The sequence below is a fragment of the Pseudomonas sp. C11 genome, assembly GCF_034683865.1.
GTDB lineage: Bacteria > Pseudomonadota > Gammaproteobacteria > Pseudomonadales > Pseudomonadaceae > Aquipseudomonas.
Genome location: NZ_JAWIIP010000011.1, coordinates 1 through 111,158, shown reverse-complemented (window position 1 = coordinate 111,158; position 111,158 = coordinate 1). Strand labels below are relative to the sequence as shown.

Here is a 111,158-nt window from a genome sequence, read left to right as displayed (position 1 = left end):
CATGGAAGAAGCCTACGGCGTGCTGGAGATGGTGGGTTTCCCCTGCATCATCCGCCCCAGCTTCACCATGGGTGGTACCGGCGGCGGCATCGCCTACAACCGTGAAGAGTTCGAGGAAATCTGTGCCCGTGGTCTGGATCTGTCGCCGACCAACGAGCTGCTGATCGACGAGTCGTTGATCGGCTGGAAGGAATACGAGATGGAGGTGGTCCGCGACAAGAAGGACAACTGCATTATCGTCTGCTCCATCGAGAACTTCGACCCGATGGGCGTACACACCGGCGACTCGATCACCGTTGCTCCTGCGCAGACCCTGACCGACAAGGAATACCAGATCATGCGCAACGCCTCTCTGGCGGTGCTGCGTGAGATCGGCGTTGAAACCGGCGGCTCCAACGTGCAGTTCGGCATCTGCCCGAACACCGGGCGCATGGTGGTGATCGAGATGAACCCGCGCGTGTCGCGTTCCTCGGCGCTGGCCTCCAAGGCCACCGGCTTCCCGATTGCCAAGATCGCTGCCAAGCTGGCTGTCGGTTACACCCTCGACGAGCTGAGCAACGACATCACCGGCGGTCGTACCCCGGCCTCCTTCGAACCGGCCATCGACTACGTGGTGACCAAGGTTCCGCGCTTCGCCTTCGAGAAATTCCCCAAGGCCGACGCTCGCCTGACCACCCAGATGAAGTCCGTGGGTGAGGTCATGGCCATCGGCCGTACCTTCCAGGAGTCGATGCAGAAAGCCCTGCGCGGCCTGGAAGTCGGCGTTGCCGGCTTCGATCCGAAGCTCGATCTGAATGACCCGGAAGCCGAGAGCACCCTGCGTCGCGAGCTGACCGTGCCCAGCGCTGACCGCATCTGGTACGTGGCCGATGCCTTCCGTGCCGGCAAGACCGTCGCCGAAGTGTTCGAGCTGACCCGTATCGACGAGTGGTTCCTGGTGCAGATCGAAGATCTGATCAAGGACGAAGCCACCGTGCAGACTCTCGGTCTGTCGGCTATCGACTACGACCTGATGTTCAAACTCAAGCGCAAGGGTTTCTCCGATGCGCGTCTGGCCAAGTTGCTGGGCGTTTCCGAGAAGAGCCTGCGTGCTCACCGCCACAAGCTGAAAGTGCTGCCGGTGTACAAGCGCGTCGATACCTGCGCCGCCGAATTTGCCACCGACACCGCCTACATGTACTCCACCTACGAGGAAGAGTGCGAGGCCAACCCGAGCGGTCGCGACAAGATCATGATCCTCGGCGGCGGTCCTAACCGTATCGGCCAGGGCATCGAGTTCGACTACTGCTGCGTGCACGCGGCGCTGGCCATGCGTGAAGACGGTTTCGAGACCATCATGGTCAACTGCAACCCTGAAACCGTTTCCACCGACTACGACACCTCTGATCGCCTGTACTTCGAACCGGTGACCCTGGAAGACGTACTGGAAATCGTCCGCGTCGAACAGCCGAAAGGCGTGATCGTCCAGTATGGCGGTCAGACTCCGCTGAAGATCTGCCGCGCCCTGGAAGAAGCGGGCGTACCGATCATCGGCACCAGCCCTGAGGCCATCGACCGCGCCGAAGACCGCGAGCGCTTCCAGCAGATGGTGCAGCGCCTGAACCTGCGTCAGCCGGCCAACGCCACTGCGCGCAGCGAAGACGAGGCCCTGGCCCTGTCGAAGAACATCGGTTACCCGATGGTGGTGCGTCCGTCCTACGTACTGGGCGGCCGGGCGATGGAAATCGTCTACCAGGAAGAAGAGCTCAAGCGCTACATGCGCGAAGCGGTGAAAGTGTCCAACGACAGCCCGGTGCTGCTGGATCGCTTCCTCAACTGCGCCATCGAAGTGGACGTGGATGCGGTCAGCGACGGCGAAACCGTGGTCATCGGCGCGATCATGCAGCACATCGAACAGGCCGGCGTGCACTCCGGTGACTCCGCCTGCTCGCTGCCGCCTTACTCGCTGCCGGCACATATCCAGGACGAGATCCGCGAGCAGGTCAAGAAGATGGCTCTGGAGTTGGGGGTGATCGGCCTGATGAACGTGCAGATGGCCGTGCAGGGCGAAGACATCTACGTCATCGAAGTGAACCCGCGTGCCTCGCGTACCGTGCCGTTCGTTTCCAAGTGCGTCGGCGAATCGCTGGCCAAGGTGGCCGCGCGTGTCATGGCCGGCAAGACCCTGGCCGAAGTGGGCTACACCAAGGAAATCATCCCGCCGTTCTTCAGCGTCAAGGAAGCGGTGTTCCCCTTCGCCAAGTTCCCGGGTGTCGACCCGATCCTCGGCCCAGAGATGAAATCCACCGGTGAGGTGATGGGCGTCGGCGACAGCTTCGGTGAGGCCTTCGCCAAGGCGCAGCTGGGTGCCAGCGAGATTCTGCCGAACTCCGGTTGCGCCTTCATCAGCGTGCGCGAGGACGACAAGCCGGAAGCTGTTCAGGTCGCACGTGATCTGGTCGCGCTGGGCTTCGAGGTGGTCGCTACCGCTGGCACGGCCAAGGTGATCGAGGCTGCCGGTCTGCCGGTGCGCCGCGTTAACAAGGTGACCGAGGGTCGTCCGCACGTGGTCGACATGATCAAGAACGACGAAGTCACCCTGATCATCAATACCACCGAGGGGCGTCAGTCCATCGCTGACTCCTACTCGATCCGTCGTAACGCTCTGCAGCACAAGATCTACTGCACCACCACCATCGCGGCGGGGCAGGCGGTCTGTGAGGCGCTCAAGTTCGGTCCCGAGAAGACCGTGCGCCGGCTGCAGGATCTGCATGCAGGAATCAAGGCATGAACAAGTACCCCATGACCGTCCAGGGCGCTCGCGCCCTGGAAGAGGAGCACGCGCACCTGACCAAGGTGGTGCGGCCCAAGCTCAGCCAGGATATCGGTACCGCGCGTGAGCTTGGTGACCTCAAGGAAAATGCCGAGTACCACGCTGCGCGTGAGCAGCAGGGCATGGTCGAGGCGCGAATTCGCGATATCGAAGGTCGTCTGCAGAACGCGGTGATCATCGACGTCACCACCATCGAGCACACCGGCAAGGTGATCTTCGGCACCACCGTGGAGATTGCCAACGTCGAGACTGACGAAAGTGTGGCCTATCAGATCGTTGGCGAAGATGAAGCCGACATCAAGCAGGGCAAGATCTCCGTCGGCTCGCCCATCGCTCGTGCCCTGATCGGCAAGAACGAAGGTGATGTGGTGGCGGTGCAGACCCCCAGTGGCCTGATCGAGTACGAGATTGTCGAAGTCCGCCACATCTAAGCCGCATCAACCGTCGCGGGCCGCTGCCGTTAGTTGGCAGTTGGCCCAAACCCTCTGGGTTGGCGGTTTGTGGGTATTGCAGTTCGTCATCCTGCCGGCCATTGGTCAGGCAGGACTGGCGCCTTTGCTGGTGCAGGAGATTGCCGAGGCACTGACGCCTCTGCTGATCGGGCTCACCGCCGTTTGCGTCGCGGTACAGGCGTTTGCCTTGCTGCGTGTGCAAGGTCTCGCCAGCTTATGGCGCGAGATGCGCGGGCAACTGCTGTTGACCGTCGCAATCATGGCGCTGAGTCATCTGCTGGTGCGCCAATACTGGCCCGAGGCTGAGTACTGGTTGCGCTTCAGCTATCTGGTGATGGCATTTTGCGGATTGATGCTGGTGCTGCAGCCTGTTCCGGGCAAAGAACGGCCCTAGGCACAGGCTACAGGCCGAGCGTCAGTGCTGGCCACCATGAGAGACCAGAAGCATGCTGATAGCCTGTAGCCTGTAGCCTGTAGCCTGTAGCCTGTAGCCTGTAGCCTGTAGCCTGTAGCCTGTAGCCTGTAGCCGCGTTAAACCTGGTAACGAATCACGTTGGACAGGTTACGGTTCGGCTTGGGGTTCTTGCGATAGATCAGGGCGACCTTGCCAATCGACTGTACCAGCTCGGCACGACCGGCCTCGCACAGTGCGGCGATGGCGGCCTGGCGATCTTCGCGCTCGGCGATACGCAATTGCACCTTGATCAATTCGTGATCGTTCAGGGCGCGATCCAGTTCGCCCAGTACGCCCTCGGTCAAACCATTGTCAGCCACGATCAATACAGGTTTCAGGTGGTGGCCGATAGATTTGAATTGTTTCTTCTGCTCTTGAGTGAGCGGCATAATCGTTAGTACCTAATTCGGTCTGGAAAAACGGCGCCTATCTTACCCGACCCCGCGCCGTTATTCATGACCCGTTGAATTCGAGGTTCCAGTGGCACGTTCCAAGACCAGTCCACGTTGGCTGAAAGAGCATTTCGACGACCCGTACGTGAAGATGGCGCAGAAGGACGGCTACCGTTCGCGTGCCAGCTACAAGTTACTGGAAATCCAGGAAAAGGATCGCATTCTGCGTCCTGGCATGACCGTGGTTGACCTGGGGGCTGCCCCCGGTGGCTGGTCGCAGGTCACTAGCCGCGTGATCGGCGACAAGGGCCGGCTGATCGCCTCCGACATTCTCGAGATGGACAGCATCCCCGATGTGGCCTTCATTCAAGGCGACTTCACCGATGACGCGGTGTTCGCACGCATTCTCGAGGCCATTGGCGAAAATCCGGTCGACCTTGTTATTTCCGATATGGCCCCCAATATGAGTGGGGTGAGGGCGGCTGATCAGCCGCGCGCCATGTATCTATGCGAGTTGGCGCTGGATCTGGCCAGTCGTGTGCTCCGGCCCGGCGGTGATTTCCTGATCAAGATTTTCCAGGGTGAGGGCTTCGACCTTTACCACAAGCAGGTGCGCGAAAGTTTCGAGAAGGTGCAGATGCGCAAGCCGCTGTCCTCCCGCGACCGTTCTCGCGAGCAATACCTGCTGGCCCGTGGCTTTCGCGGGGCATGAGGTGAAACCGGTGTCAGCCTTGCTGGTCTCAGAGGCAGAAACCTCATAAAGGGTTACAGACGGCGCCTGCGGGATGCGGGCGTTTGGTGTAAGTTAGATCGGTATATCACTGGTCGTCATGGGAAGCCTGCTTCGCCACGAGGCCTGCTTCAGAGGGTAGCTAATTGAACGACATGGCAAAGAATCTCATCCTGTGGCTGATCATCGCGGCCGTGCTGGTCACCGTGATGAACAACTTCTCCAGCCCGAGCGAGCCGCAGACCCTGAGCTACTCGCAATTCATCGAGCAGGTCAAGGAAGGGCGCGTCGAGCGCGTGACCGTCGACGGCTACGTGATCACTGGCAAGCGTACCGACGGCGAAGGCTTCAAGACCATTCGTCCGGCGATCCAGGATGGCGGCCTGATCGGTGACCTGATCGACAACAACGTGGTCATCGAAGGCAAGCAGCCCGAGCAGCAGAGCATCTGGACTCAGTTGCTGGTCGCCAGCTTCCCGATTCTGGTGATCATTGCGGTGTTCATGTTCTTCATGCGCCAGATGCAGGGCGGTGCCGGCGGCAAGGGCGGCCCGATGAGCTTCGGCAAGTCCAAGGCGCGCCTGCTTTCCGAAGATCAGGTCAAGACCACCCTGGCTGATGTCGCCGGCTGCGATGAAGCCAAGGAAGAGGTCGGCGAGCTGGTCGAGTTCCTCCGCGATCCGGGCAAGTTCCAGCGCCTGGGTGGTCGCATCCCGCGTGGCGTACTGATGGTCGGCCCGCCCGGTACCGGTAAGACCCTGCTGGCCAAGGCCATTGCTGGCGAAGCCAAGGTTCCGTTCTTCACCATCTCCGGCTCCGACTTCGTCGAGATGTTCGTGGGCGTGGGTGCCTCGCGTGTGCGGGACATGTTCGACCAGGCCAAGAAGCACGCCCCTTGCATCATCTTCATCGACGAAATCGACGCGGTCGGTCGCCATCGTGGCGCTGGCATGGGCGGTGGTCATGACGAGCGTGAGCAGACCCTCAACCAGTTGCTGGTGGAGATGGATGGTTTCGAGATGAACGATGGCATCATTGTCATCGCCGCAACCAACCGTCCGGACGTGCTCGACCCTGCGCTGCTGCGTCCCGGTCGTTTCGATCGTCAGGTCGTGGTTGGCCTGCCGGACATCCGCGGTCGCGAGCAGATTCTCAAGGTGCACATGCGCAAAGTGCCGATGGGCGATGATGTCGACGCCTCCGTGATCGCGCGCGGTACCCCGGGTTTCTCCGGTGCTGACCTGGCCAACCTGGTCAACGAAGCCTCGCTGTTCGCCGCTCGCAATGGCAAGCGTCTGGTCGAGATGAAGGAATTCGAACTGGCCAAGGACAAGATCATGATGGGCGCCGAGCGCAAGACCATGGTCATGTCCGACAAGGAAAAGCTCAATACGGCTTATCACGAGGCAGGTCATGCCATCGTCGGTCGTCTGGTTCCCGAGCATGACCCTGTTTACAAGGTCACCATCATCCCGCGCGGTCGTGCGCTGGGTGTGACCATGTTCCTGCCGGAAGAAGATCGCTACAGCCTGAGCAAGCGTGCCTTGACCAGCCAGATCTGCTCGCTGTTCGGTGGGCGTATCGCCGAGGAAATGACCCTGGGCTTCGATGGCGTTACCACTGGCGCCTCGAACGACATAATGCGTGCGACCCAGTTGGCCAAGAACATGGTTACCAAGTGGGGTTTGTCCGAGAAGCTCGGTCCGCTGATGTATGCCGAAGAGGAAGGCGAGGTTTTCCTTGGTCGCAGCATGGGCAGCCAGCACAGCAACGTTTCCGGTGAAACGGCCAAGCTGATCGACGAAGAAGTGCGTCGCATCATCGACGAGAGCTACGCCACTGCCAAGCAGCTGCTGGTCGACAACCGCGACAAGCTCGATGCCATGGCCGAAGCACTGATGAAGTACGAGACCATCGATGCCGATCAGATCGAGGACATCATGAGTGGTCGGGAGCCGCGCGAACCCCGTGGTTGGGGTGATGGCGACTCTGGCAAGCCTCAGGCCAAGTCTGATGAAGGCACGCGTCCCGAAGCTCCGATTGGCGGCCCCGCTGCCGAACACTAAGGTTCATCGATGTCCGATGTGCAACTGCCGAGCCGGCTACCTTGTGGTAGCCGGCTTCTTGATTTGTCCCGTCCGCAAGTGATGGGGATTCTCAATGTCACGCCCGATTCCTTTTCCGATGGCGGCCGCTTCGCGCAGCGTGATGCTGCCCTGCGGCATGCCGAGGCAATGGTTGCCGCAGGTGCGTCTCTGATCGATGTCGGTGGCGAATCGACGCGGCCTGGTGCGCGTGCGGTCTCGCCTACCGAGGAGCTCGAGCGCGTGGCGCCGGTGGTCGAGGCGATCGCTCGCGAGCTGGACGTGATCATTTCCGTCGATACCTCGACGCCAGCGGTGATGCGCGAGAGTGCACGGCTCGGTGCCGGGCTGATCAACGACGTGCGTTCGCTGCAGCGTGACGGCGCCCTGGACGCTGCAGCTGATACCGGTCTGCCGGTCTGTCTGATGCATATGCGCGGTGAGCCCGGCAACATGCAGGACGATCCGCGCTATCCGGACATTCTCGACGAGGTGCAGGGCTTTCTGTCCGAGCGCATGGCTGCTTGCGCGGCGGCGGGTATAGCGGCTGAGCGCATCGTGCTCGATCCGGGGTTCGGTTTCGCCAAGACGCTCGAGCATAATCTTTCGCTGTTTCGCCGCATGGATTGTCTGCATGCCTTGGGTCGGCCGCTGCTGGTCGGTGTTTCGCGCAAGAGCATGATTGGCAAGGTGCTGGGGCACGAGGTCGGGGGGCGCCTGTATGGCAGTCTGGCCCTGGCTGCGCTGGCGTTGACCAAGGGCGCTCATATTCTGCGTGTGCATGATGTCCCTGAAACGGTCGACGTGGTGCGCATGATCGCTGCGGTTGAAGCGGCGCAATAAAAAGGAATTGGTAATGACCAGAAAATACTTTGGCACCGATGGCATTCGTGGGCGCGTTGGTGAGTTCCCGATCACTCCAGATTTCGTGCTTAAGCTGGGTTGGGCTGCCGGCATGGCGTTTCGTAAGCAGGGCAAGTGTCGCATCCTCATCGGCAAGGACACGCGCATCTCCGGCTACATGTTCGAGTCGGCTCTGGAGGCCGGTCTGGCGGCTGCGGGTGCTGATGTGCAGTTGCTTGGTCCGATGCCCACGCCTGCTATTGCCTACCTGACGCGTACCTTCCAGGCCGATGCCGGCATCGTCATCAGTGCATCGCACAACCCGCATGACGATAACGGCATCAAGTTCTTCTCCAGTGAAGGCACCAAGTTGCCCGATGATGTCGAGCTGATGATCGAAGAGTTGCTCGATCAGCCGATGACCGTGGTGGAGTCGGCTGCGATCGGCAAGGCTTCGCGCATCAACGATGCATCTGGGCGCTACATCGAGTTCTGCAAGAGCAGCGTGTCCACCGGCACCAACTTCAAGCACCTGAAAATCGTTGTCGACTGCGCCCATGGTGCGGCCTACAAGGTCGCGCCCAGCGTGTTCCGCGAATTGGGTGCCGAGGTCAAGGTCATGGCGGCGCAGCCGGATGGCCTCAATATCAACCATGAGTGTGGCTCGACGCATATCGCCGGGCTGCAGGCCGAGGTGTTGGCTCAGGGGGCCGACCTCGGCATCGCCTTCGATGGTGACGCCGATCGCGTGATGATGGTCGATCACACCGGTACCGTGGTCGATGGTGACGAGCTGCTGTTCATCATTGCCCGTGATCTGCATGAGCGCGGACGCCTGCATGGCGGCGTGGTTGGTACGCTGATGAGCAATTTGGGGCTGGAGTTGGCGCTGGCTGAGCTGAATATCCCGTTCGTTCGTGCCAAGGTCGGGGATCGCTATGTCATTGCCGAACTGATGGCGCGCAACTGGCTGCTGGGTGGCGAAAACTCCGGGCACCTGGTGTGCTTCCAGCACACCACCACGGGCGATGCGATTATCGCCGCGCTACAGGTATTGGTGGCGCTCAAGCGTCGTGACCAGTCGCTGGCCGAAGCGCGCATGGGGGTCAAGAAGTGCCCGCAGGTGCTGCTCAATGTGCGTTTCTCGGGCGAGTTCGATCCGCTTGAGCATCCTTCGGTTAAGGATGCGTGCGCGCGGGTTACCGAGCGCATGGCGGGGCGTGGCCGAGTATTGTTGCGCAAGTCTGGTACCGAGCCGCTGCTGCGGGTGATGGTCGAAGGCGATGACGAGACGGCCGTGCGAAGCTATGCCGATGAATTGGCTAAGATTGTTGCTGAAGTCTGTGCATGATTGAGCTTGCTACCCGAATAGCTCTTGGGTAACATCTGCGCCCTCTTTGATCGACGAGGTAAAGCATGCGTCGCCCCTTGGTTGCAGGTAACTGGAAAATGCACGGTACCCGCGCCAGCGTCGCAGAGCTGATCGAAGGGCTGAGTCAGCAAGTGCTGTCTGCTGATATCGATGTAGCGGTGTTTCCCTCGAGTCTGCACATTGCTCAGGTCGTTCAAGGTCTGGGTGATAAAGCGGTGAAAGTGGGTGCGCAGGATTGCGCAGCGCAAGCCGAGCAGGGCGCTTTGACTGGTGAGCTGGCGACGAGTCAGTTGGTCGATGTGGGTTGCGAGTTTGTGCTGGTCGGTCACTCCGAGCGTCGTCTAATTCTGGGCGAAAGCGATGAAGTGGTCGTTCGCAAGTTTGCAGCCGTACAGGCAGCTGGATTGGTTCCGGTGCTTTGTCTCGGTGAGACCCGTGAGCAGCGTGAGGCGGGCGCGACGCTGGATGTAGTGGGTGGTCAGTTGGCCGCGGTGATCGATGCTCTGGGTGTCGAGTCGCTGAAGAGAGCTGTAGTTGCCTATGAGCCTGTTTGGGCCATTGGCACCGGTTTGACCGCTACGCCGGAGCAGGCTCAGGAAGTACATGCAGCAATACGTGCGCAGGTCGCGCTGCTGGATGTCGATGTGGCAGATGGTCTGAGAATTCTTTATGGCGGCAGTGTCAAGGCCGCCAGTGCTGCCGAGTTGTTCGGTATGCAGGATATCGATGGGGGGCTTGTGGGCGGAGCCTCTCTGAATGCGGATGAATTCGGTGCGATCTGTCGCGCTGCAGGAAACTGAAGAATGCTGGAAACAGTCGTAGTGGTTCTGCATCTGATCGGTGCAATCGGTATTGTCGCGCTGGTTTTGGTTCAGCAGGGCAAGGGTGCTGATGCGGGTGCGTCTTTTGGTTCGGGTGCTTCGGCAACTGTATTCGGAAGCCAAGGTTCCTCTACCTTTTTGAGTAAGTTTACTGGTATACTCGCTGCAGCTTTTTTCATTACTAGCTTGGGCTTAGCGTTCTTTGCTAAAGAAAAAGCTGAAGCACTGACTCAAGTTGGGCTTCCTGATCCTGCGGTTATGGAAGTTCAACAAAAACCGGTCGTCGAAGACGTTCCGGTGCTCGAAGAGCAAAAGGCACCTGCATCCGATGCGTCGGACGTGCCGGAGGCTCCAAAGCAGTAACCGTTTTGCCGAGGTGGTGGAATTGGTAGACACGCTACCTTGAGGTGGTAGTGGCCATAGGCTGTAGGGGTTCGAGTCCCCTCCTCGGTACCATATAAAAGAAGGCCCGCAGTTCGCGGGCTTTCTTGTTTTTCGGAGTGTTGGTTGACCCTCGTAGGGGGCGGCCTTATAATTCCGGCCCAGCTTTGGCGCGGGGTGGAGCAGTCTGGTAGCTCGTCGGGCTCATAACCCGAAGGTCGTTGGTTCAAATCCAGCCCCCGCAACCAGTTTCAGCAGGCCCCTTTTCAGGGGCCTTTTGCTAGCTGGAAGACAACGTCCGCCAGACTTCGTGGCGGTTTGAAGGGATGGGCGTTTCGCCCATTTTTTATTTGCACAGCATGCACGAGGGCCGTTAAGTGTCGAGCAAGCTAGAACAGTTGCAGGCCTTGTTGGCCCCGGTAGTCGAAGCACTCGGCTATCAATGCTGGGGCATCGAGTTCCTGTCGCAGGGGCGTCATTCGCTGCTGCGTGTCTATATCGACAAGGCTGATGGCATCCTGATCGACGATTGCGAGATCGTCAGTCGTCAGCTCAGTGGTGTACTGGATGTCGAAGATCCGATCACATCGGAGTACACCCTGGAAGTTTCCTCTCCTGGCATGGATCGGCCGCTGTTCACACTCGAACAGTTCGCGGCGCATGTCGGTGAGCAGGCAAAGATCAAGCTGCGCTCGCCCTTCGAGGGGCGTCGCAACTTTCAGGGTCTTCTCCGTGGTGTGGAGGAGCAGGACGTGGTGGTACAGGTGGATGACCACGAATACCTGCTGCCGATCGATCTGATCGACAAGGCCAACATCATCCCCCGGTTTGATTGAGACGCGGATCCCGTGTCGTTGGGCAACTGTCCTGTCTGCGTAATGAGTGCAGACCAGCGACGGAGTGCTGACGAGGCGGGTCGCGCAGATCCAATGGATTGCGAAAGGCGAGGCGTACGATGAGCAAAGAAGTACTGCTAGTTGTTGAGTCGGTATCCAATGAAAAGGGTGTACCGGCCGGCGTGATTTTCGAGGCGCTGGAGCTGGCTCTGGCGACCGCTACCAAAAAGCGTTTCGAGGACGAGGTCGATCTGCGTGTATCGATCAATCGCCAGAACGGCAGCTACGAGACTTTCCGTCGCTGGACCGTGGTCGACGAGTCCGAGTTCGAAGACCCAGCCTACCAGCTGACCGACGACATGCCGCAGGCTGTCGAAGCCAACGCCAAGATCGGTGATGTGCTCGAGGAAAAGGTCGAGTCCATCGAGTTCGGTCGTATCGCCGCGCAAACCGCCAAGCAAGTGATCGTGCAGAAAGTGCGCGAAGCCGAACGTGCTCAGGTAGTCGATGCCTATCGCGAACGTCTGGGCGAGATCATCTCCGGCACCGTGAAGAAGGTCACTCGCGACAACGTCATCGTCGACCTGGGCAACAACGCCGAGGCGCTGCTGGCACGCGAAGACATCATCCCGCGTGAAACCTTCCGAGTCGGCGTGCGTCTGCGTGCCCTGCTCAAGGAAATTCGTACCGAGAACCGTGGCCCTCAGTTGATCCTGTCGCGTACCGCGCCGGAAATGCTGATCGAACTGTTCCGCATCGAAGTGCCGGAAATTGCCGAGGGCCTGATCGAGGTCAAGGGCGCGTCCCGTGATCCGGGTTCGCGTGCCAAGATCGCCGTGCGCTCCAAGGACAAGCGTATCGACCCGCAGGGCGCCTGCATCGGCATGCGCGGCTCGCGTGTTCAGGCCGTTTCCGGTGAGCTGGGTGGCGAGCGCGTCGACATCGTGCTGTGGGACGACAACCCCGCACAGTTCGTGATCAATGCCATGTCGCCGGCTGAGGTGGCTGCGATCATCGTTGACGAAGATGCCCATGCCATGGACATCGCCGTTGGTGAAGACAACCTGGCTCAGGCCATCGGTCGTGGCGGCCAGAACGTACGACTGGCCAGTCAGTTGACCGGCTGGACGCTGAACGTGATGACCGAGGCCGACATCCAGGCCAAGCAACAAGCGGAAACCGGCGACATCATGCAGTCCTTCATCGACGAGCTGGAAGTCGACGAAGAGCTGGCCCAAGTCCTGGTCGAAGAGGGTTTCACCAGTCTCGAAGAGATTGCCTACGTACCCATGGAAGAAATGCTCAGCATCGATGGCTTCGACGAGGAGATCGTCAATGAGCTGCGCGCGCGAGCCAAGGATCGTCTGCTGACCAAGGCGATCGCCAACGAGGAAAAGTTGGCCGATGCCCATCCAGCGGATGACCTGCTGGAAGTCGAGGGTATGGACAAGGCGCTAGCTCTGGAGCTGGCGTTGCGCGGCGTGATTACCCGTGAAGACCTGGCCGAGCAGTCGATTGACGACCTGCTCGACATCGACGGCATCGACGAAGAACGTGCCGGCAAGCTGATCATGGCCGCCCGAGCCCATTGGTTCGAGTAAGCGGTTGCGGCCTGAGGAGAAAGATGCATGACGCAAGTCACGGTGAAAGAACTGGCCAAAGTGGTCGACACCCCGGTTGAACGCCTGCTTCAGCAGATGCGTGAGGCTGGCCTGTCCCACAGTAGTGCCGAACAAGTAGTGACCGACAGTGAGAAACAGGCCCTGCTGGCCCATCTCAAAAGCAGTCACGGCGACAAGGTCGAAGAGCCGCGCAAGATTACCTTGCAGCGCAAGACCACCAGCACCCTCCGGGTGGCTGGCAGCAAGACCATCAGTGTGGAAGTGCGCAAGAAGAAGACCTTCGTCAAGCGCAGCCCCGAAGAGCTCGAGGCCGAGAAGCAGCGCGAGCTGGAAGCCCAGCGCGCCGCTGCCGAGGCCGAGCGTCTGAAGGCCGAGGAAGAAGCCAAGCGCAAGGCCGAAGAAGAGGCCAAACGTCAGGCGGCTGCTCCTGCTGCCGAAGCGCCTGCTCCGGCTGCTGCGCCTGAGCCGGTCGTCAGTGCTCCGGTCGCCGCGCCGGCTACCACTGTCGAGGGCGAGCGCAAGAAAGAAGAAGTGCGTCGCCCCGAGAAGGCGCGCAGCGACGAAGAAGAGCGTCGTGATCGCAAGCATGCGCAGCACCGTCCGACTCTCAAGGAGAAGGCGCCGGCTCCGCGTGTGGCTCCGCGCAGCGTCGACGAGGAAAGCGATGGCTTCCGTCGTGGAGGTCGTGGCAAGTCCAAGATGAAAAAGCGCAACCAGCATGGCTTCCAGACGCCGGCAGGTCCGGTGGTGCGCGAAGTTTCCATCGGCGAGACCATTACCGTTTCGGAACTGGCTCAGCAGATGTCGGTGAAAGCCGCTGAAGTCATCAAGTTCATGTTCAAGATGGGCTCGCCTGCCACCATCAACCAGGTACTGGATCAGGAAACTGCCCAGCTGGTCGCCGAAGAGCTGGGCCACAAGGTCAAGCTGGTCAGTGACAACGCCCTGGAAGATTCCCTGGCCGAGTCGCTGAAGTTCGAAGGCGAGGCTATGTCCCGTGCACCGGTGGTGACCGTCATGGGTCACGTCGACCATGGTAAGACCTCGCTGCTCGACTACATCCGTCGTGCCAAGGTCGCGTCCGGCGAGGCGGGTGGTATCACTCAGCACATCGGCGCCTACCACGTGGAAACCGACCGCGGCATGGTCACCTTCCTCGATACCCCCGGTCACGCTGCGTTCACCCAGATGCGTGCTCGTGGTGCCAAGGCCACCGATATCGTCATTCTCGTCGTCGCCGCTGATGACGGCGTGATGCCGCAGACCCAGGAAGCCGTGCAGCACGCGAAAGCCGCTGGCGTGCCGATCGTGGTCGCGGTGAACAAGATCGACAAGCCAGATGCCAACCCGGACAACATCAAGAACGGCCTGGCCGCGCTCGACGTGATTCCGGAAGAGTGGGGCGGCGATGCACCTTACGTGCATGTGTCGGCCAAAGTCGGTACCGGTATCGACGAACTGCTTGAAGCCGTGCTGCTGCAGGCTGAAGTGCTCGAACTGACCGCTACGCCGAGCGCGCCCGGTCGTGGCGTGGTCGTCGAATCGCGCCTGGACAAGGGCCGTGGCCCGGTGGCTACCGTGCTGGTTCAGGACGGTACCCTGCGTCAGGGCGACATGGTGCTGGTCGGCGTCAACTACGGTCGTGTGCGTGCCATGCTCGACGAGAACGGCAAGCCGATCAAGGAAGCGGGTCCGTCGATCCCGGTCGAGATTCTCGGCCTGGATGGTACGCCGGATGCCGGTGACGAGATGATGGTGGTGGCCGACGAGAAGAAGGCCCGCGAAGTTGCGCTGTTCCGTCAGGGCAAGTTCCGCGAGGTCAAACTGGCTCGTGCCCACGCCGGCAAGCTGGAAAACATCTTCGAGAACATGGGCCAGGAAGAGAAGAAGACCCTCAACATCGTCCTCAAGGCCGACGTTCGTGGTTCTCTGGAAGCTCTGCAGGGCTCGCTCAGCACCCTGGGCAACGACGAAGTGCAAGTGCGTGTGGTCGGTGGCGGTGTCGGTGGTATCACCGAGTCCGATGCCAACCTGGCGCTGGCTTCCAATGCCGTGCTGTTCGGCTTCAACGTCCGTGCTGACGCCGGTGCGCGCAAGATCGTCGAGTCCGAAGGCCTCGACATGCGCTACTACAACGTCATCTACGACATCATCGAAGACGTCAAGAAAGCCCTCACCGGTATGCTCGGCAGCGACGTTCGCGAGAACATCCTGGGTACCGCGGAAGTGCGTGACGTGTTCCGTTCGCCGAAGTTCGGCGCTGTCGCTGGCTGCATGGTCATCGAGGGCACCGTCTACCGCAACCGTCCGATCCGCGTACTGCGCGAGGACGTGGTGATCTTCGAAGGCGAGCTGGAATCGCTGCGTCGCTTCAAGGACGACGTCGCCGAAGTGCGTAATGGCATGGAGTGCGGTATCGGCGTGAAGAGCTACAACGACGTCAAGGTCGGCGACAAGATCGAAGTGTTCGAGAAGGTTCAGGTGGCGCGCAGTCTGTAAGCGCAACCCCTTGACCACGCAACGCCCGGCCCCGCTCAAGCGCGGCCGGGCGTTTGCCGCTTTTACGTCCGCTGCCGATCAGGTGGGCGGGCGAAGGAAAGGTAAGTAAGAAATGGCCAAAGATTACAGCCGTACCCAACGTATCGGCGATCAGATGCAACGCGAGCTTGCCCAGCTCATTCGGCGTGAGGTCAAGGATCCGCGTCTGGGGTTGGTGACCATCACCGCGGTCGATGTCAGTCGTGATATCGGCCACGCTAAAATCTTCATCACTGTCATGGGGCAGGATGACGCCGATGCCGTCAAGGAGAGCCTGAAGGTTCTCAACGACGCTGCCGGTTTTCTGCGCATGCAGCTAGGTAAGGCGATGAAGCTGCGCAGCGTGCCACAGTTGCACTTCCACTACGACGAGAGCGTTCAGCGCGGTGCTCACCTGTCGGCACTGATCGAGCGTGCCGTTGCGGAAGATCGTTTGCACGACGATACCGCGGGTTCCAAGGAGTAAGGCGTGGCGCAGGTCAAACGTATTCGCCGCAAGGTCGATGGCATCATCCTGCTGGACAAGCCGCATGGCTTCACCTCCAACGCCGCGTTGCAGAAGGTGCGCTGGTTGCTCAACGCCGAGAAGGCCGGGCATACCGGTAGCCTCGACCCGCTGGCTACCGGCGTGCTGCCGTTGTGCTTCGGCGAGGCGACCAAGTTCTCTCAGTACCTGCTCGATGCCGACAAGGGCTATGAAACCTTGGCCCAGTTGGGCGTGACCACCACCACCGGCGATGCCGAGGGTGAGGTGATCGAGCGTCGTCCGGTGACCGTTGGTCGCAGCGAAATCGAGGCGGCATTGCCGCGTTTTCGCGGTGAAATCAAACAGATACCGCCGATGTACTCGGCCCTGAAGAAGGATGGGCAGCCGCTCTACAAGCTGGCCCGCGCAGGCGAAGTAGTGGAGCGCGAAGCGCGTTCTGTTACTATTGCGCGCCTGGAATTGCTCGGCCTTGAAGGCGAGCAGGCACGTTTGTCGGTGGATTGCAGCAAGGGCACCTACATCCGCACGCTGGTCGAGGATCTCGGCCAGGTATTGGGATGCGGGGCGCATGTGGCGCAACTGCGTCGCACCAAGGCTGGTCCCTTCGATTTGTCGCGTACCGTGACTCTGCAGGAGCTGGAAGCGGCGCATGCCGAAGGTGGCAACGAAGCGCTGGATCGCTTCCTGCAACCGGTCGATAGCGGCCTGCAGGATTGGCCGCTGCTGCAGCTCTCCGAGCACAGCGCGTTTTACTGGCTGCAAGGGCAGCCGGTACGTGCACCGGAAGCGCCGAAGTTCGGCATGGTGCGCGTGCAGGATCATAGCGGTCGCTTCATCGGCATCGGTGAAGTCAGTGATGACGGGCGTATCGCGCCGCGTCGGCTGATTTCCACTGGCGCCTGAGGCGGCAAAGGAATTCGACCATCAGGTCGAAAGCCGTGGCCCGAGTTTCTCGGGTGATGGTGTTACGAGGGTGGCTGTCAGTAGGCACGGTCATGCCTCTTTTTAAAACACGGGAAGCGATTCCCGGCCTATTGAAACCGCGAAAGCGGTTTCCTGATGAGAGGAAGCCAACATGGCACTCAGCGTTGAAGAAAAAGCCCAGATCGTAAACGAGTACAAGCAAGCTGAAGGCGATACCGGTAGCCCGGAAGTGCAGGTTGCCCTGCTGACCGCCAACATCAACAAGCTGCAGGATCACTTCAAGGCCAACGGCAAGGATCACCACAGCCGTCGCGGTCTGATCCGCATGGTAAACCAGCGCCGCAAGCTGCTGGACTACCTGAAGGGTAAGGACACCACTCGTTACAGCGCCCTGATCGGTCGCCTGGGCCTGCGTCGTTAATAGACGCGAGCTGCACAAGTTGGAAGCTGGGAGTTCGGCGTCGCGAGTGGGGAGTGATCCTCACCTCGGGGCGCTGGGCTTCCAGCTTTTGGCTTTTCGAGGGATGCATCGGGTCCGACTCCCGCGCCTCTTTCCAATTTCCCCCAAGGCAACAAAGAGAAGGAAAACACCGTGAACCCGGTAATCAAGCAATTCAAGTTCGGTCAGTCGACCGTAACCCTCGAGACTGGCCGCATCGCCCGTCAAGCCAGCGGCGCCGTGCTGGTGACCGTCGACAACGACGTCACCGTTCTGGTCACCGTGGTTGGTGCCAAGAGCGCCGACCCGAGCAAAGGCTTCTTCCCGCTGTCCGTGCACTACCAGGAAAAGACCTACGCTGCCGGCAAGATCCCGGGTGGCTTCTTCAAGCGTGAAGGCCGTCCGAGCGAGAAGGAAACCCTGACCTCGCGCCTGATCGACCGTCCGATCCGCCCGCTGTTCCCAGAAGGTTTCATGAACGAAGTGCAGGTCGTCTGCACCGTCGTTTCCACCAGCAAGAAGACCGATCCGGACGTTGCCGCCATGATCGGTACCTCGGCTGCCCTGGCCGTTTCCGGTATTCCGTTCAACGGCCCGATCGGCGCCGCGCGTGTAGCCTTCCACCCGGACACCGGCTACCTGCTGAACCCCAACTACGAGCAACTGCAGGCTTCCAGCCTGGACATGGTCGTGGCCGGTACCGAAACCGCCGTACTGATGGTGGAATCGGAAGCTGACGAGCTGACCGAAGACCAGATGCTGGGCGCCGTATTGTTCGCCCATCAGGAATTCCAGGCCGTGATCCAGGCCGTCAAGGAATTCGCTGCCGAAGCAGGCAAGCCGACCTGGAACTGGCAGGCCCCGGCCGCCAACACTCCGCTGCTGGATGCCATCCGCAACCAGTTCGGCGCGGCCATCAGCCAGGCCTACACCATCACCATCAAGCAGGATCGCTACAACCGTCTGGGCGAGCTGCGTGATGAAGTCGTCGCGGCCCTGGCCGGCGAAGGCGAAGGCCAGTTCCCGGCTGATGAAGTCAAAGCGGCTTTCGGCGAGATCGAGTACCGCACCGTGCGTCAGAACATCGTCGACGGCAAGCCGCGTATCGATGGTCGCGACACCCGCACCGTACGTCCGCTGAAGATCGAAGTCGGCGTGCTCGACAAGACCCACGGCTCGGCGCTGTTCACTCGTGGTGAAACCCAGGCGCTGGTCGTTGCTACCCTCGGCACCGCTCGCGATGCACAGCTGCTCGACACCCTCGAAGGCGAGAAGCGCGATGCCTTCATGCTGCACTACAACTTCCCGCCGTTCTCGGTCGGTGAGTGTGGTCGCATGGGCGGTGCCGGTCGCCGCGAGATCGGTCACGGCCGTCTGGCCCGTCGTGGCGTTGCCGCCATGCTGCCGAAGGGCGACGAATTCCCGTACACCATCCGCGTGGTATCGGAAATCACCGAATCCAACGGTTCGTCCTCCATGGCTTCGGTCTGCGGCGCTTCCCTGGCGCTGATGGACGCCGGTGTGCCGATGAAGGCGCCGGTTGCCGGTATCGCCATGGGTCTGGTGCTGGAAGGTGAGAAATTCGCCGTTCTGACCGACATCCTCGGTGACGAAGACCACCTGGGCGACATGGACTTCAAGGTAGCCGGTACCGCCAAGGGTGTGACCGCGCTGCAGATGGACATCAAGATCCAGGGCATCACCGAAGAGATCATGGAGCAGGCGCTGGAGCAGGCGCTGGAAGCCCGTCTGAACATCCTCGGTCAGATGAACCAGGTGATCAGCCAGTCGCGCACCGAGCTGTCGGCCAATGCCCCGACCATGCTGGCGATGAAGATCGACCAGGACAAGATCCGCGACGTCATCGGCAAGGGCGGCGCCACCATCCGCTCCATCTGCGAAGAGACCAAGGCTTCGATCGACATCGAAGACGACGGCTCGATCAAGATCTTCGGCGAAACCAAGGACGCTGCCGAGGCTGCCAAGCAGCGCGTGCTGGCGATCACCGCCGAAGCCGAGATCGGCAAGATCTACGTCGGCAAGGTCGAGCGCATCGTCGACTTCGGTGCCTTCGTCAACATCCTGCCGGGCAAGGACGGTCTGGTGCACATCTCCATGCTGAGCGATCAGCGCGTGGAGAAGGTCACCGACGTACTGAAAGAAGGTCAGGAGGTGAAGGTACTGGTACTGGACGTGGACAACCGCGGCCGTATCAAGCTGTCGATCAAGGACGTGGCGGCTGCAGAAGCCTCCGGCGTCTGATAGACCTGCGTTGCAATACGAGGAGCCCCGCGAAAGCGGGGCTTTTTCGTTGTGGTTCGTGGAAGGTCTATGGCGTCAGTTTTGATACCGGACTGGCAATGTTGTGTTGATTTATCGAGTTTCTGTTCCGAATTGCCGCGTTTTTGTTGATGTCTTTGGTTTCGCCCTCCCGGGCGAGTGACTTTGCGGGCAGGCCGAGACGCGCGACGGTGATGTCGTGCGCCTGCAGGCTGTAAACACCACCACGCACCGAATCAACGACTACACGCAGCGGATTAAATGGGCCGCCATCGCTGATCTCTGTAGCCAGCAAATAGGTATAAGAAGTGCCTGGCTGCTGAACCGTACGCCGCAGCGTCGTGCCGCTGTAAAAACGAAACCGGTACTCGGTACCTGCCTCCGGGCCGATATCGCCCAGGGTTGTATCAATCAACTGGTCGGCCTGCGCCAGCCGGTCACGATGAGAAATGCTGACCGTAACCTCACCCGTAACCTCAGACGGGTACGCAGCCCCATTGAGCAATAGCCGGCCCGGAGGATATGGATATCCCTGACGGCCCGCCAAAGTTAGCGAATCACTCGCAGCCAATCCCTCGGCCAACTGCCCCTCGCTCGTATTCGTCAACAGTTTTGCCTGGATGGTAACGCCGCTGGTGTACTCGGTTTCGTCCGCACCCTCGAATCCATCGTAAAACCAGATCCGGGCGCCGGCAGCGTGCTGCGCCGGCACGGTATCGGCGCAGCCTCGGGCCAGGGTGACCTGGTTGGTGGTGAGGTTGATGGCATCCACGCGCACGATCTCGTCATCGAGCAGTGCGGCCTGGCCAACGGCGACCTGGTCGAGATCGAGCGCGGTGGTCACAGTCACGACGCTCGGGCCGGCTGCTGCCGGCAGCGCCGCCACGAGCAGCGCAGTCGGGCACCAGTCGGCGGTACCGCGATCGGTGAACGAGCCGCTGGTACCGGGACGAGTCAGCAGGCTATAGCTGAGTGAGAGGCCGCTCGGGCGCGCGGCCAGCGATGCAGCCCATGCAGCGGTCACGTCGACCAGATCCAAGTTGGCCTGGTCGATCAACCCGGCCAGCTCGCGGTATGGAACCTCCATCAGCCGGCGCAGCGTCGGGGCGTATGGCGTGCGATCGGGCGGGACGTATCCGCTCGGCGGTACAACGACAAACGATGATGACGGCAGACCGAACACGTCCTGCAGGCAGGTGATGGTGATGGTGCCGTTGACCAGGGTGCCGTCCTCGATGCGCCCGGCGCGTACTACAACTTCAGCAATACCGCGCTTGAGCGAGCGAATGCGGAACGGATCCGCCGGGCCGATGTTCGCGGCCCGCCGATCCAGCTTCACCTTGTACTTGCGCAGGTTGCTGGCCTTAACCCGCATGTCGCGCTGCACTACACGCGCGGCCAGATCGCCGGTCGGGATAGCCGGGTAGCTTTTGGTTTCGGACGATGGCCCTCCCTGGACCTGTGCAATCGCGGGGTTTACTGCGCGCGCTCGCTGCTTCTTGCCGGTAATGGCGTCGACGAACTCAACATAGAGCTGGCTCGGGGCCTGCACCGCGCTGCCGGTTTCGTCATCCTCGATGCTCAGCAGGCCGCTTTCCTCGTCGAACAGCGGCAGATCGGCCACGTTGTAGTCATCGCGGATCAGCTTGAGAGTGATGAGCCCGGTATTCCGATCCGGGCCACAGTACGCGCCGATGTGCTCGCAGATCTGGTCACGGAAATCGGCTAGGGTGCCCTGGCTGCGCTTCCAACCAATGCACAGACCGAAGCCTTCGTTGTAGAGCTTCATGCTGCGGCGAGCAGTTTCCGATCGAGGCCGGCTTCGCAGACGCGGACGGCAAGAAGCTGGCGGCGCTGCTCGCCGGCCTCGATCCGAAGCTCGGCCGGGCGGTGCTCAACTACCTGCGCCTGTTCAGCCCGGCCAAGCGCGGCCTGCGCATGACCCGTGCCATCAAGCTGCTGGAAGAGCTGCTCGACCTGGTCAACGCCGGCACGGTGCAAAAGGACGCCCGCAAAAACGATACCAAGCCAGCGCCGCCCAGGATCTGGACGGCCGGCATCGAGCAGATGCTGATCGCCCGCGATCGCCTGACGCTGCCGCTGGAGAACCACAACTACCTGCGTGCGGTGGTCTACGGCATCGCCAGCGACCCCGTCCAGGTGCAAGCCGCCGCGCCGGCCAAGGCGACGCGGGCCGGCCCTTCACCGCAACAGACCATCCAGGAGGCGATCGGCCGCATCAACGCCGATCTGCGCCTGGGCCTTATAAAGGAAGAGGAAGCCGAACGCCGCATCGCAGCGGCAAGGGGGAATGTATGAGCACCAAGCCCACAGCCATGGCACAGAAGCGCCACGAACTACTCAGCGATATCGCCGATCACGTTGCGGCGGTGGTTTCGGAGCATGGTATCGGCGCGGAGATCGCCGAGCAGGCCGGCGCGGCGGTGGTCGAGCATCTGTCCAATACCTGGGCGGGAAGCTGCGTCACGTTCCCGAAGGACTTCCGCTGGCGGATCACCCAGCGGGATCTGGAGATCCTGAGCAAATTCAACGGCCGCAACCACCACGCGCTCGCCGTTGAATATGACATGACAGAGAATGCGATCTATAAGCTGCTCAAGCGGACGCAGGACAGGAAGTTCGACCAGGATCAGCATAAGATCGACTTCGGCGACGGCCTCTAACCAACGGCCGCCGCCGTTTCACCTATGGCAACACCGTTACAAAACCCATCCCGCTATTTCCCGCCTCGTTCCGTTATATCCCGCCTTTATCACGCTTTCCCTGTCATATATTTCTCAAGCCTGCACACCCGAGGGGGCGAAACCCGGAATATCTGAAAACACCCAAAGCGGCGTCCAGAACACCAACGCAAACCAACAAGATCACACAAACTTGCCAGTCCGGTATCAACCAAGCATTGCCTACACCTTGGATAACCTTTTCCGCTTCCGAGAGGGCGGGGATGGCATTTCGGTATCGTGCAGGCTGCCCGAGCGAAAGGGCGCATATCGGCGAAATGCAAGATCGGCCTATCTCTCGATAAATATCAAGTATTTGATTTATAAGGTTTTATTGATTTTTAAAAGCTGGCACAGGCATTGCGATAGTTACCGTGAACCTGCCGCCGGAGATGGCGTGCAGATTGTCTGGAATGTACAGGAGTCGAACCATGAAACAGCCAATCAACCGTTTCGCCGTTGCTACCCTTACCGCCACCGCTCTGAGCCTGACGCTGGCCTCGGCCGCCTTTGCCGAACCGACCATGCTCGCGGCCAACGATACCGTGGACAAGGCCGAGCAGGCAGTGTCCGACACCTGGATCACCAGCAAGGTCAAATCCAGTTTCATCGCGGACAAGAGCCTCAGTGCCCTGGACATCAAGGTTGAGACTAATCAAGGCGTGGTTTCCCTGTCCGGTGTAGTGGCCAGTGATGCCGAGCGTGATCTGGCCGTGGCCAAGGCCAAGGAAATCGAGGGCGTCAAGGCCGTTTCCGCCGATGGCCTGAAATCCGCCGACTAATTTTAGCGTCGGCCGGGTGCAAGCCCGGCTGACCGACTGGGAGGACGACCATGAATAGCGACATCATCCAAGGCAAATGGAAGCAGCTCAGCGGCCGCATCAAGGAGCGCTGGGGCAACCTGACCGATGACGACCTGAACGTGGCCGAGGGGCATAGCGACTACCTCACCGGCAAGCTCCAGGAGCGTTACGGCTGGACCAAGGAAAAGGCTCAGCAGGAACTGCGTGACTTCAGCTCGAAGCTGTAACTCCGCAGAGCGATGAAAGCCCCGCCAGCGAACCTGGCGGGGCTTTTTCGTATCGGGATCAGGTGCCCCGCTTGCTGCGGATATCGGTCAGGCGGCCGCCTTCGAAGCGCAGGAAATGGTACATGCCGTTGTTGGGGCCGTAGATCCATTCCTCCACGGCCACCTCGTTACGAAAGCCATAGTGATCGACCACTTCCTTGTAGCCGAGAAAGTCCCGGCTGGCGGGCTCGCCGCATTTGTTCTGCACTTCGCCGAGCGTCGCGTCCTTGCTGACCAGAGCGCTGCCGCAGCGATAGGTGGACGAGGCTTCTGCGCACAGAGGCAGGCTCAGCAGCAGGGGCAGGTATTTCAGCAGGCGCATGGGGCGTTCTCCACTCAGCGTTCGCGACGTCGCTCGATGGCGACCAGGCGATTGCCTTCGAAGCGCAGGATGCTGAGCATGCCATTGCTTGGTCCATAGACCCACTCTTCGACGACGTACTCGCGTCGGTCATAGGAGCCCAGCGTGTAGCCGATAGGGTCGCGGTGCAGAGGCGCGCCGCATTTGCGTTCCACCTCGAAGGCGCGATCGCCGACGCTGACCAGTTGGCTGCCACAGCGCAGGGTGTCGGCGTAAGCGCCTGAGCAGAGCAGGGCGGCCAGCAAGGCGAGCGTGGCCGCGAACGCAGGTTGACGCATGATCATTGGCTGTCCAGGTGCAGGGCGGACAGAACCCGGCCGTTGCTCTCGGGTTCCGCCAGGTTGACGTCGATCAGGTAGACGCGTTCGTCGCTCATGCCGCCCTGTTCGACCAAATAGTCCTTGATCGCCGCGGCACGCTGTTGCGCCAGTTGGCGCAGCAGTAATTTGCTCTGTGCCCAGGAGTCCAATACGGCCTGGCGCATCTTCTGCAGGCGCTGTTCTTCATCCAGCGCCGCCCATTCGCCCGGAGGCTGCTGCTTGAGGCGCGCACGGTAGATGCCTTCGAGCAGGGCGGCCTGTTCGTTGTCGTCTACCGTCAGCTCGTCCGGGCTGGCAGGTACCTTGTCGCCGCGACGCTGCAGCACTTTGTACCAGGTTTCGCGGAATTCCCGCTGCAGGCGCTGCTCGGCCAGCAAGGGGCCATCGGCGACCTGGGCGCTCTGGCCCTCGACCTCCAGGCGCAGGGTCGGGCGTTCCTTGAGCGCCTGAGCCAGCGTGTCCAGAGCCTTGCGCGCATCATCGGAGAGGGCATCGGAGCCGGCGTCGAATGGCACCGTGCTGAGATCCATGTCACCGCCGCCTGCAACCAGGCCGGCGACGAACTTGAACGGCGCCTGCGCCGCGCGCAGTACCAGGTTACGCAAGGTCTGCCAGACGATGGGCATGACGCTGAACTGCGGGTTGTTCAGGTCGCCCTGCACCGGCAATTCGATGGAGATGCGCCCCTGAGTATCCTTGAGCAGCGCCACGGCCAGGCGAATCGGCAGGTCGACGGCGTCCGGGCTGTCGACCTTCTCGCCCAGTTGCAGGTTCTCCACCAGCACCTTGTTCTCGGCATTCAGTTGGCCTTTCTCGATGCGGTAGTGCAGATCGAGATTCAGCCGCCCCTTGCGGATGCGGTAGCCGGCGAACTTGCCGGAATAGGGCGTGATGGTGGTCAGTTCGACGTTCTGGAAGCGGGTGGCGATATCGAGGCTGTTGAGCGGATCGAACGGCGTCAGCTTGCCCTTGATGCTGACCGGCGCATAACGATCGACCTTGCCGGTGATGTTGACACTGGCCGCCTGCGGGCTTTGGTTGTCGAGCGTACCGATCTGGCCGTTGAGCTGCTGGATGGCGGTGGCGAAGTTGGGCGTCAGGCTGAAGTCGGCGAAGTTGGCCGAGCCCTGATTGATCGCCACGCCGCCGATGCGCACGGCCAGCGGCTTGCCACTGCTCTTCTCGGCGCTTGGTGGCTGCGGCACGATCAGCTCGCTGACATTGGTGGTGCGATCCTCGTTGATCATGAAGCGTGCATAGGGCTGCTCCAACTCGATTCGATCGATGTTGAGGTGCTCGCCGTGCTGGTAGTCCAGGCCATTCACGCGCACCTGCTTCCAGCGCACGAAATCGCGCTCGCGCAGGGTATCGAGGGTGTGCAACTGGTCGACGTGGGCATTGCCGCTGACGCGCAGCGCCAGAGGTTCGGTGCCATCGAGGCGCACGTCGAGGTCGCTGCCGAGCAAGCCGCTGCGCAGCTCCAGGCGGATGAAGGGGCTGAGATAGGCCTGGGCCAGGCGCAGGTCGATGTCCTCGCTGCTGACCTTGAGCTGTGCGCTGGTCGGCTTGAGCTGCACCTGGCCGCTGGCCTGCAGCTTGCCCTGCTTGCCGAGGCCGGTGTCCAGCTTGAGGGTGAAGGGCTTGTCGCCCAGGCTGTCGAAGTCGGCAAGGTCGAGGTTCAGCGGGCCCAGCTCCACGGCGACATCCTGTTGCGGCACGCGGTCGGCCAGGTGAGCGCGGTACTCGCGCAGTTGCACGTCCTGCACCTGCACCTGCCAGGGCTTGCTCGCCTTCTGGTCATCGGTGGCAGTGCTTTCCTGCGTACTGGCCGGTTTGGCGAAGAGTTTTTGCCAGTCGAGCTGGCCGTCGGCCTCGCGTGCGGCCCAGGCCTCCAGGCCCTGGCTGCGCACCTGGCCAATCACGACCTGTTGCTTGGCCAGATCGAGACGGGTCTTGTCGATGGCCAGTTGCTGCAGGCGCAGCAGGGGCTTGCCCTGCGGATCGTCGAGGGCGAAGGGGGCCAGACGGGCGCTGACGTCGCTCAGTTGCAGCTCGGTGCCAGTGGAAAGGTCGAGCGTGTAGGTACCGACCAGGTTCAGCTGACCTTCCTTGAGCACCAGTGGCACGGCGTCGCGTACGTAGGGCCAGAAAGTGCTGAGGCGCGCGTCGCTGACGTTCAGGGTGCCGCTGGAGGTGATGCTCGGGGTCAGCCCGATCTGGCCCTGCCAGTCGATCCGGGCGCCATAGGGGCCGCTGGCGGTGAGGGTCATGTCGGCGCTGTCGCCGGCCAGGGTACTGAGGTTGTGCAGTTGCAGATCGAGTGCGTCGTAGGCGAACTCCACCGGCTCGCTCGGGCGCAGATCCTGAAAGCGCAGGGCATTCTCCTGCAGGTTCAGGCGGTCGATACGCAGGGGGAAGGGTGCACTATCGGTGGTTTTCTCACTGCCGTCAGGCGCGGGCAGGCGAAACAGCTGCGCCAGGTTCAGGTTGCCATCCTTGTCGAAAAGGATTGCCGTGCGCGCCCCTTGCAGCGAGACCTCGGCCAGATGCAGGGCGCCCGTCCACAGACTGTCGCCCTGCAGGTTGGCGTACAGGCGCTGGAAGGCTAGCTGTTGTTCCGGTGCACCGATGTCCAGGCCCCACAGGTTCAGTTCCAGGCTGAACGGGTTGAACTGCAGGCGCTGCAGCGACGCGGGCACGGTCGCGTAGTTGGCCAGTTGCTGATTGGCGATGCGCAGGGCGATCCCTGGCAGAATCAGAAAGCCGATCAGGCTGTAGAGGAATACGGCGATCAGCAGTGCGCTCAGCGCGCGCTTCAATCCTTTGGGCATGGCGATACGTCATCTGTCCAGACGAGGAGATGAGTTGGAGTATGGCACGCGCGCTCGGTTCCAGCGGTATCCAACACCTGTTACCGGGCAGGTGTTCTCAGAAGCGCAGGATCAGCGTTTTCAGCGGCGGTTTGCCATCGAGCGAGGGGAAGTCGGCAGCCGGAGCGAGCACCTGGCAGTCGCGCACCGGCCGCCCGAGTTTCTCGGCGCAGCGCAGCACCTGCGTGCGCCAGTCGTCGATGTCCACCTTCGCCAGGTTGTTGCAGCACACCAGGGTGCCATCCTCGGCCGTGGCCAGCACGGCCGGCTTGAGCAGGCTCTGGTAGTCGCGCAGCAGGTCGACGGTGCCGAAGGCGCTTTTGGCCCAGGCCGGCGGGTCGAGGAACACCAGATCGAACTGGCGCGGTTGCAGGCGCGGGTAGCTCGGCAGCTTTTGCTCGCGGCGGCTGCTGATCGGCAAGTCGGCGAGTTGGCGGATGGCCGGGAAGTAGTCGCTCTGGATGAACTGCATGGTCGGCAGCGCGGGATTGAGCGCGGCGTTCTCGCGGCCGACCGCCAGGTTGCCTTCGGCGAAGTCCAGGTTGACCACTTCACGGGCATCACCCGCCGCCGCGCACAGGCCAACACCGCAGGTATAGGCGAACAGGTTGAGCACCGTCTTGCCGGCCGCGTTGGCCTTGACCCAGCCACGCGCGTTGCGCAGGTCGAGAAACAGCAGCGGATCCTGCCCGGCATGACGGCCGCGCACGCGGTAGTTCAGTCCCCACTCCTGGCCGACCAGATCCTCCAGGGCGGCCGCCTCGGCCTGATGCAGCTCGGGGTTACGGTCGATGCGCGAATGGCTTTTCGAGCGGTCGTTGTAGACCAGCAGCAGGGGTTGGCCGAGCCTTTCCTGAATCTGATCGGCCAGTTGCAGCAGGGCGTCATGCTCCAGCGGTTGGTGGAAGCTCTGCACCAGCAGTTGCGGGCCGTAGCGGTCGACGGTCAGGCCTGGCGCGCCTTCCTGCGTGCCATGGAATAGGCGATAGCAGTCGGTGCCTTGCGTGTGCAGGTCGCTGAGCAGGTTTTCACGGGCGTCGAGGGCGGCGCGCAGCGCCTGATCAAGAGCGGGCATGCGCGGCATCTCGGGGTAGGAAAGGGCGGCAGTCTAGCAAGAAAAGCTGCCGCTCGAGAGCGTGACGCACGAGCCGTGGCGGGTTGCACCCGCCCTACGTGTCTGGCAGCAGGCGGCGCCGGGCGCGCTGCGCGGCGCTGTTGCGTACGGCCCAGCGCAGCAGATTGGCGGTGCGCTGCACGCTGGCGCGAATCAGCGGACGGCGCCAGGCCGCCTGGTATTCGCCGAGCAGGTCGCTGGCCCAGTCCGGCAGCAGGTCGACGCCCGCCTGCATCATCAGGCCGCCGAAGGGCTTGGCGAGGAGGCTGGGCATCGGCGCTTCATACAGCAGGCGCACCACTTCGCGCGTGCGCTCATCGCAGAGCAGTTGCGGACGCATGCGCTGCAGGTAATCGGCGATGGCCTGCGCCGATTTGGGTACGTCCTGCGCGCCGAGGCGTTCGGCGATCAACGCCACTTCGCGGTAGTAGCGATCCTGTTCGGCCAGCGGCAACTGCGGATCGACGTAGCGCAGGTAGCCGGCGAGAAACTGGCTGACCTCGGAGACATGCACCCAGGTCAGCAGCCCAGGATCGCTCGCGGCGTAAGCACGGCCATCCGCTGCGTGGCCGACCACCTGCAGGTGGATGCGGCGCACCTTGTCGATCAGTTGCTCGGCATCGTGCAGGCCGCCATAGGTGGTGCCGGCGATGAACAGGCTGGTGCGGCGCAGGCGGCCGAGCATGTCCTGACGAAAGGTCGAGTGATCCCACACGCCGGCCAGTGCCAGCGGGTGCAGCATCTGCAGCAGCAGAGCGGAGATGCCGCCGACCATCATCGCGGTGAAATCGGCGTGGACTTCCCAGACCATCGACTCGGGGCCGAACAAGCCAGCATCTCCGCGTGGCTGGTCAAGGTCGAGCACACCCAGCGAGGCGCCGGTAAGGCTGTGCACCTGTTTTTCGATCTGACGACGTAGGATTTCCATGCTGCTACTGCTCTAACAAAGGGTGACGTGCCCGCAAGATCAGAGCGGATGGCCGAAGAAGATACTTGCAAGGTAGATGAATAGAGCCAGTCCCAGGCTACCGCGGCGAATTACCTTGTAAACATGCTCGTTATCGCGTTGGTCATAATGGTCGATGACGCTACTCAGCAGCCCAATCATGGCCAGAATGAGCGCGACAGATGGCAGGATGACCGCATAGCCGTCGAACGCCCATAGATGTCCTCGATACTTGCTTCCATACGGCAATACAAGATGCTGGCAGAACAATGCATAGAGTGTCGCAATGATACAGGCGCAAGCCACGAGAATCGCTAGCACACGTTCCTTGAGCGGAATTTGATTGGGTATATAGCCCCTCTCGTTGGCTCGGATGGGGCTATAGCAACGAGAGCAGCGGGCATCAGTAGTTTCTATGCGATTGAGATGATTGGTCACTCCGCAATCCGGACATCTGATTTTCAGACGCCAGTCCAGAGGTTGCATGCAGGTTGTGCAGCGCAGGGATTTGATATTGGAAATGAAGGTATTTTCAGTACCGCAGTTTTCGCAGTAGGTCTGCATGTTTCGAGACTACTCCCTGTCGTTGCGCATGATGTCCTTTAAATCGGGGTAGGTACCCTGAGATACCCACCCCGATAGCTTTCCTACCGGTTGAGGCGCTGCCCAATCAGGCTGTCGACCACGCTCGGGTCTGCCAGGGTCGAGGTGTCGCCCATGTTTTCCAGCTCGTTGCAGGCGATCTTGCGCAGGATGCGGCGCATGATCTTGCCTGAGCGGGTCTTGGGCAGGCCCGGCGCCCACTGGATCAGTTCCGGTTTGGCGAAACTGCCGATCTCCTTGCCGACCAGGCTCAGCAGATCCTTCTTCAACTCCTCGGAGGGCTCCTGGCCGTTCATCAGGGTGACGTAGGCGTAGATGCCCTGGCCCTTCACATCATGCGGATAGCCGACCACGGCCGCCTCGGCCACGGCATCGTGCAGCACCAGCGCGCTTTCCACCTCGGCGGTGCCGATGCGGTGGCCGGAGACGTTGATCACGTCGTCCACACGGCCAGTGATCCAGTAGTAGCCATCCTCGTCGCGGCGCGCGCCGTCACCGGTGAAGTAGTAGCCAGGGTAGGGTTTGAAGTAGGTGTCGATCATGCGCTGGTGATCGCCGTAGACGCTGCGGATCTGGCTCGGCCAGCTGGCCTTGATGGCCAGCACGCCACTGCCGGGGCCGTCGATTTCCTTGCCCTGTTCGTCGAGCAGTACCGGCTGCACGCCGAAGAAGGGGCGCGTGGCCGAGCCGGGTTTGAGATCGGTGGCGCCGGGCAGTGGGGTGATCAGGATGGAGCCGGTTTCGGTCTGCCACCAGGTGTCGACGATCGGGCAGCGCATGTCGCCGACCACATGGAAGTACCACTCCCAGGCTTCCGGGTTGATCGGCTCACCCACCGAACCGAGCAGGCGCAGGCTCGAGCGCGAGGTTGCCTTGACCGGGCCTTCGCCTTCACGCATCAGCGCGCGAAGGGCGGTCGGTGCGGTGTAGAAGGTGTTGACCTGGTGCTTGTCGATCACCTGCCAGAAGCGCGAGGCGTCCGGGTAGTTGGGCACGCCTTCGAACATCAGGGTGGTGGCGGCATTGGCCAGCGGGCCGTAGACGATGTAGCTGTGCCCGGTGACCCAGCCGACATCGGCGGTGCACCAGTAGATGTCGCCTTCGTGGTAGTCGAACACGTACTTGTGAGTCATCGCCGCGCCGAGCAGGTAGCCGCCGGTGGTGTGCAGCACGCCCTTGGGTTTGCCGGTCGAGCCTGAGGTGTAGAGGATGAACAGTGGGTCTTCGGCGTCCATCGGTTCGGCCGGGCAATCGGCGTCGACTTCCTTGAGCGCCTGGTGATACCAGAGGTCGCGGCCTTCGACCCAGGCGACATTGCCTTGGGTGCGCTCGACCACCACCACGGTGGACACGTCTGGGCAGCTCTGCAAGGCTTTGTCGACGTTGGCTTTCAGTGGCACGTACTTGCCGCCGCGCACGCCTTCATCGGCGGTGATCACGGCGCGGCAGTCGGCATCGAGGATGCGGTCGCGCAGGGCGTCCGGGGAGAAGCCGCCGAACACCACCGAATGCACGGCGCCGATGCGCGCGCAGGCGAGCATGGCGTAGGCCGCTTCCGGAATCATCGGCATGTAGATGCACACACGGTCGCCTTTCTTCACGCCACGGCTTTTCAGCACGTTGGCCAGGCGGCTGACATTGTGGTGCAGCTTGTTGTAGGTGATGTGCGCCGATTCGGCGGGGTTGTCGCCTTCCCAGATGATGGCGACCTGTTCGCCGCGTTGTTCCAGGTGGCGGTCGATGCAGTTGTAGGCGACGTTGAGCTGGCCGCCCTTGAACCATTCGGCGTGGCCCTGCTTCAGGTCGCTGACATGCACCTGATCCCAGGGTTTGAACCAGTCCAGAAAGGCCTTGGCCTGCTCGCCCCAGAAGGTCTCGGGCTGCTCGACGGACTGCTGGTATAGACGCAGATAAGCGTCATTATCCAGGTGCGCGCGCTGGCGCACCGCATCTTGCACGGGATGGCGGGTGATTTCGAACATGGCGGAATCCTTGTAATTGTTTGGCCGCAACGATCACAAGGGTGCACTTAGGTGGGCGCGCTGTTCAAGTCCGAAGGTCACACCGCCACATCATCTCGAGATATGGCGGTGTGCAGGGCATCAGCCGCGATGCTGCGAGCGGAAGTGCTCGATCAGGCCCTGGGTGGAGGCGTCGTTGGCCGGCTCGTCGCTGCTGCCTGTCAGGCGTTGGTAGACCTCCTTGCCCATTTCCTTGCCCAGCTCCACGCCCCACTGGTCGAAGGCGTTGATGCCCCAGATGGCGCTCTGCACGAAGACCTTGTGCTCGTACAGCGCCACCAGCGCGCCGAGGTTGAACGGCGCGATGCGGTTCATCACCAGGATGTTGCTCGGGCGGTTGCCGGGGATGACCTTGTGCGGCGCCAGGCGCTGCACTTCATCTTCGGCCATGCCCTTGGCGCGCAGCTCGGCCTCGGCCTCCTCACGCGTCTTGCCCTGCATCAGCGCCTGCGCCTGCGACAGGCAGTTGGCGAACAGCCACTGGTGATGATCGGACAGCGGGTTGTAGCTGTTGACCGGGACGATGAAGTCCGCCGGTACCAGCAGGCGGCCCTGGTGCAGCAACTGGTGGTAGGCGTGCTGGCCGTTGCAGCCGACGCCGCCCCAGATGATCGGCCCGGTGCTGATGTCCAGTGTGCTGCCGTCCTGGCGCACGCTCTTGCCGTTGGACTCCATGTCGAGCTGCTGCAGATGCTTGGTGAAGTTACGCAGGTAATGGTCGTAAGGCAGGATCGCCTGGCTCTGAGCGCCCCAGAAGTTGCTGTACCAGATGCCCAGCAGGGCCATCAGCACCGGCATGTTCTCGCTCAGTGGCGTCTGGGTGAAGTGCTCATCCATGGCGTAGGCGCCGGCCAGCAGCTCCTTGAAGTTGGACACGCCGATGGCCAGGGCAATCGGCAGGCCGATGGCCGACCACAGCGAATAGCGCCCGCCGACCCAATCCCACATGGGGAAGATGTTCTCTTCGCGGATGCCGAACTCGATGGCGGCCTTGCGGTTGCTGGTCACCGCGATGAAGTGACGATGCAGCTCCTCTTCCGGGCCGCCCATGGCCAGGTACCAGTCGCGCGCGGCCAGGGTGTTCTTCAGGGTTTCCAGGGTGCCGAAGGACTTGCTGGAGACGATGAACAGGGTGGTTTCCGGGTTGAGGCGGGCGGTCAGTTCGCGGAACTCGCTGCCGTCGATATTGGCCAGGTAATGGCAACGCACGCCGCGCTGGGTGAAGGGGCGCAGCGCTTCGGAAACCAGTTGCGGGCCTAGGAAGGAGCCACCGATACCGATGTTCACCACTTCCTTGATCGGCTTCTCGCTGTAACCGCGCCACAGGCCGCTGTGCACGCGGCTGACCAGCTCGGTCATCTGGTGCAGTACGCGGTGCACCTGCGGAATGATGTCCACACCGTCGACCACCAGGCGCCGGCCAATCGGGCTGCGCAGGGCGGTGTGCAGGGCAGCGCGTTGCTCGGAGGCGTTGACCTGCTCGCCGTTGTACAGCGCCTTGATCGATTCACCCAGGCGTGCCTGCTCGGCAAGCTGGATCAGCAGCTCCAGGCTGTGATCGTTGATCAGGTTCTTCGAGTAATCCAGCAGCAGGCCGCAGCTGTCCAGCGAGAAACGCTGGAACCGCTCGGGATCGCTGGCGAAGGCCTCACGCATGCTGAACCCGGCCATGTCCTCGCGGTGTTGGCGCAGAGCCTGCCAGGCGGGCAGGGTGGTGACGTCGTGAGGCTGCTGGTAGTAGGCCATCGGGGCTCCTGATCTGCAAAAGCAAAAAGGCCCGGATCGTTCCGGGCCCCAAGAGTGTAACTGTCCGTGTTTGGACGCTGCTACTGGCCCGGCAGTTCCACCACCAGATTATCGATCAGGCGCGTGTTACCCAGGTGTGCGGCGGTGAGTACCACCAGGTAATGGTCATCGATGGCGGCTGGGCGCAAGGTGATGGCGTTGCGGATTTCCAGGTAGTCGGGCACGAAGCCAGCCTCGCGTTGCTGCTGCTGTGCGGTATCGATCAGACGCTGGTAATCACGGGCGCCGCGCTGCAGTTCCTGGGCGATGCCCTGCAGGCCACGATAAAGCACCGGAGCGGTGGCGCGCTGCGCCTCGCTGAGGTAGCCATTGCGCGAGGAAAGCGCCAGGCCATCCGCCGCACGCTGGGTCGGTGCGCCGATGATCTGGATCGGCATGTTCAGGTCGCGCACCAGGGTGCGGATCACCGCCAGTTGCTGGTAGTCCTTCTCGCCAAATACGGCCAGATCGGGCTGCACCATATGGAACAGCTTGGTCACCACCGTGGCCACGCCTTCGAAGTGACCGGGACGGCTGGCACCGCACAGACCTTCGGAAACGCCCTGTACGATCACCCGGGTCTGGCTGGCCATGCCGTGCGGGTACATCTCGCTGACATCCGGGTGGAACAGCAGGTGGCAGCCGGCGCCGAGCAGTTTTTCCTGGTCGGCGGCAAGCGTGCGCGGGTATTTGTCCAGATCCTCACCGGCGCCGAACTGCAGCGGGTTGACGAAGATGCTGGCGACCACGAAGTCGGCACGCTGGGAAGCGATTTCCACCAGCGAGACGTGGCCTTCGTGCAGGTTGCCCATGGTCGGCACGAAACCGATCTGCTTGCCCTCGGCGCGTGCCTGAGCGATAGCGGCGCGCAGTTCGCGCAGGGTCTTGACCGTATTCATGCGGAGAACCCGTGTTCGGCAGCGGGGAAGCTGCCGTCCTTCACCGCTTTGACGTAAGCGCTCAGGGCATCGGCGATGCTGCTCTGGCCCTCCATGAAGTTGCGCACGAACTTCGGCGTACGGCCGGACAGCGACAGGCCGAGCATGTCGTGCAGCACCAGTACCTGGCCGTCGGTAGCCGCGCCTGCGCCGATGCCGATGACCGGAATCTTCACTGCCTGGCTGATTTCGGCGGCCAGCTCGGTGGGGACGCACTCGAGCAGCAGCATGGCTGCACCGGCCTGTTCGAGGGCCATGGCATCGGCACGCATCTGCCGGGCCTGGGCTTCCTGGCGGCCCTGTACCTTGTAACCCCCGAGGATGTTCACCGCCTGCGGCGTCAGACCCAGATGGGCACACACCGGTACACCACGTTCGGCCAGCAGGCGAATCGGTTCGGCCAGCCAGCCGGCGCCTTCGAGCTTGACCATGTGGGCGCCGGCCTGCATCAGCGCAGCGCTGTTGATCAGGGCCTGTTCGGTGGTGGCATAGGCCATGAACGGCAGGTCGGTGATGATCAGGGCGCCCTGGTTGCCACGTTTGACGGCTGCGGTGTGATACGCCATGTCTGCAACGCTGACCGGCAGGGTGCTGTCATGGCCTTGCAGCACCATGCCAAGGGAGTCGCCGACCAGCAGCACATCGACACCTGCCTGGCTGGCAGCCTGGGCGAAGGTGGCGTCGTAGCAGGTCAGCATGGCGATCTTCTCGCCGTTCTGCTTGAGGCTCTGCAGGGTGGTCAGGGTAACGTCAGGCATTTCAAGGGTCCTCGCTCAGGCCTGGTATACGGCTTCTATCCGGCGCAATCCGGCCTGGATTGGCATAAAGGTGCACCCGACGCCAGGCGACGGGACGCCTATAGTCCCGATGGGGGGGCATGAAGTCAATTGCGTGTGTTACCGCTCTGTTACTGGCGTTACCGCCAATTTGCGGGATGTCGGGCTACGCAAGGGGCTGCCCCGTGGGAGGCGCTTTAGCGGCGAGCGTGTCGGGTCGCGGTTGAAACCCCTCCCACAGAGCCCGGCTGGACTATGCGGGCAGACGTTCCAATCCGGTGAACGGGCAGGCGGCGAGCAGCTCGCGCAGGGCGCGGCCGTCGGGTAACACCAGTTCAGGAGCCAGTTCGGCCAGAGGGTAGAGCACGAAGGGGCGGGCGTGCATGTGGTAGTGCGGCACAGTCAGGCGCTCGTCGTCGATGCGACGCTCGCCGAACAGCAGAATGTCCAGATCCAGCGTGCGTGGCCCCCAGCGTTCGGCTTTGCGCACGCGGCCCTGCTCCTGCTCGATGCGCTGCAGGGCATCGAGCAGTGCCCAGGGCTGTAGTTCGGTATCCAGCGCCGCGACGGCATTGACGTAACGTGGCTGGTCGGCAGGGCCGAGCGGATCGCTGGCGTACAGCGAGGATTGGCCGACCAGTTGGCTCTGCGGCAGGCCGGCGAGCGCGTGCAGCGCACTGTGCAGCTGCTGCCGGGGCGTCTCGAGGTTGCTGCCCAGGCCGATGTAGACCCGCTCCATCACTCTTCGCTACCGCCGCTCTCGCCGCCGCGCTTGCGCCGGCCATTACTGCGACGACGCTTGCGCGGGGCACTGCCCGCCGTCTCGGGCTTGCCGGCCAGATCGCGAATCATCTGGCGGCGTTCGCTGTCGTTACTGTCCTGATACGCCGTCCACCACTCGCCCAGGCCTTCGGTGTCCTCACCTGCGCGCTCGCGCAGGAGGAGGAAGTCGTAGCCGGCGCGGAAGCGCGGGTTTTCCAGCAACAGGTCGGCGCGCTTGCCGCTGCGTCGCGGCAGGCGTTCCTGCATGTCCCAGATCTCGCGGATCGGGATGGTGAAGCGCTTGGGCACGGCGATGCGTTGGCATTGCTCGGTGATCAGCTCATGCGCGGCTTCCTGCATGGCCGGAATCGGCGGCATGCCCTTGCTCTGCAGTTGCAGTACGCGAGCGGGGAGGGCTGGCCAGAGCATCGCGGCGAAGAGGAACGCCGGGGTCACCGACTTGCCGTCGTGAATACGATCATCGGTGTTGATCAGCGCTTCGCGGATCAGCTTTTCGGTGTACTCGGGGTTGCGCTTGAGCGCCTCGCCACTGGCCGGGAACAGCTGGGCGAAGAGGTCGAACTCGACCAGCAGGTCGAAGGTGTATTCGGCGTAACCGGAGAGGAACAGCTTGAGCACTTCGTCGAACAGGCGTGCCGACGGGATATCGCGCAGCATCGGTGCCAGGCGACGAATCGGCGCGGCGCTGTGCTTCTCGATATCGAAGTCCAGCTTGGCGGCAAAGCGCACCGCACGCAGCATGCGCACCGGGTCTTCCAGGTAGCGTTGCTCAGGGTCGCCGATCAGGCGCACCAGGCGGTTGCGCACGTCGTGCATGCCGCGGGCGTAGTCGAGGATGTGTTCCTGGCTCGGGTCGTAGTACAGCGCATTGATGGTGAAGTCGCGGCGCTGGGCATCGTCTTCAAGGGTGCCGTAGACGTTGTCGCGCAGGATGCGCCCGCTTTCGTTGCGGGCGGCCTGGTTGCTGTTTTCCTCTTCCTCGCCCTGTGGGTGATTGGCGCGGAAGGTGGCGACCTCGATGATTTCGCGGCCGAAATGCACGTGAACCAGCTTGAAACGACGGCCGATGACCCGTGCGTTACGGAACTCCGCGCGCACCTGTTCGGGCGTGGCGCTGGTGGCCACGTCGAAATCCTTGGGTTCGATATCCAGCAGCAGGTCGCGCACGCAACCGCCGACGAGGTAGGCCTGGTAACCAGCCCTTTGCAAACGCTCGACCACGCTGATGGCGTGACGGCTGATCTCGTTGCGGTTGATCGGGTGTTGCCGACCGCTCAGCACTTCAGGCGTGCTGCGAGGGCGCGGTGCGCGGCGCAGGGGGGAGCGAAAGGACGTGAACAGCTTCTTCAGCATGGGATGCACTGTGTGGAGTAGTGACCGGCCAGCCTAGCATGCAGTCGAGGCGAGAGCGGCGAAGGCTGGACGAGGCGGGTTGCAGCCATGGAGCGCTGACTTACCGAAGGTAAATGGCGCGTTCTCGGCTTTTTCTGCCTCGTGCTGCCGGTAACGGCGACGCTTTTCGACGGCATACGACACGATGGCCGCGTGATTGCTGCGGATTCTAGCATCGAGACGGGAGAAGGTGTGTAAAGCGGCAGGCGGGGATCCGGGAACCGGAAGCTACTGGGGGAGCCTAAGCTCCCCCCCAAATTGGTGCGTGCTTCTTTTTTATTGTTATTGAGGGCCTGTTGTTTTTGTTGTGCGGCCCTTCCCGACTCGCCTTGGCTTATCGGGTGCTCCCCACAGCGGGGAGCCAATAGCAAACGGATTTGTTTGGACGCTGATGTTGCCAAGTACCAACCAGTTCGGGTGCTGCCTAGAGGCAGTTTTATTGTTCTCGGCCTGGTTGCAGGGGCGAACCCCTCGCGGCAACTCCTCTCCAAAAGAATCAGTTAGCTGCGCCTCCGTACCTTGTTGTTTTTGTTGTTCTGGAGTCGTTACGTCTTGTTCTTGTTGTTGGGCATTGCTTGTTATTGTTGTTGTGCCAGAGATAAAGCAGAAGCCGTGCCAGTTTTTGAAAATCCTTGTAAATCAAGGCTTTGCGATTATTGATGGGTGGTGGCTGGCCAAAAAAAGCCGGGTTTTCGTTACCGATAGACCCGGCGTTTGTTACGAGATATTGGCGCGGTAACAACCTGGGGAACCTCCGTGGGTACAGGTTGTCACCTTGCCCGCGCTGTCAAGGGCCGCTGGTGACACCCGCTTTGCGGCGTGGAATGCCCAGGCGCTGACGGCGTTCCCACAGGCATTTGCGGCTGATGCCCAGCTTGCGCGCCAGTTCGGTCTCGGTCATGTGATCCTGGTGTTCGAGCACGAAGTGCTGGAAGTAGTCTTCCAGCGACAGATCCTCGGTCGGCTCATGGCTGGCATTGGCCTGGCCCGAGGCGATGCTCGGCAGGTCGAAGTCGTCGTCCTCGAGGTCATCCAGTTCGATGTCGATGCCCAGCAGGTCGGCGGAAATCTCCGAACCCTCGCAGAGAATCACTGCACGCTCGATGGCGTTCTCCAGTTCGCGCACGTTACCTGGCCAGGAGTAGTGACGGATGGCCTGCTCGGCATCGTGGGCGAAGCGCAGCGGCTCGCGGCCCATGCGTGTGTACTGACGAACGAGAAACGCCTGGGCGATTTCAATCACGTCGCCATCGCGTTCGCGCAGCGCCGGCAGCTTGAGAGCGATGACGTGGAGGCGGTAGTAAAGGTCTTCACGGAACTGGCCGGTCTTGGCCAGCGTCTTCAGGTCGCGGTGGGTCGCGGCGATCAGGCGCACGTCCACCTTCTGTGACTGTACCGAGCCGACCCGACGAATTTCGCCTTCCTGCAGCACGCGCAGCAAACGAGCCTGGGCTTCCAGCGGCAGTTCGCCGATTTCATCGAGGAACAGCGTGCCGCCGTCGGCAGCTTCCACCAGGCCGGCGCGGCTGGCGCTGGCGCCGGTGAACGCGCCTTTCTCGTGGCCGAACAGTTCGGACTCGATCAGCGTTTCCGGAATGGCCGCGCAGTTCACCGAGATCAGCGGCGCCTTGGCGCGCTTGGAGAGGTTGTGCAGGGCGCGTGCAACCAGCTCCTTGCCGGTACCGGACTCACCCTGCACCAGAACATTGGAGTCAGTGGGCGCGACCTTGCGAATCTTGCTGTAGAGATCCTGCATCGCGGCGCAGGAGCCGATGATGCCGATCTCGCCGTTGGCATTCTCCACGGCCTTCTCGGCGCCTGCGCCGCGTGGGCTGGCGCTGGCGGCGGGCGCTGGAGCGCTCTTGGCGGCCTGGCGATCACGCAGGATACGGGCCACGGCCTGCAGCATCTCGTCGTGGTCGAAGGGTTTGGCGATATAGTCCACCGCGCCCATCTTCATCGAGTCCACGGCCGAGCGCAGGCTGGCGTAGCTGGTCATGATCAGCACCGGGGTGCCTTCGGCGAGCTTGATCAGTTCGGTACCGGGGGCACCGGGCAGGCGCAGATCGCTGACGATCAGGTCGAAGCCGGAGATGCTGTAACGATCCTGGGCTTCCTGTACCGAGCCAGCTTCGCTGACCTGGTACTGATTGCGTTCGAGCAGACGGCGCAAGGCAGAGCGGATAATGGTTTCGTCTTCGACGATCAGAATGTGTGGCATCAATTCGTTCTCTCGGCGGTCACGGAGGTGTCGGTAACACCTTCTTTCGCTGTTCACATCGCTACGGACGTCGCCTCGACATGCCTCGGCAGGGTGACCCTGAACCGAGTGCCCAGTTGGCGCTCGGTGTCGGCCGGGCTGTCGATTGTTATCTGTCCATAATGCTCTTCCACGATCGAATAGACCAGCGCGAGGCCCAGCCCTGTCCCTTCACCTGGTTCCTTGGTGGTGAAGAAGGGCTCGAACAGGCGGTCGATGATCGCCTTGGGGATCCCGCTGCCTTCGTCTTCGACGATCAGGTCGACGGTGTGCTCGCTGGCCTCGCTACGCACGCGAATCGCGCCGCCGGGTGGCGAGGCATCACGGGCGTTGGACAGCAGGTTGATCAGCACCTGGGCCAGGCGTTGTGGGTCGCCATAGGCCCAGTGCTGCGGGTCGCACAGGTTGTAGAACTGGATATCGAAGTTGCGTTTGTTCAGCGACAGCAGGCCGATGGCATCCTGCGCCACATCGGCCAGGCACACCGGCTCGTCGTTGCGCTGGTGGCTGCCGGAGTGGGCGAAGCTCATCAGTGACTGGACGATGCGCGACACACGCTTGGTCTGCTCGAGGATCTGGCCGCTGATCTCGGTCAGCTCGCCGTCGTTCTCGCGTTCCTCGCGCAGGTTCTGCGCCAGGCAGGCGATGCCGGTGATGGGGTTGCCGATCTCGTGCGCCACGCCGGCAGCCAGGCGACCAATGGAGGCCAGGCGCTCGGAGTGCACCAGCTTGTCTTCGAGCATCTGGGTGTCGGTCTGATCTTCGACCAGCAGCACCAGGCCGCTGTTACCGGTCGCCAGGGGCTCGTCGATGGCCGCCTTGTGCAGATTGAGCCAGCGGATCTGCCCGTCGAGCGCCAGATGTTGCTTGTGCAGGTGCTGATCCGGGCGTTCGATGAAGTCCTGCAGCAGGCTCTGCCACGGCTCGGTCAGGGTGCTCAGGCGCGAGCCGACGATGCGTTGGGCGGGGATGTCGGTGAGTTCTTCCATGGCCCGGTTCCACATCAGGATCTCCTGATCCTTGGCCAGCGAGCACACGCCCATCGGCAGTTCCTGCAGGGTCTGCCGATGGTAGCGGCGCAGCGCGTCGAGCTCGGCGGCCAGGCCGGTGAGGCGCGACTGGTAGTCCTCCAGGCGGCTTTCGATGAAGTGGATGTCCTCGGTGACATAACCTTCGCTGCCGGACTTGTAGGGCAGGAAGGTCTCGACGATGTCCTGCGCCACGCTCGGCCCCATCAGGCCGGAGAGGTTGGCCTCGATGCGGTCACGCAGGCGGCGTAGGGCATAGGGGCGGCCTTCATCGAACGGCAGATGCAGGTCGCGCAGGGCTTGTTCCACCTCGCGTTGGGCGGTCTTGGCGCCCAGCGGCTTGGCCAGTTGCGCGGCGAACTCCTGCGGCGTCGCGGCGACCAGCTCGCGCCGTTGTGGGCGACGTACGTTGTCCACGGCGCAGGCTTCGGCGGCGCTTTTTTCTTCCGGGCTGGCCTCGGTGAACAGCGACACCAGGGTGAACACCAGGACGTTGGCGGCCAGCGAGGCGATGGCTGCCAGGTGCCAACTGGCGTCGTCGAGCACGTAGATGACGTCGAACAGCGGCAGGTACAGGCCTTCCAGATTGCCCAGCAGCGGCAGCAGCATGGTCACCGCCCAGACCCCGATGCCCGCCAGCAGCCCGGCGAGGAAGCCACGACGATTGGCCGTCTGCCAATACAGCACCGAAAGCACGCCGGGCAGGAATTGCAGGGTGGCGACGAAGGCGACGATGCCCAGGTTGGCCAGATCCTGCTGTGCGCCGAGCAGCAGGTAGAAGCCGAAGCCCGCCATGATGATGGCGGCGATCAGCGCGCGGCGCGTCCACTTCAGCCAGCGGTAGATGTTGCCTTCGGCCGGCGGCTGGTACAGCGGCAGCACCAGATGGTTGAGCGCCATGCCGGACAACGCCAGGGTCGAGACGATGATCAGGCCGCTCGACGCCGACAAGCCGCCGACATAGGCGAGCAGGGCGAGGGTCTGGTTGTTCACCGCGATGCCCAGGCCGAGGGTGAAGTATTCCGGGTTGGTGGTAGCCCCCAGCTTGAGGCCGGCCCAGAGGATCAGCGGCACGGCCAGGCTCATCAGCAGCAGGAACAGTGGCAGGCCCCAACTGGCGCTGACCATGGCGCGCGGGTTGAGGTTCTCGGTGAAGGTCATGTGGTACATGTGCGGCATGACGATGGCCGAGGCGAAGAACACCAGCAGCAGCGTGCGCCAGGGGCCTTCCTGCAGCGGCGTGTGCAGGGTCGACAGCGCTTCCTGGTTCTGCACCAGCCAGAGTTCCAGCTCATGCGGGCCGCCGAACACGCCATACAGCGCGTAGAGGCCGATGACACTGATGGCGATGAGCTTGACCAGCGACTCGAAGGCGATGGCGAATACCAGGCCCTCGTGCTTCTCGCGGGTGGCGATATGGCGCGCGCCGAAGAGGATGGTGAACAGGATGATCAGCGCACAGTAGCTCAGGGCGATCTTTTCCTGCAGTGGCTCGCGGGTGAGGATGCCCACCGAGTCGGCCACAGCCTGTATCTGCAGGGCGAGCAGGGGCAGTACGCCGATCAGCATGAACAGGGTGGTCAGCGCCCCGGCCCAGGTGCTGCGAAAGCGAAAGGCGAACAGATCGGCCAGCGACGACAACTGGTAGGTGCGGGTGATGCGCAGGATCGGGTAGAGCAGCACCGGGGCCAGCAGGAAGGCGCCGGACACCCCCAGGTAGCTGGCCAGGAAGCCATAGCCATATTGGTAGGCCAGGCCCACGGTGCCATAGAAGGCCCAGGCGCTGGCGTATACGCCCAGTGACAGGGTGTAGGTCAGCGGATGACGGATGATCCGCTGGGGAATCAGGCCGCGTTCGCTGACCCATGCCACCCCGAACAACGCCAGCAGATAGCCGGCGCTGATCAGGATCATTTCGCTCAGGCTAAAGCTCGTCAGCATCACGTTGGCTCTGCAGGATGAAGGTAACGACGATAAGGATCAGCCAGAGCAGGTAGGGCCGGTACCAGGCGCCGTTGGGGTCGATCCACCAGTCCATGATGGCCGGGGAGAACAGGTAGATCCCCACCACCAGGATCAGAACCAATCGGTAGATATACATGAGGCAACTCGTCGGAAGATGCGCCGATGGTAAAGGAAGCCGCGTAGTGCCGGCCACAGGCATGATGGCGGGAGTGGCGCACCGGTTATGCCAGCGGTGGCGTAGGGCGTACCGGGATGCCGACCGCTCGGAAGCAGTGCCGTAGGGCGTACTCGCGCAGCAGTACGCCGTAGCGGATTCTAAATGATGGTCGGTGCCAGGGAGGGTGTGTTTTTGGTGGGCGTGGTGCAAGCCTTGGCGTGTGGCGGACTGTTCGCTTCGCTCCTGAGTCCGCCCTACGTCTTGTGCCCTCGTTTCCGGATTGCCTCCGGGGACGGCTATTTCAACTGTGCTTCGGCCAGGGTGCGGTTGCGCGGGATGCGCGTGGCGTCCCAGTGGGCGATGCCCCAGGCCAGTAACTCGCCCGGCGTAGCACCTTGCAGGTCGGTCGGTGGCTGTTGGCCCAGCGCGCGTAGGGCGCGTAGCAGCAGCGGGCTGGCCTGGTCGGCCGGCAGTGGCGGTGAGCGGTAGCTCTTGCCCAGCTTGTGACCATCGGGCTGGATGATCAGCGGTACGTGCAGGTAACGCGGTTGCGGCAGGCCGAGCAATTCCTGCAGGTACAGCTGGCGCGGGGTGGAATCCAGCAGGTCGGCACCGCGTACCACATCGGTAACACCCTGCCAGGCATCGTCGAGTACCACGGCGAGCTGGTAAGCGAACAGGCCGTCACGGCGGCGGATCACGAAGTCACCGACCTCGCGGCCCAGGTGCTGGCGGAACTCGCTTTGCACGCGATCATTGAAGTGATAGTCCAGCTCAGGCACGCGCAGACGGATGGCTGCGTCATGATCCGGGTGGCAGGCGTTGCGGCAGAAACCGGGGTAGATGCCGGCGTAGCCTTCGAGCTGCTTGCGCGAGCAGATGCAGGCGTAGGCCAGGCCCTGGGCGAACAGGCGGGCGATCACCGCCGCATATTCGGCATGGCGTTCGCTCTGGCGCACCAGTTCGCCGTCCCATTCGAAGCCGTAGGTTTCCAGGGTGCGCAGGATGGCGTCTTGCGCACCGGGCATTTCCCGTGGCGGGTCGAGGTCTTCCATGCGCAGCAGCCAGCGGCCGCCAACAGCACGGGCATCGAGGTAGGAGGCGAGGGCCGCGACCAGCGAGCCGAAATGCAGATAGCCGCTGGGGGTGGGGGCGAAACGACCGATATAGGCGCTGTTCATCGGAGCAATATGGGGGCGGTGGGCAGCCACGGAGTCGGGCGAGCAGAAACGAAACGGGGCGCCTGAGCGCCCCGTCATCAGATCAGGAACCGATCTGCTTTTCCTTGATTTCCGCCAGTGTCTTGCAATCGATGCACAGGGTGGCGGTTGGGCGGGCTTCGAGGCGGCGGATGCCGATTTCCACGCCGCACGATTCGCACCAGCCGTAATCGTTGTCTTCGATCAGCTGCAGGGTCTCGTCGATCTTCTTGATCAGCTTGCGCTCGCGGTCACGGGCGCGCAGTTCCAGGCTGAATTCCTCTTCCTGGCTGGCACGGTCGGCCGGATCCGGGAAGTTGGCAGCTTCGTCCTGCATGTGGTGCACGGTGCGGTCGACTTCCTGCATCAGTTCCAGCTTCCACTTGTTGAGGATGCTGGTGAAGTGAGCGCGCATCGGGTCGCTCATGTATTCCTCGCCCTTCTTCTCTTGATAGGGCTCGAAACCACGAATCAGTTGGCTGGCGCTTTGTGCTTTATCTTTTGTCGGCATGGATGACGCCTCTCACTCTCTCGAATCCATTACGCAGGTGTTCCATGGCCAAGCGAATGTCGGCCCTGCGTCTGCAAGCGGGCGAACTTACCAGATCGAATCGGGGTGCGCCACTCCCGGTTGTCTATGCCGGCGCGGGGTTGTGAACGAAACCTGCATGGGCGCACGTTGCAAGCGCAGCGGCGGCGTCGCGAGGCCTTTCGCTGCCGCGATCAAGGGGCTCTGCCCCTTGCCGGGCGAGGCGCGTGCCCTGCTAGAATCCGCCGCTCGCAACCGTGAAGACAGACCCATGGCTCAGCTCTACAGTGCGCGCAGTCGCGCCATCGAACCCTTCCACGTGATGGCCTTGCTGGCGCGTGCCAACGAGCTGCAGGCGGCCGGCCACGACGTCATCCACCTGGAGATCGGCGAGCCGGACTTCACCACCGCCGAGCCGATCATTCGTGCCGGCCAGGCCGCGCTGGCCGCTGGGCACACCCGCTACACCGCCGCGCGCGGCCTGCCGCAGCTGCGCGAAGCCATCGCCGGCTTCTATGCCGAACGTTACCGGTTGAACATCGATCCGCAGCGCATCCTGGTTACGCCGGGCGGCTCCGGCGCGTTGCTGCTGGCCGCCAGCCTGCTGGTCGATCCGGGCAAACACTGGCTGCTGGCCGACCCGGGTTACCCGTGCAATCGCCACTTCCTGCGCCTGGTCGAAGGCGCCGCGCAACTGGTGCCGGTCGGCCCGGAGGTGCGTTACCAGCTCACCCCGCAACTGGTCGAGCGGCATTGGGATGCCGGCAGCGTCGGCGCCCTGGTCGCCTCGCCGGCCAACCCCACCGGCACCCTGCTGCACAAGGATGAACTGGCGGCGCTGTCGACCTGCCTCAAGCAGCGCGGCGGCCACCTGGTGGTGGACGAGATCTACCACGGCCTGACCTACGGCTGCGACGCACCGAGTGTGCTGGAAGTGGACGACGACGCCTTCGTCCTCAACAGCTTCTCCAAATATTTCGGCATGACCGGCTGGCGCCTGGGCTGGCTGGTGGCGCCCGAGGCGGCGGTGCCGGAGCTGGAGAAGCTGGCGCAGAACCTTTACATCAGCGCGCCGAGCATGGCCCAGCACGCCGCGCTGGCCTGCTTCGAGCCGGCCACGCTGGCGATCCTCGAAGAGCGTCGCCACGAATTTCAGCGCCGCCGCGATTACCTGCTGCCGGCGTTGCGCGAGCTGGGCTTCGGCATCGCCGTGGAGCCTGAAGGCGCCTTCTATTTATATGCAGACATCAGCGCCTTCGGCGGCGACGCCTTCGCCTTCTGCCGGCACTTCATCGAAACCGAGCACGTGGCCTTCACCCCGGGCCTGGATTTCGGCCGCTACCAGGCCGGGCATCATGTGCGCTTCGCCTACACGCAGAACGTCGAGCGCCTGCAGCAAGCCGTCGAGCGTATCGCTCGTGGCCTGAAAAGCTGGAAGCCCGATGCGCTTTGATCCGCCGCTGGAAGAGGGGCGCCTGCTGCGCCGCTACAAGCGCTTTCTCGCCGATATCGAGACGGCCAGCGGTGAGCTGATGACCCTTCACTGCGCCAACACCGGCTCGATGCTCAATTGCATGAGCGAGGGTTGCCGGGTCTGGTTCAGCCGCAGCAACGACCCCAAGCGCAAGCTGCCGGGCAGTTGGGAAATCAGCGAGACCCCGCAGGGGCGCCTGGCCTGCATCAACACCGCGCGGGCCAACGCACTGGTGGAGGAGGCGCTGCGCGCCGGGCTGATCAGCGAACTGACCGGTTTCACCGCGCTCAAGCGCGAGGTGCCCTACGGCGTCGAGAACAGCCGCGCCGACTTTCGCCTGGATTACCCCGACGGGCCGGTCTTCGTCGAGGTCAAGAGCGTCACCCTGGGCTTCGACGACAGCGATGTCGCGGCCTTTCCCGACGCCGTGACCCAGCGCGGCGCCAAGCACCTGCGCGAACTGGCGGCGCTGGCGCGGGCCGGCGTGCGCACCGTGCAGCTGTATTGCGTGAACCTTTCCGGCATCCGCGCCGTGCGTGCCGCCGAGGAGATCGACCCGGCCTACGCCGCCGGCCTGCGCGAGGCCAAGGCAGCGGGCGTGGAGGTGCTGGCCTACGGCGCCGAGCTGAGCCCGCAGGGCATCATCCTGACCCACCGGCTGGACGTGCTGGGCTGAACCGCCCGGACATTGAACGCCCCTGACCCGATTGGCCACATCCCGCGGCACGATCCGTCACTGCCCGCCTGAAGGGGCTGCTCCATACTGCCGCGCAGTCATCTCCAGGGATCGTCCATGCGCCTTCTTCCTCTTCTGCTGCTCAGTGGCCTGTTGGTCAGCAGCGCGGCCACCGCTGCCGAGCGCAGCTTCACCTTGCTCCACACCAACGACTGGCAGTCGCGCCTGCTCGGCTTCAGCCCCAACAGCGAGTACACCCCGGCGACCACGGGTGACGACGATACGGTCGGTGGCGTGGCGCGCCTGGCCACGCTGCTCGCCCAGCGCCGTGCCGCTGCCGGTAACGAACCGCTGCTGTTGCTCGATGCCGGTGACTTCACCATGGGCACGCTGTTCCACACCCTCGCGCGGGAAACCGGCAGCGAGCTGCAACTGCTCAGCGAACTGGGCTATGACGCCGTCACCCTGGGTAACCACGAATTCGACTTCCGCACGGCCGGGCTCGCCGCGATGATCAGCGCGGCGCACCAGGCCAAGGGCGATGCACTAGTGCCGCTGCTGGCCAGCAACATGCGCTTCTCGGCCGAGGACAGTGGCGACGACAGCCTGCAGGCGCACTCCGAGGCCGGGCGCATCCTGCCGTATCGATTGATCGAGCGTGGCGGCATCCGCTTCGGTGTGTTCGGCCTGCTCGGTAACGATGCCGTGGCAGTCAGCCCGATGACGGCACCGCTGACCTTCGCCGATCCGCTGGAAACGGCACGGGCCACGGTGGCCAAGCTGCGCGAGGAGGGCGCCGAGGTGGTCATCCTGCTGTCGCACATGGGCATCAGCCAGCAGGACGACAACAGTTGGCGCGGCGAAGATGTCGAGCTGCTTGAACAGGTACCGGGCATCGACGTGGTGATCGGTGGTCATTCTCATACCGCGCTGCCGCAGCCCATCCTGGTCGATGGCACCCGGCCCGTGGTGCAGGCCGGTTCGGAGATCCAGTACCTCGGCGAACTGCGCATGAGCATCGGCGAGGACGGCAAGGTGCGCATGCGCGACTATCGTCTGCTACCGGTCGATGACCGTACGCCTGGCGACCCCGACATCACCGCGCAGGTCGAGGGCTTCAAGGCGCAGGTCGAGGCGCGCGTGCTGGCGCCGCGTGGCTATCGCTTCGATCAGCCGCTAGCCAAGGTCGACCAGCGCCTGGGCCGCGATTTCAGCGAGCAGGCCCTGGCCAACCTGGTCACCGATGCTCTGCGCAGCTCGGTCGGTGCCGACCTGGCCTTCACCGGCAATGGCACCCTGCGTGACGACCTGATCAAGGGGCGCTACGGCGTGCAGAGCGTTTCCGACCTGTTTCGTATCGCCCCGCTGGGCATTGGCCAGTTCGATGACGAGCCCGGCTACCCGATGATCAAGGCCTACCTCAGCGCACGTGAAATCAAGAACCTGCTGGAAGTGCTGCTGCTCGCCTACCACCTGCGCAGCGACAGCTATTACCCGCGTGTCTCGGGGTTGCGCTTCAGCTACAACCCCTGGCGCGTGCCGTTCGACCGCGTCAGCCGCATCGAGATCGGCGATGCCGAGCGCGGCTACCGTGAGCTGGCGCTGGACGACACGCGCCTGTACAGCATTGCCGCCACTAGTTACGTGGGCAGCTTCACCTGGCTGGTGCCGGAGCTGACCAAGGGGCTGCTCGACCTGGTGCCCAAGGATGCCGAGGGGCGGCCGCTGGCGCGCATCGAAGACGCCATCGTCGACCAGGATCCGGCGCGCGACGGCGTGCAGGAACTCAAGGAATGGCAGGCGCTGCTCGACCATATCCGTCGTCTGCCGGACGTGGACGGCGATGGCCTGGCCGATATCCCCACCACCGGCGCTGCTGCCGAGGCGCGCATGCTGCGGGTGCCAAGCCTGCAACCGGCTGAGCTGTTACGCCTGGCCGGGCCGTTGCAGTGGGGCGTCAGTGCTGTGGTGCTGGTCGGTCTGCTACTGGTGCTTGGCTGGCTGGGGCGTTCCCTGCTGCGTCGTCGCCGATGAGGGGTGAGAGCCGGCGCGTACCGGTGCAACCTTGCCAAGCACAGATTGCCTCCGTATGGTGCAAAACCGCCTGATTCGGAAGCTAAGCAATGATTGCCCTGCACTGCCCGTGCATCGGCCGCACGCAGTCGGCCCATGACCACGCCAGCCTTTCGGGGCGTACCGCATGAGTACGCTCAACCATTCCCGCCCGCTGGCCTTCGGTGGCCTGCTGCTGGCCAACCTGTGCTGGTCCGGCAATGCCCTGGTGGCGCGCGCCTTCGCCGGTGAGATCGGCCCCTTCACCCTGTCGTTCTGGCGTTGGTGCCTGGCCCTGAGCCTGCTGCTGCCCTTCGTCGCCCTGCCGCTGTGGCGTCATCGCGCCGCGCTGGCCCATGCCGGCTGGCGCCTGCTGGTGCTCGGCGGCCTGGGCATCGCCGGCTACAACTCGCTGCTCTATAGCGCGGCGCAGACCACGGCGGCGATCAACATCTCGCTGGTCAACACCTGCCTGCCGCTGGTGACCTTTATCGGCGCCGGGTTGCTGCTCAACGAGTGGCCGGCGCGCCGTGCCTGGTGGGGCATGGCAGTGGCCGTGCTGGGCCTGGCGGTACTGATCAGCCAGGGCCAATGGAGCCGCCTGGCCAGCCTATCGTTCAACCACGGCGACATGATCATGCTGCTGGCGGTGGTGGACTGGGCGCTCTACTCGCTGCTACTGCGGCGCTGGTCGGCCTATCTGCAGCCGATTCCGCCCCTGGCGCTGCTGGGCGTGTTCATCCTGATCGGCGTGCCACTGATCCTGCCGTTCTACCTCTTTGAGCTGAGCCAGGGCGCGCACCTGGCGCTGAACGCGGCCAACCTCTCGGCCATCGCCTACACCGCCGTGTTCGCTTCGCTGCTGGCCTACCTGGCGTGGAACCATGGCATCAAGGTGGTGGGTGCCGCGCGTGCGGCGCTGACCAACTACGTCATGCCGGTCTTCACCGCGCTGCTGGGCTGGGTGCTGCTGGGCGAAAGCCTGCAGGTCTATCACTGGATCGGCGCCGCGTTGATCTTCGGCGGCCTGCTGTTGGCGACCCGCCCGCGCAAGAGCGTCTAGCAGTAGGGTGGATCACGCTTCACCGATCCACCTAGCCCATGCGGTGGATGAGAAAAGCGTCATCCACCCTACGCTTCTCACTCCGGCTTGAGCATCACGAAGGCTTCGCCGCCCTCACGATCATGCATGATGATGAACGGCTGACCGGCGATCAGCAGCTTCGCCGGCACGCTGCGTGGCACCTCGGTGCCGGCGCTTTCCGCCGCGGCGCTGAGCAGTTGCCGGGTCAGGCTGTCGTCCTGCTGGCTGTCGGTGGTGATCACGCACTCACGGCTGGTCTTCACCTGCAGGCCCAGGCTCTTGTCGGCATTGAAGCCGACCGTGGCGAAGCCCATGTCGGTCAGATCATCGATGCCATGCTGACGCGCCACGCTGTGCGCCTCGGCGAAGCTCGGCGCGGTTTTCAGGCAGATATCGCGGAAGGCCTGCACGGCCTTCGAGGTCACCGGTACCGGCGGCTGCGTGCCCATCCCGGCGCAGGCCGAGAGCAGGGTGACGCTGGTAAGCAGAGCAAGCTTCTTCATTGCATCGTCCTTAATGAAGGGAATGGTCAGGGCTGCTGGCAGAGATCAAGGCCAAGCAATTGCGAGGCCAGCCCCTTGGCCAGATAGGTTTCCACCACGCGACCGTCGGCGCACTCGGTCTTGTGACCGATCGCCACACCGACGGACAACAACACGAACAGGGCCAGGCCGATATTCTGGATGGACGTCATGACGGGGCTCTTGCGCGAAAGCGAACAGGCAGAATGAAGAGGCGGGCAGGGGATGGCAAGTGCGCCAGTGCGCAACTCTGGTCTTTTGCCGGGCGTCCAGTCGATACTGCCGGGCATCTTTCATGTGCAAGGGAATGTCTTATGAAAAAGTGGCTGATCATCCTTCTGCTCGGCGGTGCCTTTTGGCAGTTCTACCTGAGCAAGCCGGGGAGCCCACTGATCAGCAATATCGCCAGTGATGGCTCGCAAATGAGCGCCCCCGTCATTACCCAGCCCACGTCATCCTCATTCTCGCGTGAAGGCCGCAGCGCTTCGTCTTCGCTCGGCCAGCCAGCGGCACAAACTGCCGGCAGCCGCTACCGCTGCGATGGCCGCACCCACTGCTCGCAGATGACGTCATGCGCCGAAGCCACTTTCTTCCTGCGCAACTGTCCAGGTACGGCAATGGATGGCAACAACGATGGCGTGCCTTGTGAGCGGCAATGGTGCCGGTGAGTGGCTCAGGGCAGCGTGATGGCCAGGCTGCTGAGCGCGATACGGGCAATGACCAACCAGGCAATCGCACTGATGATTCCCAGCACGCTATAACCGACCACGATGCCCAACGCGATCTGCTTCCACAGCCCGGCGAAGCGGTTCGCCTCGTACCGCTGGCGCATCGGCATATCGCGCTCCGCGCGCAGGTCATCGAAGTCGTCTCTGTCTCTCACTGTAGTCTCCAGGGCCTTGGGGCCTGAGCGGGGTAGGGCGGGGCGCTATTTTCTGGTATCGCCAGAGCGCGATACAAGCCGTACGTCTGCGTGAAAATCGTCTGGCGTGGGCCTGACACCCCCCATCCGCGTGCGACGACCTAACCGCTTGATAAAACGTAAATTTATCGATGATCTGGGGTTGACAGCGGTAGACGAGACGCGGACAATGCGCGCCGTTGGCTACATAGCTCAGTCGGTTAGAGCGCAGCATTCATAATGCTGATGTCCCAGGTTCAAGTCCCGGTGTAGCCACCATAAATTCCAAGGGGTTAGCTCAAGCTAACCCCTTTTTTGTTTCTGTCGCAGGTGACTACCTGGCGCCAGCAGCTTTTCAGAAAGCAGGATGCTTATGAGACTTCTAAAGCCCATCTTCTTGGCCGTTGTCTTGTTTGGAGCTGGAAAGCTCCTGTTCTCCCAGCTACCGCTGCATTATCAAAACGCGGTTATCGACTGGTATGGCCGCTTGGGCACCCCAACCTATGCCGAATCGCCCGACCATTTTTCCGCGCGCGACCAAAATGCCGTCATCAGTGAAAACCAGGCGCGTAGCCACAAGTTGAAATGCTATGGCAACCTGGGCCCGGCAGAACGCATTACCGCGCAGAATGACTATCTGTGCTCCGCTCACATCAGCAATGCCTATGACAACATTCCGGCCCGGCTGGTGACGTTCTTCTTTACCCAAAAGAAATTGAGCAACGTACGCATCGAGTTCGCGGACGGCAGCTTTGATCAGTTGCAAGACTACCTTGCGAGGAAGCTGGCTGATTACCAACGGCTGGATCAGCTGCCAGGCGTGAGATTTGGCACCGATGCCTTTGGGAAGAAGCTAGTCGTGTGGCGAGTGCAGCATGGCTACATTACAGCCCAAGCTGAGGCAACACCGGGGCAGAATCCAATCATTCTGTGGACTGCTTATAAGTGAAGCTTTGCAGCGAGATGCCTGGCGTTTGTGATGCGGGCCCATGCGAAATTTGATGGCCTCGATGTGGGCCAGCGAAGCGAGCCGCAACTGTATTTGCCGGATTGGTCAGCTTGCTATCTGTAGTGGCTCAATGGTCTGCTCGATGGCTGCGCCAGACTCGGCGTACGTGGTCGCCAAGGCATACTCAGTCTGCAAGTTCATCCAGAATTGAGCTGAGGTGTCGAAGTAGCGGCCTAGCCGAATCGCCGTATCGGCGGTAATGCCACGCCGCTCCCGCACGATGTCATTGATGGTTGGCGCCGACACATGCAGAGCACGAGCCAGTGCGGCTGGGGTCATGCCCAGCGGTTCAAGGAACTCTTCGCGTAGCACTTCGCCAGGGTGAACGGGGCGCATGCCGTTGATAGCCATGTTGCCACCTCCTCAGTGGTAATCGACGATTTCGACTTGTGTAGGGCCAGCGGCAGTCCACACAAAGCAGATTCGCCATTGATCGTTGATTCGGATGCTGTGTTGATCTGCCCGATTGCCCTGTAGCTGCTCCAGCCGGTTGCCCGGTGGAGAGCGGAGGTCGCGCAGCTCAACGGCTGCATTCAGCATCGTCAGCTTCCGCGTGGCCACATTGAGAATATTGGCCCAGCGTCTGGAGCTTCCTGACTCAAACAGAGCCTGGGTTTCTGCGCATCTGAAACTCAGGATCATGCGTTAATCCTTAACGTTAAGCGTTAGTTTGATCATACGCGCCAGCCATCATCCGACACCAGCGCTTTTTATCTGTGATGGTTTTCCACGCCGGGCGCGTTGGCCATCAGCGCCACCAGTGGTGGAGCAGAGCGCGCAACGAGCGTTCGCCGGGGGCGGGCGGCGGGGCGAAGCGGGGCATATCGCGCAGCGCGATCCACAGGTCGCCTTGCCATTCCAGCAGGCTGATGCGCTGGCGATCCCAGGCCATCAGCGTGCGTTTGGGTTCCTGCGCGCGATGCTCCCAGGCGTCGCGCAGGGCGGGCAGGGCTTCGTGAGTGAGCCAGCGGCGCAGGTGGCGATTCTCGGGATGGCTGAAACGACAGAGGGCGCGGTAAAGCGCGGATTCGCTGAGCACCTGTATAGGCTCTGCATTGCCCTGGTGAGTATGGAAGATCACCGTGCGTACCTGGTCGTCATCCATCAGCCGGCAGATTCGCTCCGGGTGGCGGTGCCCCATCAACAGGCCAAACTCCTTGGCGCAAACCCAGGGCTGGCGGTCGATCATCACGCCACGCAGCGGGCGGTTGTGCCGCATCAGCAGCAAGGGGACATAGCTTTCTTCCATAAAGGCCTCCATGGATTCAGGCAGGCGCGCGTCTTCGCTGGTTGGAGACATGGCAAGTGCTGAGCCGGCAGTGACTTGATGCAGAACTGCACGCGGAAGCTCGGCACATAAGACCGTTCCGTAACAAAGTCCCTATAATCGGGGAGCACCTGAATGGCTGTGGGATATGCCAAGCGATCGGGTGGAATAATACCACTATCTGTCGATTGTGGAATATTTCAACAGTCTATTGTTAAGACCTTTATGGAATCAACCCACGATAGAGTCCGGCTTTTTCTGTCTAAGATCGGCCACCGCGAGGTCAGTGAAGCCACTGGCATCAAGGAGGAGCGCTGCAAGACGATCAGGTACGACAAGCGAGCGCATCTGAGAACAAGCGAGCTGGACTTGATGGCAGAGCGCTATCCTGAATACTCTCTGTGGCTGAGAACGGGGCGGGTCGATCCTGCCAATGGCGAGATAAGACCTGACAGCGAATAGACCAGTCGGGATCTCTCCAATCTAAATGCCAGGTAGATATTACACAGGATGCGGCTAAGCGCTGGGGCGTCCGTAAGCAGCTCAAGGATGGCAAGCAATGATCACTCTCCAAACCCTCGAAAAGCTCCCTCGCAGTAAAGCCCTAGCCTATTCAATTGGGGCTGGCGGGGCTTTAAGTGCCTTAACTTATGTAGGACTGAAATTCTACGAGAATAACGATGCCGGCTTTTTATCCGTTGCATGTTTAGTCTCTGCTATTTGGTTAAGCCCTTTATATCGAAGCACTGGAATCCGCTGCTAGGTGTGAAGCAGCTCTATCTATTCGATTGGCCTGTCGTGGCTGAGTTGGCTTGGTTCATGACCATCCACGTGCCTCAGTTGGGCCACAAACTACTGATCGGCGTGTGCGTGGCTATTTTTTCGACCGCCGCAGCGGTATCGGCGCGTAGAAAACGGGGGAGGGATTAGTAGCTTGAGTGGTGGCTGCTTGGTAGGGCATACAATTAATCGTGGTCTGTGCCCGATTGTTCTTGTTCAAAAGTGATGTTACCCGCACTTTCCATTTTGTATTATTTTTAATACTAAGTGCCCTACACTGGTCGAGGGCCTGCCATTGGGGCATCCTTCGGCAACTCTCGCCTCAAGTAGTTTTTCAGCGCGTCGAAATGCATCTGGAAAATAATCCTTTATTTTCGGAAAGTTTATTATGGCTCCATCGTCGTGGTTGTAGCCCTCCATAACCTCTGAGAGACGTCTTTGAACCTCATGTCGACCAGCCTGTGAGCCAAAATCTTCAATATGAAGGAGAGGCCATATCTCAAAGCAAGGATCAGAAAAAGCAACATCGATGCGGTTATCTCGAGCCATGACAAAGGCTTCATCAATTCTAGGGTGCTCGTCTCTATCAAAAACCGCCCAGACCCTAAAGCAAGAGTCAAAGCTGTCTGGTGACTTTCTACAGCGCTTCAGAAGTTCGTCGCGGATTCTTACAGCCTCAGAAACTAAAGTGAACGGAGCCCCCGGCGCCCGGAACTACTTTAAGGCGCACCAAGCCAGCACCGTACTCTTGGACGCAAGCAAAGAAGTACTCTGGCTCTGTATTCTCACCTTCGCAAACTATATAAAGCTCAACCTTCGGCGGTCGTTTCGGTGCAGGGCGAGTAAGTGATCTGGGCGCTGGCATGCGTCGCATATACTATTCCTTATTTTTATAGCGCTCAGTTTCTGCACGGGTATAGTCGTTACCGAATAGGCTGAACAATGGAACCGCGCCAAAACGACCCTCTATATAACCTCGCTCAAAATTATCTTCCTTTCTTACTTTTATGTCTGAAAGAGAATAAATGTGCGTGATCCCAGAGTTGTCTTTTTCAGCGAACCAAAACTGATCCCGTCTAAGAAGGCCTGCGGAAAGCATATTCGTGTCGTGAGTTGAGGAGATTAATTGGGCTCCCTTAGGGTTTGTTTTACGTGAGGAGAACAATTTTACAAGTTCTTTTGATACAAGCGGGTGTAGGTAGGTGTTTAATTCGTCAATGATAAGAATTCCGCCATCATTCAATACTTGAAAAACTGGCCCGAGTATTTGGAGTAGAGCTAAAGTGCCTGAGCTTTCATTTTGAAGCTTTATGGAATATTTCTTGCCATCATTGCCATGATGAAAAAACTCAACCTGGATGCGCTCTTTTTCGCTGAGTCCAATTGTAGGGGTCTCAGCGTATTTGGAAAGTAGTTGGTCAAGTTCATCTAGCATCTTCTTGGCATCTTCTTCATAAGGAACCTTTGAGAAGTCCATGCTAGATATTCCAATATCTGCAGCTTTTAGGAATGAAAGTGCTTTTTCTCTTTTTTCATTGTCTTCGCTGAAATAGGCGAAGACTTGAGAGCCAATATATTCGGCGTTCTCGCTGCGGTGCATTCTGCTCATTATTTTCTCAGAAAAATAATCGTATATCTGAGAAAGTTGTGGGTGGGAGTTTTGAGCAGCAGAAGATAGGAAGAGTACATTGTCTCTTGTTAGTCTTGAAATCTGTTTATTCTCGCCCTTGAGAGACTTTCCGAAATAGTATTCTTCACTTTCCGTATGATCTCTATGAAAAAGAACGCTCTTGACGCTTCTGGCAGCTTTTAATGGAAAAGAGTATAACCACTCGCTTGCAATTCGCTTTCCATCTACAGTGAATCCGTAATGATATCTTGTATCATCTATGGCGAAGTCTATGTCATAGCCAGCTGGAGACTTCTTGGATTCTTCGTCGAGCATGAATGGGTTATAAGGGGTTCTAGAGCTCGATGCAGTTCGACGATGCGAGTACTTTATTGCATCTACTAAAAAGTCCAGTGCCTCTAGAAACGTAGATTTGCCAGAGGCATTGGCTCCATAAATTGCAGTTACAGGAACAACCTTGATCTTAGCTTCAAGGTTTTCCGGAGCATCATCAAACCCAGGATATATAAGGCCCGTTTCGTCATCTTTCAACGACGATACGGTGAACTTTACCTCTTGGTAGTCCCTGATGGATCTGTGGTTGAAGACCCCAAAACGTAGCAGCATGGCGCGATACTCTAAGCGCAGAATTTGAAGGATTTTCGCATAAATCTGACGTAGAAGACATACCTGAGGGTGTGACACCTGTCAATTCATTGGTAGGCCGTTGGGCTATTTGGCTCAATGCACCCGTGCGAACCGTTGGGTCTGTAGCGGCGACTACATCAGCCTAGATTTCTGGTGAACATTGGTCTAGCAAGGGCGGGGTAGGGCTGGAGCCCCTGTTTTATGGGCTATCTGGCCTAGCGGGGCGGTTCGTAACGGATTCATAGTCTCTAGCCAGCCCAGCCCAGCCCAGCCCAGCCCCAGCCCCAGCCCCAGCAATTCCCCACCCCCAAAAACAACAAAACCCCGCTTTTGCGGGGTTCTGTTTATGCACTACCTACAACGATCAAACGTTAAAGCGGAAGTGCATCACGTCGCCGTCCTTGACGATGTAGTCCTTGCCTTCCAGGCGCCATTTGCCGGCTTCCTTGGCGCCGGCTTCGCCTTTGTTGGCGATGAAGTCGTCATAGGCGACCACTTCGGCGCGGATAAAGCCTTTCTCGAAGTCGGTGTGGATCACGGCGGCAGCCTGCGGGGCGGTGGCTCCGACGCGGACGGTCCAGGCGCGGACTTCCTTCACGCCTGCGGTGAAGTAGGTCTGCAGGTTGAGCAGGGAGTAACCGGCGCGGATCACGCGGTTCAGGCCCGGCTCTTCCATGCCCATGGTTTCGAGGAACATCTGCATCTCTTCCAGATCGTCCAGTTCGGCGATCTCGGCTTCGATCTTGTTGCACACCGGCACGACGATGGCGCCTTCTTCTTCGGCGATGGCTTTTACCACGTCGAGGTGCGGGTTGTTCTCGAAGCCGTCTTCGGCGACGTTGGCGATGTACATCACCGGCTTGGTGGTGAGCAGGTGGAAGGTCTTGGCCAGGCGCTTCTCGTCGTCACCCAGGTTCTTCAGCAGGCTGCGCGCCGGCTTGCCTTCGGTGAGGTGGGGGATGAGTTTTTCCAGCAGGTTCTTCTGCGCTACGGCTTCCTTGTCGCCGCCCTTGGCGGTGCGGGCGACGCGCTGCAGTTGTTTCTCGCAGCTGTCGAGGTCGGCCATGATCAGTTCGAGGTCGATGATCTCGATGTCACGCTTGGGGTCGACGCTGTTGGCAACGTGGATGACGTTCTCATCCTCGAAGCAGCGCACGACGTGGGCGATGGCGTCGGTTTCGCGGATGTTGGCTAGGAACTTGTTGCCCAGGCCTTCACCTTTTGACGCGCCCGCTACCAGGCCGGCGATGTCGACGAATTCCATGGTGGTGGGCAGTACGCGCTCGGGTTTGACGATCTCGGCCAGGGCGTCCAGGCGGGCGTCAGGCATGGGCACGATGCCGCTGTTCGGCTCGATGGTGCAGAAGGGGAAGTTTTCTGCGGCGATGCCGGATTTGGTGAGGGCGTTGAACAGGGTGGACTTGCCGACGTTGGGCAGGCCGACGATGCCGCAGTTGAATCCCATGGGGTGACCCTCGGTGAAAGGTGGTTACTGAGTGGCCTTTTGGCTATGCAGTTTGCGCATGGCCACGGTCCAGTCGCCGGCGAGTATTTCCGGCAGGACGTCCAAGGCGAAGTCGATGCTCTTGTCGAGCAGTTCCTGTTCGCTGCGTGGGGCGCGCCCGAGCACGAAGCCGGAGACCAGGCTGGCGTGCCCTGGGTGGCCGATGCCGAGCCGCAGGCGATGGAAGTTATTCTGGTTGCCGAGCTGGGCGATGATGTCGCGCAGGCCGTTGTGCCCGCCGTGGCCGCCGCCCTGTTTGAGCTTGGCGACGCCGGGTGGCATGTCGAGTTCGTCGTGGGCCACCAGGATCTCTTCGGGCTTGAGCTTGAAGAAATTGGCCAAGGCCGCCACGGATTGGCCGCTGCGGTTCATGTAGGTGGTGGGGATGAGCAGACGAACTTCGCGCCCCTGGTGGTTGAATTTGCCCACCAGGCCGAAATATTTGCGATCTACGGAGAGGTTGACGCGCTGGCTGGCCGCCACGCGCTCAACGAAAAGGGCCCCTGCATTGTGCCGGGTCTGGTCGTATTCGGGGCCGGGGTTACCCAGGCCAACGATCAGTTGTACGGCAGTCATACAGGAGCCCTTTCGAGAACATGGCCCGGCGTGATCGCATGCCGGGCCTGCAACTGACGATTACTCGGCAGCGCCTTCTTCGTCTTTAACGCGGCTGGCGTGGATGTTGGAGACAGCCAGGTCGTTACCGTGAGCCAGAGCAACCAGCTCTACGCCTTTCGGCAGCTTCAGGTCGGACATGTGGATGGTCTGGCCAACTTCTACGGCAGCCATGTCGACTTCGATGAATTCCGGCAGGTCTTTCGGCAGGCAGGAAACTTCGACTTCGCTGATGGTGTGGGAGATCTCGCCACCTTGCTGCTTCACGCCAACGGAGGAGGCTTCGTTGAGGAAGTGCAGGGGTACGTGGGCGGTCAGCTTCTGGCCGGCAACGACGCGCTGGAAGTCAGCGTGCAGGACGTAGCCTTTGGCCGGGTGGCGCTGCAGGGCCTTGATCACGACGCTTTCGTTGGTGCCGGCAACGTTCAGGTTCAGCACGTGGCTGAAGGCTGCTTCGTTTTCCAGCAGCTTGGCCAGGTCTTTGGCCAGCAGGCTGATCGATTGCGGGGCTTTCTCGCCACCGTAGATCACGGCAGGCACCATGGACACGTTACGACGCAGGCGGCGGCTCGCACCTTTCCCCAGGTCGGAACGCACTTCGGCATTCAGGGCAAATTCAACAGTCATTTCACTTCTCCAAAATAACCAAACCGCCTTGGGGCTTGCGACCAGCCTTGGGGCGGTAGGGAAAAAAGCCCCGCACGAGGCGGGGCAGTGTGATCAGGCCTGTTCCTTAGCGGAACATGGCGCTGATCGATTCTTCGTTGCTGATGCGGCGAACCGCTTCGGCGACGACCGGGGCGATGTCGAGCTGGCGAATGCGCGAGCAGGACTGCGCTGCAGCGGACAGCGGGATGGTGTTGGTCACCACCAGCTCGTCCAGCGAGGAATTCTCGATGTTCTCGATGGCGCGGCCGGACAGCACCGGGTGGGTGCAGTAGGCGTATACCTTGGCGGCGCCGCGATCCTTCAGTGCCTTGGCCGCGTGGCACAGGGTGCCGGCGGTGTCGACCATGTCGTCGACGAGGATGCAGGTACGGCCTTCGACGTCACCGATGATGTGCATGACTTCGGACTGGTTGGCCTTTTCGCGACGCTTGTCGATGATCGCCAGGTCGACGCCGAGGCTCTTGGCCACAGCACGGGCGCGTACTACGCCGCCGATGTCGGGGGAGACGATCATCAGGTTTTCGAAGCGCTGGTCTTCGATGTCGTCGACCAGTACCGGGGAACCGTAGATGTTGTCCACCGGGATGTCGAAGAAGCCCTGGATCTGGTCAGCGTGCAGGTCGACGGTCAGCACGCGGTCGATACCGACCACGGTGAGCATGTCGGCAACCACTTTGGCGCTGATCGCCACGCGAGCGGAACGCGGACGGCGATCCTGGCGGGCGTAACCGAAGTAGGGGATGACCGCAGTGATGCGGGTGGCCGAGGAACGACGGAAGGCATCGGCCATCACGACCAGTTCCATCAGGTTGTCGTTGGTGGGTGCACAGGTCGGCTGAATCAGGAAGACGTCCTTACCACGGACGTTCTCGTTGATTTCGATCATGACTTCGCCGTCGGAGAACTTACCGACCGAAGCATCGCCGAGGGGAATGTGCAGCTGACGAACGATCCGTCGCGCCAGATCGGGGTTTGCGTTCCCCGTGAAGACCATCATCTTGGACACGCGCAGTACCTGCCGGCTGGGGTATACCTGGATGGGTATGGAAAATGGCAGGGGCGGCTGGATTCGAACCAACGCATGGCAGGATCAAAACCTGCTGCCTTACCGCTTGGCGACGCCCCTATATTCTGTGTCGAATGTCGTGCGATCCGGTGTTCGATGCCTCCCGAGGGAGGTTATGGCAGGGGCGGCTGGATTCGAACCAACGCATGGCAGGATCAAAACCTGCTGCCTTACCGCTTGGCGACGCCCCTGTATCGTATAACCGAATGCTGAGCATTCACTTCTTGGCCAATGCTTGGAGCTTGCGGTGCAACATCGAGATGTTGCGACCTTGAGCGACAAAGCTCGGCAGAGTGCCTGGAAGTTGGCGGGCGACTTTATCAGCATCGTCCCGATTTGGGAAGCTCCCAAATACGCAAGCTCCAGTGCCGGTCAATCTAGCTGGAACAAATTTGTTCAGCAAGATCAAAGCGTTACGAACTTCTGGGTAACGCTTCTCTACAACCGGCTGGCAGTCGTTTCGACCACCCCCCGCAAGAAGGCTGCGAACTTTAATGGGCGGCGTATCCCGTGTCAACTCGGGCGAGCCGAAAACTTCTGCTGTGCTTACAAAGACTTGCGGGACGGCGACGAGAAACCAGGGCTCGTCCAGTTCCACCGGGGTCAGGCGCTCGCCAACGCCCTCGGCGAAGGCCGCGTGGCCGCGCACGAATACCGGCACGTCGGCGCCCAGGGCCAGGCCTATTTCGGCCAGGCGATCCTCGCCCAATTGGGTGTTCCACAGGTGGTCGAGGCCGACCAGGGTGGTGGCGGCGTCCGAACTGCCGCCGCCGATACCGCCGCCCATGGGCAGGCGCTTGTCCAGCCAGATATCGGCGCCGAGCCTGGTGCCGGAGGCTTCCTGCAGTCTTCTGGCGGCGCGTACGATCAGGTTGCTGTCATGCGGTACGCCGTCTATGGGGGTGTGCAGGTGGATCTCACCGTCCTGGCGCACGCTGAAACCCAACTCGTCGCCGTGGTCGAGGAATTGGAACAGGGTCTGCAGCTCGTGATAGCCGTCGGCGCGGCGGCCGAGGATATGCAGCATCAGGTTGAGCTTGGCGGGGGCGGGCAGGGTGAGTTCGGCGTGGGTGGGGATGGCGGTCATAGGTGGCATGGACGACGTAGCCCGGATGCAATCCGGGGCTTGGTGGCGATGGTTCCCGGATTTCATCCGGGCTACTGAGTCTGCTTGGTTATAAAAGGCGTCGCGGCTAAAGCCCCTCCCACAGGGTTTGGCGCGGTTGTCACTCCTGGCGCCGTGGGAGGCGCTTCAGCGGCGACTGCTTGCAGAACTGTCGCGGCTAAAGCTCATCCCGCAGGGTTGGGTGCGGGCTTACTGGCCGAGCTGACGCGGTTGCCAGTCCTTGATCACCAGGGTCACGTCCAAATCCTGGCCGTGCAGCTTCAGACGGTCGGGCAGGGCGTAGCCGTTCTGCTCGGTGTAGCTGAGGTACTCGACCTGCCAGCCGTCCTGCTCCAGGCGGGCCAGGTGGCTGGCGCCATCCAGGGTGATGCGGCTCTTGCTCTCAGGCGCGGGCAGGCCGCGTATCCACCAGAGCAGATTGGACACTGGCAGCTCCAGGCGCAACTGCTCGCGCAGCAGGGCTTCCGGCGATTCGGCCTGGTAGCGACCACGGTTGGCGACTTCCAGCAGGATGTCGCCCGGGCGGCCGGTCAGGCGTGCGGCGCCGCCGCCCAGTGGGCCGGACAGGCGGATGTCGTAGTAGTCCTGGCGCTGCAGCCAGAACAGCGTGGCGCTGCCGGAGTCACGCGGGGCGCGAATGCCGATCTTGCCGTTGATCTGCCAGCCGTCGAGCTGGGCGATCTGCTGCTTGTGGGCTTGCCACTGGGCAGGGTCGCCCTTGCCGTCGACGACTTCGCGCGAAGTCAGGCCGGCGCAGCCGGCGAGCAGGGCGATAAGGCTGAATACGAGCAGGTTGCGCAACATCAGAGTTTCTCGGAACCGGTCAGGCGCAGCAGCGTGCTACGCAGAATGGGGCTGTCGGGGTTGCCTTCCAGAGCCGCGCGCCAGACGCGCTTGGCTTCGTCCTGTTTGCCTTGGGCCCAGAGCACTTCGCCGAGGTGGGCGGCGACTTCGTGGTCGGGGAATTTCTTTAGCGCTTCGGTCAGCAGGCGCGCGGCCTCGTCGAGGTTGCCCATGCGGTAGTTGACCCAGCCGAGGCTGTCGAGGATGGCCGGGTCGTCCGGGTTGAGCTGGTGGGCGCGTTCGATCAGTTCGCGGGCTTCGGCGTAGCGTGTGGTGCGGTCGGCCAGGGTGTAACCCAGGGCGTTGAGGGCCATGGCGTGTTCCGGCTCGCGCTCGAGGATGAAGCGCAGGTCGGTTTCCAGTTGCGCCAGGTCGTCGCGTTTTTCCGCCAGCATGGCGCGGGTATAGAGCAGGTTGAGCTCGTCCGGGAACTGTTCCAGGCCCTGGTTGATGGTTGTCCAGGCTGCCTTGATCTGGCCGGCATTGCTCAGTGCCTCGGCTTCCAGCAGGTAGAGCTGGATGGCGTAGTCCGGCTGGGCATCGCGCGCCTTGGCCAGGCGCCGCGAGGCTTCATCGTAGCGGCCCGCGCCGATCAGCAGTTCGGTCTGGCGCTGTTGCGCCGAGAGGAATTCATTGCCAGGGCCGACCAGCGCGTATTCGAGCAGGGCGCTGTCGTTGTCCTTCAGTTCTTCATAGGCACGGCCCAGGTTGTAGTGCGCGGCGTCGACGTGGCTGCGGCGCTCGATCAGTTCTTCCAGGTAGACGATGGCCTCTTCCCAGGCTTCGGCCTCCAGGCACACCAGTGCCAGGGAGAAACGCAGATCGTCGTCGTTGGGGTTTTCCTGCACCAGCTTGGAGAACTCGCCCTTGGCGTCGTCCAGGCGGTCGTGCTCGACCAGCAGGCGCGCGTAGGTCAGGCGCAGGCGCTTGTCCTCGGGGTTCTTGCGGATGCCTTTTTCCAGCAGTGGCAGGGCTTCCTCGCCACGGCCGAGGCTCTGCAGTAGACGTGCGCGCAGCAGCAGCGGGGAGACTTCGTGGGCGCTGGCGGGCTGATCCTCGAGCAGCTCGAGGGCTTCCTCGGCGCGGCCGTCCTGTTGCAGGAGGATGGCCTTGCCGAACAGCAACTGGCTGTTGTCCGGGTATTTGCGCAGCAGGCGGTCGAAGCCTTGCAGCAGGCCGGCGCGGGTGTCCGGGTCGGTTTCCGCCGCAGACAGTGCGAGGAAGTCGAAGTGGGTGTTGCCCTGGCGTTGCAGCACTTGCTCCATGAAGGTCATGGATTCGTCATAGCGGCCGGCGCGCGCCAGCTGCACGGCGGCGGCACGCTGCGCGTCGATGTCGGTCGGCGCGGCATCGGCCCAGATCAGCGCGCTGTCCAGCGCGGCCTGATCGGCACCGAGGTACTCGGCGATGCGAAATGCCCGCTCGGCGACGCCCGGGTCATGCGTGGCCTGGGCCTGCTGTACGTAGTTGCCGAGGGCGATGTCGAAGCGGTTGCGTTGCCCGGCCAGCTCGGCGGTCAGCAGCGAATAGAGCGTCTCTTCGCTGAAGGAGCTGTATTCGTCCGGTGCCGGCTTGGCGACCTGGTCGGCTTCCTGGATCGGCGGGGTGCCGTCCGGCTCGTTGGGGGCAAAGGTCTGGCAACCGCTGAGGATGGCGAAAGCAGTGATTAACGCGAAGGATCTATTCATAGTGCCTTGTCGTGCATGATGGCGGGCGGGGCACTGCCACGTTCTGGCGGCCCTGCCCTGGCGACTGTCGCGGCATCATGACACAAGCCTCGGGGCAAGCCCATGGGGCGGGTGATGTCGCGACGCGTCTATTGGGACAATAGGTCGCGGGAGTTGTTCTCGCCGAAGCGAAGTAGGACAATTGCCGGCTTCCGTATTGCCCCTCAGCGACCCTGCATGGCCTTCATCGCCCTCGGTATCAACCACAAGACCGCTTCGGTAGAGGTGCGCGAGCGCGTGGCCTTCACCCCCGAACAACTGGTCGAGGCGCTGCAGCAGCTGTGTCGGCTGACCCCTAGCCGCGAGGCAGCGATCCTCTCCACCTGCAACCGCAGCGAGCTGTATCTGGAGCAGGAGCACCTGCAGGCCGACGAAGTGCTCAAGTGGCTGGCCGACTATCACCGCCTGAGCCTGGACGAGTTGCGCGCCTGCGCCTACGTGCACAGCGACAACGACGCCGTGCGGCACATGATGCGCGTGGCCTGCGGGCTGGATTCGATGGTGCTGGGCGAGCCGCAGATTCTCGGCCAGCTCAAGTCCGCCTACGCCGTGGCGCGCGAGGCCGGCACCGTCGGCCCGTTGCTCGGGCGTTTGTTCCAGGCCACCTTCAGTACCGCCAAGACCGTGCGCACCGACACCGCCATCGGCGAGAACCCGGTGTCCGTGGCCTTCGCTGCCGTGAGCCTGGCCAAGCAGATCTTCGCCGACCTGCACCGCAGCCAGGCGCTGCTGATCGGCGCCGGCGAAACCATCAGCCTGGTCGCCCGCCATCTGCACGACCAGGGCATCAAACGCATCGTCGTTGCCAACCGCACGCTGGAGCGTGCCAGTCAGTTGGCCGAGCAGTTCGGCGCGCATGCCGTGCTGCTCTCGGACATCCCCGACGAACTGGCGCACAGCGACATCGTCATCAGTTCCACGGCCAGTCAGTTGCCGATTCTCGGCAAGGGTGCGGTGGAAAGCGCGCTGAAAAAGCGCAAGCACAAGCCGATCTTCATGGTCGACATCGCCGTACCGCGCGATATCGAGCCACAGGTAGGCGAGCTGGACGACGTTTACCTCTATACCGTCGATGACCTGCACGAAGTCATCGAGGAAAACCTCAAGAGCCGTCAGGGCGCGGCGCAGGCCGCCGAAGAGCTGGTGGCCGTCGGCACTGACGATTTCATGCAGCGCCTGCGCGAGCTGGCCGCGGTGGACGTGCTCAAGGCTTACCGCCAGCAGGCCGAGCGTCTGCGCGACGAGGAACTGGCCAAGGCGCAGCGCATGCTGGTCAACGGCGCCAATGCCGAAGACGTGCTGGCGCAACTGGCCCGTGGCCTGACCAACAAGCTGCTGCACGCACCCAGCGTGCGCATGAAGAAACTTACCGCCGAGGGGCGCATCGACGCGCTCAACCTGGCCCAGGAATTGTTCGCCCTCGACGAGAGCGCGCCGCAGGACAAAGGTCTGCAATGAAAGCTTCACTGTTGAACAAGCTGGACAACCTCAGCGACCGCTTCGAGGAACTCACGGCGCTGCTCGGCGATGCCGAGGTGATTTCCAAGCAGAGCCAGTTTCGCGCCTACTCCAAGGAATACGCCGAGATCGAGCCGGTAATCGCCACCTTCCGCGAACTGCGCAAGGTGCAGGGCGACCTCGAAGGCGCGCAGGCGCTGCTCAAGGACAGCGACCCGGATCTACGGGAGATGGCCGAGCTGGAAGTGGATCAGGCCAAGGAGGCGCTGGTTGGCCTGGAAGACAAACTGCAGCGCATGCTGCTGCCCAAGGATCCCAACGACGGGCGCAACGTCTACCTGGAAATCCGCGCCGGCACCGGTGGCGACGAGGCGGCGATCTTCTCCGGCGACCTGTTCCGCATGTATTCGCGCTATGCCGAGAAGCAGGGCTGGCGCGTCGAGGTGCTGTCGGCCAACGAGGGCGAGCACGGCGGCTACAAGGAAGTGATCGCCCGCGTCGAGGGCGATAACGTCTACGCCAAGCTCAAGTTCGAGTCTGGTGCGCACCGCGTGCAGCGCGTGCCGGAAACCGAATCCCAGGGCCGTATCCATACCTCCGCCTGCACCGTGGCAGTGTTGCCGGAGCCGGACGAGCAGATGGCCATCGAGATCAACCCGGCCGATCTGCGCGTCGACACCTACCGCAGCTCCGGCGCTGGTGGTCAGCACGTCAACACCACCGACTCGGCGATCCGCATCACTCACATTCCCACCGGCACCGTGGTGGAATGCCAGGAAGAGCGCTCGCAGCACAAGAACCGCGCCAAGGCCATGGCCTGGCTGGCGGCCAAACTGCAGGATCAGCAGGAGGCGGCGGCGCACAAGGAAATCTCCGAGACACGCAAGCTGCTGGTGGGCTCCGGCGATCGCTCCGAGCGCATCCGCACCTACAACTTCCCGCAGGGCCGGGTGACCGACCACCGCATCAACCTGACCCTGTATTCGCTGAACGAAGTGATCGCCGGGAGCGTGGAAGCGGTGATCGAGCCGCTGCTGGCCGAGTACCAGGCCGACCAGTTGGCGGCACTGGGGGACTAAAAGCGGCTGTGTTTCCGTGGGGTGGATGACGCCTTTTTCATCCACCATTCCGTTCGGTGGATCGATGCAGCGTGATCCACCCTACGCCGCTCAAGAACCGTAGCCCGGATGCAATCCGGGGACGTACTTCCCGGATTGCATCCGGGCTACGAGAGAAATATGGCCACCATCGAATCTTTACTCGACAGCGCTGATCTGCCCGACTCGCCCACGCCAAGGTTGGACGCCGAGCTGCTGCTGGCCGATGCCCTGGGCAAGCCGCGCAGCTACCTGCGTACCTGGCCAGAGCGCGAGCTGGAGGGCGAGCAACTGACTCGTTTCCACGCAAGTCTGCAACGCCGCCGTCAGGGTGAGCCGGTGGCCTATATCCTCGGCCACCAGGGCTTCTGGAGCCTGGATCTGGAGGTGGCGCCGCACACCCTGATCCCGCGCCCGGACACTGAACTGCTGGTGGAATCCGCTCTCGAACTGCTGCCCGACACACCGCTGAGCGTGCTCGATCTGGGCACCGGCACGGGCGCCATCGCCCTGGCCCTGGCCAGCGAGCGTCCGGGCTGGCAGGTGACCGGGGTGGATCGCGTCGAGGATGCCGTGGCCCTGGCCGAGCGCAATCGCCAGCGCCTGCAACTGGGCAACGCCCGCTTTCTGCACAGCCACTGGTTCTCTGCCCTGAGCGGGCAGCGCTATGGCCTGATCCTGAGTAATCCGCCCTATATTCGCGTGGATGACCAACACCTCGATCAGGGCGACGTGCGTTTCGAGCCAAGCAGTGCACTGGTGGCCGGCCGTGATGGGCTGGACGATATCCGCGCGATCATCCAGGCTGCGCCAGCGCATTTGCTGCCTAGCGGCTGGCTGCTGCTGGAACACGGCTTCGACCAGGCCGAGGCGGTGCGCGAATTGCTGGCCGCCGGTGGTTTCGTCGAGGTGCACAGCCGGCGAGACCTGGGCGGCCATGAACGTATCAGCCTGGGACGTTTCGAGCATGAGTGAAGCGATGTTGAGCGATGACGAACTGCTGCGTTACAGCCGGCAGATCCTGCTGAAACAGATCGATGTCGAGGGGCAGCTACGCCTTAAGCAGGGGCGTGTGCTGATCGTCGGGCTCGGCGGCCTGGGTTCGCCCGTGGCGCTGTATCTGGCCGCTGCCGGTGTTGGCGAACTGCACCTGGCGGATTTCGATACGGTGGATCTGACCAATCTGCAGCGGCAGATCGCCCACGACACTGCCAGCATCGGCCAGGCCAAGGTGGATTCGGCCATGGCGCGCCTGGCTGCGATCAACCCGCATATCAGCCTGGTGCCGCATCGTCAGGCGCTGGATGTCGACTCGCTGGCCGCAGCGGTCAGCGCCGTCGACCTGGTGCTGGACTGCTCGGACAACTTCACCACCCGCGAAGCGGTCAACGCTGCCTGTTTCAAGGCGGGCAAGCCGCTGGTGTCCGGCGCGGCGATCCGCCTGGAAGGCCAGCTGTCGGTATTCGATCCGCGCAACGATGCCAGCCCCTGCTACCACTGCCTGTACGGCCACGGCAGCGAGGCCGAGCTGACCTGCAGCGAGGCCGGCGTGGTCGGCCCGCTGGTGGGGCTGGTCGGCAGCCTGCAGGCGCTGGAAGCTCTTAAGTTGCTGGCCTGTTTCGGCGAGCCATTGGTGGGGCGTTTGCTGCTGATCGACGCGTTGGGCAGCCGCTTCCGTGAGCTGCGGGTCAAGCGCGATCCGGCCTGCGAGGTCTGCGGTGAGCGTTAAGGATCGTGGGAGCGAGGACGGCTTGAAATGAGTCAGTCGCAAGCGCCAGTTGGCATTTTCGACTCCGGTGTCGGCGGGTTGTCGGTGTTGCGCGAGATTCGCCAACTGTTGCCGCACGAGTCACTGCTTTACGTCGCCGACAGCGGCCACGTGCCCTACGGCGAGAAGAGCCCGGAGTACATCCGCGAGCGTTGCGTGCTGATCACCGAACACCTGTTGGCGCAGGGCGCCAAAGCCCTGGTGCTGGCCTGCAATACCGCCACGGCGGCGGCTGCCGCCGAGCTGCGTGAGCACTATCCAGGCCTGCCGATCGTGGGCATGGAGCCGGCGGTCAAGCCGGCAGCGGCCGCTACGCGTTCGGGCGTGGTCGGCGTGCTGGCCACCACCGGCACGCTGAAGAGCGCTCGTTTCGCCGCCTTGCTCGACCGCTTCGCCAACGATGTGCGCGTGGTCACCCAACCCTGCCCGGGGTTGGTGGAGTGCATCGAGGCCGGTGAGCAGCAGGCGCAGGCAACTCGCGAGCTGCTGCAGGGCTACGTCGCGCCGTTGCTGGCCGAGGGCTGCGATACGCTGATCCTCGGTTGCACCCACTACCCCTTCCTGCGTCCTCTGTTGCACAGCCTGGTGCCGGAGAGCGTGAGCCTGGTGGACACCGGCGCTGCAGTGGCGCGGCAACTGCAGCGTCTGCTCGATCAGCATGATCTGCGGGCGCTCGGCCCGGCTCGGCCGACGCGCTACTGGAGCAGCGGCGAGCCGGAAAAGCTGCGTCGAGTGCTGCCTGTTTTACTGAACGATGACAGCGAAGTCGCTTCGCTTTAGCGATGTTCGGCGGAATTTATCTTTGCCTCATTCCCAAAGCTTCTATAGTTTGTAGCGAGCCAGATACAACACTTCTCGCTAAAAGGAATCAATCATGAAGAAGTTCTGTGCCTTTGCGGCGTTGGCGGTCTTTTCGTTCGGGGTGAGCCATGCCGCGCAAGCGGCGGACGTGACGGCGGCAATCGGTCAGTCTGGCGACTCCACCATGGTCTATCGACTGGGTGCGCAGTGGGACTGGAACAAGAGCTGGATGCAGAGCAGCGTCGGTCGCCTGACCGGCTACTGGGATCTGGGTTACACCTACTGGGACGGTGACAAGACCGCCAGCAACCACAGCCTGTCGTTCGCGCCGGTATTCGTTTACGAGTTCGCTGGTCAGAGCGTGCGCCCCTACGTCGAGGCCGGTATCGGCGTGGCGGCTTTCTCCAGCACCGAGCTGGAAGATAACGACCTGGGCTCGTCCTTCCAGTTCGAGGATCGTCTGGGCGTCGGCCTGCGCTTCTCCGGCCAGGAAATCGGCCTGCGCGCCATTCACTATTCCAACGCCGGGCTCAAGCAGCCCAACGATGGCGTCGAAGCCTACACCCTGCATTACCGCATGAGTTTCTGAATAAAAAAGACCGGGCGAGCCCGGTCTTTTTCATCGTGCCTTTTGTACCGTTATCGATAGGCCTGGGCGATGCCTCGACGTTCTTCCAGGCACTCGCTGGCGCCCAGCTCGAACTCCCGGCAGATCAGTGGGCGCACCTCGTAGATGGTGCAGCGCATGCTATTGCGATCCAGCGCCGCGCACCAATTGTCGTCCAGGCGCCGCATCACCTCGCCACCCCACTGGTCGGTCTCGATGAAGCGCTGGGGGATGTCGGTATCGCCAAACAGCATCACCTCCAGTTGGCAGCAGCAGGCTGCACAGGTGCTGCAACTGATCTCGGGCTCGGTGGGCAGTTGGGTATGGGGGATGGTCTGGCTCATGGCGTCGCAGTGTACGCCATGCGGTGGATGCGCGGGGCATGGGCAGACAGAGGGAGTGCCGCCATTTCAACTGGTCGCAAGCCGCTTTTCGTAAGAGCCCCGCCCCGGGGCGAAGCCTTTGAGGCCGTGCCGGGCGGGTTCGCGGCGGGGCGCCACTCCTACAGGTGCAGGCGTCGGAGCATTTCGTGGGAGCCCCGCCTCGGGGCGAAGCCTTTGTAGGCCGTGCCGTACAGGTTCGCGGCGGGGCGCCGCTCCTACAGGGGTGTCGGCTAGGCCGATTGGCGGCTGCGCAGGCTTTGTTCGTATTGCGCCCGATAGAGCTTGGCGAAGCCATGCAGCACAGGCATCACCGCTGCCCAGATCACGGCCAGCAGGGCCAGGGTCTGCGCGGTGCCCAGTGGCAGGCCAACGCCGGCAAGCTGTGCACCACCGTAGTAGGACAGCGGCGCACCGATGGCGCCGAGCAGGCTGGCGCGCCACCAGGGCTGCGCCGTCCAGGCCAGGCAATGGTTGAGGGTGGTCGCCAGCAACGGCCAAAGCAGGGCCAGCCACAGCGGGATCAGCTGGCGCGGCGCGCCGAAGTCGTAGACCCCCAGGTTGAGCAGAAAGCTGTCCAGCGCGCTGCCCGCGAGAAAGACGCTGAGCAGCAGCTTGCCTTCCGCTGCCCAACTGCTGACCCACAACAGATGCACCGCCAACACACCGGCCACTACCAGCAACCAGGGGCTGTCGCCGCCCAGCACGCAGGCGAACCAGCCAAGCTGGAACAGGAGGGCGTTGGCGAGCAGCTTAGACATCGAGGTTTCCTAGCAGGGGGGCAGGCCGCGCCGAGGGCTTGGCCAGCAGCAGTTGAGCGGTGCCAATGGTGCGTTCCAGGAAGCCACCCTCGCAATAGCACAGGTAGAACTCCCACAGGCGGTAGAAGTAATCGTCATAGCCCAGCTGTTCCAGCTTGTGCCGGGCGCGGCGCAGGTTGTCGTGCCACAGGCGCAGGGTGCGCGCGTAGTGCAGGCCGAAGTCTTCCATGTGATGCAGGTTGAGGTCGGTATGGCGGCTGACCACCTCCAGCATCTTGTGCACCGACGGCAGGGCGCCGCCGGGGAAGATGTAGCGCTGAATGAAGTCGACGCTGCGGCGTGCCTGTTCGTAGCGCTGATCGCGGATGGTGATGGCCTGCAGCAGCATCAACCCGTCCGGCTTGAGCAGGCGCGCGCACTGCTCGAAGTAGGTGGGCAGGAAGCGGTGGCCGACGGCCTCGATCATCTCGATGGAGACCAGCTTGTCGTACTGGCCGGTCAGGTCGCGGTAATCCTCGAGCAGCAGGGTGACGCGATCTTCCAGGCCCAGTTCGCGGATGCGTCGTTCGGTATGGGCGTACTGTTCGCGTGACAGGGTGGTCGTGGTCACCCGGCAGCCGAAGCGTGTCGCAGCATGAATGGCCATGCTGCCCCAGCCGGTGCCGATCTCCAGCAGATGATCACCGGGTTTGAGCTCGAGCTTCTGGCAGATGCGCTCGAGCTTGTTCAGCTGGGCCTGCTCCAGGCTGTCCGCGTCGCTGCGGAACATGGCCGCCGAATACATCATGGTCGGGTCGAGGAATTGCTCGAACAGGTCGTTGCCCAGATCGTAGTGCGCGGCGATGTTGCGCCGCGAGCCACTGCGGGTGTTGCGGTTGAGCCAGTGCAGGCCCTGGATCAACGGGCGACCCAGGCGCGCCAGACCGCCTTCCATGGCGTCGAGCACGTCGAGGTTGGCGACGAAGATGCGGATCACCGCCGTCAGATCCGGCGTGCTCCAGTAGCCGTGGATATAGGCTTCGCCGGAGCCGATCGAGCCGTTGCCGGCCACCAGGCCCCAGACGGCTGGATCATGCACCTTGATCTCGGCGCGCAGGCGTGAATGCGGGTCGCCGAAGTGCAGGCTGTCGCCGGCCTCCTGGATGACCAGCAGGCCGTGTCGCAGGTTCTGCAACTGGCGCAGCACGGCGCGGCGCAGCAGGCCGGCACCGATACCGTTGCCGCTGCGTACCAGATTCTTCGCGGAGTTCAGGCTAGAGCTTTTCATGAGGCATGTCCTTCGCTAGCGGGCGGGCGACGCGGAAGCTGCCTTCCGCGGGCCTGTGGTCGAAAATAGGGATGCGCTTGAGCAGCAGGCGCAGGGCCTGCCAGTAGATGGCCAGCAAGGTTTTGCCGGTCATCCAGGGAAAGGTGAGCAGGTAGCGGTGCAGGCTGGCGCGAGTCAGTGGCTGGCGCTGCAGGGCCAGGCTGGCATCGAACACCTTGGTCTCACCCTGCCAGTCGGCCATGTGCACGCCCAGGCGCTCGCCCACCGGGCTGAGGCTCATGCGGTACTCGAGGTCGCGTGGCAGGAAAGGCGAGACGTGGAAGGCCTTGTCCACACGAACCTGTTGGCGCCCCTCGCCTGTGGCCGGCAGGACGTAGTGATAACGTTCGCGCCAGGGCGTGTTGCTCACTTCGCAGAGCACTGCCATCAGCCGCTGTTCGGCGTCGTGGCAGTAGAAGATGCTCACCGGATTGAACGCCAGGCCCCAGCTGCGCGGTTGCGTCAGCACGCAGATACGTCCTTGCGGGCGGATGCCGATTGCCTCCTGTACGCGGTCGCGCACGGCCTCGTGCAGCGGCGTGCCCTGGCGCGTGGCCTCGGGCAGGTAGTCGGTTTCGCGGAAGGTGAAGGGCGCCCAGCGACTGGCACCGGCCAGGCGTGACAGGGCGAACAGTTGCGCCTGTTCGCTCAGATCCAGGTACAGCAGGCCCATGCGATAGCGGAAGGCATGCGCGCGCGGGGCGAAGCGGCGATGCTGCACCCAGCCGCTGTACAGGGCGCTGATCACCAGCTTTCCCCCAGCTCGCGCGCCACGCGCAGCCCGCTGACCACGCCGTCTTCGTGGAAGCCGTTGGCCCAGTAGGCGCCGCAGTAGTAGCTGTGCGGTGCGGCGAGCAGTTCCTGCCAGCGCGCCTGCGCGGCGATGCCGGCCAGGCTGTATTGCGGGTGAGCGTACTGGAAGCGGCCGAGGATCTTGCTGGGGTCGATGGCGGCAGTCTGGTTGAGGCTGACGCAGAAGGTACTGTCGCTGTCGATACCCTGCAGGATGTTCATGTCGTAGGTGACCGCCGCCGGGTGCTCGCTGGGGCCGCCCAGGCGGTAGTTCCAGCTGGCCCAGGCCAGAGGGCGCTTGGGCAGCAGGCGGGTGTCGGTGTGCAGTACCACGTCGTTGTTGGCGTAGGGCAGGGCGCCGAGGATCTCGCGCTCAAGCGGGGTCGGTTCGGCCAGCAGGGCCAGGGCCTGGTCGCTGTGGCAGGCGAACACCACCTTGTCGAAACGCTCGCTGCCGGCGGCGCTGTGCAGGGTCACGCCCTCGGCATCACGCTCGACGCGCAGCACCGGGCAGTTCAGACGAATACGCTCGGCGAAGCTGGCGGTCAGTGGCGCCACGTAGCTGCGCGAGCCCCCTTCGACCACGTGCCACTGCGGGCGATTGCTCACCGACAGCAGGCCGTGGTTCTTGAAGAAACGCACGAAGAACTGCAGCGGGAAGGCGAGCATGTCGACCAGCGACATCGACCAGATCGCCGCACCCATGGGCACGATGTAGTGGTCGATGAAGCGCCGGCCATAGCCGTTCTGGGTGAGGTAGTCACCGAGCGTCATGTCGGCGGCGATGCAGCCCTGGTCGAGGTCGTCCAGAGCGTTGCGGTTGAAGCGCAGGATGTCACGCACCATGCCCCAGAACGCTGGCGATACCAGGTTGCTGCGCTGGGCGAACAGGGTGTTGAGGTCGTGGCCGTTGTATTCCGTACCGCTCACCGGATCGCTGACCGAGAAACTCATCTCGGTGGGCTTGAAGGGCACGCCCAGTTCGTTCAGCAGGCGGATGAAGTTGGGGTAGGTCCAGTCGTTGAACACGATGAAGCCGGTATCGATGGCATAGGGACGGCCATTCACCTCGACGTCGACGGTATGGGTGTGGCCGCCGATCCAGTCGCTTGCCTCGAACACCTGGATGTCGTGGTGGCGGTTGAGCAGGTAGGCGCAGGTCAGGCCGGCGATACCGCTGCCGACGATGGCGATTCTCATGGAGTGTCCTCGTTGCGTGCCAGACGCCGGCCGATGGCCAGTTGCAGGCGGCTGGGCAGGCTGCCGAGCAGTTTCAGCACGGCGATGAAGGGAGTGGGGAAGGCGATTTCGTGCGGGCGTTTGTCCAGGCGTTCGGCGATGTGCCGCGCGGCGCGCTGCACCGGCCAGCGCATGGGCATGGGAAAGTCGTTCTTCTGCGTCAGCGGTGTGTCGACGAAGCCGGGGCTGACCAGGGTGACGTCGATGCCTTCGGCCGCGAGGTCGACACGCAGGCTCTGCAGCAGGTAGCGCAGGGCTGCCTTGGAGGCACCGTAGGCCTCGGAGCGCGGCAGAGGCAGGTAAGTCACCGAACTGCCGACGCCGACCAGATGTGGGCGCTGACCATTGCGCAGCAGGGGCAGCGCGGCCTCGATGCAATGGCTGGCGGAGAACAGGTTGGCGCTTACCACGCGCTCGATCATCGCCGCCTCGAACTGGCGCACCTCGACGTATTCGCAGGTGCCGGCATTGAGGATCGCGCAGTCCAGCGCGCCCCAGACCTGTTCGATGCGCTGGCCGATGGCGCGTACCTGGGCGGCATCGGTGAGGTCACCCGGGGCAACCAGCACGCGCTCTCCGTAGCGCTTGGCCAGCGCCTGCAGCGGTTCGATGCTGCGCGCACTGAGCGCGACGCGATGGCCGGCGTTCAGCAGCTCCTCGGCCAGCGCCGCGCCGATACCGCTGCTGGCGCCGGTGAGCCAGATGCGTTTCATGCCAACCTCCGCTTCAGCCAGCCGATGACCCCGCCGAGCAACGGCAGGTGTTCGTAGAGCAGGGCACCGGCGTCGAAATAGTCGCGGTGCTGGTAGACCTTGTCGCGCCAGCGCAGGTGCGAGCAGCCCTCGACGGCGATCTCGGCACCGCCGCGCAGACGTGGATGGCGATAGCGCATGGTCCAGCGCAGGTAGCCTTCGTTTTCGGCGACCCGATCGAACCCGTGAAACTCGAACTGCAGGGCCTCGACGTTGGCGTACAACTCGGCGAAGTAGCGCCGCACCGCGCTCAGGCCATGCACCTCGTGCAGCGGATCGCGAAACAGCACGTCATCGCTGTACAGCTCGCCGAGCAGGTCGAGGTTGTCCTTGTTCAGCGTAGCGAAGCGCTCGCCGAACTGGCGGAGAAAGTCGCTCATGCCAGGGCCTCTTCGCTGCCGGCCAGGTTCTTGAAGGCCGCCAAGGCGCGTTCGCGTGAGCGCGACAGATCGACGATCGGGCGCGGATAGCCGCCTGGCGCGAACAGCCCGCCAAGGCTGGCCGGGTCATGAATGTCGCGCTTGTTCAGGCCGGCCAGCTCCGGCACCCATTGGCGGATGAAGCGACCGTCCGGGTCGAATTTCTGCGACTGGCTGATCGGGTTGAAAATGCGGAAATAGGGGGCGGCGTCGGTGCCTGTCGAGGCGCTCCATTGCCAGCCGCCATTGTTCGCCGCCAGGTCGCCGTCGATCAGGTGGCGCATGAAGAAGCGCTCGCCCTCACGCCAGTCGATCAGCAGGTTCTTGGTCAGGAACATGGCGACGATCATGCGCAGGCGGTTGTGCATCCAGCCGGTGTCGCGCAGCTGGCGCATGGCGGCGTCGATGATCGGCAGGCCAGTGCGGCCTTCCTGCCAGGCGGCCAGCTCTTCGGGGGCATGGCGCCATGGCACCGCTTCGGTTTCCAGGCGGAAGGCGCGATGCATCGAAACGCGCGGGTAGCCGACCAGAATGTGCTTGTAGAACTCGCGCCAGAGCAACTCGTTGATCCAGGTAACGACACCGGGATTGCCGCTGTCGAATTCGCCGGCATTGGCCGCCAGCGCCGCATGCAGGCACTGGCGTGGCGACACCACGCCAGCGGCCAGGTAGGGCGACAACTGGCTGGTGCCGGGTTTGGCGGGAAAATCGCGCTCGTCCTGGTAGTAGGCGACCTGCTCGTCGGCGAAGCGTGCAAGACGTTGCAGGGCCACGTGCTCGCCGGCCGGCCAGAGGCTGCGCAGTGCCTCGCTGGGTAATGCGAAACCGGTGACCTCGGTCGGCAGTGGATCGCTGGCGATGCTCAACGGCGTTTGCGCCGCCGGCAGCGGGACGATCGCTGGCAGCGCCGCATGCAGGCGCTCGTAGCAGACCCGGCGGAACTGGCTGTAGACCTGGAAGTAGCCGCCGGAACGGGTCAATACACTGCCGGGCTGGAAGAACAACTGGTCGAGGTGGCTGTGCCAGGTGATGGCCTGCTGCGCCAGGTAGGCCGCCACCGTGCGGTCGCGGTGGGTTTCGTTGACGCCATATTCCTCGTTGGCGTGCACCGCGCAGACGTCATGCTCGTGGCACACCTCGGCGATCACCGCCGGTACTTGCTGCCAGTCCGCACAGTGACGTACCAGCAGCGGCACGTTCAGCGCCGCCAGCGCCTGGCTCAATTGCGCGAGGTTGCGCAGCCAGAAGTCGACCTTGCTCGGCGCGTCGTCATGACGCTGCCACTGCTCGGGCGTGATCAGGTACAGGGCGAGCGTCGGGCCGGCACGCATGGCCTCGCTCAGAGCGGTGTTGTCCTGGCTGCGCAGGTCAGTGCGAAACCACATCAGTCGGCGCATGGGGTTACCTCGCGAACACCGAGCAGGCCCTGGTTGGTCAGCCAGGCATGCGCAGCCAGGGGGTCGATGGCTGACTGCAGATCGACCAGCGCATCGCGGTGAATGTGGGCGGCGGGGCCGGCGATCAGCAGCGGTACCGGGCATTGTTCGGCCAGGCGCGGCAATTGGCGGCGCACCAGCGTGCCGTCCAGCGCCTGTTCGGCGTAGAGCAGCAGGGCGCGTGGTGCGATGTGTTCCAGGGCTGCCAGCAGTTCGGTGGGCGGCAGCGGCCAGTCGAACACCTCGACCGGGCATTCGCCCGCGCTGGCCAGCCAGGCGCTCAACCACAAACCGGGCTCCATCGGGGCTTCACCGAGGTTCATCAGCAGCAGGGGCGGGCCGCCGATCTGGCGATTGCTGTGATAAATGCGCGTGGCCAGCTTGCTGCGCAGCCAGGAAAAGAAGAACACCTGCTCGGCACGCGCGCCGAACTGTCCCTGCCAGCGCTGGCGCAGATCACCGAGCAGTGGCCAGAGCAGTTGCTCGACCAGGGTTGCCGCCGGGTAGAGCGCCAGGGACGCGTTGAAGCGGTCGTCCAGGCGGCGCTCGTCGAGCTGGGCAATGCAACCGAGTAGCTCATTGCGCAAGCGCGACCAGTTGTCCGTGCTCGTCGCCTGTGGAACCTGGCCGTGATCGAGCAGCGCCTTGACCTGGCCGACGGCGACGCCACGTGCCAGCCAGGAGAGGATGGCGTTGATGCGCTCGAGGTTGGCGGGGGAGTAGAGGCGATGCCCCTTGGGCGTGCGGTAGGGCACGATCAGGCCGTAGCGGCGCTCCCAGGCGCGCAGGGTAACGGCGTTGATGCCGGTGCTGCGCGCCACTTCGCGAATGGGCAGGTAACCTTCGTCCAGGGCCTGGCGGTAGTCGTTGCCGATCTCTTCATCGGCGATGTCTTCGGTCGTCATGGGATCACAGCGCATTGCGCAGGCTGAGCGGTTCCGGATGCGGCTGCAGATACGCCTGGTCGGCGATGTAGCGATCCGGGTGGCGGCGGAAATGATGCTTGAGCAGGGTCAGCGGCACGACGAGCGGTACGACGCCATCGCGGTACTGGCCGATCAGTTGCTGCATTTCCTGTTTTTCATCGGGGCTGAGGGCACGTTTGAGGTAGCCGCTCAGGTGCTGCAGGACGTTGCTGTGGGTGCCGCGCGTGGCGCACTTGCGCAGGGCGGTCATCAGCTGGCTGAAATAGCGCGGCGCCAGGCTGGCCAGATCATGCTGGGCAAGATCGCCGAGCAGGCGGCCGAGGGACTTGTAGCGCGCCGGGTCGGTGGCCATCAGCAGGTACTTGTAGCGCGAGTGGAAGGCGATCAGCGAACGGCGGGTCAGGCCCTCGGCGAGCAGCCGCTGCCATTCGGCATAGGCGTAGACGCGGGTGATGAAGTTTTCGCGCAGCACCGGATCCATCAGGCGGCCGGCTTCCTCCACTGGCAGATCCGGATGGCGTGCGCAGAAGTGTGCGGCGAAGATGCCGCGGCCCGGCTCGCTGGGGCGGCCGCCGTCCTGGTAGACCTTGACGCGAAACAGGCCGCAGGAGGGCGACTGCTGCATGAAGATGTAGCCGCTGATCCCTTGCAGTTCGCCCGCGATGCGCTCGCCGTAGCTGGCCAGGGCGTCGGTGACATCGCGCGAGCGATCCACCGTGCCCACCGCGCGCGGCATCTGCGGATCGCCCACCAGGCGTATAGGCTCGCGCGGGGTGGACATGCCGATGCCGACTTCAGGACAGACCTTGATGAAGTCGAAATGCTGGGTCAGTTCGCGGCTGCAGAGCTGCGACAACTTATGCCCACCGTTGTAGCGGACCTCGTCGCCCATGAGGCAGGCGCTGATACCCAGGCTGGGTTTGATCGCTTGCATCGCTGATCCCCTCTGAACTTGTACCTTGTAAAGGACTTGTACAATTATGAGGCAATCATAGGCGTGAAGTTGTACGCATACAAGATTCTTGTACAGCTTTTGTATTGCTTTGTGTAAAGGCCGATCAGCGCCAGCCTTGCTGCCAGCGCTCCGTGTCCAGCAACTGATGCCAGTCGATGTGCTCGCTGCGCCCGGTCAGCACGGCCTGCAACTCGACGCCGATGATCTGTTCCTGTTCATCGCGCAGCAGTTCGGTGACCAGAAAGTGCCGCTCGCGATTCTGTGGACGGCTGGCCGTCCACTTCGAGAGCAGCAACTTGCGGGGGTTCAGGCGGCGCCTGGAGTGAGTGTTCATGCCAGGTGTTCGAGCAGGCGGCGGGCGGCATCCTGGCCGCTGAGCCAGGCGCCTTCGACACGCCCGGATAGGCACCAGTCGCCGCAGGCATAAAGGCCCAGGTCGGCATCGGCCAGGGCGCCCCACTGGTGCGCCTGGGCCGGGCGGGCATAGAGCCAGCGGTGAGCCAGCGTGAGGCTGGGGGGCGGTACGGCGCAGCCGATCATTTCGGCAAAGGCGCCGTGCAGTTGCTCGATCACGGCTTCCTTGGGCAGATCGAGATGCTGGCGGCTCCAGGCGCTGGTGGCATGCAGCACCCAGGTGTCGAGCTGGCGATCACGGCCTGGCTTGCTGCGATTGCGTGCCAGCCAGTCGAGGGCGCTGTCCTGCACGAAGCAACCTTCGACGCGGGTGTCGAGTGGCGTGTCGAAGGCCAGGGCGACTGCCCAGGTCGGCTCCATCGCCACGCTGGCCGCCGCACCCGCCAGCTTCGGTGCAGCGGCCAACAAGGCGCTGGCCTGTGGCGCGGGTGTGGCCACCAGTACGTGGCTGAAGGGGCCATGGCTCTCGCCATCGGCGTCGAGCAGCGTCCAGTACTGGTCGCCGCGAAAGACTTCGGTGATACGGCAGGAGAAGTGCACCGGCAGCGCGCCGAGCAAGGCGCGGGTGATCGCGCTCATGCGGGGGGTGCCGACCCAGCGCACCTGTTCGTCCGGTGACGGGCTGAGCTGGCCGGCCTGGCTGTTGTAGAGGCTGGGCGTCCATTCCTCGACCCAGCCGCGTGCCTGCCACTGCTGTACGACCTCGACGAAGCGGCGATCACGCGCGGTGAAATACTGTGCGCCCAGATCGAGGCTGCCGGCGTCGCTGCGCTTGCTGGCCATGCGTCCACCGCTGCCACGGCTCTTGTCGAACAGCTGGACGTCGTGACCCGCAGCGGTGAGTGTCTGGGCGGCAGACAACCCGGCCAGGCCGGTGCCGATGATGGCAATGGATGCGTTCATGGTTACCTCGTCAGCGCTGAATGCTATACAGGCTACGTTTTAGACAAAAGCTATACAAGAATGTTTTGATGTACAGTATTGCCTTCGAGCGCTCCTGCTTAAGGTTTAGGACAAACCCGGCAATGAATAAAGACACTTGTCGCACCGATCGACCAGACTGTGGTGGCGCACTGACCCAATGCCATGCGAGGAAGATGCCATGCATATCCTGTTGACCGGCGGTACCGGGCTGATTGGCCGCGCCCTGTGCGCCAACTGGATCGACAAGGGCCATCGCCTGACGGTCTGGAGTCGTCAGCCGGCCAAGGTGCCGTCGCTTTGTGGTGCGCAGGTACGCGGCATTGCGCAGTTGGAAGAGCTCGACGGCGAAGTCGTGGACGCGGTGATCAACCTTGCCGGTGCGCCGATTGCCGACCGCCCCTGGAGTGACAAGCGCAAGGCACTGCTGTGGGCCAGCCGTGTCGGGCTGACCGAGCAGTTGCTGAACTGGCTGGCGCAACGCGAGCAACGCCCGTCGGTGCTGCTGTCCGGTTCGGCTGTCGGTTGGTATGGCGATGGCGCTGACCGTGAGCTGCGCGAAGACATGCAGCCGCTGGGCAATGACTTCGCTGCACAGCTCTGCGCAGCCTGGGAGGAAACGGCGCAGCGCGCCGAAGCACTCGGCATTCGCGTGGTGCTGCTGCGTACCGGTCTGGTGCTGGCCGCAGAGGGTGGCCTGCTTGGTCGCTTGCGCACGCCTTTTCGCCTGGGGCTGGGCGGGCGTCTGGGCAATGGGCAGCAGTGGATGCCCTGGATCCATATCGCCGATCAAATCGAGCTGATCGATTTTCTCTTGCAGCATGACGACGCGCGCGGTCCTTATAATGCCTGTGCGCCGCTACCGGTGCGCAATGCCGAATTTACCCGCGCGCTCGGCCAGGCCCTGAGCCGCCCGACCATCCTGCCGGCGCCTGCGTTCGTACTGCGCGCGGCCCTGGGCGAAATGGCCGAGCTGCTGCTGGGCGGGCAGCGCGCCTTGCCGAGTCGTTTGCTCGATGCCGGCTTCAATTTCCGTTTTACCCATCTGGATGTGGCGCTGGCAGATCTGCTCGGCCACTGACGTTACCGACTAGGACTTCGCATGACCGATCACGCACTGCTGCTGGTTAACCTGGGCTCCCCGGCGTCCACCGAGGTGGCCGATGTACGGCGTTACCTCAACCAGTTTCTGATGGATCCGTATGTGGTGGATCTGCCCTGGCCGCTACGCCGCCTGCTGGTCTCGCTGATTCTGATCAAGCGTCCGGCGGCTTCGGCGCATGCCTACGCGTCGATCTGGTGGGAGGACGGCTCGCCCTTGATCGTGCTCAGCCGCCGCCTGCAGGAGGCGATGAAGGCGCACTGGACGCGTGGCCCGGTCGAGCTGGCCATGCGTTATGGGCAGCCGTCCATCGAATCGACCCTGCTGCGCATGGCCGGGCAGGGCATCCGCGAGGTCACCCTGGCGCCGCTCTACCCGCAATTCGCCGACAGCACCACCACCACGGTGATCGAAGAGGCCAAGCGGGTGGTGCGCGAGCATGGGCTCGACATGCGCTTCTCCATCCTGCCGCCGTTCTTCGAACAACCCGAATACCTCGATGCTCTGGTGGCCAGCGCCAAGCCGTATCTGGAGCAGGGTTTCGATCACCTGCTGCTGAGTTTCCATGGCCTGCCGGAGCGCCACTTGCGCAAGCTTGACGCCACCGGCCACTGCCTGAAGGGGCCGGACTGCTGCCGCACGGCGTCGCCAGAGGTGTTGGCCAAGTGTTATCGGGCCCAGTGCCTGCGCAGCGCCGAGCTGTTCGCCGAGCGCATGGGCCTGCAGGCCGGGCAGTGGTCGGTGAGCTTCCAGTCGCGCCTGGGGCGTGACAAGTGGATCGAGCCCTACACCGAGAATCGTCTGGACGAGCTGGCTGCGCAGGGGGTGAAGAAGCTGCTGGTGATGTGCCCGGCGTTCGTCGCCGACTGCATCGAGACGCTGGAGGAAATCGGCGACCGTGGCCGCGAGCAGTTCGTCGAGGCCGGGGGCGAGAGCCTGCAACTGGTGCCTTGCCTGAACGACCACCCGCAATGGGCGGCAGCCCTGAACACCCTCTGCGAGCGCGCGCCCGTCGCAGTGTAAGGTCGCGATTCGGCGTCGCTCATGAACAAAAGCCCGCATCTTCGGATGCGGGCTTTTGTTTTCAAGGCTTACCAGCGGCCGTCATGACGCCAGCCACCGTGGTGATAGCGGGGCGGTGGATAGGGCCGATAGCCGGGGGCGACCACCACCGTCGGTGCCGGGTAATAGTAAGCCGGTGGTGGCGGAGGCGGCGGCGCGTAGTACACCGGTGGTGGGGAGTAGTAGACCGGTTGCTGCGGGTAGTACACCACAGCTGGCGGCGGTGGCGCCGGCTGATAGACCGGGGCGGGGCGACTGGAAGCAATCACGCCGCCGATGACCGCACCTGCCACCACACCAGCGATGGCGGCATCGCTGCGACCGGACGCCTGGGCAGTGCTCTGGCCGGCCAGCGCCAGGCTGAGCACCAGGCCAGTGATGAGAGGGATGCGCGAGTGCATGTTGGGTATCTCCTGTGAAAGCGGAAGGTCTCCGCCTGATGGATCAGACAGCCTTCATTCAGCTTCGTTACCCAGGCCAGTGTAAGTCTTGCGTAAATATCTGCGGTCGGCGCATGTGTGCCTCATCGCTCAGGCAAGGGAATTTTGCGCTTTACTGGGTATCTGAACGGTGCCGCCTGCTGGCGGGATCGAAGCTGCAGGGATTGGCGCGATGCGTTCAGAACGAAATCGGACACCCCTATCCGCACGCTGGCAGCGGCTGCTGCCGGTGCTGGGGCTGCTGTCGCTGCTTGCCGGCTGCAGCGGGCGCCTGGATAACGACTCGATCATCAACACACGCAACCCGGTCAAACCCGCTGAGTTGCTGCAAACCGACGTCGACCGCATGGCGACGCTGGCCATGCGCAACAACCTCAACAGCCTCTATCGCCTGATGCACAAGCTCTACCAGCGCAACCCTCGCGAATGGCGCAAGAACGCCATGCCGGACAGCGTCAGTATGGAGCGCAAGATCCAGTACGCCATTGAACACAACGAGGACTGGCCGACCCTGGGTGGTCGGCGTGACGTGGCGGCGCTGGATTACGCCCTGAGCCCGGCGTTTCGCGGTGACCGGGTCGCCGCTTTCACCTACGCCATCGGCAGCATGCTGGTCACCGCGCATGGCGGACGCACCGAGTTCTACCTGACCGACAGCTTCAACGCGCAGTTCATCTACAACGCCGCGCGCAATCTGGAAAAGGCTGCGTGGATGCTGGGGCAGCGGCGTGACGCCAGTGGTCAGCCCCTGTTGTTGTCCAACGAGGTGTCTGACGTGGGCAGCAACCTCAGTTATGCGGTGGAGTTCGGCAAGATGGTGGCACGGCTCGATCTCCTCACCCATGTGCTGGAGGAGCGCTACCGGCGCATGGGGGCCAACTATGCGCAGAGCCTGTTCCTGCTCAACTTCCTGCCGGTGCAATAGTCTTCACTGCGCCCAGCGCTGCTCGATTCGCTGTAGCGTGCCGTCTCCCCGTAGTTTCACCAGCGCCTCGGAAAACTGCCGGGCGTGCTCGATATCGCCCTTGGTGAACGCGACGAAGCGGGGCATCTGTGCCAGCGGCCTGGGCAGAATGCGCACACGATCCTGCGCGCGTTGCTCACGGACGAAATACAGCAGTTGCGCACGGTCACCGACGATGATGTCGATGCGTCCGGCCAGCAGCATCGACACCAGTTGGCGCGGGTTCTGCGCCGAGATGTCCCGGGCCAGGTCGGCCTGATCGAAATCTTCCTGATAGGCGTAGCCGCGCACCTGGCCGATCACGTAGGGGCTCAGATCCTCAAGCGTTTGCCAATCGGCGATGGCGGTCTTGGTGGTCGTCATGAATACCGTGGTGCCGGTGCGCAACGGCCCGACCAGCTCGTACTGCGCCTGGCGTTGTGGCGTCCCGGCGAACTGGAAGGCCATGCGTACCTCGCCACGGTCTAGCATGCGTTTGACCCGCTCCCAGGGATACAGACGAATGTCGTAGGCCACCCCGGTCTGCCGCAGGACGGCATCGACCAGTTCCACGTCCAGACCCTGAGGCGTCTCGTTTTCATCGGTGACGAAGCTGTAGGGCGCGAATTGTTCGTCACCCACCACGCGCCAAGTCTGCGCATGCAGTGCAGGGCTTAGTAGAACCAGCAGAAGGGGGAGCAGATGGCGCATGGGGGCGTTTCCTGGGACTGTCCTGCCTTTGAGGCTAGCACCGAGTGGTGCCGGGCAGGCGGGAAGTCGAAGCGCCGCGAGCGCGGCGCTTGGATGGGGTCAGACCTTGCGGACGAACTCGGACTTGAGCTTCATGGCGCCGATGCCGTCGATCTTGCAATCGATGTCGTGATCGCCGTCGACCAGGCGGATGTTCTTCACCTTGGTGCCGACCTTGACCACCAGCGACGAGCCCTTGACCTTGAGATCCTTGATCACGGTGATGGTATCGCCGTCCTGCAGCAGGTTGCCCACCGAGTCCTTGATCACGCGTGCGTCATCATCATTGGCGCTGGCTTCGCCGGCTTTCCACTCGTGGGCGCATTCTGGGCAGACCAGTTGCTCGCCGTCTTCGTAGGTGTATTCGGAATTGCATTTGGGGCAGGGCGGCAAGGTGCTCAAGGGGTGTCCTCGGTGGCTGGTAGAAACCGCATAGTATATGGGGTCTTGCTCTGTCCTGTCCGCTCTGTCATCAGGCACTCCGAATTCAAGTGTCAAAAATATTGGACTTCTCAAGCATGCCTGCCAGGCCTTTGAGGCCTGGAAGTGCAGATATAGCTTTCTGTGAGGTTATTCGTCCGTTATCTGGTGCGGCAGCTATAGATGCTAAATGTTTGACATATTTTACGGCTGAGGCACACTGGCTGCAGATTCCGCTACTGGTTCGGGTGCCGGTTGCCACACTGGGCAACCCTTTTCATGGAGTGAAAAGGCCTGGGTCATGTCGCCGTCGGAAGGTGGCCAGCGTGCAGGACGCTCGGTTGCGTGCGGAGTTAGCCAACCAGGCAACGGGCTTTTGCCCCGCCTGTACAGCAACGACAGGCCCGGCCTGTCCCAAGGTGACGTATGTCCAACAACAAGAGCAGTACCCCGCGCAAACCCGTCGTGTTGATGTCCATGGGCGCTCAAGAGCGCAAGGGCCACGACTATCAGGTCATGACTCACAAATACATTAACCCGCTGGTCGAATTCTCCGGCTGTGTGCCGGTGCTGGTGCCCACCTGCTGTGGTACCGATGATCTCGAACAGTATCTGGATATGGCCGACGGCATCTATCTGACCGGTGCCGGCAGCAATATCGACCCGAGCCTCTATGGCCAGGAGAACCTCACCCCCGACAAGACCCAGGATCGTGACCGCGACCTGTTCGACCTACCGCTGATCAAGGCGGCTATCGCCCGTGGCCTGCCGATCTTCGCCATCTGCCGTGGCATGCAGGAAATCAACGTGGCACTGGGCGGCGATATCTATCAGAAGGTCTATGCCGAGCCCGGTTTCAACGATCACCGCGAGAACCCCGACGACCCGGTCGAGGTGCAGTACGCGCCGAGCCACGCGGTACGTCCGGTTCCGGGCAGCTGGTTCGCCGAACTGATGGGGGCGCCGGAAATTCGCGTCAATTCGCTGCATGGCCAGGCCATCCGCACCTTGGGCAAGGGCCTCGAAGTGCTGGCCACTGCCGAGGACGGGCTGATCGAGGCGATTCATGCGCCGCGACTGTCTCCGTTCCTGTTCGCCGTGCAGTGGCACCCGGAATGGCGCGCGGCCAGCAACCCAGACTCGGTGAAGATCTTCCAGGCCTTCGGCGAGGCCTGCCGGCGTCAGATGGTGCAGCGTGGCAAGCAACCGGCCTGCGCGGCCTGAGGCCGCTCAGTAAGGGTTGACCGGTTCCGGCCAGGTCAGGGTGCCGCTGTCGTTGAAGCGGTGCGTGCCGAACAGGCCTCCCGCCAGCTTGCCCGTCAGCCTGTAGGGCAGGCCCTGGCCCGGTTGGTAATTGGCCGCTCCCCAGGCCTGGCGAACGGCAGAGAACGCCGAAATGCTCAGCGGCACCGTGACCAGCGTCTCGCCGAAACGCGGGACGCTGCCACGCTGATCGCTGACGCCGCTGGCCAGCGGCTGGCCGTTGATATCGAGATCCAGAGCTACGCCGTCGAAGTCGACGGCGTGGTCATTGGGGTTTTGTACCCGCAGTTTCACCGCGAAGCGCATTTCCAGTTCCTGGCCGGGCAGGGGTTCCAGTCCGGCAAGATCGACGCGCAGGGGATCCTGGTCGAGCAGGCTGGCGCAGCCGGTCATGGCAAAGGCCAGCAGCGTTGTCAGGGCAAGGTGCAACAAACGAGGCACGGTAGTCATCCGTCAGTGATGGATTCAGCATAGAAGACCACCTCGATCAGCCTTTTGCTCACTTCTTCTGCTGGGACTGACGACTGCCCAGCACCAGGGCGATGCCGCCCAATACCGCAACCGCGCTGAGCATCAGGCGCAAGCTGAGTGCCTCGCCCAGCACCAGGCTGCCAGCCAGCGCCGCGAGAATGGGCACGCTGAGCTGCACCGTGGCCGCCTGGCTGGCGCGCAACCCTGGCAAGGCGCTGTACCAGATGGCGTAGCCGATCCCGGAAGTCAGCGCGCCTGACAGCACGGCATAGAACAGGCCCGCAGCATCCCATTGCAACTGGGCGAACAACGGCACGGCGAGCAGTAGGCCGAGCGCAGTGGCGCGCAGAAAGTTGCCGGCGGTCACCGCGAGTGGATCGCCCTGACCACGGCCGAGCAGTGAATAGGCACCCCAAGCCGAACCGGCCAACAGCATCAACAGCGCTGCCAAAAGGGGCGGCGCACTGGCCCCGGGTAACAGGAGAAACAGCAGGCCGCCACCCGCCAGCAGCGTGCCGAGCGTGGCCAGAGCCGGCAGGCGTTCGCCGCGCCAGAGGCCCCACAGCAGCATGCTCAGTTGTACTGCGCCGAACAGCAGCAGGGCGCCGACGCCGGTATCCAGATGCAGATAGGCGAAGGAGAAGGCGGCCGCGTAGGTGAACAGGGCAAGGGCTCCCGGCCAACTGCCGGCCATGGGGCGCGAGCCGCTGCGCAGGCGTAGCAGCACGGCCAGCATCAATGCGCCCGAGGCCAGGCGCAGGGCGGTGAAGCTGGCGGCGTCGATCTCGGTTTCCCGCAGTGCCAGGCGACAGAGCAGGGAGTTGCCGGCGAACGCCAGCATGGCGAGCGCGGTGAGCAGCAGGGTACGCGGTGGCATCGTCCATCCTTTGGCGCAGGTCTGGGATGCGAGACAGCTAAGCATGTTCGAAGGGGGGGCGGCATTGGCGGAAGGTCGCAAGTGTCTGCGACCTTGGCCAGGCGTGCGCCGGACGAGAGCCGGCGCGGCGGGGGATCAGAAGTGCACTTTGACCAGCAGGCTGGCGGTGTTCTGGTCGGTCGGGCCGACGAATTCGCTGACGGCGCCACCATCCTTGATGCCGTACTTGTTCTTCCAGTAGTCGTACTCGATGCCGACATAAAGCTGCTTCTCGCCCCATTTCAGCGCCTTGCCCAGGTCGTACTTGATCTGCGGGTTGAAGTGCAGGTTGGCGTGGTACTCGCCACGACGGTTCTCGTCGTTGTCGACGACCCAGTCCATGAAGCCGTCGATGAGGATGTCCGAATCGCCCACTGGCAGGGTGTAGGCCCACACCGGGGTGATCTGCCAGACATTGTCGCCCGGACGGCTGCCGTCGGTGGTGCGCAGGTAGGTATTGAGCTGGAAGTAGTCGAAGCCAGGGATGTCCAGATCCACTGCCGGGCCGATCAGGTAGGACTCATTGTCCTTCTCGCCGAATTCATAGGTGAAGGCCAGCAGCACGTCCTTGATCGGGCCGAACGACAGGTCGTGACCACTGATCTTGCCGAACGACAGGCGTGGGCTGAATTCACCGTAGTAGCTGTGGCCGTCGCCGTTACCATTCTTGGCGTCGGTGTTGTACTTGATCAGATCGGTGAAGAAGAACAGATCACCGAAGCTCCAGCCGCTGGCATGCTCGAAGGTGATGGTCTGCTGGATTTCCGGGTCGATCTTGAAGTCGTGGCCGTACAGGTAGGTGAGGCTATTGTTCTGCCACTGCAGCAGATCGTCGGCGCTGGCCTGGCCACCCGCAAGCAGGCCGCCGGCGAGGATCAGGGAAGAGAGTGTGCGGTTCATCGGAGCTCCTGATGGATGTCGTGTCGTTATGGTTATGAACCTGTCCGCCTGGTCAGGCTGGTGCTGCTAGAGCAAAAACGGCGCCAATTCTCGTGATTGTGCTTATCCGTTGCAAATCAATCGGATGCACGACGTTCCGTGAGCTTGAAGAGCGCACGCGGTGCACTCTTTTCTGACCGAAAGGACAAAAATGGCCATAACTTGGTGCGTGTCTGCCTCGCAGACCCAGGGCATTGGCTTGATTGTTTTAATTATGGGTGTCATATAAATATTAAATTATGACTATAATTTTATTGCTGCAATGATCTCGCTCGTCTTTCATCCCCAGGAGAAGCTCCATGAATACTCAAGCCCGCCCCACTGCCCTGATCACCGGCGCTTCGTCCGGTATCGGCGCGACCTATGCCGACCGTCTGGCCAGGCGTGGTCATGACCTGCTGCTGGTGGCCCGCGACGCGCAGCGCCTGCAGGTGCTGGCCGAGCGTCTGCGCAGTGCCTATGGCATTGCCGTCGAGGTGATGCCAGCCGATCTGACGCAGAAGACGGATGTCCGTAAGGTGGAGCAACGCCTACGTGAGGATGCGGCAATCGGCCTGTTGGTGAATAACGCGGGGGTTTCGATGAACGGAACCCTGGCGCAAGCTGACCTGGAATACGCCGAGCAGATGATCGAACTCAATGTGGTTGCCCTGACGCGTCTGGCCGCTGCTGCTGCGGCCAATTTCTCTGCAGTTGGGCGTGGCGGCATCATCAACCTTGGCTCTGTAGTGGCGCTGGCTCCGGAAATGTTCAATGCCGTCTACAGCGCCACCAAGGCTTATGTGCTGAGCCTGAGCCAGACCCTGGCGGCTGAGCTGCGTAGCTCCAATGTGCAGGTGCAGGCTGTACTGCCGGGCCTTACCCGTACCGAAATCTTCGAGCGCAGCGGTACCGATGCTTCGTTGCTGCCGCCGTCGATGATCATGGCGGTTGAGGAGCTGGTCGATGCCGCGTTGGCGGGTTTCGATCAACAGGAGTTGGTGACCATTCCCTCGCTGCCCGATGCCGCCGATTGGGAGGCCTTCGTCGCTGCTCGCGCAGTGCTGGGGCCGAACCTGTCGCACAACCAGGCGGCTGCTCGCTACAAATGATGGCCGTGCCGGGTGCCGCGCGGTACCCGGCGTTCAGGCATCGACGCCGGTGGTTCTGGCCAGTAGTTGCGCGCGCGTGGTCTTGAGCAGTCGATCGGCCAGTTGCGGATCCTGAACGCTGCGTGACAGCAGCAGCGCGCCGACCATGGCCGACAGCAGTAGCACGCTCTCGTCGGCGGCCTCTTCGCCAGCCAGGTTCTGCTCGATCATGGATAGACGGTTGCGTACCAGGGCATCGGTGCTTGCACTGGCCTGGCCGCGCTGGCCCAGTTCGGCAGAGATGGTCGGTAGCGGACAGCCGGCTCCGGGGTTGTCGCGGTGCCGCGTCGACAGATAGCCCCTGATGAAATTCTGCAATGGCGTGTCGCCTTCGCTCATCACCGCGGTGCTCGTCTCAAGCTGCTGCACGGCATGCTGCAGCGCGGTTTCCACCAGATCGTCCTTGGACTTGAAGTGTGCATAGAAGCCGCCATGAGTCAGGCCCAGAGCCTTCATCAGCGGTTGCAGGCCGGTGGCGCTCACGCCATCGCGGCGAAAGCGCAGTGCGGCTTCTTCGATGATGCGTTGATGGGTCTTGGCCTTGTGGTCTTCCGAATAGCGCATGGCGATCCCCGTCTATGAAATGTTGCTCGTCATGTTACACCCCGGCGTGCTTGTGGCGCAGCCGGGGAGTGGTTCAGGCGTCGACAGCTTCGAGCAGGGTCGCCACGCCCTGGCCACCGGCGATGCATTGGGTGGCGATGGCGTAGCGCCCGCCGCTGCGGCGCAGCAGGCTGGCAGCCTTGCCGGTGATGCGCGCGCCGGTGGCGCCGAGGGGGTGACCAAGGGCCATGGCGCCGCCGTCGAGGTTGACCCGGGCCATGTCCAGGCCCAGCTCCTGCACGCAGGCCAGCGACTGGCTGGCAAAGGCTTCGTTGATTTCCACCAGGTCAATGTCACTAATCGACAGGCCAGTGCGTTGCAGCAGCTTACGGGTCGCTGCCACCGGCCCCATGCCCATGATTTCCGGCGCGCAACCGGCCACGGCCACCGCCTTGATGCGGGCGAGAATGCTCAGACCATGCGCGCGGGCGAAGGCCTCGCTGCACACCAGCACGGCGGCGGCGCCGTCGGTCAGTGGCGACGAGGTGGCTGCGGTGACGCTGCCGCCGAAGGCCGGTTTGAGTTGCGCCAGTGCCTCCAGGTTGGTGCCCGGCCGCAGGCAGCCGTCTTCATCGACGCGGCCCTGTGGTGTGTCGATGGTCAGCAGCTCATCGGCGAACATGCCCAACTCGCGGGCACGTACGGCCTTGGCGTGGGACTCGACGGCCATGGCCTCCTGGTCGGTGCGGCTGATGGCGTAGCGCCGTGCGACTTCTTCGGCGGTATGCCCCATGGCCATGTACACCTCGGGGTAGTCGGCCAGCAGGGTCGGATTGGGCGACAGGTTGAAGCCTCCCATGGGCACGCGGGTCATCGATTCCACCCCGGCGCAGAGAAAGGCTTCGCCGGCGCCGATGGCGATCTGCCCGACGGCGTAATGCACGGCGCTCATCGACGAGCCGCAGAAGCGGTTCAGCGTGGCGCCGCCGAGGGTTTCCGGGAAGCCAGCGCGGAAGCTGGCGATGCGGGCGATGTTCATGCCCTGTTCGGCCTCGGGGTAGGCGCAGCCCATGATCACGTCCTCGAGTCGTGCGGGGTCGAGCCCGAGGCGCTCGACCAGGCCACGTAGCACCTGGGCGGCGAGGTCGTCCGGGCGCAGGTCGATGAGGGCACCCTTGCGGGCGAAGTGGAAGGGTGAGCGGGCGAACCCGGCGATCACGGCGAGGGTCATGGCGAACTCCTTCAGTGGCTCATGTCGAGAATCAGGCAGGTGGTGGAGGCGACGGCGTAGAGGCGTTCGTCGACGTCGTACAGGCGGCCCTCGGCCAGGGCGGTGGAGCGACCAACGTGAATGATGCGGCCCTCGGCGCGTACGGGGCCGGCCTCGCTGCGCAGCGCGCGGATGTAGCTCACCCGCAGGTCGGCGGTGGTGTAACCCTGGCCTGGCTTGAGCTGAGTGTGTACGGCGCAGCCCATACAGGAGTCGAGCAGGGTCGCGATATAGCCGCCGTGGACGCTGCCCAGCGGGTTGTAATGGCGCTGGTCTGGCGTGCCCTGGAACACGAACAGGCCGCTGGCCCACTGCACCGGGGTGAAGTCGAGCACGGCGTTAATCGGCGGCGAGGGTAGGTCACCGCGACCGATACCGTCGAAGAAGTCCATCGGCGGCATGGCGGCCACTTCCGCCAGACTGAGGGTGCCGGGGGCGGCGAGCTGGTTGCGCACCGCCTGTTCTTCGGCGATCCAGGTGGCGAGGCGGGCATCTCGGGATAAGGCTGTCATAAAGGCTCCAGGTAAATATGATGGACGACATTCAATTTTTCATATTATGGTCGAAATATAAATAGCTGCCAGTCGCTGTCGATCGGAGTTCCGCCATGCAGCCTTCCCGTGTTCTGTTGATCATCCTGATGCTGCTCACTGCGCTGGGCGAAACCTCCACGCAGTTGCTGATCCCTGCGCTGGGCGAGCTGGAGCGCGGTCTGCATGCCCGGCCGGGTAGCAGCCTGCTGGCGCTGTCGTTGTTCGTCGGCGCCTTTGGCCTTGGCCAGTTGTGGCTCGGGCCGCTGTCGGATCGCCTGGGGCGGCGGCCGGTATTGCTCGTCGGCTTGAGCCTCTATCTGCTGGCGACCCTGGGCATGTTGCTGGCACCCAATATCGAGATGCTGATCGGTATGCGTGTGCTGCAGGGCCTGGGGGCCTGTGCAGCGCTGGTGTTGGCGCGGGCTATCGTCCGCGATGTGTGGCAGGAGCGTACGGGGCCGGCGCTGGCATTGACGGTGCTGGGCATGTTCGCGGCCATCGTGTTGTCGCCGGTGGTCGGTGGCCTGCTCACTCAATACGGCGGCTGGCGCGCACCGCTATTGGCGACCCTGCTGCTCGGTAGCCTGGCTCTGCTATCGGCGCTTGGCCGCTACCGCGAGACGCATCTGCAGCGTGATCCACAGGCGGGCCGGCTCAAGGGACTGCTGGCCAACTATCTGCAGGTCTGGCCCAGCTGTCGCGCGTTGGCGCTGACCATCGCCTGTACCTACGGCGCGATGTTTGTCGTGGTAGCCGGTTCGTCGTCGGTGTACATCGGTCTGCTGGGGCTGAGCGCGGTGCAGTACGGGCTGACCTTCGGCCTGATCGTTTCCGGCCTGCTCGGTGGTGCGCTGTTCACCCTGCGCAATGTGCAGCGTCTGGGGCCGCTGCGGGTAGTCGGCATCGGTGTGGCGCTGGTGCTGCTCGGGTCGCTGCTGACCCTAGCGGTCTACCTGCTGTTCGGCCTTTCGCTGCTGAGGCTGTCGCTGCCGCAAGTGTTGGTAACGCTGGGCGGTGGCATGTTGCTGCCCGCCGCCGTGGCAGGCGCGGTAATTCCCAACCCGCAGCGTGCCGGATTGGCGGCGGGGCTGATGGGCTTCTCGCAGATGGCCGGCGCCACCCTGGCGGGGTTGCTGCTCGGCGCTCTGCAGGATGGCTCGGCCTGGCCTATGGTTGCCCTGAACACGCTGTTCGCCGTGCTGGCGTTTCTGTTCTTCCACCTTCTGCGTGTCCGCCCGGTCGTTACGGCTGCGGTGGTCGGCAAACTTCCCTGATTCGAGGACAAAGCAATGAGCAGCTATGACGTGGTCATCATCGGCGCCGGCCCCGGCGGATATAACGCTGCGATTCGGGCTGGCCAACTGGGCTTGAAGGTGGCCTGCGTGGAAGGGCGCGAAACCCTCGGCGGCACCTGCCTGAACGTCGGTTGCATGCCGTCCAAGGCGTTGCTGCATGCCTCCGAACTCTACGAGGCGGCAGCCGGTGGTGACCTGAGTGCGCTGGGTGTGGAGGTCACGCCGACGCTCAACCTGGCGCAGATGATGAAGCAGAAGGCCGACAGCGTCGAAGCGCTGACCAAGGGCGTGGAGTTCCTGTTTCGCAAGAACAAGGTGGAGTGGATCAAGGGCTGGGCGCGCATCGACGGCCCTGGCCGGGTGCAGGTCAAGCTGCACGAGGGCAGCGAGCGCCTGCTGGAGACGAAGAACATCGTCATCGCCACGGGTTCCGAGCCAACACCGTTGCCGGGTGTGGAGATCGATAACCAACGCATTCTCGATTCCACCGGCGCGTTATCGCTGCCGGAGGTGCCCAAGCACCTGGTGGTGATTGGCGCCGGGGTGATCGGTCTGGAGCTGGGCTCGGTATGGCGGCGGCTGGGCAGCCAGGTCACCGTGGTGGAATACCTCGACCGCATCTGCCCTGGTCTTGATGGCGAAACGGCCAAGACCCTGCAACGCACCCTGGGCAAGCAGGGCATGAGTTTCAAGCTGGGCACCAAGGTCACGGGCGCACAGACGAGCAAGTCCGGCGTGGCTCTGACTCTGGAGCCTGCCGCAGGCGGCGCGAGTGAAACCCAGGAAGCCGACTACGTGCTGGTGGCCATCGGTCGGCGCCCCTACACCCAGGGACTGGGGTTGGAGACTGTCGGCCTGAACCCCGACAAGCGCGGCATGCTCGCCAACGAAAAACACCAGAGCGGCGTACCCGGCGTGTGGGTGATCGGCGACGTCACCTCCGGGCCAATGCTCGCACATAAGGCGGAAGACGAGGCGGTGGCCTGCATCGAACGCATCGCCGGGCATAAGGCGGAGGTCAACTACGGAGTGATCCCAGGCGTGATCTACACCCGCCCGGAGGTAGCCAGTGTCGGCAAGGGTGAAGAGGAGCTGAAGGCCGAAGGCCGCGCCTACAAGGTTGGCAAGTTTCCTTTCACGGCCAACAGCCGGGCGAAGATCAACCACGAGACCGAAGGCTTCGTGAAGATCCTCGCCGATGCCAATACCGACCAGATTCTCGGCGTGCACATGATCGGCCCGAGCGTGGGCGAGCTGATCGGCGAGTATTGCGTGGCCATGGAGTTCTCCGCCTCGGCCGAGGACATCGCGCTGACCTGCCACCCGCACCCGACCCGCTCGGAGGCCGGGCGCCAGGCAGCGATGGGTGTGCATGGCTGGACGATGCAGGCCTGAACGCGAGGCGAGACCTCAGATCACGTGATCGAGATTGACCGGATCGCCCGGTTTGGTATGCAGCTTGGCGCGGATATCGGCGAAGACCTTGTCGTACTCGTCGTGGCCGCGCATCACCGGGCTGGCGTTGGGATGCAGGCCATGACGGGCGGCCACGCGCGTGGCCACGCTGGCGAAGTTGAAGGCAACGTCGCGATGCAGTTCGAACTCTTCCGCGAAATGCTTGCCGTCGACCTCGCCGACCAGGCGCATGTGCAGCATCGGCCCTTGCTCCGGATCCTGGCGCACGTCGTAGTAGAAGTCCACCGAGAAGGGCGGCAGCACGCGCACGTGCTCGGGGCGGTCGTTGTTGTCGTGATGCAGATGACCGGGGGTGAACATGATCCGAGCCTCCCTCAACGATAGGTGATACCAACGCAGTCCAGGCTGATGCGTGTACCGGAGTGGCCCTGGACGATGGCTTCGATGTTCTCCAGCGAACCGATCACGGCCGTGCTGCCGGTATTGCGGGCGAACTCGCAGGCTGCTTGCACCTTCGGCCCCATGGAGCCGGCGGCGAAACCAAGCGTTTCGATGGCATCGGGGTGGGCTTCGGCGATGGATTTCTGCGTCGGCTTGCCCCAGTCCGTGTAGACAGCGTCGACATCGGTGGCGATCACCAGCAAGTCGGCATTCAGTTGTTCGGCCAGCAGTGCCGAGCACAAGTCCTTGTCGATCACCGCCTCGACGCCGCGTAACTGGTTGCCGTCATACATCGTCGGGATGCCGCCGCCACCGGCGCAGATCACCACGCTGCCCTTTTCCAGCAGCCATTTGATCGGGCGGATCTCGAAGATGCGCTGCGGGCGCGGGCTGGCCACCACGCGGCGGAACTTGTCGCCATCCGGGGCGATGCTCCAGCCTTTCTCGGCGGCCAGGCGTTCGGCGTCTTGCTGCGTATAGACCGGGCCGATGGGCTTGCTGGGTGTCTTGAAGGCCGGGTCGGCGCTGTCCACTTCCACCTGGGTGAGGATGGTGGCGAATGGCACCTCGAACGGCAGCAGATTGCCCAGCTCCTGTTCGATCATGTAGCCGATCATGCCTTCGGTTTCGGCGCCGAGTACGTCCAGCGGGTAGGGATTGGCAGTATCGTAAGCGTTGCCCTGCAGGGCCAGCAGGCCGACCTGCGGGCCGTTGCCGTGGGCGATCACCAGTTCGTTGCCGGGTGCCACCTTGGCGATCTGCTGGCAGGCGATACGCACGTTGTCACGTTGGTTTTGTGCAGTCATGGCTTCGCCACGACGAAGCAGGGCGTTGCCGCCCAGGGCGATGACGAGTCGCATGTTGTTCTCCTTGGCGTTCGGATTGAGTCCGGGGCGTGGTCTGGGCTCAGCATCGCCGGCCAGACCCTCTCCCCCGGCCCCTCTCCCATTAATGGGAGAGGGGAGACAAGCCCTACGTGAACCTAAATATCAGCCAGAGTGGCCACCAGAATCGCCTTGATGGTGTGCATGCGGTTCTCCGCTTGCTCGAAGGCGATGTTCCAGGGCGACTCGAAGACGTCTTCGGTGACCTCGATGCCATTGGCCAGGTGCGGGTACTTTTCCGCGATCTGCTTGCCGACCTTGGTTTCGCTGTTATGGAAGGCGGGCAGGCAGTGCATGAATTTCACCCGTGGGTTGCCGGCGGCCTTCATGATCTCGGCGTTGACCTGGTAGGGCAGCAGTTCCTGGATACGCTCGCCCCAGGCTTCCACCGGCTCGCCCATGGATACCCAGACGTCGGTGTGGACGAAATCCACGCCCTTGACGGCTGCCTTAGGGTCTTCAGTGAGCAGGATGCATGCACCGCTTTCCTCCGCGAATTGCTTGCACGCGGCGACGTGTTCGTCGCTCGGCCAGAGCGCCTTGGGCGCGGCGATACGCACGTCCATGCCGAGCTTGGCGCCAATCAGCAGCAGCGAGTTGCCCATGTTGTTGCGTGCGTCACCGAGGTAGGCGTAGGCGATGTCGTGCAACGGCTTGTCGCTGTGCTCGCGCATGGTCAGTACGTCGGCGAGCATCTGTGTCGGGTGATATTCGTCGGTCAGGCCATTGAACACCGGTACGCCGGCGTAGGTGGCCAGTTCCTCGACGATCTCCTGCTTGAAGCCACGATACTCGATGGCGTCGTACATGCGCCCGAGCACGCGGGCGGTGTCTTTCATCGATTCCTTGTGGCCGATCTGCGAGGAGTTGGGGTCGATGTAGGTGACGTTGGCGCCCTGATCGTAGGCGGCTACCTCGAAGGCGCAGCGGGTGCGGGTGGAGGTTTTTTCGAAGATCAGCGCGATGTTCTTGCGCTTGAGGTGCTGCTGCTCGGTGCCGGTGTACTTGGCGCGCTTGAGGTCGCGCGACAGGTCGAGCAGGTAGCGCAGCTCGCGTGTGCTGTGGTGCATCAGGCTGAGCAGGTGGCGGTTGTGCATGTTGAGCGCCATGGTTCTCTCTCCTTGTGGGCCGTCGAAGCACCCCGGCAGCGGATGGCCGCCGGGGTTGGCGGGGTCAGTAATCGATGGGGTCGCGGATGATCGGGCAGGTCATGCAGTGGCCACCGCCGCGGCCGCGTCCCAGTTCGCTGGCGCTGATGGTGATGACCTCGACGCCAGCCTTGCGCAGCAGGGTGTTGGTGTAGGTGTTGCGGTCGTAGCCGATGACCACGCCGGGCTCCAGGCAGACCACGTTATTGCCGTCATCCCATTGCTCGCGCTCGGCCTCGTAGGCATCGCCGCCGGTTTCCACCACGCGCAGCTGCTTGAGGCCGAGAGATTCGGCGACCACCTCGACGAAGGGTTTGTCTTCACGACGCACGTCGATGCCGCCGGGGCGGCTTTCGTCCGGGCGCAGGGTGAAGGGCACGATGCTGTTGGCGACTTCCGGGAAGATGGTCACCAGATCGCGGTCGCAGAAGCTGAACACCGTGTCCAGGTGCATGGCCGCACGGGAGCGATCGAGGCCGGCGACGACGACCTTGTCTGCCGCGCCCTTGGCGAACAGCGCGCGGGCGACCTGGCCAATGGCCTGGTGCGAGGTGCGTTCGCCCATGCCGATCAGCACGGTGCCGTTACCGATGGGCATGACGTCGCCGCCTTCCAGCGAGGCCGAGCCGTGATCCTGATCCGGGTCGCCGTACCAGATCTCGAAGGGTTCCTCGGCGAAGTCCGGGTGGAATTTGTAGATGGCGCTGGCCAGCAGGGTTTCCTGACGGCGCGCCGGCCAATGCATGGGGTTGAGGGTGACGCCGCCGTAGATCCAGCAGGTGGTGTCGCGGGTGAACTGGGTGTTGGGCAGCGGCGGGAAGATGAAGCTGGCTTCGCCCAGGTAGGCGTTGAACATCTTCGCCGCCTCGGAGTCCTTGTGCTTGGCCAGGTCGGCGCCGGACACGCCGCCGATAAGGAATTCGGCGATGCGCCGTGGCTCCAGGGATTCGACGAAATCGCGTACTTCCGTCAGCAGGCCGAGGCCGACGCTGTTGGCGGTGATCTTGCGGTCGAGGATCCACTTCAATGCTTCGGGTTTGCTGACGGTTTCTTCCAGCAGGTTGTGCATCTCCACCACCTCGATGCCGCGCTCGCGCATCTTGGTCATGAAGTCGAAGTGGTCGCGCTTGGCCTGGGATACCCAGATCACATCGTCGAACAGCAATTCGTCGCAGTTGGCGGGGGTCAGGCGCAGGTGCGCCAGGCCCGGCGAACAGACCATTACCTTGTGCAGTTTGCCGGCTTCGGAATGAACGCCGAGGGGTTTCTTGCTCATGAAAGAACTCCTTCTCCTAGAGACTCAGAAAACCGTCATACAGCCCATAGGCCGCGATGGCGGCGCCTATCAACACGGCCGCGAAAATCAGTTTTTCGATGCCGGTGAAAATGGCTTGCCCCAGTTCGTGCTTGGCCTTGGCGAAGAGGATCGCGCCGGGGGCATAGAGCAGCGCGGAGAGCAGCAGGTATTGGATACCGGCGGCATACACCAGCCAGACCGCGTAGAGGGTGGAAACCAGCGCGATCAGCAGATCCTTGTTGCGCTCGCCCGCCGCGTTTTCGTAGGTTTCGCCGCGCACCGCCAGCAGCACCGCATAGGCGCTGGACCAGAAGTACGGCACCAGGATCATCGAGGTGGCCAGGTACAGCAGGCTGAGGTAGGTGGAGGCGCTGAACAGGGTGATGATCAGGAACAACTGGATCAGCCCGTTGGACAGCCACAGCGCATTGGCCGGGACGTGGTTGGTGTTCTCCTTGCGCAGGAACTCCGGCATGGTGTGGTCGCGCGCGCTGGCGAAAAGAATCTCCGCGCACAGCAGCGTCCAGGACAGCAGTGCACCGGCCAGCGAGACGATCAGGCCGATGGAGATCAGTTGCGCGCCCCAGGGGCCAACCACCTGCTCCAGCACGCTGGCCATCGACGGGTTCTTCAGCCCGGCCAGTTGCGCCTGGGCGAGAATGCCCTGGCTGAGCACGTTGACCAGCACCAGCAGCAGAAGCACGCCGACGAAACCGATCACCGTGGCTTTGCCGACATCGCTGCGTTTTTCGGCGCGGGCGGAGAAGATGCTCGCGCCTTCGATGCCGATGAACACCCAGACGGTGACCAGCATCATGTTGCGGACCTGATCCATCGCGCTGCCCAGTTCGGGGTTGCCAGCGCCCCAGAAGTCCGTAGTGAACACGTCCAGCTTGAAGGCGATGGCGGCGATGATGATGAACAGCGCCAGCGGCAGCATCTTGGCGATGGTGGTCACGGTGTTGATGAAGGCCGCTTCCTTGATCCCGCGCAGCACCAGAAAGTGCAGCAGCCAGAGCAGCACCGAGGCGCCGAGCACTGCCGGCAGGGTGTTGCCTTCACCGAAGATCGGGAAGAAGTAACCCAATGTGGAGAACAGCAGCACCATGTAGCTGACGTTGCCGATCCAGGCGCTGATCCAGTAGCCCCAGGCCGAGGAGAAGCCCATGTAGTCGCCGAAACCGGCCTTGGCGTAGGCGTATACGCCGCCGTCGAGTTCGGGTTTGCGGTTGGCCAGGGTCTGGAAGACGAAGGCCAGGGTCAGCATGCCGACCCCGGTTATCAGCCAGCCGATCAGGGTGGCGCCAGCACTGGCGCTGGCCGCGATGTTTTGCGGTAGCGAGAAGATACCGCCGCCGACCATGGAGCCGACGACCAGCGCGATCAGCGCGCCGAGGCGGAGTTTTTGCGTCGAGTCAGACATCTCAATTACCTCCGTGTCACGAGGGGACATAGGCATTGAGCGCGTTTGGCGAGCACTGCATCCTGACATGAGTCAACAGTCGGGATTCGTCAACGCACATCCGTGTAGTAAGCGTTGTCGAGTACCTGACGAATATCAGGACTGCAGCTCTGGCTGGCGTAGTGGTACGTCAGTACGGACACCATAGTCCTGATTTTTCGGGACGCAATGGTGGCTTTTTGCGATAGGAAGGGAGCGGGCGGGGCGGTTGGCCCCGCTCGACGCGCCGGCCGGATAGGCTGGCGCAGACCCGAAGGTCGGAAGGAAAGAACATGACACTGGGCGGGTAGCCCCTGCAGGCAGTTGCGTCATGTGGGTACAGCATGGCGTGGGAAGCTTTCAGCAAGCTTTCCACGCCATGACTTATTGATGACCCTGGCGTTTAACCAATGGTCATCAGACTGGCGTTACCACCGGCTGCAGCGGTGTTGACGCTCAGCGCGTGCTCGATCAGCAGGCGTTCCAGCGGGATGTCGGTCTCGCCCTTGTTCAGGCCGTGCACACCGACGATGGCGCCCTTGCGCTGCGCCGCCTGCTCGCTGACTGCGCGCAACTGGTCGGAGTCGCCGTGATGCAGGATAGCGTCCAGCTCCACGTCGACGCTGTTCCAGTCGGCCACCAGTTGGATGTGCTTCTGCACCTCCTTCGGCAGTTCGCTGTACAGCGCGCGCTGGCTTTCCAGCCAGATCGCCCGGCTGCCGACGGCCAGGGTGGCCGCCAGTTGCGCCAGCAGATCACCGCGCTCGTCGGCCAGGTTCAGCACGTGCTCACGCGGCAGCAGGGTGTAGCTGTTGCGCTCGCCGGTCGGGCCGGTCAGCGTGTGGCTGCTGTAGCTCTGCGACAGGACGCGGTACTGCTCGAACAGCGCGGCGATGGCCGGCTCCTGCTTGCCCGCCCATTCGGCGAAGGCGACGCGTACCTTGTCCAGCTCGGTCGGAACCGGCAGGGCCTGAACCTCGGCCTGCTGCAGATACTGGGCGACGGCTTCCTGTGGGCGAGTCGAGAGTAGGCGATAGAGGTACAGCGGGCCACCAGCTTTCGGGCCGGTGCCGGACAGGCCTTCACCGCCGAACGGCTGCACGCCGACCACGGCGCCGACCATGTTGCGGTTGACGTACAGGTTGCCGACCTTGGCGGTGCCGACCACCTGGGCGATGGTCTCGTCGATGCGCGTGTGCACGCCGAGGGTCAGGCCGTAGCCGCTGTCATTGATCTGCTGCAGCAGCTTGCCCAGATCCGCGCGCTGGTAGCGCACCACGTGCAGCACCGGGCCGAAGATCTCGCGCTTCATCTCGTCGAAGCTGTCCAGCTCGATCAGGGTCGGCACGACGAAGGTGCCGCGCTTGATCTCCTCGCCATTGACGCGCGCCAACTGGGTGACCTTGCGGCCTTTTTCGCGCAGCTTGGCGATGTGGGTTTCGATGCCGGCCTTGGCTTCGGCGTCGATCACCGGGCCGATGTCGGTGTTCAGGCGCTCCGGGTTGCCCAGGCTGTATTCGGCCATGGCGCCCTTGAGCATGGTCAGCACGCGGTCGGCCACGTCGTCCTGCACGCACAGTACGCGCAGCGCCGAGCAGCGCTGGCCGGCGCTGTCGAAGGCAGAGGCGACCACGTCCATCACCACCTGCTCGGTCAGTGCCGAGGAGTCGACAATCATGGCGTTGAGGCCGCCGGTTTCGGCGATCAGCGGGATGGTACGGCCCTGGGCATCCAGGCGACCGGCGATGTTGCGCTGGAGGATGCCGGCGACTTCAGTGGAGCCAGTGAACATCACCCCGCGCACGCGCTCGTCACCCACCAGGCGCGCACCGACGGTTTCGCCACGACCCGGCAGCAACTGCACGGCGCCAGCCGGCACGCCGGCCTCGCGCAGGATGCGCACGGCCTGGGCGGCGATCAGCGGGGTCTGCTCGGCCGGTTTGGCCAGTACGGTGTTGCCGGCGGCCAGGGCGGCAGCCACCTGACCGCTGAAGATCGCCAGCGGGAAGTTCCACGGGCTGATGCACACCACCGGGCCCAGCGGGCGGTGGCTGTCGTTGCCGAAGCTGCGTGCCTGGATCGCGTAGTACCGCAGGAAGTCCACCGCCTCGCGCACTTCGGCGATGGCGTTGGCGAAGGTTTTGCCGGACTCGCGGACCAGCAGGCCCATCAGTTGCTGCAGCTCGGCTTCCATCAGGTCGGCGGCGCGTTCCAGCACGGCAGCGCGCTCGGCCGGCAGAGTGGACTGCCAGATCTGGCCGCTGGACAGGGCGCAGAGGATGGCGCTGTCGAAGTCCTTGACGCTGGCTTCGCGCACATGGCCGACCAGGTCGCGGTGATCGGCCGGGTTGCGCACTGGCTCCGGCTCGCCCGGATTGGCGCCATCGCAACCGAGCATCGGCTCGGCCAGATAGCTGTGGTTGGCGGTCGACAGCAGCGCCGAGGACAGCGAGCCAAGGCGGTGTTCGTTGGCCAGATCCAGGCCCGACGAGTTGACCCGCTCCTTGCCATACAAATCACGCGGCAGCGCGATGCGCGGGTGCGGCAGGCCGATGGTGCCTTCCTGTGCGGCCATCTGCTCGACCTGCAGCACTGGATCGAGCACCAGGTCTTTCAGCGAGATGCTGTGGTCGGCGATGCGGTTGACGAAGCTGGTGTTGGCGCCGTTTTCCAGCAGGCGGCGTACCAGGTAGGCCAGCAGGGTTTCGTGGCTGCCCACCGGTGCGTAGATGCGGCACGGGCGGTTCAGCTTGCCATCGGCAATCTTGCCCACCACCTGCTCATACAGCGGCTCACCCATGCCGTGCAGGCACTGGAACTCGTACTGGCCCGGGTAGTAGTTCTGTCCGGCCAGGTGGTAGATGGCCGACAGCGAGTGGGCGTTGTGGGTGGCGAACTGCGGGTAGATGGCTTCCGGCGCGGCCAGCAGTTTGCGTGCGCAGGCGATGTAGGAAACGTCGGTGTACGGCTTGCGGGTATACACCGGGTAGCCTTCCAGGCCGTTGACCTGGGCCAGCTTGATCTCGCTGTCCCAGTAGGCGCCTTTCACCAGGCGGATCATCAGGCGGTGACGGCTGCGCTTGGCCAGGTCGATGACGTAGTCGATCACGTACGGGCAGCGCTTCTGGTAGGCCTGGATGACGAAACCGATGCCGTTCCAGCCGGCCAGGCTCGGCTCGAAGCACAGGCGCTCGAGCAGATCCAGCGACAGCTCCAGGCGGTCGGCTTCCTCGGCGTCGATGTTGAGGCCGATGTCGTACTGCTTGGCCAGTTGGGTCAGGCCCAGCAGGGTCGGGTACAGCTCGTCCATCACGCGCTCGTACTGCGCGCGGCTGTAGCGCGGGTGCAGGGCGGAGAGCTTGATCGAGATGCCGGGGCCTTCGTAGATGCCGCGACCATGCGAGGCCTTGCCGATGGCATGGATCGCCTGCTCGTAGGAGGCCAGGTAACGCTTGGCGTCCTCCTCGGTCAGCGCGGCTTCACCGAGCATGTCGTAGGAGTAGCGGAAGCCTTTGGCTTCCAGGGTGGAGGCGTTGGCCAGGGCTTCGGCTATGGTTTCGCCGGTGACGAACTGCTCGCCCATCAGGCGCATGGCCATGTCCACGCCCTTGCGGATCACCGGCTCGCCGCTCTTGCCGATGATGCGGTTGAGCGCCGAGGTCATGCCGGCTTCGGTGTGGGTCGATACCAGCTTGCCGGTGATCAGCAGCCCCCAGCTCGCCGCGTTGACGAACATCGACGGGCTCTGGCCGAGGTGCTGGCTCCAGTTGCCGTTGGCGATCTTGTCGCGTATCAGCGCGTCGCGGGTGGCCTTGTCGGGGATGCGCAGCAGGGCTTCGGCCAGGCACATCAGCGCCACGCCTTCCTGCGACGACAGCGAGAACTCCTGCAGCAGGCCCTGCACCAGGCCCTGACGGCCGCTGGCGTTCTTCTGGTTGCGCAGCTTCTCGGCGATACCCAGGGCCAGCTTCTGCGAGGCTTCGGCCTGCTGTGGGTTCAGGCGCGCCTGCTCCAGCAGCATCGGCACCACTTCGGTTTCCGGGCGGCGATAGGCGCTGGTGATGGCGGCGCGCAGGACGGATTGCGGGAGGATGCTTTCGGCGAAATCGAGGAATACCTGCAGACCCTGTTCGGTCAGCGACTCCAGCGCCTCTTCACCGGCAGCAGCGGCCAGGCCGGCATGCTCGGCGGGCGTCAGGCCACTCTCGACTTGCTCCAGATAATTGAAGACCGCCTGCTTGATCATCCAGTGCGGCGTACGGTCGATTTGCGCGGCAGCCTGTTTCAGGCGTTCGCGGGTGGCATCGTCGAGTTTTACGCCAAGAGTGGTAGTAGCCATGGTGAGTCCTACTTGTCAGTTATGCACGGTACAAAACTGCCGGAGCAATTTTTGACGTCGCTTGCGACGGCCCGAATCAGCGGCCAGCAAAAAAGCTGCGGGAGAGTAAACCCGAGAATACGCAAGGTGCAACTAGGTGCAACCTATAAAGGATGCTGGGCGACGAACGACAGGGTGCTGGCCAAGCCTGCAAACTGCGTTGCGTAGGGCGTTTGCATGGGCTAGGCAGCGCTGGAACGGTGTCGATTCGAGCTAGGTGCAACCCGGGTTGTACCGGTGCGAGGGTGCTGGCCCTTGATTCAGGGTAGACCGCCATGGCGAGGCGGAGGGGCGGGGGTGACGGACTGCAGGTGTGTGGGTCAGGCTCAGCCGCGGCAGTCATCACCGAGGCGTTGATAGATGAGGGTGTGCTGTTCGCCCTTGGAGTCCAGGTAGACCATACGAGCCTCTCCCACGTCGCAGCCCTGAGGCAGGCTCTGACTGATGATCTGGGCGATATCCAGTTGCATGCCGTAGTGATAGTGCTCGGGAGTTTCGGCATGAGCCAGGGTGGCGGCGCAGCCGAGGGCGAGCAGGCAGGCGATACGTTGCATGATGACCTCCGATGTGACTAAAGAGGGCCGGCATGCCGGCCCGAAGGGCGTTGGCCAGGAGCGGGGGAGGCCAGCGCCAGGTGAAGGTTTTCAGCCGCGCTGGTCGTTGGTGTCCGAATGCGTCGATTGCGCCTGCTGTTCGGCGCCGGGGCTCTCCTGCAGATGCTGATGAGCCTGCGATTGCGCGACGAAGGCGGCAGATTCTTCGGCAAAACAGGCCTGGGCGCCGAGCAGGGTGGCGAGGGAAAGGGCAGTGGCAGTGAACAGGTTTTTCATGATGCGATCCTCTGGCGGATTCTTCGTGGGTTCGAAGTCATCCTAGAGAGGCGCACACTGCCGAAAAAGCGCGTTCCGGGTGAATCACCGTTACCTTTGGCGCAACAATGCTTGCGGTGTCGCCCAGCATTGAGGGTTTTCCAGCACGGTTTCGTCGCCGTGCAGCAGGGGCGGCAGTTCCTCCTTGAGGAAGTCCACCCAGGTGCGCGTCTTGGCATCGAGAAAGCGCCGTGACGGGTACATGGCGTAGATATTCAGGGCGCGCAGGCGCCGCTGCGGCAGGAGGCGCAGCAGGCGCCCTTCGCGCAGCGGCTGGCTGGCGACGAACGACGGCAGCAGGCAGAAACCCATGCCCGCCTGCGCCGCCTTGACCAGCGCTTCAGCTACGTTGACCTGAAAGCACTCGGCCGGCAGGGCTTCCAGTTGCTCGTCGCCGAAATCCCATTGGCCGCGATACAGCGGGTCGGTGAGGCGCAGATGGCGATGCTTTTGCAGATCCTGCGGGTGCTCGGGTATGCCGTACTCGGCGAGGTAGCTGGGCGCGGCGCAGATCACACTGTGGATCGCGCCCAGGCGCTGGGCGACCAGCTGCGAGTCCGGCAGATCCTGCGCGAAGGCGATGGTCACGTCGTGGCCATCCTCGAGCAGATCCGGCGTGCGTTGCGCCAGGGTTAGTTCGATCACCACCTGCGGGTAGCGCTCGGCATAGCGGGCGATCAACGGGGTGATGTGTTGCAGGCCGAGGCCGGTCATGGTGTGTACGCGCAGGCGTCCGCTGGGCGTTTGATGGGCGCCACGTGCTTCGGCATCGGCTTCGTCGATCTGGCCGAGAATCTGTCGGCAGCGCTCCAGGTAGCGCTCGCCGGTTTCGGTCAGTGCCAGGCGTCGCGTGGTGCGCTGCAACAGGCGCGCTTGCAGGTGTTGCTCCAGGTCGGTGATCAGCCGTGACACCTGGGCGGTGGAGAGATCGAGCGCCTGCGCAGCCGCGGTGAAGCTGCCGCGCTCGACCACCTGAACGAACACGCGCATCGCATGCAGAGCGTCCATTGTTGCTCCTGACGTAATGAGTCAGGCGCATTATGCGCGATTACAGCGAGCCCAGAACAAGTTGCGCCGCCACGCTGAACATCATTACCGCCACGCCCAGATCGATCAGCCGCCAGGTCAGTGGTCGGGCCAGCCAGGGCGCCAGCCACGCCGCACCGAGCGCCAGGGTACTGAACCAGAGGAAAGACGCGCTGGCGGCACCTGCGGCATAGGCGCCAGGCTCGATTTGCTGAGCGCCGAGCGAGCCGATCAGCAGCACGGTATCCAGATAAACGTGTGGGTTGAGCAGGGTGACCGCCAGCGCCGTCAGCAGCACGGCGCGTAATGATCGCGGTTCACTGCCGGCTGCCTGTAACGATTGCGGGCGTGCGGCACGCAGCAGTGCCTGGCTGCCGTACCAGATCAGAAACGCCGCGCCACCCCAGCGGGCGATGGCCAGTAGCGTCGCGCTTTGTGCCAGCAGGCTGGCCAGGCCGAACACGCCAGCCGCCACCAGGATGGCATCGCAAAGGATGCACAGCGCCGCCACCGGCAGGTGATGTTCGCGGCGCAGGCTCTGCGCCAGGACGAAGGCATTCTGCGCGCCGATGGCCATGATCAGGCCGATGGCGACCAGCAGGCCGTTGCTGTAGCTCTGCCACATCAGGCTGTCTCCGGCAGAGACGCTGCCGACAGGGCGCGCAGGGTGGACAGCGCCCGTTCGGCGCGCTCGATAGGGACGAAAATATGGTCGTGGTGGAAACCGGCGACCACGTTGCAACTGATGCCGGCCTGCGCCAGGGCGGCGGAGAAGGCGGCGGTCAAACCCACGGCAGCCAGCGACGAATGCACCTGCAGGGTGATCCAGGCGGCGACGTAGTCGTAACTCAGGCCGTGTGCATCGGCGGTGTCGCGCGCCAGGATCAGGCTCAGGCCTTCGCCCTCGCGCAGGCTGGCGATGGGCTGCAGGGCGTTGCAGTCCTGCTCGGCCGGCAAGCAGCAGAACACGTACTGACCGGGGTTGAGTTGCGGCGTCATGCTTTGCAGCAGGCGTGCGAGATGGGTTTCGCCGGGCATGGCGGGCTCCTGATGAGGCTGAATGCTGGCGAGTCTGCTGCGTGCGGATGTATAAGAGAAACCAATATTGCTGATTGCTCATTAGGAAAATCGATTGTTCGACTACAAACTTCTGGCCGCGCTGGCGGCGGTGGTGGAGCAGGCCGGTTTCGAGCGGGCGGCGCAGGTGCTGGGCTTGTCGCAGTCAGCGGTGTCGCAGCGCATCAAGCTGCTCGAGGCGCGGGTCGGCCAGCCGGTGCTGGTGCGTGCTACGCCGCCAGCGCCCACCGAGATCGGTCGGCGCCTGCTCAACCACGTGCAGCAGGTGCGCCTGCTCGAGCGCGATCTGCAGGGCCAGGTGCCGGGGCTGGATGAACAGGCCTTGCCCGAGCGCCTGCGCATCGCCATCAACGCCGACAGCCTGGCCACCTGGTGGGCGGCTGCGGTCGCCGAGTTCTGTGCCGAACAGCGCCTGCTGATGGATCTGGTGGTGGAGGATCAGGAGGTCGGCCTCAAGCGCATGCGTGCTGGCGAAGTGGCCGGTTGCATCTGCGCGGCTGAGCGTCCGGTGGCGGGGGCTCGCAGCCTGGCGCTGGGCTCGATGCGCTATCTGGCGGTAGCCAGCCCGGATTTCATCGCCCGGCATTTCGGCGCTACGCGGCAAGCATCCGACCTGGCGCGTCTACCGGCCATCGTCTTTGGCCCGGACGATCAATTGCAGCACCGTTACCTGGTGGGTTTGGGCATTACCGGCAGCTTTGCCTACCACCTGTGCCCCTCCTCGGAAGGCTTCGTGCGTCTGGCCGAAAGCGGCCTGGGCTGGGGGCTGGTGCCGGAGTTGCAGGTGCGCGGCGAGCTGGCCAGTGGCGCTCTGGTCGAGTTGCTGCCGGGGCACGCCATCGACGTGCCCCTGTACTGGCATCACTGGCGTAACGGCGGTGAACTGTTGGCCGGCCTGACCGAGCACCTGCGCCGCGCCGCAGCGGGGGCGTTGGTGCAGTCGGGATGAGCGTGCCGGCTTCTGCAGCCGGCGTTCTGGCTCGCGCTGCCAGGGCGCAGCGGCGCCCACGCTGCTACATTTCGCCGACACGATGCAGGGTATGGAGGGAGCAATGAAAATCCTGGTCACCGGAGCAAGCGGCTTCATCGGCGGGCGCTTCGCCCGTTTCGCCCTGGAGCAGGGGCTGGACGTGCGCGTCAACGGGCGCCGCGCCGAGGGCGTGCAGCACCTGATCAGCCGTGGCGCCGAGTTCATCCAGGGCGACCTGACCGATGCCGAACTGGTGCAGCAGCTGTGCGAGGGTGTCGAGGCCGTGGTGCACTGCGCCGGCGCGGTCGGGGTGTGGGGCGACTATGCGCATTTTCACCGAGGCAACGTCACCCTCACCGAACATGTCGTCGACGCCTGCCTACGGCAGAAGGTGCGACGCCTGGTGCACCTGTCGTCGCCGTCGATCTATTTCGACGGGCGCGCCCATGTCGGTGTGCGTGAAGACCAGTTGCCCCGGCGCTTCTCCGATCACTACGGGCGCACCAAATTCCTCGCCGAGCAGCGCGTGTTCGCCGCCCAGCGCGAAGGCCTGGAGGTGCTGGCGCTGCGCCCGCGTTTCGTCACCGGGGCGGGCGATACCAGCATCTTCCCCCGGCTGATCGCCATGCAGCGCAAGGGGCGCCTGTCGATCATCGGCAATGGCCTGAACAAGGTCGATTTCACCAGCGTGCACAATCTCAACGCTGCGCTGCTGTGCGCGCTCAGGGCCGAGGGTGCCGCGCTGGGCAAGCCCTACAACATCAGCAATGGCGAGCCGGTGCCGCTGTGGGACGTGGTCAACTACGTGCTGCGCCGCCTCGACCTGCCACCGGTTACCCGCCACCTGCCATTCGGCCTGGCCTATGGCGTGGCGGCGCTGAACGAGGGTATCTGCCGCGTGCTGCCCGGTAGGCCTGAGCCCAGTCTGTTTCGCCTGGGCGTGGCGGTGATGGCGCGCGACTTCTCCCTGGATATCCGCCGTGCCCGCGAGTACCTGGGCTATCAACCGCAGGCGAGCCTATGGGATGCGCTGGATGAGTTCTGCGCCTGGTGGCAGGCGCAGACGGGCGATCAGGCGTAGATGCGCTGGCCGCGATAGATCCGTACCGAGCCGGCCGGTTCGGCCGTCGCTCGCTCGACGCTGGGCTGCGGCCTGGACGGGGTGGTGGGTTGGGGCTGCTCCGAGAGCTCGGCCAGGCGCAGGCCAAGATGGCGGGTTTGCTCGTCGCTGGAGCGCAGGCTGCCGGCGAGCATCGCGGTGATCGCGTCAGGCTGGCTCAGGCGAATGTCGACGGCCTGTTCTTCGCGCAGGCGGCGACGCAATGCCTTCATGCAATCCAGTACCTCTTTGTTCAGTTCCATTGCCAACTACCCCCGTGTATTCGAAAGGTCACGGCAGTGAGCGTCCGTCGCCCTCCGTAACCGAACCAGCCTGCTATCCAGCGGCTGGAGACGCATCTTCGTGCGGTGCAGAACAGTTAGCCGCCTGCTGGCTCATGAGCGACATCTACGTGGCGCCTCACGACAACGGAAAAGCAAAGTGCGTACCAGTTCAAACTTTGCGGAACTGCTGGGCTGTCGGCGGGTCGATGGCCCTGTCGCGCCCTTCGTCGGTGCGCCGCGCACCGGCTTGGCGCGACGCTGAAGCGATGATGGCGAATCGGTATACTGCGCGGCATTTCCGCTTACCCAGCTCCAACCATAGGTTCGATCATGCGCAACGACGCCAACGATGAGTTCGACAATCTGCCCAGCCTGACCCCTGAGCGCCGTGAGGAATTCGCCGAACCCATGGATGAACCCGCGCCGCGCTCCATGCGCGCCGCCAGCGCCAAGGTGCCCGCCGCCAAGGGTGCCAGTACCGGCCCGCTGTGGGCGCTGGTCGGGGCGCTGAGTTTCGCCCTGGCCGGCCTTGGCTGGTGGAGCCTGCAGCAGATCGGCCTGATGGAGCAGCGCCTGGTGGCAACTCAGGAGAGCTTCGCGCGCATCAGCGAGGAAGCTGCCGGGCGCATTCAGGACATCTCCGGCAAGGTGGTGGCCACCGAGTCGAACGTCACCACCGGCAGCGAGGCACTCAAGTTGCAGGTCAAGCAACTGGAGAACCGTGTGGCCGAGCTGACCAAGCAGCAGCAACAGAGCGCCACTGCCCAGGCCGCGCTGGACAAGCGCGTCGAACAGTTGGGCGCGGATCTCAAGAGCGGCATCGGTGCCAGTACCGACTTCGACAAGCGCCTGCAGGCGCTGAGCAGCGAGCAGAGCACCCTGAAAACCACCCTGGCCGATGCCAAGGCGGCGCAGGCCGAAGTAGGTAAGCTCGATGCGCGGATCAAGAGCCTGAGCAGCGATATCGAAGCGCTGAAGAAGCAGGGCAACCCGAGCCAGGCGATCCAGAGCCTGGAGCAGGATCTGGTGGTGCTGCGCAGCGAGATGGACAATCGCCCGGCTGCCAGTGCTGGCCCGAACACCGCCGAGTTCGATGCCTTCCGTGCGCAGGTCACGCGCAATATCAGTACCTTGCAGAGTCAGGTGGTGAATCTGCAGCAGCAGATTGATGCACGCTGAGCCATACGCCGGATAAACGAACGCCCCGCAATGCGGGGCGTTTTTTATGGAGTATCGAATTTTTTGGGTTGAGACTGGACTGGCAAGTTTGTGTTGGCTTGCTGGTTGTTCGGGTGTTTGTTCCGGATTGCCGCGTTTCTGCTGATGTTTTTGGTTTCGCCTTCCCAGGCGAGTCACTTTTGTCTTGGCAAAAGTAACCAAAACCGTCCGCCCGGTCATCCGGCCCTCGCTGCGCGAGGGTTCGCTCACTCCATCGCCGTTCCAGAGGCCCGCCACGATGGGCCATCCATGGCCCTCCGTGGCTCTCGCGACATCCTGTCGCTCGACCTCTTCCACAACGACTCCGTTCGCCCTCCTGGGCGGGCTCTGCGCGCGCCTGAACGGTAGGTAACCCCCTGCCCTAACGGCGTACTGCTTCCGAGCGGTCGGCGTCCCGATACGCCCTACGCACAGGTATAGCTCGGAGTGCTTTAGCAAGAGCAACAGCGAACGACAGACCCGTCGAGTTAAACCCATAGTTTCAGGCGCGCAAATGGCCCCTTCAGGAGGGTGAGTGGAATCGTTGTGTAGAGGGTTGAGCGGCATGGATGCCGCGAGAGCTGCGATGGGCCAGGGATGGCCCTTCGCAGCGTGCCCTCGGAGCAA

At 63.0% G+C, this 111,158-nt stretch carries 108 protein-coding genes, 5 tRNA genes and 1 pseudogene (1 of these 114 running past the window's edge); 45 read left to right on the top strand and 69 right to left on the bottom strand.

The features are described from left to right. The 3 genes in view from carB to VC352_RS18280 are tightly spaced (each overlapping or abutting the next) and all read left to right on the top strand, a layout consistent with a single transcriptional unit that may run on beyond the window. Positions 1–2,770: the 3' portion of a carbamoyl-phosphate synthase large subunit gene (gene carB / locus VC352_RS18290; protein WP_099526107.1), read on the top strand. It extends 452 nt beyond the left edge of the window; the window shows 2,770 of its 3,222 coding nt (coding positions 453–3,222); its start codon lies off the left edge, out of view; it ends in the stop codon at positions 2,768–2,770. Next, positions 2,767–3,243, top strand: coding sequence for a transcription elongation factor GreA (greA, locus tag VC352_RS18285; RefSeq protein ID WP_322980943.1), 477 nt, complete (start codon positions 2,767–2,769; stop codon positions 3,241–3,243). The genes carB and greA overlap by 4 nt, the downstream gene beginning before the upstream one ends. After that, positions 3,221–3,658, top strand: a complete 438-nt coding sequence (locus tag VC352_RS18280; protein ID WP_322980942.1) for a DUF4149 domain-containing protein — start codon at positions 3,221–3,223, stop codon at positions 3,656–3,658. The genes greA and VC352_RS18280 overlap by 23 nt, the downstream gene beginning before the upstream one ends. 137 nt (positions 3,659–3,795) lie before the next feature. Here VC352_RS18280 and yhbY read toward each other — a convergent pair whose 3' ends face one another. Beyond that, positions 3,796–4,107, bottom strand: coding sequence for a ribosome assembly RNA-binding protein YhbY (gene yhbY / locus VC352_RS18275; protein ID WP_322980941.1), 312 nt, complete (start codon positions 4,105–4,107; stop codon positions 3,796–3,798). 91 nt (positions 4,108–4,198) lie between these two features. On the opposite strand from yhbY, the gene rlmE reads away from it, so the two are divergent. The 15 genes from rlmE to pnp all read left to right on the top strand — a co-directional run bounded on the left by rlmE (position 4,199) and on the right by pnp (position 19,449). Beyond that, positions 4,199–4,822: a 23S rRNA (uridine(2552)-2'-O)-methyltransferase RlmE gene (gene rlmE / locus VC352_RS18270; RefSeq protein ID WP_322980940.1), complete on the top strand. Its 624-nt coding sequence runs from the start codon at positions 4,199–4,201 to the stop codon at positions 4,820–4,822. 173 nt (positions 4,823–4,995) lie between these two features. Further along, positions 4,996–6,906, top strand: a complete 1,911-nt coding sequence (gene ftsH, locus VC352_RS18265) for an ATP-dependent zinc metalloprotease FtsH (RefSeq protein WP_322980939.1) — start codon at positions 4,996–4,998, stop codon at positions 6,904–6,906. Positions 6,907–6,915: 9 nt separating this feature from the next. Beyond that, positions 6,916–7,767: a dihydropteroate synthase gene (gene folP, locus VC352_RS18260; protein ID WP_322980938.1), complete on the top strand. Its 852-nt coding sequence runs from the start codon at positions 6,916–6,918 to the stop codon at positions 7,765–7,767. A 13-nt stretch (positions 7,768–7,780) separates the two neighbouring features. Beyond that, complete coding sequence (gene glmM, locus VC352_RS18255) at positions 7,781–9,118, top strand: phosphoglucosamine mutase (RefSeq protein ID WP_322980937.1); 1,338 nt, start codon at positions 7,781–7,783, stop codon at positions 9,116–9,118. A 65-nt stretch (positions 9,119–9,183) separates the two neighbouring features. Further along, positions 9,184–9,939, top strand: a complete 756-nt coding sequence (gene tpiA / locus VC352_RS18250) for a triose-phosphate isomerase (RefSeq protein WP_322980936.1) — start codon at positions 9,184–9,186, stop codon at positions 9,937–9,939. A gap of 3 nt (positions 9,940–9,942) precedes the next feature. Beyond that, entirely contained in the window at positions 9,943–10,323 is a 381-nt protein-coding gene (gene secG / locus VC352_RS18245) for a preprotein translocase subunit SecG (protein WP_322980935.1), read from the top strand. A 7-nt stretch (positions 10,324–10,330) separates the two neighbouring features. After that, positions 10,331–10,416: transfer RNA gene (locus VC352_RS18240), tRNA-Leu, on the top strand. Between the two features lie 96 nt (positions 10,417–10,512). Further along, positions 10,513–10,589 (top strand) — tRNA-Met (locus VC352_RS18235). A 129-nt stretch (positions 10,590–10,718) separates the two neighbouring features. Next, on the top strand, positions 10,719–11,177 hold the full coding sequence (gene rimP / locus VC352_RS18230; protein WP_268181611.1) for a ribosome maturation factor RimP: 459 nt from the start codon (positions 10,719–10,721) through the stop codon (positions 11,175–11,177). Positions 11,178–11,296: 119 nt separating this feature from the next. Continuing rightward, on the top strand, positions 11,297–12,778 hold the full coding sequence (gene nusA, locus VC352_RS18225; RefSeq protein ID WP_322980934.1) for a transcription termination factor NusA: 1,482 nt from the start codon (positions 11,297–11,299) through the stop codon (positions 12,776–12,778). A 27-nt stretch (positions 12,779–12,805) separates the two neighbouring features. After that, positions 12,806–15,298, top strand: coding sequence for a translation initiation factor IF-2 (infB, locus tag VC352_RS18220; RefSeq protein WP_322980933.1), 2,493 nt, complete (start codon positions 12,806–12,808; stop codon positions 15,296–15,298). A gap of 112 nt (positions 15,299–15,410) precedes the next feature. Beyond that, positions 15,411–15,803, top strand: a complete 393-nt coding sequence (gene rbfA, locus VC352_RS18215; RefSeq protein ID WP_159973478.1) for a 30S ribosome-binding factor RbfA — start codon at positions 15,411–15,413, stop codon at positions 15,801–15,803. 3 nt (positions 15,804–15,806) lie between these two features. Next, complete coding sequence (truB, locus tag VC352_RS18210) at positions 15,807–16,727, top strand: tRNA pseudouridine(55) synthase TruB (protein WP_159973477.1); 921 nt, start codon at positions 15,807–15,809, stop codon at positions 16,725–16,727. 172 nt (positions 16,728–16,899) lie between these two features. Then, the gene (rpsO, locus tag VC352_RS18205; protein ID WP_011914369.1) at positions 16,900–17,169 is read left to right on the top strand and encodes a 30S ribosomal protein S15; all 270 of its coding nucleotides are present in this window, start codon (positions 16,900–16,902) and stop codon (positions 17,167–17,169) included. Positions 17,170–17,340: 171 nt separating this feature from the next. Then, positions 17,341–19,449: a polyribonucleotide nucleotidyltransferase gene (gene pnp, locus VC352_RS18200; RefSeq protein ID WP_322980932.1), complete on the top strand. Its 2,109-nt coding sequence runs from the start codon at positions 17,341–17,343 to the stop codon at positions 19,447–19,449. A 67-nt stretch (positions 19,450–19,516) separates the two neighbouring features. On the opposite strand, the gene VC352_RS18195 is transcribed toward pnp, so the two are convergent. Continuing rightward, a complete protein-coding gene (locus VC352_RS18195; protein WP_322980931.1) occupies positions 19,517–21,256 on the bottom strand; it encodes a hypothetical protein in 1,740 nt (579 codons plus the stop codon). A gap of 101 nt (positions 21,257–21,357) precedes the next feature. On the opposite strand from VC352_RS18195, the gene VC352_RS18190 reads away from it, so the two are divergent. The 4 genes from VC352_RS18190 to VC352_RS18175 all read left to right on the top strand — a co-directional run bounded on the left by VC352_RS18190 (position 21,358) and on the right by VC352_RS18175 (position 23,238). Next, on the top strand, positions 21,358–21,786 hold the full coding sequence (locus tag VC352_RS18190) for a hypothetical protein (RefSeq protein WP_322980930.1): 429 nt from the start codon (positions 21,358–21,360) through the stop codon (positions 21,784–21,786). Beyond that, on the top strand, positions 21,783–22,151 hold the full coding sequence (locus tag VC352_RS18185) for a Mor transcription activator family protein (RefSeq protein ID WP_322980929.1): 369 nt from the start codon (positions 21,783–21,785) through the stop codon (positions 22,149–22,151). The genes VC352_RS18190 and VC352_RS18185 overlap by 4 nt, the downstream gene beginning before the upstream one ends. Before the next feature lie 488 nt (positions 22,152–22,639). Beyond that, positions 22,640–22,990: a BON domain-containing protein gene (locus VC352_RS18180; RefSeq protein WP_322980928.1), complete on the top strand. Its 351-nt coding sequence runs from the start codon at positions 22,640–22,642 to the stop codon at positions 22,988–22,990. A 50-nt stretch (positions 22,991–23,040) separates the two neighbouring features. Continuing rightward, positions 23,041–23,238 (top strand): CsbD family protein, encoded by a 198-nt coding sequence (locus tag VC352_RS18175; protein WP_322980927.1) that lies wholly within the window; start codon positions 23,041–23,043, stop codon positions 23,236–23,238. 58 nt (positions 23,239–23,296) lie between these two features. Here VC352_RS18175 and VC352_RS18170 read toward each other — a convergent pair whose 3' ends face one another. The 17 genes from VC352_RS18170 to dksA form a co-directional block, all read right to left on the bottom strand. Next, positions 23,297–23,599 carry a DUF2845 domain-containing protein gene (locus VC352_RS18170; RefSeq protein WP_322980926.1) on the bottom strand — a complete coding sequence of 101 codons (303 nt, stop codon included), beginning with the start codon at positions 23,597–23,599 and terminating at the stop codon, positions 23,297–23,299. A 14-nt stretch (positions 23,600–23,613) separates the two neighbouring features. After that, on the bottom strand, positions 23,614–23,922 hold the full coding sequence (locus VC352_RS18165; RefSeq protein WP_322980925.1) for a DUF2845 domain-containing protein: 309 nt from the start codon (positions 23,920–23,922) through the stop codon (positions 23,614–23,616). Continuing rightward, complete coding sequence (locus VC352_RS18160; protein ID WP_322980924.1) at positions 23,919–26,789, bottom strand: DUF748 domain-containing protein; 2,871 nt, start codon at positions 26,787–26,789, stop codon at positions 23,919–23,921. Before VC352_RS18160 ends, VC352_RS18165 begins: the two co-directional genes overlap by 4 nt. Positions 26,790–26,886: 97 nt before the next feature. Further along, positions 26,887–27,903, bottom strand: coding sequence for a class I SAM-dependent rRNA methyltransferase (locus VC352_RS18155; RefSeq protein ID WP_322980923.1), 1,017 nt, complete (start codon positions 27,901–27,903; stop codon positions 26,887–26,889). Between the two features lie 94 nt (positions 27,904–27,997). After that, on the bottom strand, positions 27,998–28,870 hold the full coding sequence (locus VC352_RS18150; protein WP_322980922.1) for an oxygenase MpaB family protein: 873 nt from the start codon (positions 28,868–28,870) through the stop codon (positions 27,998–28,000). 39 nt (positions 28,871–28,909) lie between these two features. Further along, positions 28,910–29,452, bottom strand: coding sequence for a hypothetical protein (locus VC352_RS18145; RefSeq protein WP_322980921.1), 543 nt, complete (start codon positions 29,450–29,452; stop codon positions 28,910–28,912). Between the two features lie 83 nt (positions 29,453–29,535). Further along, positions 29,536–31,473 carry an acetate--CoA ligase gene (gene acs, locus VC352_RS18140; RefSeq protein ID WP_322980920.1) on the bottom strand — a complete coding sequence of 646 codons (1,938 nt, stop codon included), beginning with the start codon at positions 31,471–31,473 and terminating at the stop codon, positions 29,536–29,538. Between the two features lie 120 nt (positions 31,474–31,593). Continuing rightward, the gene (gene pgi / locus VC352_RS18135; protein WP_322980919.1) at positions 31,594–33,258 is read right to left on the bottom strand and encodes a glucose-6-phosphate isomerase; all 1,665 of its coding nucleotides are present in this window, start codon (positions 33,256–33,258) and stop codon (positions 31,594–31,596) included. 80 nt (positions 33,259–33,338) lie between these two features. Next, on the bottom strand, positions 33,339–34,196 hold the full coding sequence (panC, locus tag VC352_RS18130; protein WP_322980918.1) for a pantoate--beta-alanine ligase: 858 nt from the start codon (positions 34,194–34,196) through the stop codon (positions 33,339–33,341). Further along, positions 34,193–34,993 (bottom strand): 3-methyl-2-oxobutanoate hydroxymethyltransferase, encoded by an 801-nt coding sequence (panB, locus tag VC352_RS18125; protein ID WP_322980917.1) that lies wholly within the window; start codon positions 34,991–34,993, stop codon positions 34,193–34,195. The genes panC and panB overlap by 4 nt, the downstream gene beginning before the upstream one ends. 271 nt (positions 34,994–35,264) lie before the next feature. After that, the gene (gene folK / locus VC352_RS18120) at positions 35,265–35,750 is read right to left on the bottom strand and encodes a 2-amino-4-hydroxy-6-hydroxymethyldihydropteridine diphosphokinase (RefSeq protein ID WP_322980916.1); all 486 of its coding nucleotides are present in this window, start codon (positions 35,748–35,750) and stop codon (positions 35,265–35,267) included. Further along, a complete protein-coding gene (locus tag VC352_RS18115; protein WP_322980915.1) occupies positions 35,750–37,147 on the bottom strand; it encodes a polynucleotide adenylyltransferase PcnB in 1,398 nt (465 codons plus the stop codon). Before VC352_RS18115 ends, folK begins: the two co-directional genes overlap by 1 nt. 826 nt (positions 37,148–37,973) lie before the next feature. Further along, positions 37,974–39,407: a sigma-54 dependent transcriptional regulator gene (locus VC352_RS18110; RefSeq protein ID WP_322980914.1), complete on the bottom strand. Its 1,434-nt coding sequence runs from the start codon at positions 39,405–39,407 to the stop codon at positions 37,974–37,976. A gap of 53 nt (positions 39,408–39,460) precedes the next feature. Further along, complete coding sequence (locus VC352_RS18105; RefSeq protein WP_322980913.1) at positions 39,461–42,415, bottom strand: sensor histidine kinase; 2,955 nt, start codon at positions 42,413–42,415, stop codon at positions 39,461–39,463. Beyond that, positions 42,399–42,575: a hypothetical protein gene (locus VC352_RS18100; RefSeq protein WP_003244646.1), complete on the bottom strand. Its 177-nt coding sequence runs from the start codon at positions 42,573–42,575 to the stop codon at positions 42,399–42,401. Before VC352_RS18100 ends, VC352_RS18105 begins: the two co-directional genes overlap by 17 nt. Positions 42,576–42,892: 317 nt before the next feature. Beyond that, entirely contained in the window at positions 42,893–43,777 is an 885-nt protein-coding gene (gluQRS, locus tag VC352_RS18095) for a tRNA glutamyl-Q(34) synthetase GluQRS (RefSeq protein WP_322980912.1), read from the bottom strand. 82 nt (positions 43,778–43,859) lie between these two features. Continuing rightward, the gene (dksA, locus tag VC352_RS18090) at positions 43,860–44,306 is read right to left on the bottom strand and encodes an RNA polymerase-binding protein DksA (RefSeq protein WP_322980911.1); all 447 of its coding nucleotides are present in this window, start codon (positions 44,304–44,306) and stop codon (positions 43,860–43,862) included. Positions 44,307–44,595: 289 nt separating this feature from the next. Between dksA and VC352_RS18085 the strand changes: the two genes are divergently transcribed. From VC352_RS18085 to VC352_RS18070, 4 genes are all read left to right on the top strand, one after another. Then, positions 44,596–45,777, top strand: a complete 1,182-nt coding sequence (locus VC352_RS18085; protein ID WP_322981013.1) for a pyridoxal phosphate-dependent aminotransferase — start codon at positions 44,596–44,598, stop codon at positions 45,775–45,777. Next, positions 45,767–46,474 carry a DNA/RNA nuclease SfsA gene (gene sfsA, locus VC352_RS18080; protein WP_322980910.1) on the top strand — a complete coding sequence of 236 codons (708 nt, stop codon included), beginning with the start codon at positions 45,767–45,769 and terminating at the stop codon, positions 46,472–46,474. The genes VC352_RS18085 and sfsA overlap by 11 nt, the downstream gene beginning before the upstream one ends. Before the next feature lie 117 nt (positions 46,475–46,591). Beyond that, on the top strand, positions 46,592–48,508 hold the full coding sequence (locus tag VC352_RS18075; protein WP_322980909.1) for a bifunctional UDP-sugar hydrolase/5'-nucleotidase: 1,917 nt from the start codon (positions 46,592–46,594) through the stop codon (positions 48,506–48,508). A gap of 166 nt (positions 48,509–48,674) precedes the next feature. After that, positions 48,675–49,589 (top strand): DMT family transporter, encoded by a 915-nt coding sequence (locus tag VC352_RS18070; protein WP_322980908.1) that lies wholly within the window; start codon positions 48,675–48,677, stop codon positions 49,587–49,589. Between the two features lie 77 nt (positions 49,590–49,666). Here VC352_RS18070 and VC352_RS18065 read toward each other — a convergent pair whose 3' ends face one another. Beyond that, on the bottom strand, positions 49,667–50,113 hold the full coding sequence (locus VC352_RS18065; RefSeq protein WP_322980907.1) for a hypothetical protein: 447 nt from the start codon (positions 50,111–50,113) through the stop codon (positions 49,667–49,669). Between the two features lie 26 nt (positions 50,114–50,139). Further along, positions 50,140–50,304, bottom strand: coding sequence for a hypothetical protein (locus VC352_RS18060; protein WP_322980906.1), 165 nt, complete (start codon positions 50,302–50,304; stop codon positions 50,140–50,142). Between the two features lie 141 nt (positions 50,305–50,445). On the opposite strand from VC352_RS18060, the gene VC352_RS18055 reads away from it, so the two are divergent. Next, entirely contained in the window at positions 50,446–50,799 is a 354-nt protein-coding gene (locus tag VC352_RS18055) for an excalibur calcium-binding domain-containing protein (protein ID WP_322980905.1), read from the top strand. A gap of 5 nt (positions 50,800–50,804) precedes the next feature. Here VC352_RS18055 and VC352_RS18050 read toward each other — a convergent pair whose 3' ends face one another. After that, positions 50,805–51,014: a hypothetical protein gene (locus tag VC352_RS18050; RefSeq protein ID WP_322981016.1), complete on the bottom strand. Its 210-nt coding sequence runs from the start codon at positions 51,012–51,014 to the stop codon at positions 50,805–50,807. Between the two features lie 220 nt (positions 51,015–51,234). Between VC352_RS18050 and VC352_RS18045 the strand changes: the two genes are divergently transcribed. Further along, positions 51,235–51,311: transfer RNA gene (locus VC352_RS18045), tRNA-Met, on the top strand. Between the two features lie 94 nt (positions 51,312–51,405). Continuing rightward, positions 51,406–51,981 (top strand): hypothetical protein, encoded by a 576-nt coding sequence (locus VC352_RS18040; protein WP_322980904.1) that lies wholly within the window; start codon positions 51,406–51,408, stop codon positions 51,979–51,981. Positions 51,982–52,086: 105 nt separating this feature from the next. Here the strand turns inward: VC352_RS18040 and VC352_RS18035 are convergent, their stop codons facing one another. The 14 genes and pseudogenes from VC352_RS18035 to VC352_RS17975 all read right to left on the bottom strand — a co-directional run bounded on the left by VC352_RS18035 (position 52,087) and on the right by VC352_RS17975 (position 63,856). Continuing rightward, positions 52,087–52,392: a HigA family addiction module antitoxin gene (locus tag VC352_RS18035; RefSeq protein ID WP_322980903.1), complete on the bottom strand. Its 306-nt coding sequence runs from the start codon at positions 52,390–52,392 to the stop codon at positions 52,087–52,089. Positions 52,393–52,404: 12 nt separating this feature from the next. After that, on the bottom strand, positions 52,405–52,683 hold the full coding sequence (locus tag VC352_RS18030; RefSeq protein ID WP_090426965.1) for a type II toxin-antitoxin system RelE/ParE family toxin: 279 nt from the start codon (positions 52,681–52,683) through the stop codon (positions 52,405–52,407). A gap of 106 nt (positions 52,684–52,789) precedes the next feature. Beyond that, positions 52,790–53,290: a Bro-N domain-containing protein gene (locus tag VC352_RS18025; RefSeq protein ID WP_322980902.1), complete on the bottom strand. Its 501-nt coding sequence runs from the start codon at positions 53,288–53,290 to the stop codon at positions 52,790–52,792. Between the two features lie 1,026 nt (positions 53,291–54,316). Then, positions 54,317–54,772: pseudogene (locus VC352_RS25525) on the bottom strand (RloB family protein); the annotation flags it as partial. 193 nt (positions 54,773–54,965) lie between these two features. After that, positions 54,966–56,324 (bottom strand): ATP-binding protein, encoded by a 1,359-nt coding sequence (locus VC352_RS18020; RefSeq protein ID WP_322980901.1) that lies wholly within the window; start codon positions 56,322–56,324, stop codon positions 54,966–54,968. 385 nt (positions 56,325–56,709) lie between these two features. Next, complete coding sequence (gene ychF, locus VC352_RS18015) at positions 56,710–57,810, bottom strand: redox-regulated ATPase YchF (protein WP_322980900.1); 1,101 nt, start codon at positions 57,808–57,810, stop codon at positions 56,710–56,712. A 24-nt stretch (positions 57,811–57,834) separates the two neighbouring features. Beyond that, a complete protein-coding gene (gene pth, locus VC352_RS18010) occupies positions 57,835–58,425 on the bottom strand; it encodes an aminoacyl-tRNA hydrolase (protein ID WP_322980899.1) in 591 nt (196 codons plus the stop codon). 60 nt (positions 58,426–58,485) lie between these two features. Beyond that, positions 58,486–59,091, bottom strand: a complete 606-nt coding sequence (locus VC352_RS18005) for a 50S ribosomal protein L25/general stress protein Ctc (RefSeq protein WP_322980898.1) — start codon at positions 59,089–59,091, stop codon at positions 58,486–58,488. 106 nt (positions 59,092–59,197) lie between these two features. Continuing rightward, positions 59,198–60,139: a ribose-phosphate pyrophosphokinase gene (locus VC352_RS18000; protein ID WP_322980897.1), complete on the bottom strand. Its 942-nt coding sequence runs from the start codon at positions 60,137–60,139 to the stop codon at positions 59,198–59,200. 45 nt (positions 60,140–60,184) lie between these two features. Beyond that, a tRNA-Gln gene (locus tag VC352_RS17995) sits at positions 60,185–60,259 on the bottom strand. A gap of 56 nt (positions 60,260–60,315) precedes the next feature. Continuing rightward, a tRNA-Gln gene (locus tag VC352_RS17990) sits at positions 60,316–60,390 on the bottom strand. Between the two features lie 26 nt (positions 60,391–60,416). Beyond that, the gene (gene ispE / locus VC352_RS17985; RefSeq protein WP_322980896.1) at positions 60,417–61,286 is read right to left on the bottom strand and encodes a 4-(cytidine 5'-diphospho)-2-C-methyl-D-erythritol kinase; all 870 of its coding nucleotides are present in this window, start codon (positions 61,284–61,286) and stop codon (positions 60,417–60,419) included. A gap of 228 nt (positions 61,287–61,514) precedes the next feature. Beyond that, complete coding sequence (lolB, locus tag VC352_RS17980; RefSeq protein WP_322981012.1) at positions 61,515–62,132, bottom strand: lipoprotein insertase outer membrane protein LolB; 618 nt, start codon at positions 62,130–62,132, stop codon at positions 61,515–61,517. Continuing rightward, entirely contained in the window at positions 62,129–63,856 is a 1,728-nt protein-coding gene (locus VC352_RS17975) for a tetratricopeptide repeat protein (RefSeq protein ID WP_322980895.1), read from the bottom strand. Before VC352_RS17975 ends, lolB begins: the two co-directional genes overlap by 4 nt. 216 nt (positions 63,857–64,072) lie before the next feature. Between VC352_RS17975 and hemA the strand changes: the two genes are divergently transcribed. The 6 genes from hemA to VC352_RS17945 all read left to right on the top strand — a co-directional run bounded on the left by hemA (position 64,073) and on the right by VC352_RS17945 (position 69,608). Then, positions 64,073–65,353 (top strand): glutamyl-tRNA reductase, encoded by a 1,281-nt coding sequence (hemA, locus tag VC352_RS17970; protein ID WP_322980894.1) that lies wholly within the window; start codon positions 64,073–64,075, stop codon positions 65,351–65,353. Continuing rightward, positions 65,350–66,432, top strand: a complete 1,083-nt coding sequence (prfA, locus tag VC352_RS17965) for a peptide chain release factor 1 (protein ID WP_322980893.1) — start codon at positions 65,350–65,352, stop codon at positions 66,430–66,432. Before hemA ends, prfA begins: the two co-directional genes overlap by 4 nt. Before the next feature lie 159 nt (positions 66,433–66,591). Next, entirely contained in the window at positions 66,592–67,425 is an 834-nt protein-coding gene (gene prmC / locus VC352_RS17960) for a peptide chain release factor N(5)-glutamine methyltransferase (RefSeq protein ID WP_322980892.1), read from the top strand. A gap of 4 nt (positions 67,426–67,429) precedes the next feature. Next, on the top strand, positions 67,430–68,179 hold the full coding sequence (locus tag VC352_RS17955; protein WP_322981011.1) for a molybdopterin-synthase adenylyltransferase MoeB: 750 nt from the start codon (positions 67,430–67,432) through the stop codon (positions 68,177–68,179). 27 nt (positions 68,180–68,206) lie between these two features. Further along, positions 68,207–68,998: a glutamate racemase gene (gene murI / locus VC352_RS17950; RefSeq protein WP_322980891.1), complete on the top strand. Its 792-nt coding sequence runs from the start codon at positions 68,207–68,209 to the stop codon at positions 68,996–68,998. Between the two features lie 94 nt (positions 68,999–69,092). Next, positions 69,093–69,608: an acyloxyacyl hydrolase gene (locus tag VC352_RS17945; RefSeq protein WP_322980890.1), complete on the top strand. Its 516-nt coding sequence runs from the start codon at positions 69,093–69,095 to the stop codon at positions 69,606–69,608. A gap of 50 nt (positions 69,609–69,658) precedes the next feature. On the opposite strand, the gene VC352_RS17940 is transcribed toward VC352_RS17945, so the two are convergent. From VC352_RS17940 to VC352_RS17885, 12 genes are all read right to left on the bottom strand, one after another. After that, entirely contained in the window at positions 69,659–69,970 is a 312-nt protein-coding gene (locus VC352_RS17940) for a YkgJ family cysteine cluster protein (RefSeq protein ID WP_322980889.1), read from the bottom strand. A 269-nt stretch (positions 69,971–70,239) separates the two neighbouring features. After that, positions 70,240–70,767 (bottom strand): DUF2878 domain-containing protein, encoded by a 528-nt coding sequence (locus VC352_RS17935; protein WP_322980888.1) that lies wholly within the window; start codon positions 70,765–70,767, stop codon positions 70,240–70,242. Then, entirely contained in the window at positions 70,760–72,034 is a 1,275-nt protein-coding gene (locus VC352_RS17930; protein WP_322980887.1) for a cyclopropane-fatty-acyl-phospholipid synthase family protein, read from the bottom strand. Before VC352_RS17930 ends, VC352_RS17935 begins: the two co-directional genes overlap by 8 nt. Then, complete coding sequence (locus VC352_RS17925; RefSeq protein ID WP_322980886.1) at positions 72,021–72,821, bottom strand: DUF1365 domain-containing protein; 801 nt, start codon at positions 72,819–72,821, stop codon at positions 72,021–72,023. Before VC352_RS17925 ends, VC352_RS17930 begins: the two co-directional genes overlap by 14 nt. Beyond that, positions 72,818–74,065: an NAD(P)/FAD-dependent oxidoreductase gene (locus tag VC352_RS17920; RefSeq protein ID WP_322980885.1), complete on the bottom strand. Its 1,248-nt coding sequence runs from the start codon at positions 74,063–74,065 to the stop codon at positions 72,818–72,820. Before VC352_RS17920 ends, VC352_RS17925 begins: the two co-directional genes overlap by 4 nt. Beyond that, positions 74,062–74,817, bottom strand: coding sequence for an SDR family NAD(P)-dependent oxidoreductase (locus VC352_RS17915; RefSeq protein WP_322980884.1), 756 nt, complete (start codon positions 74,815–74,817; stop codon positions 74,062–74,064). Before VC352_RS17915 ends, VC352_RS17920 begins: the two co-directional genes overlap by 4 nt. Beyond that, positions 74,814–75,236: a nuclear transport factor 2 family protein gene (locus tag VC352_RS17910; protein ID WP_322980883.1), complete on the bottom strand. Its 423-nt coding sequence runs from the start codon at positions 75,234–75,236 to the stop codon at positions 74,814–74,816. The genes VC352_RS17915 and VC352_RS17910 overlap by 4 nt, the downstream gene beginning before the upstream one ends. After that, a complete protein-coding gene (gene phrB / locus VC352_RS17905; protein ID WP_322980882.1) occupies positions 75,233–76,672 on the bottom strand; it encodes a deoxyribodipyrimidine photo-lyase in 1,440 nt (479 codons plus the stop codon). Before phrB ends, VC352_RS17910 begins: the two co-directional genes overlap by 4 nt. Then, positions 76,660–77,616 (bottom strand): MerR family transcriptional regulator, encoded by a 957-nt coding sequence (locus VC352_RS17900; RefSeq protein WP_322980881.1) that lies wholly within the window; start codon positions 77,614–77,616, stop codon positions 76,660–76,662. Before VC352_RS17900 ends, phrB begins: the two co-directional genes overlap by 13 nt. Before the next feature lie 4 nt (positions 77,617–77,620). After that, positions 77,621–78,571 carry a DUF523 and DUF1722 domain-containing protein gene (locus tag VC352_RS17895; protein ID WP_322980880.1) on the bottom strand — a complete coding sequence of 317 codons (951 nt, stop codon included), beginning with the start codon at positions 78,569–78,571 and terminating at the stop codon, positions 77,621–77,623. A gap of 124 nt (positions 78,572–78,695) precedes the next feature. Further along, positions 78,696–78,926, bottom strand: coding sequence for a TIGR02450 family Trp-rich protein (locus VC352_RS17890; protein ID WP_322980879.1), 231 nt, complete (start codon positions 78,924–78,926; stop codon positions 78,696–78,698). Next, positions 78,923–79,909, bottom strand: coding sequence for an NAD(P)/FAD-dependent oxidoreductase (locus VC352_RS17885; protein WP_322980878.1), 987 nt, complete (start codon positions 79,907–79,909; stop codon positions 78,923–78,925). Before VC352_RS17885 ends, VC352_RS17890 begins: the two co-directional genes overlap by 4 nt. Before the next feature lie 199 nt (positions 79,910–80,108). Here VC352_RS17885 and VC352_RS17880 point away from each other — a divergent pair, with 199 nt between their 5' ends. Further along, positions 80,109–81,008 carry a TIGR01777 family oxidoreductase gene (locus tag VC352_RS17880; protein ID WP_322980877.1) on the top strand — a complete coding sequence of 300 codons (900 nt, stop codon included), beginning with the start codon at positions 80,109–80,111 and terminating at the stop codon, positions 81,006–81,008. 21 nt (positions 81,009–81,029) lie between these two features. Beyond that, complete coding sequence (locus VC352_RS17875) at positions 81,030–82,052, top strand: ferrochelatase (protein ID WP_322980876.1); 1,023 nt, start codon at positions 81,030–81,032, stop codon at positions 82,050–82,052. A gap of 68 nt (positions 82,053–82,120) precedes the next feature. Here VC352_RS17875 and VC352_RS17870 read toward each other — a convergent pair whose 3' ends face one another. Next, positions 82,121–82,492, bottom strand: a complete 372-nt coding sequence (locus VC352_RS17870; RefSeq protein WP_322980875.1) for a hypothetical protein — start codon at positions 82,490–82,492, stop codon at positions 82,121–82,123. Positions 82,493–82,703: 211 nt separating this feature from the next. Here VC352_RS17870 and VC352_RS17865 point away from each other — a divergent pair, with 211 nt between their 5' ends. Next, positions 82,704–83,456, top strand: a complete 753-nt coding sequence (locus tag VC352_RS17865) for a hypothetical protein (RefSeq protein WP_322980874.1) — start codon at positions 82,704–82,706, stop codon at positions 83,454–83,456. 3 nt (positions 83,457–83,459) lie between these two features. On the opposite strand, the gene VC352_RS17860 is transcribed toward VC352_RS17865, so the two are convergent. Further along, the gene (locus VC352_RS17860) at positions 83,460–84,185 is read right to left on the bottom strand and encodes a substrate-binding periplasmic protein (protein WP_322980873.1); all 726 of its coding nucleotides are present in this window, start codon (positions 84,183–84,185) and stop codon (positions 83,460–83,462) included. Positions 84,186–84,284: 99 nt separating this feature from the next. Next, entirely contained in the window at positions 84,285–84,626 is a 342-nt protein-coding gene (locus VC352_RS17855; RefSeq protein ID WP_322980872.1) for a zinc ribbon domain-containing protein YjdM, read from the bottom strand. Between the two features lie 444 nt (positions 84,627–85,070). Between VC352_RS17855 and VC352_RS17850 the strand changes: the two genes are divergently transcribed. Beyond that, a complete protein-coding gene (locus VC352_RS17850) occupies positions 85,071–85,868 on the top strand; it encodes a gamma-glutamyl-gamma-aminobutyrate hydrolase family protein (RefSeq protein ID WP_322980871.1) in 798 nt (265 codons plus the stop codon). Between the two features lie 6 nt (positions 85,869–85,874). Here the strand turns inward: VC352_RS17850 and VC352_RS17845 are convergent, their stop codons facing one another. From VC352_RS17845 to VC352_RS17835, 3 genes are all read right to left on the bottom strand, one after another. Continuing rightward, complete coding sequence (locus tag VC352_RS17845; protein ID WP_416340206.1) at positions 85,875–86,300, bottom strand: LEA type 2 family protein; 426 nt, start codon at positions 86,298–86,300, stop codon at positions 85,875–85,877. A 106-nt stretch (positions 86,301–86,406) separates the two neighbouring features. Beyond that, positions 86,407–87,255: a DMT family transporter gene (locus VC352_RS17840; RefSeq protein WP_322980869.1), complete on the bottom strand. Its 849-nt coding sequence runs from the start codon at positions 87,253–87,255 to the stop codon at positions 86,407–86,409. Positions 87,256–87,390: 135 nt separating this feature from the next. Further along, positions 87,391–88,194, bottom strand: coding sequence for an outer membrane protein OmpK (locus VC352_RS17835; protein WP_322980868.1), 804 nt, complete (start codon positions 88,192–88,194; stop codon positions 87,391–87,393). A 338-nt stretch (positions 88,195–88,532) separates the two neighbouring features. Here VC352_RS17835 and VC352_RS17830 point away from each other — a divergent pair, with 338 nt between their 5' ends. After that, the gene (locus VC352_RS17830) at positions 88,533–89,324 is read left to right on the top strand and encodes an SDR family oxidoreductase (protein ID WP_322980867.1); all 792 of its coding nucleotides are present in this window, start codon (positions 88,533–88,535) and stop codon (positions 89,322–89,324) included. A gap of 33 nt (positions 89,325–89,357) precedes the next feature. On the opposite strand, the gene VC352_RS17825 is transcribed toward VC352_RS17830, so the two are convergent. The 3 genes from VC352_RS17825 to VC352_RS17815 form a co-directional block, all read right to left on the bottom strand. Then, positions 89,358–89,927, bottom strand: a complete 570-nt coding sequence (locus VC352_RS17825) for a TetR/AcrR family transcriptional regulator (protein ID WP_322980866.1) — start codon at positions 89,925–89,927, stop codon at positions 89,358–89,360. Between the two features lie 73 nt (positions 89,928–90,000). Then, positions 90,001–91,137, bottom strand: a complete 1,137-nt coding sequence (locus tag VC352_RS17820) for a thiolase family protein (RefSeq protein ID WP_322980865.1) — start codon at positions 91,135–91,137, stop codon at positions 90,001–90,003. Between the two features lie 11 nt (positions 91,138–91,148). Beyond that, positions 91,149–91,688: a PaaI family thioesterase gene (locus VC352_RS17815; RefSeq protein WP_322980864.1), complete on the bottom strand. Its 540-nt coding sequence runs from the start codon at positions 91,686–91,688 to the stop codon at positions 91,149–91,151. A 95-nt stretch (positions 91,689–91,783) separates the two neighbouring features. Between VC352_RS17815 and VC352_RS17810 the strand changes: the two genes are divergently transcribed. Both VC352_RS17810 and lpdA read left to right on the top strand, forming a co-directional pair. Further along, entirely contained in the window at positions 91,784–92,983 is a 1,200-nt protein-coding gene (locus VC352_RS17810) for an MFS transporter (protein WP_322980863.1), read from the top strand. Between the two features lie 15 nt (positions 92,984–92,998). After that, a complete protein-coding gene (lpdA, locus tag VC352_RS17805) occupies positions 92,999–94,399 on the top strand; it encodes a dihydrolipoyl dehydrogenase (RefSeq protein ID WP_322980862.1) in 1,401 nt (466 codons plus the stop codon). Between the two features lie 15 nt (positions 94,400–94,414). Here lpdA and VC352_RS17800 read toward each other — a convergent pair whose 3' ends face one another. The 11 genes from VC352_RS17800 to VC352_RS17750 all read right to left on the bottom strand — a co-directional run bounded on the left by VC352_RS17800 (position 94,415) and on the right by VC352_RS17750 (position 106,942). Then, positions 94,415–94,780 carry a DUF5064 family protein gene (locus tag VC352_RS17800; RefSeq protein WP_322980861.1) on the bottom strand — a complete coding sequence of 122 codons (366 nt, stop codon included), beginning with the start codon at positions 94,778–94,780 and terminating at the stop codon, positions 94,415–94,417. 14 nt (positions 94,781–94,794) lie between these two features. Then, on the bottom strand, positions 94,795–95,721 hold the full coding sequence (gene arcC, locus VC352_RS17795) for a carbamate kinase (RefSeq protein ID WP_322980860.1): 927 nt from the start codon (positions 95,719–95,721) through the stop codon (positions 94,795–94,797). A gap of 122 nt (positions 95,722–95,843) precedes the next feature. Next, positions 95,844–96,854 carry an ornithine carbamoyltransferase gene (locus VC352_RS17790; RefSeq protein WP_322980859.1) on the bottom strand — a complete coding sequence of 337 codons (1,011 nt, stop codon included), beginning with the start codon at positions 96,852–96,854 and terminating at the stop codon, positions 95,844–95,846. Positions 96,855–96,918: 64 nt separating this feature from the next. After that, the gene (arcA, locus tag VC352_RS17785; RefSeq protein ID WP_322980858.1) at positions 96,919–98,169 is read right to left on the bottom strand and encodes an arginine deiminase; all 1,251 of its coding nucleotides are present in this window, start codon (positions 98,167–98,169) and stop codon (positions 96,919–96,921) included. A 16-nt stretch (positions 98,170–98,185) separates the two neighbouring features. Further along, positions 98,186–99,613 carry an arginine-ornithine antiporter gene (gene arcD, locus VC352_RS17780; protein ID WP_322980857.1) on the bottom strand — a complete coding sequence of 476 codons (1,428 nt, stop codon included), beginning with the start codon at positions 99,611–99,613 and terminating at the stop codon, positions 98,186–98,188. Between the two features lie 421 nt (positions 99,614–100,034). Then, positions 100,035–103,970 (bottom strand): trifunctional transcriptional regulator/proline dehydrogenase/L-glutamate gamma-semialdehyde dehydrogenase, encoded by a 3,936-nt coding sequence (putA, locus tag VC352_RS17775; RefSeq protein ID WP_322980856.1) that lies wholly within the window; start codon positions 103,968–103,970, stop codon positions 100,035–100,037. Positions 103,971–104,335: 365 nt separating this feature from the next. Further along, on the bottom strand, positions 104,336–104,563 hold the full coding sequence (locus VC352_RS17770) for a DUF2790 domain-containing protein (protein WP_322980855.1): 228 nt from the start codon (positions 104,561–104,563) through the stop codon (positions 104,336–104,338). A gap of 90 nt (positions 104,564–104,653) precedes the next feature. Continuing rightward, entirely contained in the window at positions 104,654–104,839 is a 186-nt protein-coding gene (locus tag VC352_RS17765) for a hypothetical protein (RefSeq protein WP_322980854.1), read from the bottom strand. Positions 104,840–104,929: 90 nt separating this feature from the next. Next, a complete protein-coding gene (locus tag VC352_RS17760; protein WP_322980853.1) occupies positions 104,930–105,886 on the bottom strand; it encodes a LysR family transcriptional regulator in 957 nt (318 codons plus the stop codon). A gap of 40 nt (positions 105,887–105,926) precedes the next feature. Further along, positions 105,927–106,529 (bottom strand): LysE/ArgO family amino acid transporter, encoded by a 603-nt coding sequence (locus VC352_RS17755; protein ID WP_322980852.1) that lies wholly within the window; start codon positions 106,527–106,529, stop codon positions 105,927–105,929. Further along, positions 106,529–106,942 (bottom strand): ACT domain-containing protein, encoded by a 414-nt coding sequence (locus tag VC352_RS17750; RefSeq protein ID WP_322980851.1) that lies wholly within the window; start codon positions 106,940–106,942, stop codon positions 106,529–106,531. The genes VC352_RS17755 and VC352_RS17750 overlap by 1 nt, the downstream gene beginning before the upstream one ends. Before the next feature lie 94 nt (positions 106,943–107,036). Between VC352_RS17750 and VC352_RS17745 the strand changes: the two genes are divergently transcribed. Both VC352_RS17745 and VC352_RS17740 read left to right on the top strand, forming a co-directional pair. Then, positions 107,037–107,930 (top strand): LysR family transcriptional regulator ArgP, encoded by an 894-nt coding sequence (locus tag VC352_RS17745; protein ID WP_322980850.1) that lies wholly within the window; start codon positions 107,037–107,039, stop codon positions 107,928–107,930. Positions 107,931–108,033: 103 nt separating this feature from the next. Next, positions 108,034–109,032, top strand: coding sequence for an NAD-dependent epimerase/dehydratase family protein (locus VC352_RS17740; RefSeq protein WP_322980849.1), 999 nt, complete (start codon positions 108,034–108,036; stop codon positions 109,030–109,032). Here VC352_RS17740 and VC352_RS17735 read toward each other — a convergent pair. Further along, a complete protein-coding gene (locus tag VC352_RS17735) occupies positions 109,023–109,313 on the bottom strand; it encodes a hypothetical protein (RefSeq protein WP_322980848.1) in 291 nt (96 codons plus the stop codon). The genes VC352_RS17740 and VC352_RS17735 overlap by 10 nt on opposite strands. A gap of 351 nt (positions 109,314–109,664) precedes the next feature. Here VC352_RS17735 and VC352_RS17730 point away from each other — a divergent pair, with 351 nt between their 5' ends. Then, on the top strand, positions 109,665–110,513 hold the full coding sequence (locus tag VC352_RS17730) for an ATPase (RefSeq protein ID WP_322980847.1): 849 nt from the start codon (positions 109,665–109,667) through the stop codon (positions 110,511–110,513). Positions 110,514–111,158: the final 645 nt, after the last annotated feature.

What these genes read in the sequence shown, in the direction of transcription:
- greA (WP_322980943.1), top strand. Translation starts at nt 2,767, where the DNA reads ATGAACAAGTACCCCATGACCGTCCAGGGCGCTCGCGCCCTGGAAGAG.
- yhbY (WP_322980941.1), bottom strand. Translation starts at nt 4,107, where the DNA reads ATGCCGCTCACTCAAGAGCAGAAGAAACAATTCAAATCTATCGGCCAC.
- ftsH (WP_322980939.1), top strand. Translation starts at nt 4,996, where the DNA reads ATGGCAAAGAATCTCATCCTGTGGCTGATCATCGCGGCCGTGCTGGTC.
- folP (WP_322980938.1), top strand. Translation starts at nt 6,916, where the DNA reads ATGTCCGATGTGCAACTGCCGAGCCGGCTACCTTGTGGTAGCCGGCTT.
- glmM (WP_322980937.1), top strand. Translation starts at nt 7,781, where the DNA reads ATGACCAGAAAATACTTTGGCACCGATGGCATTCGTGGGCGCGTTGGT.
- tpiA (WP_322980936.1), top strand. Translation starts at nt 9,184, where the DNA reads ATGCGTCGCCCCTTGGTTGCAGGTAACTGGAAAATGCACGGTACCCGC.
- secG (WP_322980935.1), top strand. Translation starts at nt 9,943, where the DNA reads ATGCTGGAAACAGTCGTAGTGGTTCTGCATCTGATCGGTGCAATCGGT.
- nusA (WP_322980934.1), top strand. Translation starts at nt 11,297, where the DNA reads ATGAGCAAAGAAGTACTGCTAGTTGTTGAGTCGGTATCCAATGAAAAG.
- infB (WP_322980933.1), top strand. Translation starts at nt 12,806, where the DNA reads ATGACGCAAGTCACGGTGAAAGAACTGGCCAAAGTGGTCGACACCCCG.
- rbfA (WP_159973478.1), top strand. Translation starts at nt 15,411, where the DNA reads ATGGCCAAAGATTACAGCCGTACCCAACGTATCGGCGATCAGATGCAA.
- rpsO (WP_011914369.1), top strand. Translation starts at nt 16,900, where the DNA reads ATGGCACTCAGCGTTGAAGAAAAAGCCCAGATCGTAAACGAGTACAAG.
- VC352_RS18195 (WP_322980931.1), bottom strand. Translation starts at nt 21,256, where the DNA reads ATGAAGCTCTACAACGAAGGCTTCGGTCTGTGCATTGGTTGGAAGCGC.
- VC352_RS18185 (WP_322980929.1), top strand. Translation starts at nt 21,783, where the DNA reads ATGAGCACCAAGCCCACAGCCATGGCACAGAAGCGCCACGAACTACTC.
- VC352_RS18180 (WP_322980928.1), top strand. Translation starts at nt 22,640, where the DNA reads ATGAAACAGCCAATCAACCGTTTCGCCGTTGCTACCCTTACCGCCACC.
- VC352_RS18175 (WP_322980927.1), top strand. Translation starts at nt 23,041, where the DNA reads ATGAATAGCGACATCATCCAAGGCAAATGGAAGCAGCTCAGCGGCCGC.
- VC352_RS18170 (WP_322980926.1), bottom strand. Translation starts at nt 23,599, where the DNA reads ATGCGCCTGCTGAAATACCTGCCCCTGCTGCTGAGCCTGCCTCTGTGC.
- VC352_RS18165 (WP_322980925.1), bottom strand. Translation starts at nt 23,922, where the DNA reads ATGATCATGCGTCAACCTGCGTTCGCGGCCACGCTCGCCTTGCTGGCC.
- VC352_RS18160 (WP_322980924.1), bottom strand. Translation starts at nt 26,789, where the DNA reads ATGCCCAAAGGATTGAAGCGCGCGCTGAGCGCACTGCTGATCGCCGTA.
- VC352_RS18155 (WP_322980923.1), bottom strand. Translation starts at nt 27,903, where the DNA reads ATGCCCGCTCTTGATCAGGCGCTGCGCGCCGCCCTCGACGCCCGTGAA.
- VC352_RS18150 (WP_322980922.1), bottom strand. Translation starts at nt 28,870, where the DNA reads ATGGAAATCCTACGTCGTCAGATCGAAAAACAGGTGCACAGCCTTACC.
- VC352_RS18145 (WP_322980921.1), bottom strand. Translation starts at nt 29,452, where the DNA reads ATGCAGACCTACTGCGAAAACTGCGGTACTGAAAATACCTTCATTTCC.
- acs (WP_322980920.1), bottom strand. Translation starts at nt 31,473, where the DNA reads ATGTTCGAAATCACCCGCCATCCCGTGCAAGATGCGGTGCGCCAGCGC.
- pgi (WP_322980919.1), bottom strand. Translation starts at nt 33,258, where the DNA reads ATGGCCTACTACCAGCAGCCTCACGACGTCACCACCCTGCCCGCCTGG.
- panC (WP_322980918.1), bottom strand. Translation starts at nt 34,196, where the DNA reads ATGAATACGGTCAAGACCCTGCGCGAACTGCGCGCCGCTATCGCTCAG.
- panB (WP_322980917.1), bottom strand. Translation starts at nt 34,993, where the DNA reads ATGCCTGACGTTACCCTGACCACCCTGCAGAGCCTCAAGCAGAACGGC.
- folK (WP_322980916.1), bottom strand. Translation starts at nt 35,750, where the DNA reads ATGGAGCGGGTCTACATCGGCCTGGGCAGCAACCTCGAGACGCCCCGG.
- VC352_RS18115 (WP_322980915.1), bottom strand. Translation starts at nt 37,147, where the DNA reads ATGCTGAAGAAGCTGTTCACGTCCTTTCGCTCCCCCCTGCGCCGCGCA.
- VC352_RS18110 (WP_322980914.1), bottom strand. Translation starts at nt 39,407, where the DNA reads ATGCCACACATTCTGATCGTCGAAGACGAAACCATTATCCGCTCTGCC.
- VC352_RS18105 (WP_322980913.1), bottom strand. Translation starts at nt 42,415, where the DNA reads ATGCTGACGAGCTTTAGCCTGAGCGAAATGATCCTGATCAGCGCCGGC.
- VC352_RS18100 (WP_003244646.1), bottom strand. Translation starts at nt 42,575, where the DNA reads ATGTATATCTACCGATTGGTTCTGATCCTGGTGGTGGGGATCTACCTG.
- gluQRS (WP_322980912.1), bottom strand. Translation starts at nt 43,777, where the DNA reads ATGAACAGCGCCTATATCGGTCGTTTCGCCCCCACCCCCAGCGGCTAT.
- dksA (WP_322980911.1), bottom strand. Translation starts at nt 44,306, where the DNA reads ATGCCGACAAAAGATAAAGCACAAAGCGCCAGCCAACTGATTCGTGGT.
- VC352_RS18085 (WP_322981013.1), top strand. Translation starts at nt 44,596, where the DNA reads ATGGCTCAGCTCTACAGTGCGCGCAGTCGCGCCATCGAACCCTTCCAC.
- sfsA (WP_322980910.1), top strand. Translation starts at nt 45,767, where the DNA reads ATGCGCTTTGATCCGCCGCTGGAAGAGGGGCGCCTGCTGCGCCGCTAC.
- VC352_RS18075 (WP_322980909.1), top strand. Translation starts at nt 46,592, where the DNA reads ATGCGCCTTCTTCCTCTTCTGCTGCTCAGTGGCCTGTTGGTCAGCAGC.
- VC352_RS18070 (WP_322980908.1), top strand. Translation starts at nt 48,675, where the DNA reads ATGAGTACGCTCAACCATTCCCGCCCGCTGGCCTTCGGTGGCCTGCTG.
- VC352_RS18065 (WP_322980907.1), bottom strand. Translation starts at nt 50,113, where the DNA reads ATGAAGAAGCTTGCTCTGCTTACCAGCGTCACCCTGCTCTCGGCCTGC.
- VC352_RS18060 (WP_322980906.1), bottom strand. Translation starts at nt 50,304, where the DNA reads ATGACGTCCATCCAGAATATCGGCCTGGCCCTGTTCGTGTTGTTGTCC.
- VC352_RS18055 (WP_322980905.1), top strand. Translation starts at nt 50,446, where the DNA reads ATGAAAAAGTGGCTGATCATCCTTCTGCTCGGCGGTGCCTTTTGGCAG.
- VC352_RS18040 (WP_322980904.1), top strand. Translation starts at nt 51,406, where the DNA reads ATGAGACTTCTAAAGCCCATCTTCTTGGCCGTTGTCTTGTTTGGAGCT.
- VC352_RS18035 (WP_322980903.1), bottom strand. Translation starts at nt 52,392, where the DNA reads ATGGCTATCAACGGCATGCGCCCCGTTCACCCTGGCGAAGTGCTACGC.
- VC352_RS18030 (WP_090426965.1), bottom strand. Translation starts at nt 52,683, where the DNA reads ATGATCCTGAGTTTCAGATGCGCAGAAACCCAGGCTCTGTTTGAGTCA.
- VC352_RS18025 (WP_322980902.1), bottom strand. Translation starts at nt 53,290, where the DNA reads ATGGAAGAAAGCTATGTCCCCTTGCTGCTGATGCGGCACAACCGCCCG.
- VC352_RS18020 (WP_322980901.1), bottom strand. Translation starts at nt 56,324, where the DNA reads ATGCTGCTACGTTTTGGGGTCTTCAACCACAGATCCATCAGGGACTAC.
- ychF (WP_322980900.1), bottom strand. Translation starts at nt 57,810, where the DNA reads ATGGGATTCAACTGCGGCATCGTCGGCCTGCCCAACGTCGGCAAGTCC.
- pth (WP_322980899.1), bottom strand. Translation starts at nt 58,425, where the DNA reads ATGACTGCCGTACAACTGATCGTTGGCCTGGGTAACCCCGGCCCCGAA.
- VC352_RS18005 (WP_322980898.1), bottom strand. Translation starts at nt 59,091, where the DNA reads ATGACTGTTGAATTTGCCCTGAATGCCGAAGTGCGTTCCGACCTGGGG.
- ispE (WP_322980896.1), bottom strand. Translation starts at nt 61,286, where the DNA reads ATGACCGCCATCCCCACCCACGCCGAACTCACCCTGCCCGCCCCCGCC.
- VC352_RS17975 (WP_322980895.1), bottom strand. Translation starts at nt 63,856, where the DNA reads ATGAATAGATCCTTCGCGTTAATCACTGCTTTCGCCATCCTCAGCGGT.
- hemA (WP_322980894.1), top strand. Translation starts at nt 64,073, where the DNA reads ATGGCCTTCATCGCCCTCGGTATCAACCACAAGACCGCTTCGGTAGAG.
- prfA (WP_322980893.1), top strand. Translation starts at nt 65,350, where the DNA reads ATGAAAGCTTCACTGTTGAACAAGCTGGACAACCTCAGCGACCGCTTC.
- prmC (WP_322980892.1), top strand. Translation starts at nt 66,592, where the DNA reads ATGGCCACCATCGAATCTTTACTCGACAGCGCTGATCTGCCCGACTCG.
- VC352_RS17955 (WP_322981011.1), top strand. Translation starts at nt 67,430, where the DNA reads ATGTTGAGCGATGACGAACTGCTGCGTTACAGCCGGCAGATCCTGCTG.
- murI (WP_322980891.1), top strand. Translation starts at nt 68,207, where the DNA reads ATGAGTCAGTCGCAAGCGCCAGTTGGCATTTTCGACTCCGGTGTCGGC.
- VC352_RS17945 (WP_322980890.1), top strand. Translation starts at nt 69,093, where the DNA reads ATGAAGAAGTTCTGTGCCTTTGCGGCGTTGGCGGTCTTTTCGTTCGGG.
- VC352_RS17940 (WP_322980889.1), bottom strand. Translation starts at nt 69,970, where the DNA reads ATGAGCCAGACCATCCCCCATACCCAACTGCCCACCGAGCCCGAGATC.
- VC352_RS17935 (WP_322980888.1), bottom strand. Translation starts at nt 70,767, where the DNA reads ATGTCTAAGCTGCTCGCCAACGCCCTCCTGTTCCAGCTTGGCTGGTTC.
- VC352_RS17930 (WP_322980887.1), bottom strand. Translation starts at nt 72,034, where the DNA reads ATGAAAAGCTCTAGCCTGAACTCCGCGAAGAATCTGGTACGCAGCGGC.
- VC352_RS17920 (WP_322980885.1), bottom strand. Translation starts at nt 74,065, where the DNA reads ATGAGAATCGCCATCGTCGGCAGCGGTATCGCCGGCCTGACCTGCGCC.
- VC352_RS17915 (WP_322980884.1), bottom strand. Translation starts at nt 74,817, where the DNA reads ATGAAACGCATCTGGCTCACCGGCGCCAGCAGCGGTATCGGCGCGGCG.
- VC352_RS17910 (WP_322980883.1), bottom strand. Translation starts at nt 75,236, where the DNA reads ATGAGCGACTTTCTCCGCCAGTTCGGCGAGCGCTTCGCTACGCTGAAC.
- phrB (WP_322980882.1), bottom strand. Translation starts at nt 76,672, where the DNA reads ATGCGCCGACTGATGTGGTTTCGCACTGACCTGCGCAGCCAGGACAAC.
- VC352_RS17900 (WP_322980881.1), bottom strand. Translation starts at nt 77,616, where the DNA reads ATGACGACCGAAGACATCGCCGATGAAGAGATCGGCAACGACTACCGC.
- VC352_RS17895 (WP_322980880.1), bottom strand. Translation starts at nt 78,571, where the DNA reads ATGCAAGCGATCAAACCCAGCCTGGGTATCAGCGCCTGCCTCATGGGC.
- VC352_RS17890 (WP_322980879.1), bottom strand. Translation starts at nt 78,926, where the DNA reads ATGAACACTCACTCCAGGCGCCGCCTGAACCCCCGCAAGTTGCTGCTC.
- VC352_RS17885 (WP_322980878.1), bottom strand. Translation starts at nt 79,909, where the DNA reads ATGAACGCATCCATTGCCATCATCGGCACCGGCCTGGCCGGGTTGTCT.
- VC352_RS17880 (WP_322980877.1), top strand. Translation starts at nt 80,109, where the DNA reads ATGCATATCCTGTTGACCGGCGGTACCGGGCTGATTGGCCGCGCCCTG.
- VC352_RS17875 (WP_322980876.1), top strand. Translation starts at nt 81,030, where the DNA reads ATGACCGATCACGCACTGCTGCTGGTTAACCTGGGCTCCCCGGCGTCC.
- VC352_RS17870 (WP_322980875.1), bottom strand. Translation starts at nt 82,492, where the DNA reads ATGCACTCGCGCATCCCTCTCATCACTGGCCTGGTGCTCAGCCTGGCG.
- VC352_RS17865 (WP_322980874.1), top strand. Translation starts at nt 82,704, where the DNA reads ATGCGTTCAGAACGAAATCGGACACCCCTATCCGCACGCTGGCAGCGG.
- VC352_RS17860 (WP_322980873.1), bottom strand. Translation starts at nt 84,185, where the DNA reads ATGCGCCATCTGCTCCCCCTTCTGCTGGTTCTACTAAGCCCTGCACTG.
- VC352_RS17850 (WP_322980871.1), top strand. Translation starts at nt 85,071, where the DNA reads ATGTCCAACAACAAGAGCAGTACCCCGCGCAAACCCGTCGTGTTGATG.
- VC352_RS17845 (WP_416340206.1), bottom strand. Translation starts at nt 86,300, where the DNA reads ATGACCGGCTGCGCCAGCCTGCTCGACCAGGATCCCCTGCGCGTCGAT.
- VC352_RS17840 (WP_322980869.1), bottom strand. Translation starts at nt 87,255, where the DNA reads ATGCCACCGCGTACCCTGCTGCTCACCGCGCTCGCCATGCTGGCGTTC.
- VC352_RS17835 (WP_322980868.1), bottom strand. Translation starts at nt 88,194, where the DNA reads ATGAACCGCACACTCTCTTCCCTGATCCTCGCCGGCGGCCTGCTTGCG.
- VC352_RS17830 (WP_322980867.1), top strand. Translation starts at nt 88,533, where the DNA reads ATGAATACTCAAGCCCGCCCCACTGCCCTGATCACCGGCGCTTCGTCC.
- VC352_RS17825 (WP_322980866.1), bottom strand. Translation starts at nt 89,927, where the DNA reads ATGCGCTATTCGGAAGACCACAAGGCCAAGACCCATCAACGCATCATC.
- VC352_RS17820 (WP_322980865.1), bottom strand. Translation starts at nt 91,137, where the DNA reads ATGACCCTCGCCGTGATCGCCGGGTTCGCCCGCTCACCCTTCCACTTC.
- VC352_RS17815 (WP_322980864.1), bottom strand. Translation starts at nt 91,688, where the DNA reads ATGACAGCCTTATCCCGAGATGCCCGCCTCGCCACCTGGATCGCCGAA.
- VC352_RS17810 (WP_322980863.1), top strand. Translation starts at nt 91,784, where the DNA reads ATGCAGCCTTCCCGTGTTCTGTTGATCATCCTGATGCTGCTCACTGCG.
- lpdA (WP_322980862.1), top strand. Translation starts at nt 92,999, where the DNA reads ATGAGCAGCTATGACGTGGTCATCATCGGCGCCGGCCCCGGCGGATAT.
- VC352_RS17800 (WP_322980861.1), bottom strand. Translation starts at nt 94,780, where the DNA reads ATGTTCACCCCCGGTCATCTGCATCACGACAACAACGACCGCCCCGAG.
- arcC (WP_322980860.1), bottom strand. Translation starts at nt 95,721, where the DNA reads ATGCGACTCGTCATCGCCCTGGGCGGCAACGCCCTGCTTCGTCGTGGC.
- VC352_RS17790 (WP_322980859.1), bottom strand. Translation starts at nt 96,854, where the DNA reads ATGGCGCTCAACATGCACAACCGCCACCTGCTCAGCCTGATGCACCAC.
- arcA (WP_322980858.1), bottom strand. Translation starts at nt 98,169, where the DNA reads ATGAGCAAGAAACCCCTCGGCGTTCATTCCGAAGCCGGCAAACTGCAC.
- arcD (WP_322980857.1), bottom strand. Translation starts at nt 99,613, where the DNA reads ATGTCTGACTCGACGCAAAAACTCCGCCTCGGCGCGCTGATCGCGCTG.
- putA (WP_322980856.1), bottom strand. Translation starts at nt 103,970, where the DNA reads ATGGCTACTACCACTCTTGGCGTAAAACTCGACGATGCCACCCGCGAA.
- VC352_RS17770 (WP_322980855.1), bottom strand. Translation starts at nt 104,563, where the DNA reads ATGCAACGTATCGCCTGCCTGCTCGCCCTCGGCTGCGCCGCCACCCTG.
- VC352_RS17765 (WP_322980854.1), bottom strand. Translation starts at nt 104,839, where the DNA reads ATGAAAAACCTGTTCACTGCCACTGCCCTTTCCCTCGCCACCCTGCTC.
- VC352_RS17760 (WP_322980853.1), bottom strand. Translation starts at nt 105,886, where the DNA reads ATGGACGCTCTGCATGCGATGCGCGTGTTCGTTCAGGTGGTCGAGCGC.
- VC352_RS17755 (WP_322980852.1), bottom strand. Translation starts at nt 106,529, where the DNA reads ATGTGGCAGAGCTACAGCAACGGCCTGCTGGTCGCCATCGGCCTGATC.
- VC352_RS17750 (WP_322980851.1), bottom strand. Translation starts at nt 106,942, where the DNA reads ATGCCCGGCGAAACCCATCTCGCACGCCTGCTGCAAAGCATGACGCCG.
- VC352_RS17740 (WP_322980849.1), top strand. Translation starts at nt 108,034, where the DNA reads ATGAAAATCCTGGTCACCGGAGCAAGCGGCTTCATCGGCGGGCGCTTC.
- VC352_RS17735 (WP_322980848.1), bottom strand. Translation starts at nt 109,313, where the DNA reads ATGGAACTGAACAAAGAGGTACTGGATTGCATGAAGGCATTGCGTCGC.
- VC352_RS17730 (WP_322980847.1), top strand. Translation starts at nt 109,665, where the DNA reads ATGCGCAACGACGCCAACGATGAGTTCGACAATCTGCCCAGCCTGACC.